The sequence below is a fragment of the Xenophilus azovorans DSM 13620 genome (assembly GCF_000745855.1).
Lineage (GTDB): Bacteria > Pseudomonadota > Gammaproteobacteria > Burkholderiales > Burkholderiaceae_C > Xenophilus > Xenophilus azovorans.
In genome coordinates this window covers 109087-218597 of sequence record NZ_JQKD01000007.1, presented here as the reverse complement: position 1 = coordinate 218597, position 109511 = coordinate 109087, and the positions used below count along the sequence as shown (strand labels likewise).

The window sequence follows — 109511 nt, the reverse complement described above, 5'->3', positions numbered from 1 at the left end:
CGGCGTGACGTCGAACACGCCCAGGTCGGTGATGATGCGGTCCACCACGCCCACGCCGGTCAGGGGCAGCGTGCACTGGGGCAGGATCTTCATGTCGGTGGTGCCGTCCTTCTTCTTGGCGACGTGCTCCATCAGCACGATCACGCGCTTGACGCCGGCCACCAGGTCCATGGCGCCGCCCATGCCCTTGACCATCTTGCCGGGGATCATCCAATTGGCCAGGTCGCCCTTCTCGCTGACCTGCATGGCGCCGAGGATGGAGAGGTTGATCTTGCCGCCGCGGATCATCGCGAAGCTCTGGTCGCTGCCGAAGATCGCGCTGCCGGGCAGCGTGGTCACGGTCTGCTTGCCGGCGTTGATGAGGTCGGCGTCCACCTGGTCCTCCGTCGGGAAGGGGCCGATGCCGAGCATGCCGTTCTCGCTCTGCAGCCACACCTCCTTGTCGCCGACGAAGTTGGCCACCAGCGTCGGGATGCCGATGCCGAGGTTCACGTAGAAGCCGTCTTCCAGTTCCTGCGCCGCGCGCGCGGCCATCTGGTCTTGGGTCCAGGGCATGTGAGGCTCCTTCTTACTGCTTGCCGTTGTTCTTGATGGTGCCGGGCACTTCGCTGCCGGCAGCCGCCTGGGCGATGGCGGCCTGCGCCTGCACCTTGGCGCTGGCGGCGTCCGCCGGCGCGGCGGCGCTCAGGGTGCGCTTCTCGATGCGCTTCTCGGGGTTGGCGTTGAGCACGATGCGGTGCACGTAGATGCCGGGCAGGTGGATGTCGTCGGGCGCCAGCTCGCCCACCTCGACGATCTTCTCGACCTCGACGATGCACACCTTGCCGGCGGTGGCCGCGGCCGGGTTGAAGTTGCGCGCGGTGAGGTTGAAGCGCAGGTTGCCGGACTTGTCGGCCACCGCTGCCTTGACCAGCGACACGTCGGGCACCAGCGAGCGCTCCATCACGTAGGTCTCGCCGTCGAACTCGCGCAGCTCCTTGCCCTCGGCCACCTGGGTGCCCACGCCGGTCTTGGTGAAGAAGGCCGGGATGCCGGCGCCGCCGGCGCGCAGCTTCTCGGCCAGCGTGCCCTGGGGCGTGAACTCCAGCTCCAGCTCGCCCGCCAGGAACTGGCGCTCGAACTCCTTGTTCTCGCCGACGTAGCTGGCGATCATCTTCTTGATCTGGCGCGTCTCCAGCAGCTTGCCGAGGCCGAAGCCGTCGACGCCCGCGTTGTTGGAGACGCAGGTGAGGTTCTTGACGCCGCTTTCCTTGAGCGCCTCGATCAGCGCCTCGGGGATGCCGCACAGGCCGAAGCCGCCGACGGCCAGCATCTGGTTGTCGGCCACGACGCCGGCCAGGGCCGACTTCGCGTCGGGATAGATCTTGTTCGCCATGGTGCCTCGCTCTTCGATGAAGGGATTGAACGGTGATGGTGACGGAGGATGGACCGCCTCGGACGATACTACGTATCCACATACGTAGTATTTCGTAATGGACAGCCCCGAGAAAGCCGAGCCCCCCGCCGCCATCGACTACCGGCTCGCCTTCGAGCACGCGCCGGTGGGCATGGTGCTGTCGCGCCAGCGCATCATGGTGGACTGCAACGCGCGGCTCACCGAGATGTTCGGCGCCACGCGCGAACAACTGGTGGGCCAGTCCTTTCGCGTGCTGTACCCCAGCGTGGCGGAGTTCGAGCGCATCGGCCGGCGCATGGAGCCGATCCTCAACGCCAGCGGCCACTATGCCGACAACCGGATGATGCGCCGCGTGGGCAGCCTGCACGGCATGCGCGCCGGCGAGACCTTCTGGTGCCACGTCACCGGCCGCGCGCTCAACCGCGAGGCGCCGCACGCCGCCGGTATCTGGACCTTCGAGGACCTGGGCGCGCGCCGCGCCGACAAGGCCGAGCTGACGCCGCGCGAGCGCGAGGTGGCGGCGCACCTGATGCGCGGGCTGACCAGCAAGGAGATCGGCCGCGCGCTGGGCATCAGCCACCGCACGGTGGAGATCCACCGCGCCCGGCTGATGCGCAAGTACGCCGCGGCGACGACTGCGGCGCTGGTGCAGAAGCTGCTGGCGGCCTGAGGCGGCATCCACGCCGCCGCCGGGGCCTTCGAAATTTCTCCTCGATTGCTCCCGACCATCCGTCGCGCCGGCGCGAGCCGGCTCGACGAGAGAGGACAGGATGCCATCACGGACGGAACTGCAGGGCCGGCGCAGGCTGGGCGCCGCGTGCGCGGCCGCATCGCTGCTGGCGCTGGCCGGCATGGCCGGCGCCGCCGCGCGACCGGACTGCTCGGTGGCGCTGTACGGCGACTCGATCCTCCACGGCGGATATGGCGGCATGAAGCGCCTGCCCGATCCACCCGCGACCATGCTGCGCCGCATGCGGCCCATGTACCGGGTGGACGAGCACACCATCCCCGGGGACAGCGCGCACGCGCACCTGGCCCAGTTCATCCACACGCCGCTGACCAGCCGCATCGTGGTGCTGCAGTACGGCATCAACGATGCCGGCCAGGGCCACGACTATCGCACCGCCCTGGAGACGATGGTGGCCTATGTGCGCTCGCAGGGCCGCACGCCGGTCGTCACCGGGCTGTCGCGCGTGACCGGCGGCATTCCCCGCCGCGACGCCTACGACGCGGTGGCGCGGCAGGTCGCCGCCGCCGACGGCGCCGCCTTCGCGGACTGGGGCGCCGTGCGCTTCGCGCCGGCGGACATGGCCGACCCCGTGCATCCCGGGCCGTCCTATGCGCGGAGACTGACGCAGCAGCTGGTACGCGCGCTCGACGCCGTCGCGCCCGAATGCGCGGGCCGCGGCGGGCCGGCGGGCGCGAACGCGTGGCTCGCCGTCCTGTTCACCCCCTGGCTGCGGCCGCGCCGCGGCCGCACGGCACCGTCCGGCACGCCGCAGTCCTCCGCGGCCGCTGCATCGCATGCGTTCCGCGCCGCATCGAGCGAACTGTGGCCGCTGGTCGAGCTCGCCGCCCGCGAGCGCCTGTGCGAAGTCCACGGCGCGGCACCCGGCTGCGCCCTGCGGGTGCGCGGCACCGAGTCCGAGCTGCACGCCCTGCTGTCGCACTTGGCCGCGGTCGTCCGGCAGGGGCTCGGCACGCAGGCGCGGCCGCACGTCGCGGCCACGGTGCAGGCAGCGCAGGCCGTGCTTCACTGGGCCGCGCCGGACGGCACCGGCGAGGACGACGAAGCGCCTCGGCTGGCGCAGCTTTTCTCGCGCCTGGCGAGCACCACCGCTGCGCCGACGGCGGCGGAACGCGCGCTGCACCAGAGCGTGCACGCTGCGCTGCGCATCGTGCACCGCTGCGGCGGGCGCCTCTACGCCGCCCCTTCGCCGCTGGCGCGGATGGGCCTGACCCTGCGCCTGCCGCTGGCAGAAGGAGAGCATCCGCCGCTCCAGGAGCCGAAGGCATGAGCCGGCCTCGTCATCCGGCATCGGTCCGCCGGGCGCTGGGCATCGCCGGCGCCGTCGGCCTGCTTGCCGCCAGCAGCTGGCTGACGGCCGCGCTCGGCTCCGGCGACGCCCGTCCACACCCCGGCACGCTCGCACCGATCATGTCGACCTCCGGCGCCGCGCCGCGCCTGGCGCGGCTTGCCGCGTTCCTGCGCTGAGATGCGCCCACCGCGATGGCGTTGGCCGGCGCCGCTTGCCCCACAATTCCGGCGGATGCCCCCTGCCCTGCTGCGGCTCACCCTCAGCCGCAAGATCTTCCTGGCGCTGGCCACGATGCTCGTGGTGCTGCTGATCACCTTCGCGGCCTTCTCCATCCTCGGCCTGCAGCGCGGCCTGGGCTCCTACGTCGCCGAGATCGAGATCGGCCGCATGGACAGCCTGGCGCAGCGCCTGGCGAGACACCATGCCGCCCAGGGAAACTGGGACCGGCTGCGCGGCGATCCCGGCCTGTGGGAACGCCTGCTGCTCGGCACCGCGGACGGCGTGGACACCGGCTCCCCCGTGCCCGCCGACCCACGCCTGCCGCCCTGGTACGCGCCGCGTGCGCCCACGGTGGGCACCGGCCCGCGGCCCGACCCGCTGCTGCACCTGTCGCTGCCGCCGCCCCCGTTTCCCTTGCCCGGCGGCCCCTGGACGGACATGCCGCCCCGCCCGCCGCAGGTGCTGCGCCGGCTGGCGCTGCTGGACGCGTCGGGTGCGCACGTCGCCGGCGCGGCGCTGGACGCCGCCGCGGCGGCGCGCCTGCCGCTGCGCGAGAACAACCGGCTGGTGGGCTACCTGGCACTGGCGCCGGTCGAGGCGCTGCACAGCGAAGCCCACCGCGCGTTCCTCGCGCGCCAGCGCTGGCTGATGGCCACCACCGGCCTGGTCGGCCTGCTGCTGGCGCTGGCGATGTCGTGGTGGCTGGCGCGCCGCTGGCTCGGCCCCATCGACGAACTCGCGCAAGCCGCCAGGATGATCGCGCGCGGCCGGCTGCACGCGCGGGTGCCGGCGCACGGCAGCGACGAACTGGCGGCCCTCGGCCGCACCTTCAACGCCATGGCCGCGCGGCTCGACCGCATCGAAACCCAGCGCCGCGCCTGGCTGGCCGACGTCTCGCACGAGCTGCGCACGCCGCTGGCGGCCATGCGCGCCGAGATCGAGGCGCTGCAGGACGGCGTGCGCAGCTTCGACGACCGTACCGCGCTGCGGCTGCATCGCCAGGTCATGCGTCTGGGCCAACTGGTGGACGACCTGCGCAGCAGCATGCAGGGCGGCGAGGCCGAGCTGCGGGAACGCGCGCCGGTGTACCCCCTGGCCGTGCTGCGCGAGGCCCTGGCCGCCATGCGCGAGCGCTATGCGCAAGTCCGCCTCGCGATCGATGCGCAGGCCCTGGACGCACTGGCGGCGCAGCAGCCCGCGCCGATGCTCGAGGGAGACGCGCGGCGGCTGCACCAGGCCTTCATGAACCTGCTCGAGAACACGCTGCGCTACACCGACCCCGGCGGGCAACTGACCGTCGGCGCGCATATCGAGGACGGTGGCGAGCCGCGCCTGGTGCTGAGCTTCGACGACACGGCGCCGGCAGCCGCGCCGGACGAACTGCCCCGCCTGTTCGAGCGTCTCTATCGCGGCGAGGCCTCGCGCAGCCGCGAGTCCGGCGGATCGGGCCTGGGCCTGTCGATCTGCCGCGCCATCGTCGAGGCGCATGGCGGCTTCATCGACGCCCAGCCTTCCGCGCTGGGCGGCCTGTGCATCACGCTGGCGCTGCCGCTGGCCGCCACCTGAACACCATCCGCGACATGAACACACGCGTGCTGATCGTCGAGGACGATCCCGACATCGCCTCCGTCCTGGACGACTATCTGCGGCACGCCGGCTACGAGACCGAGCACGCCGGCGACGGCGCGACGGCGCTGGAGCGCATCCTGGCGCACCCGCCCGACCTGACCCTGCTGGACATCATGCTGCCGCGCATGGACGGCCTCGCGGTGCTGCGCGAGGCGCGCCGCCGTACGCAGCGTCCGGTGATCCTGCTGACCGCGCGCATCGAGGAGGTGGACCGGCTGATCGGCCTGGACCTGGGCGCGGACGACTACGTGTGCAAGCCCTTCTCGCCGCGCGAGGTGGTGGCGCGCGTGCGCGCCGTGCTGCGGCGCGGCCGGCAGCCGCCTGTCGGCGAAGGCGCCGGCGGCGCTGCCGGACTGGTGCTCGACGAGTCTCGCTGGCAGGCCTCGCTGCGCGGCGAGCAGCTCGCGCTCACGCGGCGCGAGTTCCGGCTGCTCGACGTGCTGTCGAGCAAGCCGGGCCGGATATTCAGCCGCTCGCAGTTGCTCGACCTGGCCTACGACGACGCCGACGTGACCGAGCGGGCCGTGGACAGCCACGTGAAGAACCTGCGCCGCAAGCTGGCCGCCGTGGCGCCGGAGCACGAATGGATCCGCTCGGTCTACGGCGTGGGCTTCTGCCTGGAGCTTCCTGCCGCCGAGGCGTGAAGCGGCGCGGCGGCTCCGCCACGCACCGCCGTCAACCGGGCTGGCGCACCAGCTCGCGCAGCCAGTCGCGGCACTGCTCGGCCGCCTCGACGGGCCACTCCACGCTGACGGTGCGGTCGAGCTGCCGCACCTCGACGCGGATGCAGCGGCCGGCCGCGGCGGCGTGGCCGTTCGCACGCGCCGGCCTGCCGCCGCCGAGCAGGCGCGACCAGAAGCCGCCCTCCTCCACCTCTGCGGGTTCCGCGACGCTGACGGCCTGGACGGGCACGGCGGGTGCAGGCGCCGGCACGGCGGCAGGCGACGGGGCCGGTGCAGGCTTGTGCGCCACCGGCGGCACAGGCGCCGCGGCAGGCGCCGCCGCCGGCAGCCCTCCGGCCTCGATGCGCGCCTTCAGGTTGGCGCCGAACTCCTCCCACAGCCGGTCGGCCTTGGTCTTCATCACCGACAGGCCGAAGGTGCCCAGGCGGCCCAGCAGGTCCACGCTGACCTTGATGCGCAGCTCGGTGCCGCCGTCGGCCGTGGGCGTGAGGAAGACCTCGCTGCGCTGCTTGAGCGAGCTGGCGACGGATGCGTCCTCGCCCGTGCCCTCGGCGCACAGGTACTCCGGCGCACGCTGCTCGGTGATGTGGGTGCGCAGCTTGAACTTGGCGCTGATGAAGGCGATCTTCTGGTGCATCACCGCCACGTATTCCGTGGGGCTGACGACGTCGATCGACTTCATGCCGGGCACGGCGCCGGCCATCACCTGCGGGTCCAGCAGCAGGGCCCACACCTGCTCGCGCGGGGCCGACACGGCCAGGGTCTTCTCAATCTCCATGGTTCATCTCCTCGGCCGCGTGCAGCACCGACTCCACGATCTGCGTGTAGCCGGTGCAGCGGCACAGGTTGCCCGACAGGCCGTGACGCACCTCGTCGCAGCTCGGCCGGGGGGTGTTCTTGAGCAGGTCGCACGAGGCCATGATGAAGCCCGGCGTGCAGTAGCCGCACTGCAGGCCGCCGCACTGCATGAAGTTCTTCTGCAGCGGGTGCAGCTCGTCGCCCTGGGCCAGCCCTTCGATGGTGGTGAGCTCGCGGCCCTGCACCTGCACGGCCAGCATCAGGCAGGACTTGACGACCTCGCCATCGAGCAGCACCGAGCAGGCGCCGCAGATGCCCGTCTCGCAGCCGCGCTTGGTGCCCGTGAGGTGCAGGTCGTCGCGCAGGAAGTCCGCGAGCAGCCGGCGCGCGGGCACCTCGACGCTGTGGGCCTCGCCGTTGACGGTGCATTCGATGCGGTGGGTGCTCATGCGGCAACTCCTTCGTCGATCGACAGGCCGAACAGCTCGGCCACTGTGCGGCGCGCCACTGCGCGCACCATGTCGCGGCGGAATTCGGCGCTGCCGCGCAGGTCTTCCACGGGCGTGATGTCCTGCGCCACGATGTCGGCCACCTCGGCAGCGACCTCGGGCGTGATGCTTCGGCCTTCGAGGAAGGCTTCGGCGCGCCGCAGCCGCGTGGGGATGGGCGTCGATGCACCGACGGCAATGCGCGCCTCGCGGCACAGCGCGCCCTCGCGCCGCGCCACCAGGGCGACGCTCGCCAGCGGCCGGTGCTCCGCCGCCGTGCGCAGGAAGCGCGAGTACACCCCCTCGGTGCCGGCGGCCAGCGGCGGCACGCGGATCTCCAGCACGATCTCGTCGGGCTCCAGCGCCGTCACGTAGTAGTCGACCAGGAATTCCTCGATCGAGAGCACGCGCTCGCCGCGCGCGCTGCCCAGCACCACCTGTGCATTCAGCGCCATCAGGCAACCGGGCGGGTCGGTGGACGGGTCGGCATAGCAGAGGTTGCCGCCGATCGTGCCCTGGTTGCGCACCTGCGGGTTGGCCACGCGCGCCGCCATGCTCGCCAGCACCGGCGCGTGCTGCCGCACCAGGGGCGAGCGCGCCACGTCCGCATGCCGCGCCAGCGCGCCGATGCGCAGGCCCTGCGCCGCGTCGAAGCCGATGCCGCGCAGGCGCTCGATCCCCGCCACCGAGATCAGATGCGTCGGCGCCAGCATGCGCTGGCGCATGCCCAGCATCAGCGCAGTGCCGCCGGCGATCACGCGCACCTCGTCGCCCAGGTCGGCCAGCATGCGGCTGGCTTCCTCGACCGAGGCGGGCTCCAGCCAGTCGAACTCACGCATGGACCGCTCCTTCTTCTTTTTTCCTGGCGCGCAGCGCGGCCAGCACCTTCTCGGGCGTGATGGGCAGCTCGGTGATGCGCACGCCCACCGCGTCTTCCACCGCGTTGGCGATGGCCGGCGCGCCGGGCAGGATGGCCGTCTCGCTCGCGCCCTTGGCGCCGTAGGGGCCGTTGGGGTCGTTGGACTCGACAAGGCCGCCGCGCAGCTCGGGCAGCGCGTCGGCGGTGGGCAGGGTGTAGTCGGCGAAGTTGCCGTTGGCCAGGCGCCCGCTCTCGTAGTGCAGCTGCTCGTACAGCGCCCAGCCGATGGCCTGCGCCGCGGCGCCGTTGGACTGGCCGTGCACGGCGATCGGGTTGAGCGCCTTGCCGCAGTCGTCGGCGACGTAGCTGTCGAGCACGGTCACGCGGCCGGTCTCGGTGTCGACCTCCACCTCCACCGCCTGGGCGGCGTAGGAGTAGGCCGGCGCGATGTTGCCGTAGAGCTGGTCGTCGTGCATCACGGTCTTCGGGTCCCAGGTGCCGCTGACCTGGATGCCGCCGCCGCCGTGGCGCCAGACGGCCTGGCGCGCCAGCTCGGCCAGCGTGGCGCGCTGCTCGGGCCGGTCGGTGACGAACACCGCGCCGCCGCCGATGGACAGCTGCGCCGGCTCCACGCCCCAGCGCGGCGCGGCCAGCGCGAACAGCTCGTCGCGCGCCTTGCGCCCCGCCACGATGGCGGCGTTGCCGCCCGACATGGTCACGCGCGAGGCCAGCGTGCCCACCGCCACCGGCGCCACGTCGGTGTCGGGCGGCACGACGTGCACGTCGGCCAGCGGCAGGCCCAGTTCGTGCGCGACGATCTGGCTGAGCATGGTGGACGCGCCCTGCCCCATGTCGCACTCGCCGCTGATGACGTTCACGCGCCCGTCCTCGTTGATCTTCACGACGACGGTGGAGCCGTCCCAGTTGCCGATGGTGCGGTTGCCGCTGACGTGCATGGCGGCGGCCATGCCCACGCCGCGGCGCTTCACGCCGGCGGCCCTGGGCGCGCCGCGCTTGGCAGCCCAGCCGATGGCCGCGGTCGCCTGCTCGATGCATTCGACCAGCCCGTTGCTGCCGATCTGCCAGCCGTGCACCGAGACCCCGCCGGCCGGCAGCACGTTGCGCCGGTGCACCTCCACCGGGTCCAGGCCGAGCTGGCCGGCCATGACGTGGATGTGGCTGTTGAGCGCGAACAGCATCTGCGTGCCGCCGAAACCGCGGAAGGCGCCGCGCGGCGGGTTGTTGGTGTAGTACAGCGTGGCATGCGAGCGCACGTTGCCGTTGCGGTGCATGTTGTCGCTGCGCATGGCGCTCACGTGCATCACGTCGCCGGCCAGGCCGGCGTAGGCGCCGCACTCGGCCAGGATGCGCACCTCCTTCGCGACGATCAGGCCTTCGCGGTCCATGCCCAGCCTGAGCGTGATGCGCTCCGGCACGCTGGCGCAGCAGGCCTGGAAGTCCTCCAGCCGGTTGTTGACCAGGCGCACCGGGCGCTTCGTCTTCAGCGCCAGCAGGCCGGCGACGAGCTGGTTGTCGTCTTCCACGATCTTGCCGCCGAAGCCACCGCCGGTGGTGGCCTGGATCACGCGCACGCGCGAGACCGGCAGGCCCAGCGTGGCCGCCACCTGCATGCGCACCAGATTCACGGCCTGGGTGGAAGTCCACAGCACCAGGCGGCCGTCCGGATCGAGCGCGGCGACGGTGGCCATCGGCTCCATGTAGCCGGGGTACTGCGAGTGCGTGCTGTAGGTGGCCTCGTGCACCAGATGGGCCGAGGCGAAGGCGGCGTCCACGTCGCCGCGCTCGAAGCGGATCTCGTGGCCGACGTTGTTCTCGCGGCCCGGGTGCACGGTGGGCGCCTCCTCGTCCATCGACTCGTCGATGCTGAGGATGGCGGGCAGCTCCTCGTACGCCACCTGGATCAGGTCGAGCGCGTCGCGCGCGATCTCCTCGGTGAGGGCGGCCACTGCCGCCACCTCCTCGCCGCAGTAGCGCACCACGCCTTGGGCGAGCACGGCGCGCTCCTTGTGGTGCACGCCCCAGAGCTGGGCCGGTGCGTCGTCGCCCGTGAGCACCGCCTTCACGCCCGGCAGCGCGCGCGCCGCCGAGGTGTCGATGGACACGATGCGCGCGTGTGGGTAGGGGCTGCGCAGCACCTTGCCGTGCAGCATGCCGGCCACCTTGATGTCGCCGGCGTAGATCGCGCGGCCCAGCACCTTGGCCCGGGCCGTCACCTGCGGAATCTCCACGCCCAGCGTGGAATGCGGCTGCGCCGGCTGCACGCCTTCCGGCACGGCCTTGGCAAGCGGCTTCATCGCGGCCTCACTCGGCACTGATGCCCAGGTCGCGGATCGCCTTGCCCATCACCGCGTACTCGCGCTGGTTCAGCCTGGCGAGCACGTCCGGCGCGCCGCCGGCCGGCAGGGCGCCGAAGACGGCCAGCTTCTCGACCACCTCCGGCTCCTTGAGGATCGCGTTCAGGTTTTCGTTGAGCAGCTTGACCACCGCCGCCGGCGTGCCCTTGGGCGCGAAGAAGCCGTTCCAGGCGCCGACCACCACGTCCTTGTAGCCCAGCTCCACCAGCGTCGGCACCTCGGGCGCCAGCCTGCTGCGCTGCGCGTCGCCGATCGCCAGCGGGATCAGCTTGCCGGTGCCCAGGTACTGGCGCACCGCGCCGATGGTCACCCAGGCCGTGTCCACGTGCCCGGCCACCACGTCGTTGACCGAGGGGCCGACCCCGCGGTAGGGCACGTGCGAGAACTTCACGCCGGCGGCCTTGTTCAGCCACTCGCCGACGATGTGCATGGGCGAGCCGGCGCCGGGGCTGGCGTAGGAGACCGACTTGCCGGCCTTGGCCGCCGCCACCAGCTGGGGCAGCGTCTTCGCACTGCCCAGCGCCGCGGGGTTGCCCACCAGCACCAGCGGCTGGGTGGCGGTGTTGATGACGGCCTCGTAGCCGCCCAGCACGTCGTAGCTGGCGGCGCCGGAGAGCTTCATCACCATCGGCGCGGTGGTGAAGGGGTTGGGCGTGAACAGCAGCGTGTAGCCGTCCGGCGCGGCGCGGCCGACGTGGCCGTTGCCGATGGCGCCGCCGGCGCCCGGCCGGTTGTCGATGATGACGGACTGCTTGATGCGCTGGCCCAGCTTCTCGGCGAACAGGCGCGCGATGGCGTCGGTGTCGCCCCCGGGCGGGTACGAGACCACCACGGTGACCGGCTTGGCGGCGGGATAGTCGCCCTGGGCCAGGGCGGGCAGCGCGGCCAGGGCGCTGGCAGCCAGCGCGGCGGCGAGAACATGACGGCGGATCGTGGGCATCGAAGGCTCCTCGTGGGTGGCCGGCCGCCGGCAGGCGGCCGAAAGGGGGCAGGGAACAGACAGGCGCTTGATTTGATTCATATATGAATCAAAGAACCGCTAAAGGAACGATGCGAATTTTGTGTCTATAGTTGATTCATCAATTAAAGGGTAAACCCTTTAATCAGCTGGGTGCCCCGCCCTAATCCGCTCACTGGCGAGAAGGCTTGCATCTGCATGGAAGAATGGCCGTTTCCATGAGCGACGCCCCCTCCTCCACCCCCTGGTCCGACCTGGACGAGCACGGCACCGGCCTGACCGTCGATGCCTTCATCACCACCCTGATGAGCCAGGTGGGCAACGCCTTGCGGCGCCAGCTCACGGTGCCCTATGCCGAGCAGTTCGGGCTCACGGTGTCGGAGTGGCGCCTGCTCTCGCTGGTGGCGCACGCCGGGCGCATCGTCTTCGGCGAGCTGGTCGCGCAGTCCACCTCCGACAAGGCGCTGGTCAGCCGCACGCTCAAGCTGCTGGAGGGGCGGCGCCTGGTGCGGCTGGAGACCGAGGGCACCGGCCCGCGCAAGAAGACCTGGTGCCACATCACGCCCGAGGGCGAGGCGCTGCACCGCCAGGCCATCCCGATCGCCCGGGCGCGGCAGGCGGCCGCCATCCGCGTGCTGCCGCCCGAGGAGCGCGACGCCATGTACCGCGCCTTGATGCGCCTGCGCGCGCACTGCCTGCAGGCCGACGCCCGGCCCACCGCGGACGACGTGCCCGGGCTGGATATCTGAACGGATGCTGCCGGGCGGCGGCTCAGCCGCCCGCCCCGCGCGCGCGCCACAGCGCCTCGGCGCGCGCCAGGTCGGCCACGGTGTCGACGTCGGTGACGATGCCCTCGTCATCCACCGGCACTTCCACCAGCGCGCCCGCCTCGCGCTGCGCGCGCAGCACCGGCGCGGCGCCCTGCGCGCCGGCCAGAGCTGCCAGCGCCGGCCCGCAGGCGGCGCTGAAGCCCACCGGGTGGCCGCGTTCGCCGCCGTGCACCGGCTGCGCCGCGCCCGCGCCGGCGGCCAGCGCCTCGGCCACACGGCGCAGCGTGTCCGGCCTGACCAGCGGCAGGTCGGCCGGCAGGACGAGCCAGCCGCCCGCTCCGCGCGTGGCGCGCACGGCGGCTGCGATGGAGTCGCCCATGCCGGGGTGGCCGGCGTCCTCCACGTGCCAGGGCAGGCCGCTGGCGCGCACAGCCTCCAGCGTGCACTCGATCACCGGCCGCCCGCCCAGCAGCGCCTGCAGCTTGTGCACCTGCCCGCCGGAGGCGCGGAAGCGCTCGCCCCGGCCCGAGGCGAGCACCAGGACCACGGGCAGGCCGGTCATGTCAAGACGTGGTCGCGGGGCTGCGGCTGCGGTGGCCAGTCAAGTTCGCCGATGGACTCCCGCAGCGAGGTCTCGATGGTCCAGCACATCGCGTCGAGCGCCAGCGCGTTGGACGCGGTGCCGAAGGGCTCTTCCAGCTCCGAGCCCAGCGCCTCCAGCGCGAAGAAGGTGTAGGCCACGAAAACCACGATCACCGGCGTCATCGGGCCGATCGAATCCACCAGCCCGAAGGGCAGCAGCAGGCAGTACAGGTAGATGGTGCGATGGATGATGACGCCGTAGGTGAAGGGGATCGGCGTGCTGTCCAGCCGCTCGCAGCCGCCCACGGCGGCGCCGATCTGCGCCAACGGCTGCTCCAGCGCCGGCACCACGGCCGGCGCGACGCGGCCCTGGCGGCGCATGTCGCGCAGCCACTCGCCGGCCATCAGCAGCAGGGCGGCCGCCGGGTAGCGCGCCGCGCCGGCGCGCGCCGCCTCCTCCGGCGGCAGCAGCCGGGCCAGGTCGGCCGCGGCGTCGCTGCCGCGCAGCTGGTGGCGCAGCGCGTGGACCAGCGCGATCAGCCGGTGCGCCAGCACCGGGGCATGGCCCTCGCCGTCCACCAGCGTCTGCGCCTGCCGCACGGCGGCGCGGCACTCGACCAGCAGCGCGCCCCACAGCGTGCGCGCCTCCCACCAGCGGCCGTAGCTGGTGCCGTTGCGAAAGCCCAGGAAGATCGCCAGCGTCAGCCCGATCAGCGAGAAGGGCACGAAGTTCATCGGCACCTTCCAGCGCAGCACGTGCCCGTGCAGCAGCGTCACCAGCACCGCCAGCGCCAGCGTGCCCAGCAACTGCGGCAGGATCTGCGACAGGATCGAGCCTCGCCAGACGAACAGCAGGCGCAGCCAGTGGGGACGGGGACGCACGATCATGGGAGGGCGATGTTATGCGCGCGGGGCGCGCGCACAATCGGCGGCCATGAGCGACCTGCCCCACTCCATCGCCTCGCTGCGCAAGAGCTACGAGCGCGCCGAACTCGACGAGGCCCACAGCGCCAGCGATCCGCTGGCCCAGTTCGAGCGCTGGCTGTCCGAGGCCATCGCCGCCCAGGTGCCCGAGCCCAACGCCATGACGCTGGCCACCGTGGGCAGCGACCTGCGCCCCTCCACGCGCATCGTGCTCGTCAAGGGCTACGACGCGCGCGGCATCGTCTGGTACACCAACTACGACAGCCGCAAGGGCCAGGAGCTGGCCGGCAACCCGTACGCCGCGCTGCAGTTCCACTGGGTCGAGCTGGAGCGCGTGGTGCGCATCGAGGGCGTGGTCGAGAAGGCCGGCGACGCCGAGAGCGACGCCTACTTCGCCAGCCGCCCGCTGGACTCGCGCATCGGCGCCTGGGCCAGCCCGCAGAGCCAGGTGATCGAAGGCCGCTCGGTGCTGGTGGCCAACGCCGCGAAGTACAGCGCGAAGTTCCTGCTCAACCCGCCGCGCCCGCCGCACTGGGGCGGCTTCCGCCTGGTGCCCGACCGCTGGGAGTTCTGGCAGGGCCGCAAGAGCCGGCTGCACGACCGGCTGCGCTACCGTGTCGAAGGCGGCGCCTGGATACGCGAGCGCCTGGCACCGTAAAGTGAAACACCCCCAGTCTTCGCGGACTTCGTTCCGCTTCGCCAACCCCCTCCAGGGGGCACACCCAGCGGCCTGGCACAGCCAGTTCCGCGGGTGTTCCCGCATGGCCTGCTCCGCGGCCTTCTGAACCGCGACCGGCCGGGTACCGTTTCATGCAATGCGGGAGCGCGCAGCGCCATGGACACCTGATCCCATCTACAGAACTGCCATCAGCGCCATCGCGCCCGACACGGTGACGAGCGCCAGCAGCGTGGACACCACCACGCTGGCGGTCACCAGTTCCTCCGCCACGCGGTAGCGCTGCGCGAACATGAACACGTTGGCGCCGATGGGCATGGCGGCGGCCACCACCATCACCGTGAGCGGCAGGCCGTGCACGCCCAGGGCCCAGCCGATGGCCAGCACCAGCAGCGGGTGCACCAGGTTCTTGGCCACGGCCTGCACCAGCGCGCCGCGCAGGTGGGAGCCCACGGGCGTCGCGGCCAGCGTGATGCCCACCAGCACCAGCGCCATCGGCGCGAAGGCCTGGCCCAACCACTGCAGCGGGCGGTCGATGGCTTCCGGCATCGTCCAGCCCGTGGCGGCGAACAGCAGGCCGGCGGGCACCGGCAGCACCACCGGGTGCAGCACCGCGTTGCGCACCGCGCGCAGCACCGTCGCCAGCACGTGGCGGCGGCCGGGCTCCTCGCGCGCCGCGGCGAGTTCCAGCACCACCGTGGCGCCGGTCAGCAGCGTCAGCGAATGCAGCGACACCAGCGTGAGCAACGTCACCAGCCCCTCCGGCCCGTAGGCCAGCCCGACCAGCGGGATGCCGATCATCACGGTGTTGCTGTAGGTGTTGGCCAGCGCCAGCACCGCCGCCTCGCGGTTGAAGCCGCGCAGCAGCAGCGTGGCGCCGTAGATGAGGCCGGCTGCAATGAAGTACGCCGCCACGGGCTTCAGGCTCAGCTCGCCCAGGTGCACCGTGCTCATCGAGCGGAACAGCAGCGCCGGCGCCAGCAGCACGAAGATCAGGTTCGACAGGTCGCGGATCGCCGCCGGCGCGATCCAGCCGCGCCGCCCCGCCACCCACCCCGCCGCGATGAGCAGGACGACGGGCAGCAGCGAGGAGACGACGGGCAGGTTCACCGGTCGAGCATAGCGGGCCGCACGGCGGCGGCCCGCGCCGCCGCGCCCGTCAGAAGCTCACGCGCATGCCCACCGTCACCGTGCGGCCGCGCAGCGGTGCGGCGTCCTTGATGAAGGAGGTGTGCGCGAAGGCGAGCCGGTCGGTCAGGTTGTCCGCGCGCAGGTAGAACTGCGTGTCCAGCCGGTCGATGCGGGTGCTGTACGCCAGGCCCAGGTTGAGCATGGTGTAGCCCGGCGTCCAGGTCTCGTAGGCGGCGATGCGGCGCTGGCTGGCCATGCGGTACGCCTCCACCCAGCCGCTCCAGCCCTGGTAGCTGGCGTTCACCCGCACGCCCAGGCGCTGCGCCGGAATGCGCGGCAGGTTGCGCGACGCCAGGCCGGACGCGTCGTCGAGCCGGCCGCGCACGTGGTCGCCGAACACCGTCACCGACAGGTGCTCACCCAGCTTCTGCTTCACGCTGCCCTCCAGCCCGGTGAAGGTGGCGTCGCGCTGCGCGTACTCGATGAGCTGCAGGCCCTCGTAGGCATCCAGCGTGTCGGCGTAGATGTAGTTCTTCACGCGGTTGTGGAAGCCCGACACCGAGAAGGTGGTGTCGCCCGCCGTCCGGGCGAGCGTGACGTCGATGTTGCGCGAGGTCTCCTTGCGCAGCCGGTCGTTGCCCACCTCGTAGGTGCGGGTCGCCAGGTGCAGGCCGTCGGCGTACAGCTCCTCGGCCGTGGGCAGGCGCTGGCTGCGCGTGAACGAGCCACCCAGCGACCAGCCCGGCGCAAAGCGCCACTGCGCGCCCAGCGAGAACGAGGTGCCGCGGTGGCTGGCATCGCGCTGCGTGAGCGAGTCGACGTCGATGCGCTGCCACTCGTGGCGCAGCGAGGCCTCGACGCGCACGTCGCCGAAGCGGCGCTCCTCCAGCGCGAACAGCGCGGTGCGGTTCGTGCGGGTGGGGGCGACGTAGGCCTCCTCGCCCAGCGCGCTGAAGCGGCGCTGCGATGTCTGCACGCCCAGCACGCCGCGCCAGCCGGCGATGGGCAGGTGCTCCAGCTCCAGCCGCGCGTCATGCGCCCGGTTGCGGAAGGTGGTGCTGATCTCCTGGCCCTCGATCTCGTGGTGGCGGTAGCGCGTGACGGCGGCGCGCAGGCGGGCGCGCGCGAAGCCGGGCAGCGGGTCGAGCAGCTCGCCACGCAGGTCGACGCGCTCGCTGCGCAGCTTCACCCACGGCGTGCCGTGCTCGTGTTCATGCTCGTGGTCGTGGTCATCGCCCTCGGCGTGATCGTGGTCCTCGTGCTCGTGATCCTCCTCGTCGCCGTGGTCGTGGTCGTGGCCGTGCGCGTCGCCCTCGGGGCAATGCAGGTGGCTGCCGTGCGGGTGGCAGCCCTCGAAGGCGTGGCTGTGGCCCGGCAGGCCGTAGCGGCTGCTCTGCAGGCTGTAGGCCAGCCCCAGGTAGCCGCGCGGCCCCACCCAGGACAGGCCCGCCCCGAAGTTCTCGGTGGCGTTGTCGCTGCCGGGCACGCGGGTGCCGCCCGACCAGTGCCGCCCCACGCGGTAGTCGTGCGCCTCGCGGCGCGAGCCTTCCAGGTGCAGCACCAGGTGGTCGCCCAGCGCCGTCGTGAGGTCGAAGGCGCCGGCCGCCTCGCGCGCGCCGCTGCGGCCCTGCAGCTCCACGCTGCCCTCGAAGCCGTTGTCGGGCCGCCGCGTGGGCACGCGGCGGTCGAGCACGTTGACCACGCCGCCCACCGCGCCGCCGCCGTACAGCAGCGCGGAGGGCCCGCGCAGCACCTCGATCTGGCGCGTGAGCAGCGGCTCGGACACCACCGCGTGGTCGGGGCTGATGGTGGAGGCGTCCTGGATCTCGGCGCCGTCGCCCAGCACCTTGACGCGCGGGCCGTCCATGCCGCGGATGATGGGCCGGCTGGCACCGGCGCCGAAGTGCGTGGCGCGCACACCGGGCTCGCCTTCCAGCGTGTCGCCCAGGTTGGCGCCGCGGCGCAGCACCAGGTCTTCGCCCTCCAGCACGCTGGAGGGGGTGACCATGTCGTTCTCGCCCAGTTCCAGCCCGCTGGCGGACACGGTGACCGGCGGCAGCGCCCGGGTGTCGCCGGGCGTCTGCGCCCAGGCGGTGGAGGACAGCGCGGCGATGGCGGTGGAAACGGCGCTCAGGCGCAGCAAGGCGGCGGCGCCGGAGGCGCCGCCCAGGGAAAAGCATGTCATGTGGAATTCGCTCGTTGAACAGGCACGCCCCGCTGCCATGCCGGCATGGCACGGCCAACCGGCAGGACGGCAGCAGGACAGGGCCCCGCGATCGCAGGGGACGCGAGGGACCGGGGGAGGTTCAGCGAGCGGGGGGCGGCCCGCGGGCGTCGAACAGCAGGACCCAGCGCGCCAGCGCTTCGCCCTGCATGAAGTCGAAGACGGCGGTGGGCAGCACCACCGGCAGCAGCAGCGCCGCCACCGAAGGCATCGCGCTGCCGTGCGCGAGCTGGTCGTACAGCCGGCACTGCAGGTCGCCGTCGTCGTGGCCGCCGAACAGCGCCAGCAGCCCGTGCGCGTGCGCGTGGTGGCCGTCGTGCGAGGCGGCCGCATGCGCGCCGTGGACGTGCGCGCCGGCGGCCGGCGCCGGGTCGTGCATCACCCGGTGCAGGTGCCCCAGCGTGGCGGCGAGCACCACGGCCAGGGCCAGCAGCCACGCCAAGCCAGCCGCACGGGAGGTGCGGGTGGCGGGCGAGAAGGAGGGTGCGGCGGTCACGAGGCCGGACATTGTGCCAGCCGCCGCCGGGGCATGCGCCCGGTCGGGCTCTCGGGCGCTCAGTCCTTGCGCATGCGCTCGCCGAAGGTCTTGCGGAACTTCTCCACCTTGGGCGCGACCACGAAGGCGCAGTAGCCCTGCCCGGGGTGCTTCAGGAAATAGTCCTGGTGGTAGTCCTCCGCCGGCCAGTAGGACGCCAGCGGCGCCACCTCGGTGACGATGGGCACGCCGCCGTACGCCTGGTGCGCCGCCAGCTCCGCGATCACCTCGCGCACCGTCTGCTGCTGGGCGTCGGTGGTGGTGTAGATGGCGCTGCGGTACTGCGTGCCCACGTCGTTGCCCTGGCGGTTCAGCGTGGTCGGGTCGTGCACGACGAAGAAGATCTCCAGGATCTCGCGCAGGCCGATGCGCTGCGGGTCGAACTGCACCTTGACCACCTCCGCGTGGCCGGTGCTGCCGCTGCACACCTGCTCGTAGGTCGGCTGCGGCTGGTGGCCGTTGGCGTAGCCGGACTCGACGTCCGTCACACCCTCCACGCGGTCGAACACCGCTTCGGTGCACCAGAAGCAGCCGCCGCCGAGGACGATGGTTTCGAGGGGGTCCGGGGAAGACGATGGCATGGCAGTGGACATGGGAGACTCTCCAGGAGGAGATTGTGGCGGGTTGACGCCATTCGAGTGCCTCACTACATTACTAACCCGCGAGTCATTAGCGTCATGCCCTCCTCCTCCGGTTTCTTCAGCGACAAGCGCTGTCCCATCCGCGCCAAGCGCGAGCGGCGCAAGGAAGCGCGCCCCGGCGAACTGCTGGAGGCGGCGCTGGAGCTGTTCGTCGAGAAGGGCTACGCCGCCACCCGCTCCGAGGAGGTGGCCGTGCGCGCCGGCGTGTCCAAGGGCACGCTGTTCCTCTACTTCCCGAGCAAGGAGGAGCTGTTCAAGGCCGTGGTGATGGAGAACATCGCCGGCCGCTTCGGCGGCTGGAACACGGAGTTCGAGCAGTTCGAGGGCAGCACGCCGGAGATGCTGCGCTACTGCCTGGCAACCTGGTGGGAGCACGTCGGCGCCACCCGCGCCTCGGGCATCACGAAGCTGATCCTGAGCGAAGGCGGCAACTTCCCCGAACTGGCCGCGTTCTACCGGCGCGAGGTGGTGGCGCCGGGGCATGCGCTGCTGCGGCGCATCCTGCAGCGCGGCATCGAGCGCGGCGAGTTCGACCCGGGCATCGACGTGCAGCACGCGATCTACGCCATCGTCTCGCCCATGCTCTTCCTCATGCTGTGGAAGCACTCGGCCAACGTGTGCGTGGAGGAAGGCGTGCCGCTCGACCCGCCGCGCTACATCCAGGCGCAGGCCGACACCCTCCTGCGCGGCCTGTGCACGCCGGCCGGCCGCGCCAGTGACGGCGGCCCGGCCTCCTAGAATCGAAAGTTTGTCTTCCCCGCCCTCTTTCCTTGCCTCGACGGAGCAGCCCATGACCCCTCCCGCGACCCCCGAACAGCTTCGTTTCAACATGATCGAGCAGCAGATCCGCCCCTGGAACGTGCTCGAGGCCGACATCCTGGACCTGCTGTCCGTCGTGCGGCGCGAGGACTACGTGCCCCCCGCGCACCGGTCGCTGGCCTTCTTCGACATGGAGATCCCGCTGGGCGACGAGCCCGGGCAGTGCATGCTCTCGCCCAAGGTCGAGGCCCGCACGCTGCAGGACCTGCGCATCCAGCCTGCGGAAAAGGTGCTGGAGATCGGCACCGGCTCCGGCTACATGGCCGCGCTGCTGGCGCACCGCGCCGCCCAGGTGCTGACGCTGGAGATCGACGAAACCCTGGCGCAGCGCGCCGCCGAGACGCTGCGCAGCCACGGCGTGGCCAACGCCGAGGTGCGCCACGCCGACGGCGCCAAGCCGCTGCCCAGCGGCCCGATGTTCGACGTGATCGTGCTCAGCGGCTCGGTCGCCAAGGTGCCGCAGAACCTGCTGGGCTCGCTCAACATCGGCGGGCGCCTGTTCGCCATCGTCGGCGAGGAACCGATGATGCGCGCCCACATCGTCACCCGCACCAGCGAAGGCCAGTGGGAGACCGCGCAACCCTGGGACACGGTGGCGCCGCGCCTGTTGAACTTCCCCGAGCCCTCGCGCTTCAGCTTCTGAGGCCCGCACCGCCCATGATCGACCAAGTCCGCCCCGCCGACCTCGCCGCCTGGTTCGCCCAGGCGCCCGACGCCGCCCCCGTGCTGCTCGACGTGCGAGAACCCTGGGAGGTGCAGACCGCCCGCGTCGCGCCCGAGGGCGTCACCGTGCTGTCGATCCCGATGAACACCCTTCCCGCCCGGCTGGCCGAGCTGGACCCGTCCCGCCGCATCGCCTGCCTGTGCCACCACGGCGGCCGCAGCCAGCATGTGGCGATGTTCCTGGCGCAGCAGGGCTACGAGCAGGTGGCCAACGTGGCCGGCGGCATCGACGCGTGGGCAGCCACGGTCGATCCCACCCTGCCCCGCTACTGATCGGCCGGAGGCCCTTCACCCATGCGCGCGCCGCGGTCCCGCATCGCCTTCGGCCTCGCCGCGCTGCTGCTCATGGCGGCCGGTGCGCGGGCGCAGAGCCTGATCGAGCTGTACGAGTCCGCCCGCGCGCACGACGCCACCTGGCAGGCCGCGCAGGCGCAGCACGAGGCCACGCTGGCCCGCGCCGAGCAGGCCAGGGCCGGGCTGCTGCCGCAGGTGGGACTGCAGGCGGGCATCTCGCGCACCGAGGCCGACATCCGCACCGACGCCGGCACCGGCCCGCGCAACTTCAACACGCAGCAGATCGGCGTGCAGGCCACGCAGCCGATCTACCGCCCGGCCAACCTGGCCACCTACGAGCAGGGCAAGCGCCAGCACGAGATCGCCCGCGCCCAGCTCGCGCTGGCCGAGCAGGACCTGATCGTGCGCGTGAGCCAGGCGTATTTCGACGTGCTGGCCGCGCAGGACACGCTGCGCCTGGTGCAGGCGCAGAAGGCCGCGGTGGGCGAGCAGCTGGCCGCCGCGAAGCGCAACTTCGAGCTGGGCAACGCCACCGTCACCGACACGCGGGAGGCCGAGGCGCGGCACGACATCGTCGTCGCGCAGGAGATCGCCGCCGCCAACGAGCTGCAGGTGCGCCGCCTGGCACTGGACCAACTGGTGGGCCGCAGCGGCACCGCGCCGCTGCCGCTGGCCGAGCCCGTGGTGCTGCCGGCGCCGGCGCAGGGCGACATCGCCGGCTGGGTGGCACAGGCCGAGGCGTCGCACCCCGCCCTCGCCCAGGCCCGGCTGGCGCTGGACGTGGCGGGGCTGGAGATCGACAAGGCCCGCGCCGGCCACAAGCCCGCCATCGACGCCACGCTCGGCTACAGCGTGGTCAACAACCCGCAGGGCGTGATCGACTCCGCGATGCGCACCCGCATCCACGCCGCGCAGGTGGGCGTGCAGTTGACGATGCCGCTGTTCGCCGGCTTCGCCATCGAGAACCGCGTGAAGGAAACCATCGCGCTGGAAGACCAGGCGCGCGCCCAACTGGCCGATGCGCGGCGCAGCGTGACGCAGGCGACGCAGGCCGCCTTCCTCGGCCTGCAGGCCGGCGCGGGCCAGGTCAGGGCGCTGGAGGCGGCCGAGGCCTCCAGCCAGAGCGCACTGGACGCCAACCGCATGGGCTACCAGGTGGGCGTGCGCATCAACATCGACGTGCTCAACGCCCAGAGCCAGCTCTACCAGACCAAGCGCGACCTGGCCGTGGCGCGCTACAACCTGCTGATGGGCCAGCTCAGGCTGCGCCAGGCGGCCGGCACGCTGACGGCGGAGGACCTGCGGCCGGTCAACGCGGCGCTGGCCGCGGTGGCGCAGTCATCGCGTTGAGGAGACGCGCGGCGGGCCGGCTCATGCCGCGAACCTGGCCGCATGCGCGCGGAAATTCGCATTGCGCTCGTCGAGCGCCGCCTGCGTCAGCGGCACCATGATCGGGGCGCCCTCCCTGGCGAAAGCCTGGCACTGTTCCACGTAGGGGCGCAGGCGCTCGTGGTGGACGGGTGACGCGGCGCCCATGTCGCCGCCGTGCTCGGTCCATGCGTTCGCCAGGATCTCCGCCGACACCATCGCCAGCGTCGTCCCCATGCCCGACAGCAGCGCGGCGCAGTGGCCCGCGTCGCCGATGACCGCGACGTTGCCGTTGATCCAGCCCGGCATGTGGGTCTGGCTGACCGAGTCGAAGTAGAAGCCCCTGGCCGCGGGATCAGTGAACGCCGCGCGCATCGCGGGCACCTGCCATGTGTCGATGCGCGAAAGGAACCGGTCGATCAGGCCGCGCTGCGCGTCGAGATCGCGGTAGTCGTAGTCGATCTCGGGGCTGGCGGCGAGCATCATCCCCTGCGGGCCGTCGCCCGCGTCGCGGACGACGAGCGTGAGGCCGGGCACGTTGAGCATGGCGCGGTGCCACGCCCGGTCGGCCGGAAGATCGACGAGCGCGACGTAGTAGCCGAAGTGCCGGACATAGTCCTTCTCGGGGCCGAAGGCGAGCCGGCGCACGTTGGAGTGCAGGCCGTCGGCGCCGACCACGAGGTCGTAGCGACCCCGCCGGCCGTCCATGAAAGCAACGTCCACGCCGCCGGGGCCGTCGGCGATCGACGCGATGGACGCCCTGAAGCGGAACTCGACGCCCTCGGGAACGGCATCCCGCAGGATCCGGTTGAGCCGGTCCCGCGTGATCTCGACGTCGTCGTCGGTCTCGTTGGCGAACCAGCGCAGATCGAGGGTCGCGACCTGCGCTCCCGTGCCGTCGAGGACCGGCGCCGGCTCCACGATGGAGACCTTCTGCTCGGCGATCTTGGCCAGGATGCCCATCCGCTGCGCGGTCCCGAGCGCGCGTCCGCGAACGTCGATGGGCGCGCCGCCCGGCCGCAGGCCGTCGGCGCGCTCGACGACGGTCACCCGGTGGCCGAGTCGGGCGAACCAGCAGGCCGCCGAAAGGCCGGCCATGCTGGCGCCGGAGATGAGGACGTCCATGGGGCTGCTCCTTTCCCTGCCGGGGCCTACAGCTTGAATTCCCTGGCCATCCGGATCACGGCCTGCCTGTCGAAGGCGTTGATGTCGTCGATCAGCTCGTTGGTGAACAGGCGGCTCGGGTCGCCGAGTTGCTCGGCCAGCTTCGGGTTCCTGCTGCTCTCGGCGGCCATGTCGATGTTCGCCTGCCACTCGGCGAGCGACGACGCGCCCATGCGCTGGTCCGGGTCGTCGGGCCGGCGCATCCAGCTCTCTCTGCGGTCCTTGAGGATGAAGCCCAGTTCCTTGCGCGCCTCTTCCTCGCTGCGGCCCTTGGGCCGGCTCTCGGGGTACACCGCCCAGTGCAGGTCGATCGCCGCATCGAGGTTGGCATGCGAGAAGACGGTCGACTTCGCCACGCCCTGGAACAGCGCCACCAACGCCTTGCGCTGCTCCTTCAGCAGCTTGCGCGGCACGCACAGCCAGCCCGAGCCCACCTGCGCGAACTTCGGCGTGAGCGGCACGTAGCGCAGCCGGGTCCCCACCAGCTCGATGCGGGCGGCGGCGGTGTCGAAGGCCACCATCGCGTCCACGCGGTCGTTGTCGATCGCCGCGCCGGCCGGCGCGCCGTCGCCGACGGCGATGTACTCGCACTTGTCGTCCTTCAGGCCCAGTTCGGCCAGCATGGTCCTGGTGATGACGATGCCAGTGTCGCCCTGGCTGCGCACGCCGATGCGCTTGCCCGCGAGGTCCGCGGCCGACCGGATCGGGCTGTCGGGCTTGACCACGATCACGTTCGCATTGCGCGGCAGCCACTTGTAGACGCTCACCAGGTCGAGCGACGGGTCCTTCGCCATCGCGGGCAGCAGGATGCCCGGCACCGCGGGCCCGAAGTCCACATGCCCGGCGCGCAGGCTCTGCAGCGCCTGCGTCATGCTCGACATGTTGACGTACTCCACATCGACGCCGTTCGGCTTGTAGAAGTCCAGCCTCGGATGCTGGCCCGCGGTGACAAAACACTGCTGCGGATCGTTCACCGCCGCGGTGTTCGCCACCTTCATCACCCGCACACTCTGCGCCAGCGCCGGCAGGCCGCCGGCCATGCCCAGGGCGCCGAGGCTCAGGCCGAAGTCACGTCGCGTCAACATGATGGTTCACTCCTTCAGGGAAATGCAGGAACACCGAGGATTCAGACGTTCACCGTCCGCTGCGAGGTATCGGCCGGCATCCAGTGCAGCACGCGGCGCTGGATGCTGCGCAGGAGACCGGTGAGCACGATGCCGATCACCGACAGCACCACGCACACCGCGAAGCTGCCGCCGGTGTCGGCCTGCGCCTCCATCTGCAGGATGAGCACGCCCAGCCCGGCCTGCGCGCCGACGAACTCGCCGACCACCGCGCCGACCACGCTGAAGGCCGCGGCCATGTTCAGCCCCGCGAAGATGTAGGGCAGCGCGCTCGGGAACTTGGCCTTGCGGAAGATCTGCCACGGCGTCGCCGAGAGCGAGCGCAGCAGGTCGATGCGGTCCGCATCCACCGCCTTGAAGCCCGCGATGCTGGTCACCAGCACGGGGAAGAAGGTCAGCAGGCAGATGATCATCACCTTGGAGCCGATGCCGAAGCCCAGCCACACCACGATGATGGGCGCGACCGCCACCTTGGGCACGCTCTGCAGCGCGGCGACATAGGGCTCCAGCAGCGCCTCGACCTTCGGCATCTGCGACACCACGATGCCGATGGCCAGGCCGATGCCGCTGCCGATGAGGAAGCCCAGCAGGATCTCGGCCACGGTCACGCCGCCGTGGTACCAGAAGCCGTCCTTCGCCAGCGGTCCGGTCGCCAGGCCGCGCCACAGCGCGACCATGATGTCGCTCACCGGCGGCACCAGGTGCTTCGGCACCTTGAAGAGCCGCACGGCCGCCTCCCACGAGCCGAGCAGCGCCGCGAGCAGCAGGATCGACTGCACCCGCGTCGATGCGAGCGGATGGGCGCGGCGCCGCCCCGCCCTGGCGGGGCTCGGCGCGGGTGCCTCGGGCGGCACGACGGAATCGGTCTTGGCGAGCATGGCGGTGGTCATCGGGGGCCCCTGTCAATCAGTCAGTCAGTCGAACGAGGCGGCATGCGAGAAGCGTTCGCGGATCGATGCGGACGCAGCGGCGAAGGCCGGGTCCGACATCACCGCCATCGACCGCGGGCGCGGCAGGTCGATGGGCAGCACGCGCTCCAGCGTGCCGGGGCGCGGCGACATCACGAACACCCTGTCGCCGAGAAACACCGCCTCGGGGATCGAGTGCGTGATCAGCACCACCGTCTTGCCGCTCTCCATCCAGATGCGCTGCAGCTCCAGGTTCATCCGCTCGCGCGTCATCGCGTCGAGCGCGCCGAAGGGCTCGTCCATCAGCAGGATCTTGGGGTCGTGCAGGAGCGCCCGCGCGATCGAGGCGCGCTGCTGCATGCCGCCGCTCAACTGGCGCGGCAGCTTGTGCTCGAAGCCGTCGAGCCGGACCATGTGCAGCAGCTGCATCGCGCGCTCGCGCGCCGGCTTCACCGGCAGGCCGAGCACCTCGGCCGGCAGCATCACGTTCTCGAGGATGGTGCGCCACGGCAGCAGGATCGAGCTCTGGAACACCACGCCCACGTCGCGCCGCGTGCCGCGGATCGGCTGGCCGTCGAGCAGCACGCGGCCGATGTCGTAGTCGAGCAGGCCCGCGAGGATGCGCAGCAGCGTGCTCTTGCCGCAGCCGCTCGGGCCCACGATGGTCACGAAGCTGCCCTGCTCGATGCGGCAGTCGACGTCCTTCAGCGCGAGCACGCCCTCGCCGCCGTCGCCGAAGTGCTTCGACAGCCCTTCGATGCGGATGTAGTCGGGGCGCCCGCTCGCGCGTTCGTGGCTCGTGCTCATGGCTTGGCTCCTTCGAGCTTCAGGAAGCGGACGATGTGGTGCGCCAGCATCTCCGGCGCCTGCATCGCGGTGACGTGGCCGACGCCGTGCAGCAGCACGGCATCGGCGCCGCGGATGCGGCCTGCCATCGAGAGCGTCACGCCCGGCGGCACCACGCGGTCGAGTTCACCGGCCAGCACCAGCGTGGGCGCAACGATGTCGGCCACGCCTTCTTCGAGCGTGGTCTGCACGGTCGCGGCGCGCCGCGCGGACCGCGCCGACCCGGGCCGCGCGTTCGCGAACACGCGCCGCAGCTCCGGCCGCTGCCGGAGAAAGGCCTCGGGGAAGAACCAGGTCGCCAGTTCCTCCGCGGTGGCCGGCAGGCCGCGCCGCAGGTCGCCCAGGCGCCGTGCATCGGGGCACAGCTCCTCGTAGGGCCTGGGCAGCGGCCAGGTGCTGCCCAGCACGAGGTGGTCGACCGCGCGCGGATGCAGCAGCGCCAGCGCCTGCGCGACCCGGCCGCCGAAGGAGGAACCGAACACGTGCGCGCGCCGCAACCCCAGCGCCTTGATGAGCTGCTGCGCATCGCCGGCGAGGTCCGCGAGCGTCGATGCGCGCTCCGGCCCCTCGGTCTCGCCGCAGTCGCGCTGGTCGTAGGCGATCACGGTGAAGTGCTTCGACAGGTGCGGCACCAGCGATGTGAACATCTGCCGCGAGGCCTCGGCGCCGTGCATCAGCACCAGCGGCGGGCCGTCGCCCTCGCGGTCTAAGGCGATGCGCAGCTCGCCGGCCTGGACGAAGCGCGTCATGCGGCGCTCCCTTCTTCCCCGTCCATCCAGAAGGTCATCTCGATCCTGAGGCCGCGCGGGTCGTGGAGAAAGAGCTGGTGGATCGCCCAGCCGGGAATCGGCGCCTCGGTGAACGGCACGCCCAGCGCGCGCAGGTGCCCGCGCATCTCGGCGAGCCCGCGCGAGCGGAACGAGATGTGATCGACGTGGCCGGTGGCCGGGTCGGCCGGGCGGTCCGGCGCCGACAGGTGCGCGTAGAGGTGCACGATGGGCTGGCCGTCCGCATACAGCCAGGCGCCGGGCGCGGGGATGTCCGGCCGCGCACCCGGCGCGAGGCGCATCACGCGCGTATAGAAGTCCACCAGCGGCGGCAGTTCTTCCGGCGCACAGCGGATCGTGAAATGGTGCAGGGCGGTCACTGGCATGGCATTCCCCTTTCGGCCCCGGCCGCCGCCACCGCGGCCGGAAAGCGGTAGGCGAGCCCGGGCGCGCACGGCACCCAGCGCGCGGCGGCCAGCGCCAGCAGCCGGATGCCGAAGACCTGCTCCGGCAGCCAGCGGGCGCCGGTGCCGAAGACGTTGAAGGTGGCGTAGCAGAGCCTGCCCTGCATCAGCGGCACGTTGATCACGCTGCGCAGCGCGTGGGCGCGCATCTTCTCGAAGTCGTCGAAGTTCTCGGCCAGCACGTGCTCGCCCTCGCCCACGAACACGCGGCCCTGCACGAAGAGGCACTCGGTCCAGGGCGTCAGCGTCTTGCGCTTCGTGTCGTTGATCGGGAAGGCCGACGCCTCCGACGAATAGAAGCGGCGCAGCAGGACCTCGCCGGCCGCATCGAGCGCGGTCGTCACGTTCTGCTGGATGCTGAAGCTGCTGCCCGGGGCGATCAGCGCACGGCATGCATCGATGCGGCGCAGCGCATCGTGCGCGCCCGCTGCCTCCGCCAGCGAGTCCAGAAACCCGGCCGTGATGGCGGTGGTCGTCGGTGCGTCGGTCGGGTCCATGGGAAAAGTCTAGGACCGGCAATTCACCAAAGTGAAATAATTTCTGATAGCCCGATAACCGTGGAGTTATGGCCTTGCCGAGTGCCCGCGACCCCGCCGCCGAACTGCAGCGCGCGCTGCTGTCCCGCCTCAAGCTGCGGCAGCTCGCGCTGCTGCAGGCCATCGACCGGCACCGCACGCTCGGCCGCGTGGCCGCCGAGATGCAGCTCAGCCAGCCGGCGATCACCAAGGCGCTGCACGAGGTCGAGGACATCTTCGGCAGCACGCTGTTCGACCGCACGAGCAGGGGGCTCGTGCCCACCGCGGCGGGCGACGCGGTGCTGCACTACGCGCGGCGCTGGCTGGCCGAGCTGGAGGCGACCACGCGCGTGCTCACCTCGCTCGAAGCAGGCCGCGGCGGCCGGCTGCGGCTGGGCCTCACGCAGCAGGTGCCGCAGCGGCTGATGTCGGCCGCGCTGACGCACCTGCTCGGCCGCTCGCCGCGCATCTCGGTGATGGCGCGCGAGGCCACCACGGACGAACTGGTCGCCGGCCTGCTCGCGCGCGAACTCGACTGCGCCATCGGCCGCTCCTACGACGGCGACGCCGGCGGGCTGGTGCAGGAGGCCATCTACGAGCAGGAACCCTGCCTCGTGGTCGGCGCGAAGAACGCCCGGCGGCTCTCGCGCGGGCCGCTGGACTGGGCGCGGCTCGCGCAGCTCGACTGGATCCTGCCGCCGCCCAACACGCCCATGCGCAGGACCTACAACGCGATCTTCGTCGGCGCGGGCGTCCAGCCGCCGCTTCCCATCCTGGAGACCAACGCGGTCCGCAGCATGGAGACGGTGCTGCGCCAGGAGCCCAATGCCATCACCATCTTCGCGCGCGACGTGGTGGCCGAGATGGAACAGGCGGGCCACTGGGCCGCGCTCCCCTACCGGCTGAGCTGGAACCTGCCGCCGGTGAGCTTCTTCACGCTGAAGGAACTGGAGGGGCACCCCACGGTGCAGTCGCTGCGCGGCGTGGTGATCGAGACCGCGCAGCGCATGAAGCAGTTGGCGGCCTGAGTCCTTTCCGGGCGGGCAGCGCCGCTACTCCAGCCTGGGCTCGATCTTCTCCGCCGCTTCCTCCGACTCCACCGGCGCGGCATCCCACATCGGCTCGGCCGGCTCGCCGGGCGCAGCAGCGGGCGGCGACGCCTCAGCGGCCTTCTGGGCCAGCGCCAGGATGGCCGCCGCCGTGCGCTCGGCCGCGCCGCGGTGCGCGCCGGCGAAGACCTGCGCGGCCTGCGACATCGCGGCGCAGCGCTGCGTGTCGGCCACCAGGGCCAGCGCCTGGGTGACGGCATCGCCCATGTCGTCCACGCGCAGTGCCGCGCCGCCGGCGACGGCCAGCTCGGAGGCCTCGGCGAAGTTGAAGGTGGACGGGCCCATGATCACCGGGCAGCCGCAGGCCGCCGCCTCGATCAGGTTCTGCCCGCCCAGCGGCTCGAAGCTGCCGCCGAGCAGCGCCGCGTCGGCCAGGCCGTAGTACAGCGCCATCTCGCCCAGCGAGTCGCCCAGCCAGATCTCGTTGTCCTGCGGCAGCGCGTCGGCGGTGCTGCGGCGCGCGCAGGCGAAGCCGGCCGCCTCGATGAGCTGCGCCACCTCGTCGAAGCGCTGCGGATGGCGCGGCACGATGAGCCACTGCACGTCGCAGGCGCGCAGGCGGGCCGATCCCTTGAGGACACGCGCGGGCAGCGCCGGAGCGGTGGTCCAGAAGTGGCGCAGCGCCTCCAGCAGCTGGCGCTCCTCGCCGTCGCGCGAGCTGGCGAACACGACCAGCGGCTTGGGCAGGTGCGCGCGCAGCACCTGCGCGTGGGCCACCTGGCGCGCGTCGGGCGCGGCGTCGAACTTGAGGTTGCCGAAGATGCCCGCCACCTTGGCGCCCAGCGAGACGAGGCGGTGCGCGTCGGCCTCGCTCTGCGCCCACACGGCCGCCAGCGACGAGAACGCGGGCCGCGACAGCCAGCCCAGCCGCTCGGCCGAGGCGAGCGACTTCTCGTTGAGGCGCGCGTTGGCGAGCACCAGCGGGATGCCGCGCTCGGCACAGGCCGCCGTCAGCTCGGGCCAGACCTCGGTCTCCATCAGCACGCCGATGCGCGGGCGGAAGCGGTCGAGGAAGCGCGCCACGGCCTCGGGCGTGTCCCAGGGCTGCCAGACCTGGATGTCGTCCTCGGTCAGCAGCTTGGCGCCCTCCTCGCGGCCGGTGGCGGTGCCGTGGGTCAGCAGGATCGGGATGCCGGGCAGCTGGCGCCGCAGCTCGGCGATCAGGATGCCGGCCGCGCGTGTCTCGCCCAGCGAGACGGCGTGCACCCAGCACCAGTCGGTGCCGGCGAGCGCGTCGTCGTACTCGCCGAAGCGCTCCTCGACGGCATGGGCGTAGCCCGGCTCCTGCACGGCGCGCCGACGCAGCTTGCGCCGCAGCAGCGGCTGCGCGAGCTGGGTGAACAGGCCGTACAGGCGCAGCGAAAGGGAACGACGCGCCGCCGCCACGGTCAATGGGCCGCCTCTCCGAACACGGCGTCGGGCTTCACCGATTTCAGCAGCGCGGTCATCGTGGCCTCGATGCGCTCCAGCGCAGCCTGCGAGTGGCCCTCGAAGCGCAGCACCAGCACCGGCGTGGTGTTGGAGGCGCGGATCAGGCCGAAGCCGTCGGGCCAGTCGACGCGGATGCCGTCGATGGTCGAGACCTTCGCCGGGGCGTCGAACTTCGCCAGCTTCTGCATCTGCTCGACCAGCGCGTGCGGCTCGCCTTCGGCGCACTTCACGTTGATCTCGGGCGTGGAGAAGCTGGTGGGCAGCGCGTTGAGCACGGCGCTGGCGTTGGGATGGCCGGAGAGGATCTCCAGCAGCCGGCACCCCGCGTAGGTGCCGTCGTCGAAGCCGAACCAGCGCTCCTTGAAGAAGATGTGGCCGCTCATCTCGCCGCCCAGCGGCGAATCCAGCTCCTTCATCTTGGCCTTGATGAGCGAGTGACCGGTCTTGTAGATCAGCGGCTTGCCGCCCGCGGCCTCGATGGCCGGCGCCAGGCGCTGCGTGCACTTGACGTCGTAGACGATGGTGCCGCCCGGCACGCGCTTGAGCACGTCCTGCGCGAACAGCATCATCTGCCGGTCGGGGTAGATGTTCTGGCCGTCCTTGGTCACGATGCCAAGGCGGTCGCCGTCGCCGTCGAAGGCCAGGCCCAGCTCGGCGTCGCCGCTCTGCAGGGCGGCGATCAGGTCCTTGAGGTTGTCGGGCTTGCTCGGGTCGGGGTGGTGGTTGGGGAAGTTGCCGTCCACCTCGCTGAACAGCTCGGTCACCTCGCAGCCGATGGCGCGGAAGATGGCCGGGGCCGAGGCGCCGGCGATGCCGTTGCCCGAATCGACCACGATCTTCAGCGGGCGCTGCAGCCGGATGTCGCCGACGATGCGCTCGGTGTAGGCCGGCAGCACGTCGACCTTGCGCACGCTGCCGCCCTCGGCCAGCGCCGCACTGCCCTCTTCCATCACCTTGCGCAGCGCCTGGATCTCGTCGCCGTAGATGGCGCGGCCGGCCAGCACCATCTTGAAGCCGTTGTAGTCCTTGGGGTTGTGGCTGCCGGTGACCTGGATGCCGCTGGTGCACAGCGTGCTGGCGGCGAAGTACAGCATGGGCGTGGTGACGGCGCCGATGTCGATCACCTCCACGCCCGTGGCCACCAGGCCACGGATCAGCGCGTCCGCCAGCGCGGGGCCCGACAGGCGCCCGTCGCGGCCCACCGCCACCGCCCGCTCGCCGGCGGCGCGCGCGGCGCTGCCGAAGGCGCGGCCCAGAGCCTCGGCGACGTCGGCGTCGAGGGTCTCGGGCACCACGCCGCGGATGTCGTAGGCCTTGAAGATGGACGCGCTCAACTGCATGCAAACCCCTGTTGTTCGTGACTGCGCGGCATTGTAGGCACCCGCTTCGCGCGGGCGGGCCCAGGGGCATGTCCGGAAACGGCGCATCCGCGCGTGCGCTCCCTCCTAAGATGCGTGCCATGCGCGACGCGCCCCCTGCCCTCGATGCCACCGAAAGTGACGCCTGTTACCTGGCGATGAAGGCGCGCGACGCGCGCTTCGACGGCCGCTTCTTCACCGCCGTGACCTCCACCGGCATCTACTGCCGCCCGGTGTGCCGGGTGAAGGCGCCGCGCCGCGAGAACTGCCGCTTCTTCCGCCACGCGGCGCAGGCCGAAGCGGCGGGCTTCCGCCCCTGCCTGCGCTGCCGGCCCGAGCTGGCGCCGCGCGCGGCCGCCTGGAGCATCGAGGACGCCTCCCGCATCCTGGCGCAGCAGGCGGCGCGCCTGATGGACGAGCCCGATGCCTGGCCGGCCGAAGGCACGGCCGGCGCGCCGGGCGCGGCGGCGGTGGCCGCGCGCATCGGCGTGAGCGACCGCCACCTGCGGCGCATCTTCGAGGCGCACTTCGGCGTCTCGCCGCTGCAGTACCTGCAGACGCGGCGCCTGCTGGCGGCCAAGCAGTTGCTGGCCGACACGCGCCTGCCGGTGGCGGAGGTGGCGCGCGCCAGCGGCTTCGCCAGCGTGCGGCGCTTCCAGGCGGCCTTCGCGGCGCACTACGGCCTCTCGCCCGCCGCGCTGCGCCGCAGCGGGCCGGCCGACGGATCGCGGCAGGGCACGCAGGTGCGCCTGGCCTGGCGCCCGCCCTACGACGCGGCGGCGATGCACGGCTTCCTGGCCCGCCGGGCGCTGGGCGGCGTGGAGACGGGCGGCGACGGCAGCCTGGCGCGCACGCTGCGTGTCGGCCACGGCGCCCAGGTGCGCAGCGGCTGGCTGGCCGTGCGCTTCGACGCCGAAGGCCACCAGGCGCTGCTGGACGTGAGCGACGCGCTGGCGCCAGTGCTGCCGGCCGTCATCAGCCGCGTGCGCGCCTGGCTGGACCTGGATGCCGACCCCGAGCCCATCAATGCCGCGCTGCACGCGGCCTTCCCCCACGGCGACAGCGTGCGCGTGCCGGGCGCGCCGGACGGCTTCGAACTGGCGGTGCGCGCCGTGCTGGGCCAGCAGGTCACCGTGGCGGCGGCGCGCACGCTGGGCACGCGGCTGGTGGCCGCCTTCGGCGAGCCCGTCGCCACGCCGGTGCCGGGCCTGACCCACCTGTTCCCGGCGCCCGAGGCGCTGGCCGGCGCCGACGGCGACGCGCTCGGGCGCCTGGGCATCGTGCGCCAGCGGCAGGCGGCGCTGCGGGCGCTGGCCTGCGAGGTCGCCGCGGGCCGCCTCGCCCTGCACCCGGGCGCCGACGTCGCCGCCACCTGCGCCGCGCTGAAGGCGCTGCCCGGCATCGGCGACTGGACGGCCCAGTACATCGCCATGCGCGCGCTGCGCTGGCCCGACGCCTTCCCCGCCGGCGACGTCGCGCTGCAGAAGGCGCTGGGCGTCAAGGGCGCCCGCGCAGCCGAGGCGGCGTCGCAGCCCTGGCGGCCCTGGCGCAGCTACGCCGTGCTGCGCGCCTGGCACGCCGCCGCCCTTCCTCCACAAGGACATCCATCATGAGATTCAAGGCCTCCACGGCCCTTCGCACCGCCTGCGTGGACACCGCCCTCGGCCGCGTGCGGCTGGCCGCCACCGACGCCGGCCTGGCCGGCCTGTGGTTCGAGGGCCAGCAGCACAGCCCGCCACCGGACGACGTGCGCCGCTGGGCCGACGACCCGACGCACCCCGTGCTGGCCGAAGCCGCCGCGCAAGTGCGCGACTACCTCGCCGGCACCCGCGCGCACTTCGACCTGCCGCTGGACCTGTCGCACGGCACCGCCTTCCAGCAGGACGTGTGGCGCGCGCTGGTGGCCATCCCACGCGGCGGCACCGTGAGCTACCGCGCGCTGGGCGAGCGCATCGGCCGCCCCGCCGCCGTTCGCGCCGTGGGCGCCGCGGTGGGCCGCAACCCGATCAGCGTGGTGGTGCCCTGCCACCGCGTGATCGGCACCGACGGCCGGCTCACCGGCTACGCCGGCGGGCTGGCGCGCAAGTCGGCCCTGCTGGCGCTCGAAGGCGTTGCCGGGGCGGCACAGTGAGCGCAGCGCCGGGCCGCCCCAAGCGAGCGAACGCCCCCTCGGGGGGCAGCGAGGACACGCAGTGCCGAGCGTGGGGGCCCATATGAGCGCAGCCGCGCGCGCGCAGCGCGCCTGGGTACTCGACCTGCTGCTGCTCGCCGCGCTGTGGGGTGCCTCCTTCCTGTTCATGCGCATCGGCGCGGCCGAGTTCGGCGCGCTGCCCACCGCCGCCGTGCGCGTGGCGATCGCGGCCCTCTTCCTGGTGCCCCTGATGGTGCTGCGCGGGCAGACGGGCGCGCTGGCGCGGCACTGGAAGGCGGCACTGGGCGTGGGCGTCATCAACTCGGGCATGCCCTTCGCGCTGTTCTGCTTCGCGCTGCTGACCATCAACTCCGGCCTGGCGGCCGTGCTCAACGCCACGGTGCCGATGTTCGGCGCGCTGGTGGCCTGGGCCTGGTTCGGCGACCGGCCGGACGGCTCGCGCATCGCGGGCCTGGTCATCGGCTTCGCCGGCGTGGCGCTGCTGGCCGGGCGCACCGCCGGGCTGCACGGCGGCGCGGGCGACCATGCCGCGCAGATGTCGGCGCTCTGGGCCGTGCTGGCCTGCCTGGGCGCCTGCCTGTGCTACGGCATCGCAGCCAGCGCCACGCGCCGCTGGCTGCAGGGCGTGCCGGCCCTGGCGACGGCCACCGGCAGCCAGTTGGGCGCCACGCTTTTCCTGGCGCTGCCCGCCGCGTGGCTGTGGCCGGCGCACATGCCCGGCGCCAGGGCCTGGCTGGCGCTGCTGGCGCTGGGCGTGGCGTGCACCGGCTTCGCGTACATCCTGTTCTTCCGGCTCATCGAGCGCGCCGGCCCGGCGCGCGCACTCACCGTGACCTTCCTGGTGCCGGTGTTCGCCGTCGCCTACGGCGCGCTCTTCCTGGGCGAGCGCATCACGCCGTGGATGCTGATGTGTGCGGCCATCATCGTGTGCGGCGTGGCGCTGTCCAGCGGCCTGGTGCGCCTGGGCCGCCGCGCCCGGCCGGCCGCCGCCGCGGCATCGGTCCCGCCGCCGCGCTGAGCGCAGCGGCCCTTGCGGCAGATCAAGCATTGCGCCCGCGGGGCGGCGCCGGCAGGCGCCATAAGATACATTCTTGATGCATCTTATGAACCGCTCCGCCGCATGAACGCCCCCATCGCCTGCACCGAGGAAGAGGTCACGAAGCTGGTCCACAACTTCTATGCGCGGGTGCGCGCCGACGCGACGCTGGGCCCGATCTTCGACCGGCACATCGACGACTGGGACCACCACCTGGCCAAGCTGGTGGACTTCTGGTCCGCCATCCTGCGGCGCACCGCGCGCTTCACCGGCGCGCCGATGCCGCGCCATGCGGCGCTGCCGGGGCTGGACGCCACGCTGTTCCGCCACTGGCTGGCGCTGTTCCGCCAGACCGCCGCCGAGCAGCCCAACCAGGCCATGGCCGAGCAGGCCTGCGCGATGGCCGAGCGCATCGCGCAGAGCCTGTGGATGGGCTACCAGATGAGCCGCGAGCCCGACGCGATGCCGAGCCCGCTGCCGGCCCATGGCTGAGCTGCTGCGGATCGAGGAGCCGGCGGCCGCGCCCCTGCAGCCGCCGCAGTGGCGCGCCTTTCTCGAACTGGGCTTCCGTCCCCTCTATCTCGCCGGCGCGCTGTGGGCACTGGTCTCCATCGCGCTGTGGGTGTTCGCGCCGCAGTGGCTGGCGGGGCCGCTGGGCGGCGTCGCCTGGCATGCCCACGAGATGCTGTGGGGCTTCGTCGCCACCATCGCGGTCGGCTTCCTGCTGACGGCGGGCGCCAACTGGACCGGGATGAACCCGCTGCACGGGCCGGCGCTGGGGGCGCTGACCTGCCTGTGGGTGCTGGCACGCATGGGCTTCCTGCTGCCGTGGCAGGGCGCCTTCGTCGCCGCCGTGGCGTGCGAGCTGCTCTTCTTCGGCTGGGCCGCGGCGGCGCTCGCCCTGGCCGTCTGGCGCACGCGCAACCACCGCAACGCCGGCGTGCCGCTGCTGCTGGCCGCGCTGGGCGTGGCCGATGCGCTGTTCCTGCGCTCGGTGCGCGCCAACGGCTACGAGGCGCTGACGACCTACCTGCTGTGCGGATTGCTGTGCATGTCGGCCATCGCGCTGCTGATCGCGCGGCGCGTGATCCCCTTCTTCGCGATGCGGGCCGTCGGCGGCCTCGCCATTCCCATGCACACGCGCAGCGGGCAGTGGCAGCTCGCCGCCGCGCTGGCCGCGCCGGCCTGCCTGCTGGCCGGCTGGCGCCCCGCCGCGGCGGCGGCGCTGCTGGCGGCCGGCGCGATCGCGCTATGGCAGGTGCTGTCCTGGAAGCCGCTGGCCGTACGCCGCGTGCCGCTGCTGTGGATCCTCTACCTGGGCCACGCCTGCATGGGCGCCGGCCTGCTGGTGGCCGCGGCGCATCTGGCCGGCGGCCCGCTGCGCGCCGCCTGGCCGGTGCACGCCATCGGCATCGCGGGCTTCTCGGTGCTGATCATCGGCATGATCACCCGCACCGCGCTGGGCCACCTGGGCCGGCCGCTGCGCACCGACCGCACGATGGTGGCGGCCTACCTGCTCGTCATCGCGGCCGCCGTCCTGCGGCTGGCCGCCCTGCTGCCCACGGCGATGGCCGGCGCGGCGCTGCACGCCTCGGCGCTGGCCTGGGTGGCGGCCTTCGCGCTGTACCTGTGGCGCTTCGCGCCGCTGCTGGTGCGCCCGCGCGCGGATGCGCGGCCGGTGCCGCCGCCGTCGCTGGCGCGCATCCGCCGCACGGCCGGGTGATGAAGAAGAAGATCCCCTCCCGGCGGGCGGCGGCATGAGCTCCTACAGCCTCGCCCAACTGCTGCACCTGCTGGCCGCCATCGCCTTCGCCGGCACGGTCTTCTTCGAGGTGGTGATGCTCGGCGGCGCACGCCGGCATGCGCCGCACGAGGCCATGCACGCCGTGGAAGGCGCGATCGGACGCCGCGCGGTGGCCGTGATGCCCTGGGTGCTGCTGGTGCTCTACGCCGCCGGCCTGGTGCTGGCCTGGCACCACCGCGGCGCGCTCGCGCAGCCGCTGGCCAGCGGCTTCGCGCTGCTGCTGACGATCAAGATCGCGCTGGCGCTGAGCGTGCTCGGCCACTTCGCCACCGCCATGCGGTGGCGCCGCAGCGGACGGCTGCGCGGCCGTGCCTCGCGGCGGCTGCACCTGAGCGTGTTCGTCCACGTGCTGGCCATCGTGGCGCTGGCCAAGGCGATGTTCCTCGCCGGGTGGTGAGCCCCGCTCACTCCTGCGCGGCGGTGCCGCCGGCCGGCTCGCGCAGCCACTCGGCCTCCCAGCCGCCGCCCAGCGCCTGGATCAGCCCCACCGCCGCCGCCTGCCGCGCCAGTTGCACCTGCACCAGGCTGCGCCGCGAACTCAGCGCCGAGGCCTGCGCGCTGACCACGTCGGTGTAGTTCACCTGGCCGGCGCGGTAGCGGTTGAGCATCTGCTGCTCGGTGCGGTCGGCCGCCTGCGAGGCGGTGCGGCGCAGGCCCTCCTGCTCGGCCAGCGCCGCGGTGGCAGTGAGCTGGTCCTCGACGTTCTGGAAGGCGGTGAGCACGGTCTGGCGGTAGCGCGCCACGCTGGCCTCGTGTCCGGCCCTGGCCGCATCGACGCTGGCGCCGATGGCGCCGGCGTCGAACACCGTCTGCGCCACCGACAGGCCCAGCGCCCACAGCATGTTCGACGCATCGAAGAGATCGCGCACGCGGCTGGTGCTGCTGCTGATGGAGGCCGACAGGCCGATGTTCGGGAAGTACGCTGCGCGCGCGATGCCGATCTGCGCATTGGCCTGGGCCACGGCGCGCTCGGCCGCGGCGATGTCGGGCCGGCGCTGCAGCAGCAGCGAGGGTACGCCAGTGGGCACGGCCGGCACGGTCGGCTTCCACGCGGCGGGCGCGATGGAGAACTGCGCCGGCGCCTGGCCCGCCAGCACGGCGATGGCGTGCTCGTAGGCGGCGCGCGTGCGCCGCAGGGCCACCCGCTCGGCCTGGGCGTTGACGAGCTGGGTCTGCGCCTGCAGCACGTCGGTCTGCGCGGCGATGCCGGCCTCGTAGCGGTTGCGGGTGATGGTCAGGGCCCGTTCGTAGCCCTCGATGGTCTCTTCCAGCAGCCGCAGCTCGGCGTCGGCCTCGCGCAGCGACAGGTAGTTGACCACCAGCTCGCCGACGGCCGACAGGCGCGCCGAGGCGAGGTCCGCCTCGCTGGCCTGGGCACCGGCCTGCGCGCTGCCGGCCGCCTGGCGCAGCCGGCCCCACACGTCGGGCGACCAGTCGGCGCCCAGCGAGGCGGAGAAGCTGTTGGACGGCGGGCTGCCGCTGCTGCTGCGCACGGCGCCGCTGCGGCGGCCGCTGCCGTCGAGCGTGACGGTGGGGAAGAGCGCGGCGCGCTGCTCGCGCACCAGCGCCTGGGCCTGCGTGTACGCGGCCACGGCGGCGGCGATGTTCTGGTTGGAGACCTGCACGCGCGCCGCCAGTTCGTCCAGTTGCGGATCGCCGAAGCGCTTCCACCATTCGCCGCGGTCCAGCGCATCGCCGGGCTGCGCCGGCACCCAGCCGTCGGCCGCGGGCGCCTCCTTGAAGGCAGTGGGCGCATCGAAGGCCGGGCGCTCGTAGCGCGGGCCGACGGCGCAGCCGGCCAGCAGCACCGCCGCCAGGGCGGGCGCCGCGAGCAGCAGAGGGCGGCGGGGAGGGATGAGGCGTCTTGCAGGCGTCATGGTTCTCAGGCGGATCGCGCCAGGGCACGTTCGTTGGGCGCCCGGCGGCGCAGCTTGTCGAGCAGCACGTAGACCACCGGCACCGTGAACAGCGTCAGGAGCTGGCTGGCGATCAGGCCGCCGATGATGGTCACGCCCAGCGGCTGGCGCAGCTCGGCGCCCTGGCCGAAGCCGATGGCCAGCGGCAGCGCACCCAGCGCCGCCGCCAGCGATGTCATGAGGATCGGGCGGAAGCGCAGCAGGCTGGCCTCGCGCACCGCCTCCACGGCCGAGAGCCCGCGCGCGCGCTGCGCCTCCAGCGCGAAGTCGATGATCAGGATGGCGTTCTTCTTCACGATGCCGATCAGCAGGAACAGGCCGATGAGCGCGATCACCGACAGCTCCATGCGGAACAGCAGCAGCGCCAGCACCGCGCCCACGCCGGCCGAGGGCAGCGTGGTGAGCACCGTGATGGGGTGGATCAGGCTCTCGTACAGGATGCCCAGCACGATGTAGATCACGACGATGGCGGCGACGATCAGCACCACCTGCTGCGAGCCCTGCTGCTGCGCCGCGCGCGCGGTGCCGGCGAAGCTGCCGCGCACGTTGACGGGCATGGCGACGTCGTTCTCGGCCTGCTTGACGAGCTGCTGCGCCTCGGCCAGCGTCACGCCGTCGGCCAGGCTGAAGGAGATGGTGCTCGACAGTTCCCCGTCGTCGTGGCTGATGGAGCTGGGCACCGCCCGCTCCTTCAGCTGCGAGAAGGCCGACATGGGCACCATGGTGGTGGTGGCGGTCGCCAGCGCCTGCCCGGCCGAGGAGTTGCGCGCGCCGGGGTTGGCCGAGGCGACGGTGGAGGTGCCGGTGCTGCTGTCGGTGTTGGCCTGCAGCGTGCTGACCGTCGACTGGCCGGTGGCGCTGTCGGTCGTGGCGGTGATGGTCGAGGGCACGTACAGGTCGGCCAGCACGATGGGCGAGCGCTGGAAGCGCGGCGCCCACTCCATGATCACCGAGTACTGGTTCAGCTCGTTGTAGATGGTGGCGACCGAACGCTGGCCGAAGGCGTTGTACATGGCGGCGTTGAGCGCGGCCGAGTTGACGCCCAGCCGCGCGGCGGCGTCGCGGTCGACGTCCACGTAGGTCTCCACGCCGTTGTCGGAGGACTCGCCGTCCACGTCGGTCAACTGCGGGATCTCGGCCAGCCGGTCCGAGAGCCGCTTCGACCAAGTGCGCAGGTCCGAGAGCGAATCGCTCTTGAGCGTGTACTGGTAGCTCGAATTGCTCTGCCGCCCGCCCATGCGCAGGTCCTGCACCAGCCCGAGGAACACGCGCAGGCCGGTCAGTTCGTTGAGTTGCGGGCGCAGGCGGTCGATGACGGCCTGCGTCTTCTCCTTGCGCTGGCTGCCGTAGGGCTTGAGGTTGACGAACATGAAGCCGCCGCCGGCGCGCGAGCCGCCGCCGAAGGCGACCACGGTGTCCACCGCCGGGTCGGCGTTGATGATGTCCACCGCCTGCCGCAGCTTGGCCGTGAGCGCGGCCGAGGAGATGCTCTGGTCGGCGCGGATGCCGCCGTTGAGCTGGCCGTTGTCCTGCTGCGGGAAGTAGCCCTTGGGCACGTGCGCGAACAGGTAGACGTTCAGCCCGATCACCACCAGCAGCGAGGACGCCACCAGCACCTTGCTGGCCAGCGCCCAGTCCAGCGCATGGGCGTAGCCGCGCAGGCTGGCCTGCCACAGCCGCTCCGTGGCGCGCAGGAAGGGCCCGCTGACGCGCCCCGGCCGGCGGTTGCGGTAGTAGGCCTCGGCACGCAGCAGCGTGGCGCACATCATCGGCGTGGTGGTCAGCGAGATGACGAGCGAGATCATCACCGCCGCCGACAGCGTGACCGCGAACTCCTTGAACAGCCGCCCCACCTGCCCGCCCATGAACAGCAGCGGGATGAACACCGCCACCAGCGACAGGCTGATCGACAGCACGGTGAAGCCCACCTCGCGCGCACCCTGCAGCGCGGCCTGCAGCCGGCCCATGCCGTTCTCGATGTGGCGCTGCGTGTTCTCCAGCACCACGATGGCATCGTCCACCACGAAGCCGGTGGCCACCGTCAGCGCCATCAGCGACAGGTTGTTGAGCGAGAAACCCAGCAGGTGCATCACGCCGAAGGTGCCCAGCAGCGACACCACCGTCGCCACCGCCGGGATGATGGTGGCGCGCGCCCGGCGCAGGAACACGCCGACCACGAACACCACCAGCACCACCGAGATCACCAGCGTGACTTCCACCTCGTGCAGCGAGGCGCGGATGGAGTTGGTGCGGTCGGAGGCGACCTGCACCTCGATGTCCTGCGGCAGTTGCGCGCGCAGCTCGGGCAGCAGCTCGCGCACGCCGTCCACCGTCTCGATGATGTTGGCGCCCGGCTCCTGCGTGACCAGCACGATCACCGCCGGCTGGCCGTTGAACAGGCCCACCGTGCGCGTGTTCTCCACGCTGTCGGTCACGCTGGCCACGTCCGACAGCTTGACCGGCGCGTTGTTGCGCCAGGCGATCACCAGGTCGCGGTAGTCGGCCGCGCGCAGGCCTGGCGCCGGCGTGTAGACCTGCAGCCGGCGGCCGTGGCCCTCGATCGTGCCCTTGGGCCGGTTGGCGTTGTTGGCCTGGATGGCGGCGCGCACGTCCTCGGTGCTGATGCCCATGCGGTTGAGCGAATAGGGCTCCAGCTCCACCCGCACCGCCGGCAGCGAGCCGCCGCCGATCTCCACGTCGCCCACGCCCTCCACCTGCGACAGGCGCTGGCTCACGATGTTCGACACGGCGTCGTAGATCTGGCCCGGCGTGCGCGTCTTCGACGTCAGCGCCAGGATGATCACCGGCGCCGCCGTCGGGTTGGCCTTGCGGTAGGTCGGGTTGCTGCGCAGCGTGCTGGGCAGGTCGGCGCGGGCGGCGTTGATGGCGGCCTGCACCTCGCGCGCGGCGGCGTCGATGTCGCGGTCCAGGTCGAACTGCAGCGTCACGCGCGTGGAGCCGTTGGAGCTGTTCGACGTCATCTCGTTGACGCCGGGGATGATGCCCAGCCGCCGCTCCAGCGGCGTGGCGACGCTGGAGGCCATGGTCGATGGGCTGGCGCCAGAGAGGCTCGCCGACACCGAGATCACCGGGAAGTCCACCTGCGGCAGCGGCGACACCGGCAGCACGAAGAAGGCCATGATGCCGGCCAGCGCGATGCCGATCGTCAGCAGCACGGTGGCGATCGGCCGCTGGACGAAGATGCGCGAGAGGTTCACGCGCCGGCCCCTCCGATGCCCTGCGCCTCGGCCTCCTCGCGGCGGCGCGCCAGGCGCCGGCCGATGCGGTCGAAGGCCAGGTAGATCACCGGCGTGGTGAAGAGCGTGAGCACCTGCGACACGACCAGCCCGCCGAAGATCGCGAGGCCCAGCGGACGGCGCAGCTCGGCGCCCTCGCCCCAGCCGAACATCAGCGGCACGGCGGCGAACAGGGCCGCCAGCGTGGTCATCAGGATCGGGCGGAAGCGCAGCAGCGCGGCCTGGCGGATCGCCTCCTCGGGCGACATGCCCTGGCGCGGCGCCGGGCCGCTCCCAAGCGCGCCAGCGCCCCCCTCGGGGGGGCGTGCGCCGGAGGCACCGGGGGGCAAACGTCCTCGCTCGGCGTCGATGGCGAAGTCGATCATCATGATCGCGTTCTTCTTGACGATGCCGATCAGCAAGATGATGCCGATGATGCCGATCACGCCCAGATCGTTGCCGGTCAGCATCAGCGCCAGCAGCGCGCCCACGCCGGCCGAGGGCAGCGTGGAGAGGATGGTCAGCGGGTGCACGTAGCTTTCGTACAGCACGCCCAGCACGATGTAGACGCACACCACCGCCGCCAGGATCAGCCAGAGCTGGCTGGTCAGCGAGGTCTCGTAGGTGCCGGCCGCGCCGAGGAACTTCATCGAGATGCTGGAGGGCATGCCGATGTCCTTCGCCGCCGTGCGGATGGCCGCCACCGACTTGCCCAGCGCCATGCCCGGCGCGGTGTCGAAGCCCACCGTGGCGGCCGGGTACTGCGCCACGCGCGTCACCTGCAGCGGCGCCAGCTGCTCGCGCACGGTGGCGAAGGAGGACAGGGGCGTGGTCGAGCCGCCGCCGGTGCGCATCTGCAGCGTGCCCAGGCCCTGGATGGACGCCAGCCCGTCGCGCTGCGCCTCCAGGATCACGCGGTACTGGTTGGTCTCGGTGAAGATGGTGGACACGATGCGCTGACCGAAGGCGCTGTAGAGCGCGTCGTCCACCGAGCTGGCCGTGACCGACAGGCGCGAGGCGGTGGCGCGGTCGATGTCCACGTAGGCGGCCAGGCCCTGCGCGCCGGCGTCGGTGGTGGCGTTGCGCACCGTGGACGCCAGCTCTGCGGTGCGCAGCCGGTCCACCAGCTTGCGCGCCCACTCGTTCACGGCCTGCGTGTCCACGCCTTCCAGCGACAGGCGGTACTCGGTGGGGCCGGTCTCGGCGTCGATGGTCAGGTCCTGCGTGGGCTGCAGGTACAGCACGACGCCGGCCGCCTGAGTGCGCACGCGCTCGCGCAGGCGCTGCATGATCTCCTGCTGGTCGCCGCGGCCGGCGCGCAGGTTGATCAGCATGCTGCCGGTGTTGAGCATGGTGTTGTTGGCCGCGTCCACGCCGACCACCGAGCTGATGCTCTGCACCTCGGGGTCTTCCAGGATCGCCTGCGCCGCCGCCTTCTGCAGCTCGGCCATGCGGGTGTACGAGACGTCCTGCGCGGCCTCGATGCGGGCCTTGAGCTGTCCCGTGTCCTGCGTCGGGAACAGGCCCTTGGGGATGACCGCGTACAGCAGCACCGTCAGCGCCAGCGTGGCGATGGCGACCACCAGCGTCAGCGGCTGGTGCCGCAGCACCCACAGCAGGCCGACGTCGTAGCGGGCGATCACGCGGTCGAAGAAGGCCTGCACCTTGTGGCCGAAGCGGCCACGCTGCTCGGACTCGGGCTTCAGCCAGCGCGCGGACATCATCGGTACCAGCGTCAGAGAGACCACGGCGGAGATCAGGATGGTGATCGCCAGCGTCACCGCGAACTCGCGGAACAGGCGCCCCACCACGTCCTGCATGAACAGCAGCGGGATCAGCACCGCGATCAGCGAGACCGTCAGCGAGATGATGGTGAAGCCGATCTGCGTGGCGCCCTTGAGCGCGGCGGCGAAGGGCTTCTCGCCCTCCTCCAGGTAGCGGGCGATGTTCTCGATCATCACGATCGCGTCGTCGACCACGAAGCCGGTGGCGATGGTCAGCGCCATCAGGCTCAGGTTGTTGAGCGAATAGCCCAGCAGGTACATCAGCCCGCAGGTGCCGATGAGCGAGATCGGCACCGCGATGCTGGCGATGACGGTGGCGCGCAGGTTGTGCAGGAAGAAGAAGATCACCAAGACCACCAGCACCACCGCCAGCACCAGCTCGATCTGCACGTGGTGCACCGAGGCGCGGATGCCGGTGGTGCGGTCCGACAGGACCTGCATGCGCACCGCGCCGGGCAGCGAGGCCGTCAGCTCGGGCAACTGCTTCTTGATGGCGTCGACCGTGGCGATCACGTTGGCACCGGGCTGGCGCTGCACGTTCAGGATGACGGCCGGGCGCAGCGTGCCGTCGGCGTTCTTCACGGTGTCGGCCTTCGCGTCGGCATCGGCCTTGAGCGCGGCCCAGGCGCCGAGCTGGTTGTTCTCGGCGCTGTCGACCACCTGGGCCACGTCGCGCATGCGCACGGGGGCGCCGTTCTTCCACGCGACGATCAGGTTCCGGTAGTCGGCCGCCGTGAGCAGCTGGTCGTTGGCGTTGATGGTGTAGGAGCGCTTCGGGCCGTCGAAGCTGCCCTTGGCGCTGTTGGCGTTGGCCGCACTGATGGCGCTGCGCAGCGTGTCGATGCCGATGCCCACCGAGGCCAGCGCGTTGGTGTCGGCCTGGATGCGCACCGCGGGACGCTGCCCGCCCGAGAGCGTGACCAGGCCGACGCCCGTCACCTGGCTCATCTTCTGCGCCAGCCGCGTGTTCACCAGGTTCTGCACCTCCGTCAGCGGCATGGTGTCGCTGCTCACCGCCAGGGTGAGGATGGGCGAGTCGGCCGGGTTGACCTTGGCGTACACGGGCGGCGCCGGCAGGTCGGCCGGCAGGAAGGAGCCGCCGGCGTTGATGGCCGCCTGCACCTGCTGCTCCGCCACGTCCAGCGTCTCGTTCAGGTCGAACTGCAGGGTGACGATGGACACGCCGGCGGCGCTCACCGAGCTCATGCGGTTCAGCCCGGCCATCTGGCCGAACTGGCGCTCCAGCGGCGCGGTGACGGTGCGGCTCATCACCTCCGGGCTGCCGCCGGGGTACAGCGTCTGCACCTGGATGGTCGGGTAGTCCACCTGCGGCAGCGCCGCCAGCGGCAGGAAGCGCAGGCCGACCAGGCCGGCCAGCACGATGGCCAGCATCAGGAGGCCGGTGGCGACCGGCCGCTCGATGAAGGGACGCGAAGGACTCACGGCGGACACCCCGCTCAGGAGGCCGGGCGGCCCGGCCCGCCGCCTTCACGCTGGCGCTGCTGCATGCGCTGCCAGCGCGCCAGCGCCTCGGGGTCGCCCTTGTCGAGCTGCTCCAGGAACTGCTTGCGCCGGGCCAGTTGCTCGGGGTCGTCCTTCGCGCTGTCGAGCATGCGCTGGCGCTGCTCGGGCGTCGGCAGCGCGGCAGGCGCCGGCGCGGCGGTGCCGCCCGAGGGCGCGGCCGTGGCCGGCGTGCCTTCGCCCACCGGCGCGGGTGCGCCGCCGCTGCCGCCCACCGTGGGCGCGGCCACCGTGGGCGAACCGGCTGGCGCCGGCGCCGCGGCGCCCGGTGCCGCCGGCGGCGCACCGGCACCGCCCTGCCCGCGCCGCCGCCCGCCGCCCTGCGGGCGCGGGCCGGTGGCGGCCGGGCGCTCGCCCTGCAACTGCACGCGCGAGCCCTCGCTGAGGCGGTCGCCGCCTTCGGTGACCACCAGCTCGCCCGCCTTCAGCCCCTCGGTGATGGCGATCACGTCCACCGTCGCCTCGCCGCGCTTGACGGCGCGCATCGAGACGGTGCGGTCCTCGGCGATCACGTAGACGTAAGGGCCGTTCGGGCCGGTGCGCACGGCCGTCACCGGGACCACCAGCGTGTCGATGGTGCGCAGCGTCAGCCGCACGTTGACGAACTGGTTGGGAAAGAGCAGGCCCGCCGTGTTCTCGAAGCGCGCCTTGGCCTTGACGGTGCCGGTGGTGGTGTCCACCAGGTTGTCGAGCGTGGAAAAGGTGCCGCGGTCCAGCACGTCGCTGCGGTTGCGGTCCGTCGCGGTCACTTCCAGCTTCGCGCCCGCCGCCACCTGCGTCTGGATGTCCGGGATGCGGCCCTGCGGCACGGCGAACTGCACGTCGATGGGATGGATCTGCGTGATGACGGCGATGCCGCTCGTGCCGCCGGCGGCCACGGTGTTGCCCGGGTCCACCGTGCGCAGGCCGATGCGGCCGGCCACCGGCGCGGTGATGCGGGTGAACTCCAGGTTGACCCGCGCCGCCGCCTCGGAGGCGCGGTCGCTGGTCACGGTGCCTTCGAGCTGCTTGACCAGCGCGGCCTGCGTGTCCACGTCCTGGCGGGCGATGGAGTCCTGTCCCAGCAGGGTGCGGTAGCGCGCCAGCGTGACCCGGGCCGCCTCCAGTTGCGCCTCGTCGCGCAGGCGTGCGCCCCTGGCCTGCTCCAGCGCCTGCTCGTAGGGGCGCGGGTCGATGCGGGCCAGCAACTGGCCCTTCTTGACCAGTTGGCCTTCCTCGAACAGCACCTCGGTCAGCACGCCGCCGACCTGGGGCTTGAGCGTGATGGTGGCCAGCGGCGTCACGGTGCCCAGCGCGTCGAGGGTGATCGGGATCCGGGCCTGCTCGGCGGCGGCATGACCCACCGTCACCAGGCCGAAGCCGCCGGGGCCGCCCGGCCCACCCGGTCCGCGCGGCCCGCCGGCGAAGCCGCCGCGCCCGTCGGCCGCCGGCCGCTTGACCAGGTAGTAGCTGCCCCCGGCCAGCACGCCCAGCACCAGCACCGCCGCCAGGGCGCCCAGCCAGCGCCGGCGCCGCGACGGCGGCCGCATCGGCGGCGGCGCGTGGACGTCGGAAGGCTGCGGGGTCGGATCGGGGCTGGGAGCGTGAGCCATGGAGGGGAAGAAAGGGGTGAGACCGCCTTGTGCATGCGGCGGCGCCAGTAGAGCGGCGAATCGTAGACGCCATGCCCACCCGACCGTAAACGGCCGGTAAAGGCCGCCGCCGGCGCGCCGCGGGCGCATTTCGCGCGCGCCTGGCGCATTCCGTCGCATGCCGCTGGGATGGCGGCGCCCGCGGTCGCACAGTGCGCCCATCGACCTTCCGATGCCTCCGCACAACCAACGTCCTCCAAGGAGTCCCGCCATGCTGATCCAGATCCTCGCCCACACGCCCACCTGGGTGTTCGCCGTCTTCGCCCTGCTGGCCTGGATGGGCGGCCGGCAGCTTCGGCCCGGCAGCACCCCGCTGGCCCGTGCGGTGGCCCTGCCGCTGGCCATGGTGGCCTTCGCCGCCTATGGCGTGGCGACGGCCTTCGGCCATGCCGGCGCCGGGCCGCTGGCGATGGCCGGCTGGGCCGCCGCGGCGGCGGTCGCGCTGGCGACGGTCAGCCGCGTGCCGCTCAACCCCTCCGTGCGCTACGACGCCGGGGCCCGCCGCTTCCACCAGCCCGGCAGCGCCGTGCCGCTGGCGCTGATGATGGGCATCTTCCTGACCAAGTACGCGGTCGGCGTGACGCTGGCCTTCCATCCCGCCTACGCCCACCAGGCCGGCTTCGCCGTGGGCGTCAGCACGCTGTATGGCCTGTTCAGCGGCGTGTTCGCCGGCCGCGCGCTGCGGCTGGTCCGGCTGGCCGCGCGCCGCCACGCGGTGCCGGCCGCCGCCTGAGATCCCCTGCCTTCCATCCACCCACCCGTTCCCGAGGAGTCCGCCATGAACACCACCTCCCGTCCCGATTCCCAACGCCTCGACCGGCTGGCCCACCGCCGCGCCCGGGCCAAGCTGGGCTGGTTCATCCACGCCGCGGTGTATGTGGCGGTCAACGCCGGGCTGGTCGCGCTCTCGCTGGGCAGCGGGCGGCACTGGGCCGTGTATCCGCTGCTGGGCTGGGGCCTGGGGCTGTTCTTCCACGGCCTGGCGGTGTGGGCCTTCGCGCCGGGCGGCTCGCTGATGGGCCGCATGGTCGAGCGCGAGCGCACCCGGCTGCAGGCCGCCGGCACCGATCCCTGGTGACGGAGCGCGGCGCGCCGCTGGGCGGCGCCGCGCTTCTTCGTCAAGAATCCCGGTACATGTCCTCCCTGCCTCCCTCTCCCGTGCGCCGCCCGCCCGGCGCCGCGGCGCTCTACACCCTGCGCCACTACCTGTACGTGGTGGCGCTGTGCTGCGTGGTGGCCGTGTTCACCACCATGATGAAGCCGGGTCGCAGCTATGGGTCGCAGCTTGTGTATTCGCTGTGCATCGGCACCATCTGCTGGGGGGTGATCGAGTTCGGCCGCTACCTGGTGGACCCGAAGCACTGCCACAACAGCCCCGACGGCGGCCACGGCTGGCCCAAGGGCTGGCGCGGCCTGCTGCTCACGGCCATCGGCATCGTGGTCGCCTTCTACGGCGGCAACTGGCTGGCCTACACGCTGGTCGGCTCCTCCACGCCCCTCGACCCGCAGGACGGCGCCCGCGACAGCGCGATGGGCCTGTACGTCACCATCGCAGCGGGCGCAATCGGCTCCTTCTTCTTCTACACGCGGGGCCGTGCGGCCGCCATGGCCGCCAAGATCGCCGCCGCCGAGCGCGATGCCAGCGAGGCCCAGCTCAAGCTGCTGGAGACGCAGCTGGAGCCGCACATGCTGTTCAACACGCTGGCCAACCTGCGCGCGCTGATCGCGGTGGACCTGCCGCGTGCCATCGCCATGCTCGACCGCCTCAACAGCTACCTGCGCGCCACCCTCAACGGCTCGCGCGCCACGCAGCACCCGCTGGCGCAGGAGTTCGACCGCCTGGCCGACTACCTGGAACTGATGCAGGTGCGCATGGGCGAGCGCCTGCGCTACACGCTGGCGCTGCCCGACGAACTGCGCGAGGTGCCCGTGCCGCCCCTGCTGCTGCAGCCGCTGGTGGAGAACGCCATCCGCCACGGGCTGGAGCCGCAGGTCGCAGGCGGCGAGATCCGCGTCAGCGCCCGGCGCGTGCCGCATGCCGAGGGCGAACAGCTCGCGCTCGAGGTGGCCGACACCGGCGCCGGCCTGCCCGCCGGCGGCCTGCCCGAGCGCCACGACGGCCCGTCCGGCTTCGGCGTGCAGCAGGTGCGCGAGCGGCTGCACACCCTGCACGGTGACCGCGCCCGCCTCGAGATGGCCGGCCTGCCCGGCGGCGGCACGCGCGCCACCATCCTCTTTCCCCTCTGACCCGATCCGCCATGCCGCCGACCGCCCTCATCGCCGAAGACGAACCCCTGCTGGCCCAGGCCCTCCAGGCCGAACTGGCGCAGGCCTGGCCCGAGCTGCAGGTGCTCGCCACCGTCGGCGACGGGCGCCGCGCCGTCGACGAGGCGCTGCGCCTGAAGCCGCAGGTGCTGTTCTTCGACATCCGCATGCCGGGCCAGGACGGCCTGGCCGCCGCCGCCGAGCTGGCCGACGCCTGGCCGGCGCACGAGGCGCCGATGCCGCAGCTGGTCTTCGTCACCGCCTACGACGAATACGCCGCCCGCGCGTTCGAGGCCCAGGCGCTGGACTACGTGCTCAAGCCGGTGCAGCCGCAGCGCCTGCAGCGCACGGTGGCTCGCCTGCGGCAGGCGCTGGCCCCCGGCACCGCGCCGGCCGGCGATGCGCTGGACGCGGCGCTGGCCCAGTGGCGCCGGTTGCTGGCGGCCGCGGGCGGCGCGCCGGGCGAGTCCCCGGCGGCGCCGCTCAAGGTGATCGCCGCCAGCGACGCCGGCGGCACCACCGTGCGCATGGTGCCGATCGAGGAGGTGCTGTACTTCGAGGCGGCGGACAAGTACGTGCGCGTGCTCACCGCCGACCGCGAGCACCTGATCCGCACCCCCCTGAAGCAGCTGCTGCCGCAACTGGACCCGGCCGCCTTCTGGCAGGTGCACCGGGCCGTGGTGGTGCGGGCCGGAGCCGTCGAGTCCGTGCACCGCGACGACGCCGGCAAGATGCACCTGCGGCTGCGCGGCCGGCCGGACGAGAAGATCCCGGTGAGCCGGCTCTACGCCCACCTCTTCCGCGCGATGTAAAAGAAAAAGCCGCCCGGTTCGGGCGGCTTCGGCACAGGGGCAGCGCCTCGTCAGCGCCAGTGGCGGTGGTGATGCGGGCCGTGGCGATACGCGCCCGGGCCGTAGTAGGGCCGATACGGCCGGTACACCGGCCGCGGCGCCACGTACACCGGCGGCGGCGCGTAGTACACGGGCGCCGGACGGTAGTAGACCGGCGGCGGGGGCGCGACGTACACCGGGGCCGGCGGGTAGTAGTAGCCCGGATTGGCCACGCCGACCGCCACGCCCGGGGCGCTGATGCCCACGGACCAACTCACGCCGGCACTGGCCGACGAGGCGGCAAACAACGCCCCGGCGGCCACGACGCTGGCGGCGGCCCATTTGAAGAAAGTCGAACGTGCCATCTGGGTGCTCCTTGAATCGAATAAGAGGTGGATCGGCGCCTGCCGCCAGGACGATCCGCCCATGTAGGTATTGAACGCGTCAGGCGTGAATCAGGTTCACGCTGGCAGGTGAAGATGGTTGCCAAACGTAAACCGGCTGCCCGGCCGCCGTGCGCTTTTCCACGCCCGGCGTCGCGGGTCCCGGCCCGGGCGCGACCGGGGTGAGAGTACGCAGGGGCTCCTAAAATTCCCCGATGCAATCCCCCAACGGCAAAACCGGCGGTCACAAAGAGACCGCCGCCGCAGGGGCCGGCGCGCCCGCGGCCCCCAGCAACTTCCTGCGCCACGTCATCGAGTCCGACCTCGCCCAAGGCACCTACGACGGCCGCCGCTGGGGCGGCAGCCCGGGCGACGGCCCGCACCACCAGGCCGGCATGCCCGATCCGGCGCGCATCCGCACCCGCTTCCCGCCCGAGCCCAACGGCTACCTGCACATCGGCCACGCCAAGAGCATCTGGCTGAACTTCGAGTTGGCGAAGGAGTACGGCGGCGTGTGCCACCTGCGCTTCGACGACACCAACCCCGAGAAGGAAGAGCAGGAATACGTCGACTCCATCCGCGAGATGGTGGCGTGGCTGGGCTACGACACCGAGCTGCCCGACGCGCCCGCGCCCGAAAGCTCGGCCTGCGCCCTGCCCCGCTTCCAGAAGCACGAGTACTTCGCCAGCGACTACTTCGACTTCATGTACCGCGCCGCCGAGTACCTGGTGACGGCCGGCCACGCCTATGTCGACGAGCAGACGCCCGAGCAGATGCGCGCCAACCGCGGCGACTTCGGCCGGCCCGGCATCGACAGCCCCTGCCGCAGCCGCACGCCCGAGGAGAACCTGGCCCGCCTGCGCGAGATGAAGGACGGCAGGCTGCCCGACGGCGCCGCCGTGCTGCGCGCGAAGGTCGACATGGCCTCGCCCAACATCAACCTGCGCGACCCGGCGCTCTACCGCATCCGCCGAGCCACGCACCACAACACGGGTGATCGCTGGTGCATCTACCCGATGTACACCTTCGCGCACCCCATCGAGGACGCGCTGGAGCAGATCACCCACTCCATCTGCACGCTGGAGTTCGAGGACCAGCGGCCCTTCTACGACTGGCTGATGCAGCGCCTGATCGAAGGCGGCCTGCTGGTCGCGCCGCCGCCGCACCAGTACGAGTTCGCGCGCCTGAACGTCACCCATGTCATCACCAGCAAGCGCAAGCTGCGCCAGCTGGTGGAGGAAGGCCACGTCGACGGCTGGGACGACCCGCGCATGCCCACCCTGGCCGGCCTGCGCCGGCGCGGCTACACGCCCGAGGCGCTGAAGCTCTTCTGCGAGCGCAGCGGCACCACCAAGACGGGCGGTGCCTGGACCGAATACGCCGCGCTGGAAGCCGCGCTGCGCGACACGCTCGACCCGGTGGCGCCGCGCGCGATGGCCGTGCTTCAGCCGTTGAAGCTGGAGATCACCAACTGGGACGCCGCGATGGGTGCCGGCCACCTGGAGCCCTGCACCGCCCCGGTGAACCCGCACGACGAAGCCGCCGGCCTGCGCCGCTTCAGCTTCGGCCACGAACTGTGGATCGAACGCGAGGACTTCATGGAGGTGCCCGAGAAGGGCTACCGGCGCCTGTACCCGCCGCACACCAACGCGGCAGGCCAGCCGGTGGAAGGCAACAAGGTGCGGCTGAAGTACGGCTACGTCGTGCAGTGCACCGGCTTCGAGAAGGACGCGGACGGCCGCGTGATCAAGGTGCTGGCCGAGGTGCTGCCCGACACGAAGAGCGGCACGCCCGGCGCCGACAGCGTGAAGGTCAAGGGCGTGATCGGCTGGGTGGGGGTGCACGACGCGGTGCCGGCGCAGATCCGGCTGTACGAGCGGCTGTTCGCCGCCGAGCAGCCGGGGACCGCGGACGACGTGACGGAGGAACTCAATCCGGGCAGCCTGCAGGTCGTCGCGGGCTACGTCGAGCCCGGGCTGCGCGATGCGCCGGCCGGGGCGAGCTACCAGTTCGAGCGGCTGGGCTACTTCGTCGTCGATCCGGGCGCCGGCGCGGACGGCATGGCGGTGTTCAATCGGACCAGCGGGCTGAAGGACAGCTGGGGCAAGTAGCCTGCCTCGCGGCAGCGCTCTCCGACATGCCGCCAGCGCAGCGCACGGCTTTCCGCCAGTTGGCCGAGCACACGGCCGGCATCGACCGCGACGCCTACGCGGCATGCGGCCGCGACTGGCGTGACCCGATCATCGGCCTCGGCCCGCGCGATGCGCGGCTGTGCATCTTCGGTCGCGACCCGGGCCGCACGGAGGTCGAGCACGCTCTGCCCTTCGTCGGCAAGGGCGGGCAGCTCGTGCGCGCGGCGCTGTATCGGCAGCAGCACGGCGCCGACGCACCGCCGCCGGACTTCGACGCGTCGGTCGCCGCCGGCCGCGAGGTGTTCTGGCTCAACACCGTGCCCTGCAAGCCCGTCGGCAACCGCGCCTGGTCCATGGCGGTGAAGCGGCGCTTCCAGCCGCTGATGGCCGACCTGCTGCTGAACACCTGGCAGGGCCACGATGGGGGGCGCACGGTGATCGCCCTGGGGCGCGAGGCCTTCTTCTGGTTCGGCATCGCGCAGCCGGCCGGGGTGGGCGCGGCGCTCGATGCCTTCTGGGCGCAGGGCGATGCGCGCTATCGGCATACGCTGCGCATCGACTACCGGGCAGGCGACAAGGCCTACACGATCACGCTGGCGCCGCTGCCTCACCCCTCGCCCGCCAACGCGGTGTGGTTCACGCGCTTTGCAGGGCTGATGGATGAGCGGCTTCGTCTGCTATTGAATTCATAGCTGCTTGCGCAGATGGGATAGGTGCTGGAGACAGTTTTTCTTCGACTCACCCATGAGCAGAAAGCGCTGGGGTGAGCCGCAAAATCTTCCATTCGAATCATTTTTTGAGTCGAATTCACTAGAATGCGGCGCATGCCCGCCTCGCCTCCCCGCTACCTGTGGCAGCAGCCCGGCTGGCCCCGCCTCCATTTCGACTTCGCCGCCGCGGGGCCGGCGCTGCTGCAGGCGCGCGAGCGCAAGGGCATCGCACAGGGCATGGCGCGCGCCATCGGGCTCGAACGGGTCGACGAAGTCTCGCAGGAGCTGTGGATGCAGGAAGCGATGTCCACGGCGGCCATCGAGGGCGAATCGCTGGACCTCGCGGCCGTCCGTTCGTCGGTGCTGCGGCACCTGGGCGGCGACAGCGGCGGGCCGGTCGAACGCCACGTGGACGGGCTCGTGGAAGTCATCCAGGACGCGACGCTGAACCACGCGCAGCCGCTGGATGCCGACCGGCTCTGCCGCTGGCAGTCGGCGCTGTTCCCTGGCGGCACGGCGGGCATCCGGCGCATCGCGGTGGGCCGCTTCCGGGACCACGCCGATCCGATGCAGATCGTCAGCGGCCGGCCCGGCCGCGAGGTGGTGCACTACACGGCCCCGCCTTCGGCCGAGGTGCCGCGCGAGATGACCGCGTTCCTCGACTGGTTCGCCGCCACCACGCCCGCCGATGGCCGGCCGGCCGCGCTCGACGGCATCGCGCGCGCGGCGATCGCGCACCTCTGGTTCGAAACCATTCACCCCTTCGAGGACGGCAACGGCCGCCTCGGCCGCGCCGTGGCCGACATGGCGCTGGCGCAGGACAGCGCGGCGGGGGCAGGCGCCGCGCCGCGGCTGTACAGCCTCTCGCGCCAGTTGCTCGCCGCCCGCGCCGACTACTACGCCGCGCTCCAGCAGGCACAAAGCGGGGGAACCGACGTCACACCCTTCGTCGAGTGGTTCGCGAATGCGTTCGCGCAGGCCTGCGACGCTGCGGGCGAGGTGATCCAGGCCTCGCTCACGCGCTCGCGCTTCTGGGCCGCCCAGGCGCAGCGCGGCACCCTCAACGAGCGGCAGCGCAAACTGTTGCAGCGCCTGCTGCTGGCCGGCGACGGCGGCTTTCTCGGCGGGCTCAACGTCGAGAAGTACCTCAAGATGGTCGATGCCTCCAAGGCCACGGCCACGCGCGACCTGTCCGACCTCGTGCGGCAAGGCCTGCTGCACACGCGCGGACAGGGCAAGGCGCTGCGCTACTACATCAGCGTGCCGGGCTGGACGCATGGGCTGGACGACGATGCCGCAGGCTGATCCTCCGCGCCTGATCCGCTTCCACAAGCCCTACGGCGTGCTCAGCCAGTTCACGCCCGAGGGCCGCTGGCGCGGCCTTGCGGACTTCATCGACGTGCCCGGCGTGTACGTGGCGGGTCGGCTCGACGCGGACAGCGAGGGCCTGCTGCTGCTGACCGGCGACGGGGCGCTGCAGGCGCGCATCGCCGACCCGCGGCACAAGATGCCCAAGACGTACTGGGTGCAGGTGGAGGGCGAGCCGGACGACGCCGCGCTGGCGGCGCTGCGCGCGGGCGTGGCGCTCAAGGACGGACCGACGCGGCCCGCGCAGGCCAGGCGGCTCGATCCGCCGCCGAAGGTCGCCCCGCGCGACCCGCCGATCCGCGAGCGGCGCCACATCCCCACGGGCTGGATCGAACTCGTGATCCGCGAGGGCCGCAACCGCCAGGTGCGGCGCATGACGGCGGCGGTGGGCTTCCCGACGCTGCGGCTGATCCGCGTGGCGATCGGGCCGTACACGCTGGACGGGCTGGCGCCGGGCGCGTGGGCGGCCGAGGAGGCCGCGCCCCTCAGCCGATCACGCGGCGCAGCAGCCAGGCCATCGCGGCCTTCTGCTCGCTGATGTCGGCACCGGCATCGACGAGCAGCGCAGCGCGGTCGAAGGCGGCCGAGAGCAACTGGGCCAGCGCGGCCAGCGGCACGCCGCGCGGCGCCGCTTGCGCGGCGGCCAGCCCCTCGGCCAGGGTGACGGCGGCATTCGCGCCGTCCAGCGCCAGCACTTCGGCCAGGCCCAGCACGGCCGGCCCGTCGACCAGCAGCAGGCGCGTGCGGCCGGGCACGGTCATGGCCTGCAGGTAGGCGTCGCTGCCGGCCAGCAGGGCCTCGGACGGCGCCAGGCCGGCGGGCGCGGCGGCGCGGATCTCGTCGGCCACCGCCTGCATCTCGCGCACCAGCACGGCGCGGAACAGGTCGCGCTTGTCGGCGAAGTGGTGGTACAGCGCGCCGCGCGTGATGCCCGCGGCAGCCACCACCTCCGGCGTGGAGGTGTCGCCATAGCCCTTGCGCACGAACAGCTCGCGCGCGGCGTCCATCAGGGCGGCGCGGGTGGCCTCGGTGCGGTCACGGTTCGAACGCGGGCCGGCGGTGGGCATGCCGCCGGCAGGGTCATTTGTCGACATACATACAGCCTGTACGTTAATCTTCATCAAACATGCAGTCTGTATGTTAATTGCCGGGGCCCCGGACGGCCAGCCCCGGCAAGCCCGCCACGGCCGCCCCCTTCCGTTGGAGTGAACGCCATGACCGACACCGCCCCCGCCCTGCGCGTGACCAGCTACTACCCCGTGCTCATGACCCGCGACGTGGCGGGCACCGCCGCCTTCTGGCGCACCCACTTCGGCCTGGCGCCGCTGTTCAGCAGCGACTGGTACGTGCACCTGCAGTTGCCGGGTAACGACGCGGTCAACCTCGCGGTGCTGGACGGCTCGCACGCCACCATCCCCGAGGCGGCGCGCGGCCGGTCGGCAGCGGGGCTGCTGATCAACTTCGAGGTCGACGACGTGGACGCGGTGCACGCGCGCCTGCTGGCCGCCGGCCTGCCGATGCTGCTGCCGCTGCGCGACGAGGACTTCGGCCAGCGCCACTTCATCACGCAGGACCCGAACGGCGTGCTGATCGACGTGATCAAGCCGATCCCGCCGAGCGCCGAGTTCGCGGCGCAGTACGACCCGTCAGCGCTGCCGCCAGCCTGAACGCCGGGGGCGGCTCAATGCAGCGCGCCGCCGCTCTCGCGCAGGTCGCTCCCCTGCACGTCCAGCGCCGTGCGCAGCAGCAGGCGCACGCCCTCCACCTGCGTCGCCAGGGCCATGCTGGGCAGGCCCGGCCGCTGTGCCGCCTGCGCCGGCAGGGCAGGCAGGTGCACGAAGCCGCCGCGCGTGCCGGCCAGCGCCGGCCGCGTCGCCAGCCGGTGCATCAGCGCGTAGAAGAGGTGGTTGCACACGAAGGTGCCGGCCGTGTTCGAGACCGCCGCCGGCACGCCGTGCTCGCGCAATGCGCGCACGATGGCCTTGATCGGCAGGGTGGAGAAGTAGGCGGCAGGGCCGCCCTCGACCACCGCCGCGTCCACCGGCTGGCGGCCGGCGTTGTCGGGGATGCGGGCGTCGTCGACGTTGATGGCCACGCGCTCCGGCGAGATCTCCGAGCGGCCGCCCGCCAGGCCGAGCGCGACCACCAGGGCCGGCGCGGGCGCCTGGCCCAGCGCCTCGTCCAGCCGCACAGCGGCCTCCCCGAAAACGCAGGGCAGGCGCAGCGCCTGCACGACGGCGCCCTCGCCGACGGCCTCGCCGTCCAGCGCCCGGGCGACCTCCCAGGAGGGATTGACCGCGTCCTGGTCGAAGGGATCGAAGCCGGTGAGGAGGATGCGGCGGCGGAAGTCGGCAGCAGGCATGGCGGGAGCAGCGGAAACGCGGAGCCGCCAGCGTAGCGCAGCGGGCGGGCGTGTACCCTTCCCCGGCCCCCGTCCGCCTCTTCGACGAACCCATGCCCTCTTCCCTGTTCCCGCATCCCGCCGGCCGCCGCGCGGCGCTGTCGCGCCTGGCCGCCCTGCCCCTGCTGTGCTCTCCGCTGGCCCACGCCGCGCCCGCCCGCGGCATGCCGCCGGCGCCCGACCTGTGGCCTCGGCCGCTGCAGGTGCCCGGCGGCGTGGCACGTCTGTCGCTGGGCCCGGACGCCCGGCGGCCCGCCGCCACCGCCGCGGGTGGCGGCAAGGAGGCCGTGCCGCTGCTGGTGGTCGGCGACCCCATCGAATGGACCGCGCTGGTCGGCATTCCGCTCGCGGCCGCGCCGGGCGAGGCGCAGATCCACGCCACCGGCGCCGACGGCGATGCGCGCACCCTGCGCTACGCGATCGAGGCCAAGCGCTACCGCGAGCAGCACCTGACGGTGGCGCCGCGCACGGTGGACCTCTCGCCCGCGGACCAGGCCCGCTACGAGCGCGAGCGCGACCACCAGGCGAAGGTGATGGCGACCTGGAGCGAGCCGCCGGCCGGCCTGCTGCGCATGCAGGCGCCGGTGCCGGGCCGGCGCTCCAGTTCCTTCGGGCTGCGGCGCGTGTTCAACGGCCAGCCTCGCAATCCGCACAGCGGCATGGACATCGCCGCCGCCACCGGCACGCCGGTGCGCGCGCCGCTCGCCGGCCGGGTGATCGACACCGGCGACTACTTCTTCAATGGCGGCACGGTCTGGCTGGACCATGGCGGCGGCCTGCTGAGCATGTACTGCCACCTCAGCCGCATCGACGCGAAGGTGGGCGACGCGGTGCAGGCCGGCGACGCCTTCTGCGCCGTCGGCGCCACCGGCCGCGTGACCGGCCCGCACCTGCACTGGGGCGTGATGCTCAACCGCACGATGGTGGACCCGGCGCTGTTCATCTGAGGCGCGGGGGCGCCCGACATACGCGCCGTTACAAAAAGGCGCTTGCGCCATACCAACTGGTACGTATGATCCATACCAACCACTCGGTATGGACATGACTTCCGCCCCCCGCCTCTCCTCCGCGCCGTCCACGGCGCCCGCCCGCACCCGGCTGCTGGACGCCGCCCTCCAGGTCATCCGCACCAAGGGCTACACCGCCACCACGGTGGACGACATCTGCGCCGCCGCCGGCGTGACCAAGGGCAGCTTCTTCCACCACTTCAAGGGCAAGGAAGACCTGGGCATCACCGCCGCCCACCACTGGGGCGAGGTGACGGGCGCGATGTTCGCCGCCGCCGACTACCACGCCCCGGCCGACCCGCGCGAGCGCGTGCTCGGCTACCTCGCCCTGCGCACCGCGCTGCTCGAAGGCGAGCTGCCCGACGTCACCTGCCTGCTGGGCACGATGGTGCAGGAGACCTACGCCACCCACCCCGCCATCCGCAACGCCTGCCAGGCGGTCATCCATGCCCACGCGGACACGGTGGCCGAGGACCTGGCCGCCGCCAAGGCCCGCCATGCGCCGCAGGCCGCGTGGGACCCGCAGGAGGTGTCGCTGTACTTCCAGGCCGTGCTGCAGGGCGCTTTCGTCCTGGCCAAGGCCGAGGGCAGCGCGGGCGTGGCGCGGCGCTGCGTCGCCCACCTGCGCGCCTACGTCGAGACCGTGCTGCTGCCGACGGCAGCGGCCCCGCCGGCTTCAGCAGACTGAAGCTTTCTTCCTTCCTTCATCCAAGGAGACCACCATGCCAGCCATGCACTACGTCGACGGCTTCGTCCTCGCCGTCCCCCAGGCCAACCAGGAGGCGTACCGCAAGCACGCCGACGACGCGGCCGCCGTGTTCAAGGAACATGGCGCGCTGGAGGTCGTCGAGTGCTGGGGCGACGACGTGCCCGAAGGCAAGCTCACCTCTTTCACCATGGCCGTCAAGCGCGAGGAGAACGAGGCCGTCGTGTTCTCGTGGGTCACCTGGCCGTCCAAGGAAGTGCGCGACGCCGCCTGGCCCAAAGTCATGGAGGACCCGCGTCTGCCCAAGGACATGTCGGCCATGCCCTTCGACGGCAAGCGGATGATCTACGGCGGCTTCCGCATGATCGTCCACCGGTGACACCCTGCCTTTTCTGGAGACGACCATGACCGACACCCGCGACCCCGATGCCTGCCACAGCGAACCGATGGCCGATGCGCACGAACTGACGCTCACCCGCGTCTACGACGCACCGCCCGAGAAGGTCTTCCGCGCCTGGACCGAGCCCGAGCTGCTGATGCAGTGGTTCGTGCCGCGCCCCTGGTCGCTGGCCCGCGTGGAGGCCGACCTGCGCCCCGGCGGCCGCTCCAACCTGGTGATGCGCGACCCCGACGGCAACGAGTACCCCAACGCCGGCGTCTACCTGGAGGTGGAGCCGAACCGCCGCATCGTCTTCACCAACGCCTACACCGAGGGCTGGATGCCGGCCGATCCGCAGCCGATGAAGATGACCGCCATCGTCACCTTCGAGCCCGAGGGCGAGGGCAAGACCCGCTACACCGCGCGCGCCGTGCACTGGACGGCCGCCGACCGCGACACGCACGAGAAGATGGGCTTCCACGAAGGCTGGGGCCAGTGCGCCGACCAGCTGGGCGAGCTGCTCGCGCGCATCTGACGCCGCAGGACGACACGAGACCGCCATGCAGAAGATCACGCCCTGCCTGTGGTTCGACTTCCAGGCCGAGGAGGCCGTGGCCCACTACCTGCGCGTCTTCCGCAACGGGCGCGTCCTCGCCACCTCGCACTACGGCGAGACGATGGGCGAGCACCGCGGCAAGGTGCTCACCATCCGCTTCGAGATCGAGGGCCAGGAATTCCTTGCGCTCAACGGCGGGCCGCAATTTCCGTTCACCGAAGCCGTGTCGCTGAGCGTGGACTGTGCCGACCAGGCCGAGGTGGACCGCCTGTGGGACGCGCTGGCCGAAGGCGGCTCGCACGGGCCCTGCGGCTGGCTGAAGGACCGCTTTGGCCTGTCGTGGCAGATCGTGCCCTCGGTCGTCGAGGCGATGACGCGAAGCAGCCAGCCCGAGCGCATCGACCGCATGATGGGCGCCTTGATGCAGATGGGAAAGCTCGATATCGCACAACTCCAGGCCGCGTTCGACGGCGGTTGAGAGCCCCCGCTGCGTGCCCCGTCTTTCATGCGCGTGGGTGCCGGCTGCGCGTACGCTGCAACGCAGCATCGCACGCGGGCGGCGGTGCGCCACAGGAGATCTGCATGAAGCGCAAGGCGACCATCCACGGCAACGTCACCTTCACGCCAGGCGACGGCGTGCCCATCGTGATCCCCGAAGGTCCGATCGAGATCGAGGAAACGGAAGACAGCGTGATCCTGGGCTGGGAGCAGGCCCAGGGCGTGGTGGGCTCCACCGCCATGCCGCGCATCCAGTACGACCAGTACGTCGAGGCCGGGCACATCCGCCCAGCCGAGTGAGGAGCGCCGCGGACGCGCTCAGGCCGCCGTGGCGGCGATGACCGCGCCCGGCAGCCGGTAGTGCCCCTGCTCGAACAGGTCGATGCCGCAGGCCAGCGACTCGACCCAGTCGAAGAAGTCCGCGATCGCCTGCCGGCCCGCGATCGGCGCGCCGTGCTGCGGCACCAGCATCTCGATGTCGAGCTGCCGCGCCATGTGGGTCCACAGCCGCAGGATCTTGTTCGACACCATGTAGCGGCGGTGGAAGCCCTCCATGCGCCGGATGTGCGGCGCCAGTTCGCGCACCGGCTCGCGCGCCTCCGCGCCGCTGGTGAGCGAGACGCCCAGGTCGCCGGTGAAGAGGATGCGGCTGACCGGGTCGTAGAAGTGGAAGTTGCCCTCCGAGTGCAGGAAGTGCGCCGGCAGCAGGTGCAGTGAACTCCCGCCCAGCGGCAGGATGCCGCCCCCGTCGGGCACGCCGATCACCCGCTTGAGCGTCTTGCCGCTCTTGGCGAAGTGCGGCACGAAGCGCTCCCACACCCGCGAGATGACGAGCCGCGCCTGCGTCGAGGTGAGCCAGCGGTCGAGCGAGGCAATGATGTCCGGGTCGGCGTGCGAGGCGAGGATGTAGTCGAGCTTGCCCGGCGTGAAGTGGCGCGACATGCCGAGGAACAGCTCGTTGAAGGCCATGTTCCCCCCCGGGTCGATGACCGCGCCCTGCCCGTGGTCCACCACCAGGAACTGGTTGGCCTGGACGGCGGCGCCGTCCTCCTCCACCAGGTCGGAAAACATGATGCAGGCGTGGTTCGGGTCGCGGTAGAGCTCGACGGGCAAGGCAGCCTCGGAAATGAGAAACGGCGGAAAGCCGCGACTCTATGCAACACCTCGATACAACCCCTTGATTCGCATCAAACGATGCGTGGTTCAGGCAGCCTGCGCGTCGGCCAGGCACTGCGCGAACAGCGCCGTCGCCCGCCCCGGCTGCGGCGAGCGGCGCCAGATGGCGGCGAAGCGGCAGCGGTAGAAGAAGCGCTTGGGCGCCACCGCCACCAGTTGGCCGGCCTGCACGAAGGGCTGGGCGTAGTGGTCCGGCAGGAAGCCCAGGTAGCGGCCCGAGAGGATCAGCAGCGCGATCGCCTCCTGGTCGTAGGCGGTGGCGCGGCGCGCCAGGCGCTCGCGGTGGCTGAAGTCCATGTTGGGCGAGTGGTAGCCCAGGCCGGCGAACTCGTGCCGGCGCAGCTCGGTCCAGCCGAGCCTGCGGTGGTCGGCGCCGAAGAGCGGGTGCGCGCGGCCGGCATACAGCAGCATGGTCTCGCCGAACAGGTCGGCGTAGGCGAGGCTCTGCGAACTGCGGTGCGTGGGGATCACGCCGACATGGAAGCGCCCGTCGATGATGCCGCGCTCGATGGCATTGATGGAGGCCACGTGCACGTTCAGCGCCACGCCCGGCGCCTGCGCGCCGAAGCGCGCGATGGCTCCGGCGATGTGCGCCTGCGGGTTGCTGGCCGTCTTGTCGAACAGGGCCAGCTCCAGCTCGCCGCCCATGCGGCCGTGGATGTCGTCGATGCCGCTGCGGAAGGCGTCCACCGAGGCGAGCAGGCGCAGCGTCTCCTCGTACACCCGCTGGCCCTCGGCGGTGAGCGCGAAGCCCGCCCGCCCGCGCCGGCACAGCACGAGGCCCAGGCGCGTCTCCAGGTCCTTGACGTGGCGGCTGACGGTGGAGGTGCCGATGTTCAGTTCCAGCTCGGCGGCCGTCATGCCGCCGCACTCCGCCACCGCCTTGAACACGCGCAGCAGGCGCAGGTCCATGTCGCTGAGCTGGCCCAGCACGGCCCGATTCTTTACTTGCATGGATCGGCAAGTGAACAGTGAAAGACGGCCATTCTCGCCAGCATCGCCCGCGCCAACAATGGCGCCATGAACACCGCCCTCGCCTCCTCCCAGCCCACCGCCGCCCGCACCGACGCGGCCTGGCTCGAAGCCCACTGGATGCCCTTCACCGGCAACCGGCAGTTCAAGGCCGACCCGCGCATCATCGTGGAGGGCAAGGGCGCGTACTTCACCGACGCCGAGGGCCGCAGGATCTACGACGGCCTGTCGGGCCTGTGGTGCACGGGCCTGGGCCACTGCCGCACCGAGATCAGCGAAGCAGTGGCGCGCCAGGCGGCGAAGCTGGACTACGCGCCCGGCTTCCAGTTCGGCCACCCGCTCTCGTTCGAGCTGGCCAACAAGATCAAGGACCTGATGCCCCAGGGCCTGGACCACGTGTTCTTCACCGGCTCCGGCTCCGAGGCGGCCGACACCTCGCTCAAGCTGGCGCGCGCCTACTGGCGCGCCAAGGGCCAGGGCACCAAGACGCGCCTGATCGGCCGCGAGAAGGGCTACCACGGCGTGAACTTCGGCGGCATCTCGGTGGGCGGCATCGGCGGCAACCGCAAGACCTTCGGCCAGGGCGTGGAGGCCGACCACCTGCCCCACACCCAGCCACCGCTGGGCTCCTTCATCAAGGGCATGCCGGCCGAGGGCGGCGAAGCGCTGGCCAACCGGCTGCTGGACCTGATCGCGCTGCACGACGCGAGCAACATCGCGGCGGTGATCGTCGAGCCCTTCTCCGGCTCGGCCGGCGTGGTGATCCCGCCGGTGGGCTACCTGCAGCGCCTGCGCGAGATCTGCACGCAGAACAACATCCTGCTGATCTTCGACGAGGTCATCACCGGCTTCGGCCGCTGCGGCGCGATGACCGGCGCCGAGGCCTTCGGCGTGGTGCCGGACATCCTCAACTTCGCCAAGCAGGTGACCAACGGCGTGCAGCCGCTGGGCGGCGTGGTCGCCACCCGGGAGATCTACGACACCTTCATGAAGGCCGGCGGCCCCGAGTACCTGGTGGAGTTCCCGCACGGCTACACCTATTCGGCGCACCCGGTGGCCTGCGCCGCCGGCGTCGCCGCGCTGGACCTGCTGGTGGCCGAGGACGGCCCCGGGCGTGTGCGGGCGCTGGCCCCGCACTTCGAGGCAGCCGTCCACAGCCTGAAGGGTGCCAAGCACGTGCTGGACATCCGCAACCACGGCCTGGCCGCCGGCATCACCATCGACCCGGTACCGGGCGAGCCGGCCAAGCGCCCCTTCGAGATCGCCATGGCCTGCTGGAAGAAGGGCTTCTACGTGCGCTACGGCGCCGACACCATCCAGCTCGCCCCGCCCTTCATCAGCGAGAAGGCGGAGATCGACCGCCTCGTCAACGCGCTGGGCGAGGCGCTGGCCGGGGTGGCCTGACGCCGCCGCGCCGGACAAGGACCAAGCGCCCTTTCGGGCGCTTTTTTCATGGCGTCGGCATCGGTGGAAGGAGGCCTTTGGCTTCACGCCCGTGCTATCGGCCACCTTTTCTTGATGGAATCCTCGCAATTCGCGACTGGCGGCAATGGGCCCTAAGCGGTAGTCCTGCCAGTCCTCATCTACGACTGCTCCGCAGCAGCGAAAACCGACTCTTAGCGAGGTGCACGCGGATGACCACAAATTGCCGCCTAACCGACTGATTTCAGGGTGACGCCAAACATCGCGATCGACCTGACGCTGCCTGCAGGAGGCCTCCGAGTAGCAGCCGCAAGGTTTAGCGCAAGGTCCACGCAGGCCCGCAACTGCCAAGAAAGCTCTTAGCCCTTCCCATTCTGCCGAATGCGCTCTGTCAACTTATCCACTGTAGTGGAGGGATCGCCATGCGGGGAGCCACTTTCCTTCAAACGTTGGGATCGTGCGCGCTTCGCATGCTCCACCGCTTTGTCGTAGTGATCGTTCAGAACACTTACGTCCATCACTGGGTTGGCCTTGTGGCAATACCCGTTCAGCAAATTTTTTAGGTCCCGCTGAGTCTCGTGATGGTGACCCGGCTTACCCCAGCAACTAAAGTGCATTAACCCCCAGACCTCGAAGCATGGGTTGGAATACGCCACGAATATTCGATGCTGAGTGGCAAGTCGAAACGCCTCTGGCACCTGAGGCTCCGGGTGCTCGTCTCGATCAAATACCGCCCAGACCTCAAATGCCTTGTCAAAGGAATTGCCGGTCTTCTTGGCAATTTTTTCGAGCTGCGCTTTCTCCTTGATTGCTTGCTCGACAACTGATACGGGCACTCCGCATCCGCCAATCGCCTTTACTTTTACAAGAGAACTTCCGCGCAGCAAGCGAAAATCATTAAAGTACCTGGGCTCGGTAACCTTTCCTTCGCAAACGACAACTATCTGAGACTTAGGTTCACGGACACTTTTTACATGTCTTGCAAGAGGCGCAGCCCTTCTCACGTCAGCGGCTCCGTACGCTCTGGGAGCACTGGAATAGCCCCAAATCTCCCCTGAATGTAACCCCGCTCAATATTGTCGGTATTTTTGGTCTTAATGTCTGTCAAGGGATAGACGGTCGTGACCCCTCCGGCCGACTTCTCGGTTAACCAAATGCTGTCTCTGCGAAGCACGCCTGGCGAAAGAAGATTTGTATCGTGAGTGGAGAATACCAACTGTGCTCCGTGGGGATTGGTATCTCGGGACATGAATATCCCAACTAACTTTTGAGCTAACAGCGTATGAAGTCCAGTGGTAATTTCATCCAGTACCAACGTCCCGCCGGCATCTAGAGTCTTGAGCATATGAGGAAGCAAGGACATCAAGTAGTGTGTCCCCATGCTTTCATCGGCATAGTCAAGGAACACAATATTGCCGTCTCCCGTCAAATGGCCAAGACTCAATTTCTTATTCTTCTCGCTAAACTTAACGTTCCCAGAAAATTTCTTGAGTGCCTTTAAAATATCATCCAAATCTGATTTAAATTCATCCGGAACCACGTAGTCCTCAATTTTTACGTCCGCGATTCCAGTATCGGCCTCTTTCAGATACTCCAGCACCCTATTCGTGAGTGCATCATTTCCGTGAAGAACATCTGCAACACCTAAAGGATTGCTGCTGGCCGACACGGCAACACATGAGATTTTCGTTCTAAAGTAGTCCGATATCTTTGTTAAAAGCGCGTGGTTCGACTTCGCGGCCACCGAAATAAACAAGGAGTCTGGCCGGGTGATCGACTGGATTTGCTTATTTGAGCCACTCAATTGTCGACTAAAGTGATACTCCTCCGCTCCGTCTCTAAACACCCTAGCATAGAGGGTTTGTTGGACTGCTTTGGGAAAAGCTAGCAGCCATTCCTCAATCACCCGTTCCTTGTCATATTGGACGCCGAACTGGTATCTGACATCTTCAAGCACAAAGTCCAAGACGAACTCAGTCGGAGCCTTGGCTCCCTCGCCATCAAGAGCAAACGGCTTGTATGGGAGCGCTCGTCCCTCTTCGCCCTGTGTGAATGAACGCAGCACCATCGACCTCAAAAGCTCAAGCGCTCCAAGGACGTTGGACTTACCGGATGCGTTCGCTCCATAGATCACGACCACGGGCACCACACCATATTTGGCGTACCGCGTCGGAATCGTGCATTCGGATTGTTCCTTGAGGGAACTCGCTACGAGACTAAGCTCTGCTGTTCCCTTCAGGGATAGAAAATTTTTTGCAGTAAAGCGCAGAAGCATGCGCGCATTCTACCGTTCAAATGGAAAAAAATCCAAAATTCGGACGAAAGAGGTCCGACTTTGCGCAACTTGTCCGCTGATCGGGATTGCATCCTGACACCAGAACTAACACTAGGCTGTCACTGAGGGCTCTACGCAAAGATGCTCGCTATCAAAATGGAAGCAATCATTCCTTGTGCCACCTGGCTTACTTGATAGGACGTACTGGATTCAAACCGGTGATCAACGATTAGCCTTGACAGGACGCTGGCCGCTGTTCGTTCGACCTCCGCTGCGAGCCTGAAGCGATCCTAGTCAGCAGCAACCCCGGCGCCCGCTTCTGGCCCGCAACTGCCGCTCGGAAGAAACTATCGCGGCAGCGCTGATGCAGCAATTGCGCACAGCCAAGCCCATCACTACGCTTTCAAATCGGCCGCGTGAGGTACACCGCCTCGCGCCCCACGATCGGCTCACGCGTGGGCATGAAGACTGTGCAGCCGTCACAAGGCGAGACGATGCTGCGGTCGCCGTCGGTGGCGATCAGTTCGTCCTTGGCGAAGGTCTCGAAACCGACCAGCGGGCGCGCGAAACGGAAGTCCTTGGTGTGCACGAGGTGCGTCTGCAGCAGCTCGAAGCGGCGCTGCGGCGCCTTCGGCGCGGCCTCGGCGGGCGGGTCGATCAGGCCGAAATGCGCCAGGAAGTCCAGCGTCACGGCCGTCGCCAGCTCGGCCGCCGAGCGCCTGAAGTGCTGGCCGCACTCGACCACCACCGCCGTGCCGGGCCCCGGGCCGTCCAGCCCGTGGCGGCCGTACTGGATGAGCGGCACGCCCGAGCCCAGGCCCTGCGGCATCACCAGGTGCACCGGCGGGCGGCCGATGGCCAGCGCGAGGGCGGCGTTGCGCTCGTAGGCGGGGTAGACCCAGAAGGGCTCCACGTCCTGGCTGGTGGAGTGGATGTCGAGGATGTGGTCGGCCGCGTCCACCACCGCGCGCATGGCGCGGGCACGCTGCAGCTCGGGGCTCTGCTCGCCGCCGTCCAGCCACTCGGTGGACCAGATGCGGTTCATGTTGTGCACGAGCTGGCGGCTCTCGAAGGGCTTCTCGATGTCGAAGCTCTCGTAGGCGGCCACGTTGGCGAAGCTCACGGTGAGCGTGCCGACCTTCGGGCGCACGCCGGTGTCGAGCAGGTGCGTGGCGGCGACCATGCCGCAGATCTCGTTGCCGTGCGTGAGCGCATTGATCAGCACGTGCGGGCCGGGGCGGCCGGACTCGAAGCGGTGCACGTAGTCCACGCCGACGTTCCCCTGGCGGTAGGCCGACAGGTCGCGGGGCAGGACTTCGAGCGAGGCGGGAACGGGCGGGGGCGTGTGGGTCATCCGGGCATTGTGGCGCTTCAGTCCCCGGCCTGCTGCGCGTCGGCGGTGCGGCCGGTCCAGCGCAGCACGACGAACTCCGCCGGCTTCGCGAGGGCCACGCCGATCAGGCAGACGATGCGCCCCTCGTCCAGGTCGGCCTGCGTCATCGTGCTGCGGTCGCAGCGCGTCCACCAGGCTTCCTCGGGCTTCTGTCCGGCCAGCGCGCCGGCGCGCCACTCGGGCTGAAGAAAGCCGTCGATGGCCTGGCGCACGCGCGTCCACAGCGCCTCGCCATGGTGCTCCTGCGCGGCCCAGCGCAGGCCGCGGCCGAGCGAGGCCTCGACCATGTCGAGCCAGCGGCGCTGATGGACGTAGCGGATCTCGGGGTCATCGTCGGCCAGGCGCGCGCCCCACACGAGCAGCCCTCGCCCCAGGAACTCGCGCAGGCAGTTCACGCCCTGCGGGTTGAGCCGGTCCTGCTCGCCGGCGCTCACCGGCCACGCCAGGTGCAGCACGCCAGCCACCGGCAGGCCGGCCGGCGCCTTGTGCACGCCCTGCGCCGCATCGCTGCGCGCGTACAGACCCGCCACAAAGCCGGAGGGCGGCAGCGCCAGCGCGGCATCCATGCGGCCCGGCGGCGCCAGCGGGTCGGCCACCACCACCCAGGGCCAGTAGAAGGCGGCGCGGCCGGAATCGACGGCCTGCCGCTGCGCCAGCGCCTGGTCGGCCGTGAGGTCCGGTGCGGCGTCCAGCACGGCGATGCGCCAGGCGCCCGGCCGTTCGGCATGCGCCACCAGCGCGGCCTGCAGGGCCAGCCGCTCCTCGAGCGCGCTGGCGCCGGGGGCGGCCACGGTGCGCACGTCCTCCAGCAACGCGACCTGCGCCAGCGCGGCGGCGTAGCTGCCCGGCGTGGCCTCGTCGGCCAGCGGCGGCACCATGCCGTCGGTGCCGCCGGCCAGCGTCACGGCCTGCCCCGCCAGGGCGCGCACGCGGTCGAGCAGCGCCCAGGCGTCCACCGCCGCGCCGAGGTGCAGCCACAGCGGCAGCGCGCTCGCCTGCGCGGCGGCACTGCCGAGCACGGCACCGGCCCAGCGCGGGTGCGAGGGCGACCAGGCCAGCTCGCCCCAGCGGTCCGCGATGCCGTCGGCGTCGGCCCACGCGATGTCGAGGACGACGATCCGGCTGTCGGCGACCCGCCCGCGCGCAACGACCTGCCCCTCGCGGTCGCGCCAGCGCTTGTCGTGGCCGCGCAGGCACTCGCACGGCCGGCCGGCGGAGACGGTGCGCAGCAGCGTGCCGGGCGGCGCCTCGGTCATCGCGCGCAGGCCGGCGGGCAGCAGCCGCTCGCGCAGCACGACGCGCCCGTTACCGCCGCTGCCGGGGTCCAGCGCATGCAGGGTCACGCGGCGGTCGGGCGTCTCGTCCTCGCCCAGCACGGCGCTGGCCGGGCGGGCGCCGAAGGCGGTGCGGGCCACGTACAGCCGCGCGCCGCCGTTGGCGAAGAAGGCGCGCACCGCGTGCGCGACGTGGTGGGTGCGGGGCTCGGCGTGCGCCGTGCCGCCGATGAAGCGCAGCGGCTGGCAGCCGCCGTACAGGCGCTCGAAGTCGGCGGCGCTGTGCAGCAGCCGCGGCCGCACGCCCAGCGGCCCGCGGCGCGTCGGGCCGACGAAGGCGGCGGTGGCGGTGTCCACGCGCTCGATGCGCGGCCCGGGGGGCGTCTCCTCGACGTACACGCCCGGCGTGGTGAGGGTGGCCATGTTCAGCCGCCCTCCTGCGCGGGCGCGCCGGCCGGGACGGGCGAAGGCGTGGACGGAACGGCTCTCATGGCGGATGGGCGCCGCAGGGCGCCCGCCATTGTGGCCAGCGGCCGGCGGGCTGCCCATCGGCCGGACGGCCGAGGCCCGTCAGCGGCCGCGGCCGGCCGCGCTGCCCTGCCGCGCCCGCTGCGCCTCCTCGCGCCGGCGCCGCAGCTCCGCCTCGGCACGGCGGCCGGCGGCCAGCCAGGCGGCGAACTCCTCCACCGTCTCCAGCGTGATGCGCCCGATGGCGCCGCCGCGGAAATCGGTGATCAGCGCCTCGGCCGCTTTCTGCGCATCGACCCGGCCGCCCGAGACGATCGCGCCGCGGCGCCGGCCGACGGCGTCGAGCAGCGCCTCGTCGGGCTGGTTCGCGACGGGTTCGCCGTCCGGCAGGCGGTAGCGGGCGCGCAGCGCCTCGGCGTAGTGCGTCTTCAGGTAGGCCAGCAGCTCCAGCGCGACTTCCTCGTCGTCGTAGGCATTGCGGCCGACAGCGCCGCTCACGGCCAGGCGGTAGCCGCTCTCGGGCACGATGATCTTGGGCCACAGCATGCCCGGCGTGTCGTAGAGGTAGAAGTCGTCGGCCAGCAGGATGCGCTGCTCCTGCTTGGTCACGCCGGCCTCGTCGGCGGCCTTGGCCTGGCGCTTCAGGCTGAGTGTGTTGATGAGGGTGGACTTGCCCACGTTGGGCACGCCGCAGATGAGCACCCGCATCGGCTTGGCCAGCCCGCCGCGGCCGGGCGCCAGGCGGTGGCAGGCGTCGATGATGGCCTTGCGCTGCGCCGGCGGGGTCTGGCTGGCGTCCAGCGCGATGGCGCCGGTCTCGCTCTGCCCCTGGTAGTGGGCCAGCCACTCCGCCGTGCGCTGCGGATCGGCCAGGTCCTGCTTGTTGAGGATCTTCAGGCGCGGCTTGTGCGCCGTCATGCCGGTCAGCGCGGGGTTGGCGCTGGAGCCGGGCAGGCGCGCGTCGAGCAGCTCGATCACGACGTCGGTGGTCTTCACGCGCTCCGCAATCGCCTTGCGGGTGGCGTTCATGTGACCGGGGAACCATTGGATCGGCATGGGCGGGCGGGAAAGAGGCAGTGCGGGAAGCGGACGATTGTCCCTGCTGGCCCGGCGGGCGCCTTTTTTGACGCTGCGCCAACCCCATCCGGCGCTGTCGACCGTGGAAGGCGGATCGTCCACTTCCTCTTGAAAGCGTCCGACCATGCCGTCCCTCCTTTCCCCCGCCCTGCGCCTCGCGCCCCTCGCCGCCCTGCTCGCCGCCTCGGCCGCCGCCGCGCAGTCCCCCGCCGCGTCACGCATCACGCAGGTGAAGGTCTACCCCGGCAGCGCCACCGTGGAACGCGTGGCGCAGGTGGCGGCCGGCAGCCGCAGCATCCGCTTCGACTGCCTGCCGGCCGGGCTGGACCCGCAGAACCTGCAGCTCAGCAGCGACGACGCCTCGGTGCAGATCGGCGAGGCCTCGGTGCAGACCGGGCCGCGCTCGCTGTCGGCCGCCTGCGCCGCCAGCCCGCTGGACGAGCGCATCCGCGCGCTGGAGGACCAGAAGGCCGCGCTGGCGGCGCAGGCCGACGCGCTCGGCTACGTGACCGGCTACCTCCAGGGCCTGGGCGGCGACGGCGAGCGCCGTCAGGCCGCCCCCGGCGCGGCGGCGCTCGCCGCCACGGCCGAGGCGCTGCGCCGCACCGGGGAAGAGGCGCTGCTGCGCCGGCACCAGCTCGCGCGCGGCCAGGCCGACATCGACCGGCAGCTGCAGCCGCTGCTGGCCGAGCGCCGCCGCGCCCAGGGCGACGGCGACGCGAAGGTGAGCAGCGTCACCGTGACGCTGCACGCCCCGCGCGAGGCCCGGCTGCGGCTGGCCTACCAGGTCGCCGGTCCCGGCTGGACGCCCGCCTACCGCGCCGCGCTGGACAGCGCCACCGGCCAGGTGCGCATCGAGCGCCAGGCGCTGGTGGCCCAGGCCACCGGCGAGGACTGGCGCGGCGTGAAGCTGGTGCTCGCCACCGGCCAGCCGCGCCGCGGCACGGCGGGCCGCACGCCGCCGCCCTGGCAGGTCGGCCTGCAGCCGCCGCCGTCCGCCGCCAAGGAGGAAGCGCGGCTGCGCCGCGCGATGTCGGCGCCCGCCGCCGCGCCCGTAGCGATGGCGCAGGCCGACACGGCCGCGCCGTTGTTCGACGCCAGCGTGTTCCAGGGCAGCTTCGCCACCGAGTTCGCCGTGCCGCAGCCCATCGACGTGCCCTCCGGCGGCCAGCGCGTGGCGATGACGCTGGAGCGGCGCGAGGCCGCGGCGCAACTGGCCGTGCGCATCAGCCCGCGCGAGGAGGCGGCCGGCTACCTGGTCGCCGAGTTCGACGCGCCGGAGGGCGTGTGGCCCGAGGGCGCGCTGCAGCTCTGGCGCGACGGCACCTTCGCCGGCACCGGCCGCTGGACCGCGCCGGCGAACGCCGACGGGCCGGCGCGCATGCAGTTGTCCTTCGGCCGCGACGAGCTGGTGCGCGTGCAGGCCGAGCCCGAACGCGACAGCCGGGGCAGCGGCGGCTTCGTCGGCAGCCGCGCCGAGCGCCGCGTGCAGCGCGCCTATGTGGTCGAGAACCGCCACCGCACGCCGATGGCGGTGCAGGTGCTGGAGGCCGCGCCCGTGTCGGTGGACGACGAGGTGAAGGTGCGCTCGCAGTTCAGCCCGCAGCCGGCCGAGCGGGACTGGAACCGCCAGCCCGGCATCGCGATGTGGCGCGCCGAGCTGGCGCCGGGCCGGAGCGCGCGCTTCACCGCCGAGCACACCATCGCCTACCCCAAGGACGCGCAGCTCAGCGGCCGCTGAGCCGCCGGCGATCGCTGGCCCAGGCTGAACCGAGCGTCAGCCATCGGCCTACGCCCGGGCCGCGGCGCAGCGGCGACGCTGTAGGCCATGCCAACCCGACACGCATTCAGCTTCGTGCGCGCCGGCGGCGTCGACCAGGTGGTCTTCCGCAGCGGACAGGACATCGCCCGGCTGGGCGAGCTGGACCCGAAGCTGTGGGTCGCCCTCGCCTGCCCCGTGCAGGGCCTGGAGCTGGACGCCCGCACCCTCTCCCTGATCGACGCGGACGGCGACGGCCGCATCCGCCAGCCCGAACTGGTCGCCGCCTGCGAGTGGGCCTGCGCGCAGTTCGCCGACCCCGACGTGCTGCTGCGCGGAGGCGACCGGCTGGCCGCGCACGAGCTGCGGGCGGACAGCGAACTCACGGTGGAAACACGCCGCGTGCTGCGCACGCTCGGCCGCCCGGAAGACGGCGAGCTGACGCTGGCCGACGTGACGGCGCGCCGCGAGCGGCTGGCGGGCCTGCGCTTCAACGGCGACAGCGTCGTCACCGTGCAGACCGCGCACGACGCGCCGGCGCAGCAGGCGATCTCGCGCATCCTCGCCAGCCACGGCGCCGCCCGCGCGGTGAAAGACCGCAGCGGCGAGCCCGGCGTGGACCGCGCCATGGCCGAGGCCTTCTTCGCCGACGTGCAGTCGCTGCACGCCTGGCACGCGCGGCTGGCCGCGGACGAGGCCGCGCTGCCGCTGGGCGAGCGCACGCTGGACGCCGCACGGGCCGTCGAGGCAGTGCGCGCCAAGGTGGACGATTTCTTCGCCCGCTGCCGCGTCGCCGCCTTCGACGCGCACGCCGTGCCTGCCCTCAACCCCGCGCCCGACACCTATGCGGCGCTGGCCGGCGACGCGCTGGCGGCCGATTCGCCGGCACTGGCCGCGCTGCCGCTGGCCGCCGTCACGCCGGCCGGCGTGCTGCCGCTGGGCGGCCCGGTCAACCCGGCCTGGGCCGCCGCGCTGGACCGCCTGCGGCGCGACGCCGCCCAGCCCTTGCTGGGCGAGGCGACGCAGGCGCTGGACGAGCCCGGCTGGCAGCAGGTGCTCGACCGGCTCGCGGCCCCCCGCCGCTGGCTGGGCGAGCGCCCCGCCACCCCGCTGGGCGACGCCGCGCCGGCCGAGCTGCAGGCCTGGCTGGAGGCCCGGCCCGCCGTGATGGCGCTCATCGCCGAGGACGAGGGCGAGGAGGCGCACAACACCCGCCTGGCCGACCTGGAGAAGCTCATCCGCCTGAAGCGCGACCTGCTCGCGCTGCTGCACAACTTCGTCTCCTTCAAGTGCTTCTACCTGCGCGAAGGCGCCATCTTCCAGGCCGGCACGCTGGTGATGGACGGGCGCAGCTGCGAACTGACGGTGCGCGTGGCGGACGCCAAGAAGCATGCGATCGTCGCCGGCCTGGCCAAGACCTGCCTGGCCTACTGCGACTGCACCCGCGCCGGCAGCAGCGGCACCGAGAAGATGACCGTCGCCGCCGCCTTCACCGCGGGCGACACCGACTTCCTCTTCGTCGGCCGCAACGGCATCTTCTACGACCGGCAGGGCCGCGACTGGGACGCCACCATCACCCACCTGATCGAGAACCCGACCAGCGTGATGCAGGCCTTCTTCGCGCCCTACAAGAAGTTCGTGCGCGCGCTGGAGGAACAGGTGGCCCGCCGCGCCGCCGCCAGCGAGGCGAGCGCCCAGGGCGCCCTGGGCGGCGTGGCGACCAGCCTGGCCGCCACCGGCAGCACGGCCGGCGCCACCCCGCCCGCCAGCGCCGGCAAGCCGGCGGCCACGCCGCGGCTGCCGGGGCGCATCGATGTCGGCACCGTGGCCGCACTGGGCGTGGCGATGGGCAGCATCAGCGCCGTGCTGGTGGCCATCTTCACCAAGTTCATCGACCTCGGGCCGTGGATCCCCATCGCGCTGGGCGGCGTGGTCGCGGCCATCTCCGGGCCGAGCATGCTGATCGCCTGGCTCAAGCTGCGCCAGCGCAGCCTGGGCCCGTTGCTGGACGCCAGCGGCTGGGCGATCAACGGCCGGATGAAGGTGAACGTGCGGCTGGGCGGCTCGCTCTCGCAGACGGCGCAGGTGCCCGCCGGGGCGCGCCGACTGTCGCCGCGCGGTGCCGATGCCGGACCCCGCGGCGGCTTCGCCGGCGCCATGGCGGCCGCCGTGGCGCTGGCCGCACTGGCCGTGCTGGCGTGGCGCATGGACTGGCTCGACCCGCACCTGCCGCCGGCCGTGCAGCACGGCGCGCAGGCGGCCGCTCCCGCGTCCGCCGGCTAGGCACGCCAGCCAAGGAAGCCGAAGGGACGAGCCGCCTTCAGCGAAGCGAGGAAGGCGCGATGCGCAGCACGGCGTCGCCCGGCTTTGCGGTTCCGTACGGAAGCTCGACCTCCGAGCCGCGTTCCTCGAAAGACACGAAGAAACGGATCCGCTGTCCCACGAAGACACACAAGCACGAAGACTTCGGCCATTCGCAGGCACTTAATCGAAGTCGACCGTACGAAGTGGCCCGGGTTGCAGCGCATCGAATCTGCTCTCCGCTAGCAGCCCACGACCGTCGTTAAGAACTTAACACGTCGGCGCGCGGCTTGGACGCAGACTCTGGTTCACCACGACGAACGGAGCGAAACGATGACGACGGAAGCCCCCGAATCCGGCCAACGCAAGGTGATCCGCTTGCGCAAGCCCTGGGAAGACAAGGTGCACTTTTCGCTGGGCGTAGTGCACAGCGGCCGCACGCTGCACACCGCCGGCATCACCGCGCGCGATCCGCAGGGCGACATGGTGGGTGCGGGCGATTTCCGCGCCCAAACCGTGCAATGCTTCGCCAACCTGGGCGACATCCTCGAGGCTGCCGGCGCGCGCTGGGAAGACGTAGTCAAGTTCACGCTCTTTACGACCGATATCGAGCGTTTTCACCGCGAGACGCTCGAACTGCGCGCACCGTACTTCTGCGGCAAGCCGGCCGCGACGCTGGTCGAGGTGCCGCGCCTCATCGATTCGCGCATGCTGGTGGAGATCGAGGCCGTGGTGAGCCTGCCCGAGGCCGGAGCATGAGCGCTGTCGCGGTCGATCTCGACGCCTACGCGCGGCGTGAGACGGACGCAATGCTGTCCGCCTGCACCGGCTGTGCGCGCTGTGTCGAGGTGTGCCCAGTGGTGCCCTTTGGCGCTGCCGCCCGCCGGCCGCCCGTCGACGTGGTGGGCGGCGTACTGCGCCTCTTGGCAGAGGGCGAGCGACCGCCGGCGTCCAGCGCCGACTGGATGCACGGCTGCAACGGCTGCGGCGACTGCATTCCCGCCTGTCCGGAAGACGTGAACCCGCGCCGCCTGCTGATGCTGGCCAACATGCGCGACGCCACCGTCGACAGCCGCACGCCGCAGCTCTTCCGCCGCATGGCGCGCGCCATCAAGCTGATGATCGCGATGCAATTGCTTCCCGAGGACTATGCGCGGCTCTTCACGCCCGCCAAACCACGACCTGCACAGATGGTTTTCTACACCGGCTGCAACGCACTGCGCACGCCCAATCTGCTGTTCAACACCATGGCCGTGCTCGACGCGCTGGAGGTGGACTACGAAGTGGCGGGCGGTCCGTCGTCGTGCTGCGGCGTGATCGCGGCCAAGTGGGAAGGGCAGCCGCAGGTGGGCGGGCGCATCACCGCCAACACGCTGCGCCGCTTTGGCGCGCACGCGCCGGAGAAGGTGCTCAACTGGTGCCCCACCTGCGAAGTGCACCTGGGCGAGACGCTGGCCGGCTTCGCGCCTCGGCAGTACGAATTCGACCACGTCACCACCTACCTGATCTCGCGCGCCGACGAATTGCGTGCGCGCTTCACCCATCCGATCCGACGCCGGGTGGTGCTGCACGCCCACCGCGGCATGCCCGAGATCGGCCGCAATGTCGAGACGCTGCTGCGCGCCATTCCGGGGCTGGAGGTCGTCGAGACCGTGCTCGAGTCGTCCTACACCTGCGGCGGCTCGGGCTGCTCGAAGACGCCCGAGCTGCAGGCGCATGAGCATGGGCATCTGGTAGAGCGGGTTCGCGCCACCGGCGCAGACACCCTGGTCACGCTCTATCACGGCTGCCACATGGCCTTCATCGGCTTGGAGCAGACCGAGTCGTTCGAGGTGCTGAATTTCACCGAGCTTCTGGCGCAGGCACTGGGTCAGCAGCCTCGCGAGGACCGCCTCAAGACGCTGCGCGGCATGGAGGACTGGAAGGCCATCGTCCAGGACGCCCAGCCATGGCTGCAGCGCAATGGCGTCGTGCTCGACAGCGAATGGCTCGAACGCCACGGCGCCGAGATCTTCGCCGTCTCCGAATTCAAGGGCGGCCTCGACTGCCTGGCTACAGAGGCGCCGGCGAGCGCTGCGCGGGGAGACACCCATGCAACCCACACCCACTGACATGAAGAACGTCCTCATGAAAAAACCGAACCGCCGCCGCTTCCTGACCGCGGCCGCCGCCGCGACCGCGGGCTTTGCGATGCCTGCCCTGGCGCAGGAGCCGTTCCCTTCGCGGGCGGTGCGAATCATCGTGCCCTTCACCGCGGGCGGCCCGACCGACGTGCTGGCGCGCATGCTCGGCCAGCGCCTGTCGGACAGGTGGCAGCAGCCCGTAGTGGTGGACAACCGCGCCGGCGGCGGTTCGGCCATCGGCACCAACGTGGTCGCGAAGGCGGCGCCCGACGGCCATACCATCGGCATGGTGGTCATGGCCCACGTGGTCAACCCGGCCATCCGCAACGATCTGCCCTACGACACCGTGGGCGATCTGGTCGGCGTGAGCCAGATCACCACCTCGGCCTGCGCGCTGGTGGCGCACCCCTCGCTGCCCGCCGATACGGTGGCCGAACTGATCGCCCTGGCCAAGGCCCACCCGAATACGCTGAGCTACGCCACGCCCGGCGTGGGTACGCTCAACCACGTGTCGGGCGCGCTGCTCAACCAGCAGGCCGGCATCGACCTGCTGCACGTGCCTTACGGCGGTAGCGCAGCGGCCCATGCCGACGTGCTGAGCGGGCGCGTGCCGTTGATGTTCGACGTCTGGGCGCCGGTCAAGGAATACGTGCGTTCGGGCAGGCTCAAGGTGCTGGGCGTCACGCTCAAGGAGCGGCTAGCCAGCGACCCGACCTACCCGGCCATCGCCGAAACGCTGCCCGGCTTCGAAGTGGTGTCGGCCTTCGGCATGGTCACCTCGAGCAAGGTGCCTCGGCCCATCGTCGACCGCGTGGGCGCCGACATTGCCGCCGTCGTGAAGGAAGAGGCCTTCGCCGCCAAGGTACGCGACTTCGGCATGGAGCCAGTGGGCAGCAGCCCGCAGGACTACGACCGCTTCATCCGCACCGAGATCGCTCGCTGGTCGCGCGTGGTCAAGGCCGCCAACATCCAGGTGCAGTGAGCCCGGCATGAGCGCAACCACACTCGAGTGCATCTCCTCGGTCCGCCACTGGAACGACAGCCTTTTCAGCTTCACCACCACGCGCGCGCCGGGGCTGCGGTTTCGCAACGGCCAGTTCGTCATGGTCGGGTTGCCGACGGAGGACCGGCCGCTGATGCGGGCCTACAGCATCGCCAGCCCCGGCCACGCCGAGGAACTGGAGTTCTTCAGCATCAAGGTGCAGGACGGCGCACTGACGTCGCGCCTGCAGCACGTGCGCGAGGGCGACGAGGTGCTGGTTGGCCGCAAGGCGGTGGGCACGCTGGTGCTCGACGACCTCCGGCCCGGCCGCACGGTCTATCTGCTGGCCACGGGTACGGGTCTGGCGCCTTTCATGAGCATCGTGCGCGATCCCGAGGTGTACGAGCGATTCGATCGCGTGGTGCTTGTGCATGGCGTGCGCTATGTGAGCGAGCTGGCGTACGCCGACGAGCTGCAGTCGCGCCTGCCCTCCGACGCCTACCTGGGCGAGGCGGTGTCGCGTCAGCTCACCTACTACCCAACCTGCACGCGTGAGCCGTTCCGCGTGACCGGGCGCATCCCGGATCTGATTCGCAGCGGCAAGCTGGCGTGCGACCTGGGCCTGCCGCCGATGTCGCCCGAGAGCGACCGAGTGATGATCTGCGGCAATCCAGCGGCTCTGGTCGACATCCGCGCCGAGCTCGACGCGCGCGGCTTCACGGTGTCGGCCGGCACCGGCGAGGCGGGCGACTACGTGTATGAGCGCGCCTTCGTCGAACGATGAGCTACGTCGTCACCGAAGCCTGCATCCGCTGCAAGTACACCGACTGCGTCGCCATCTGTCCGGTGGATGCCTTCCGCGAGGGGCCGGCCATGCTGGTAATCGACCCTGAGGTGTGCATCGACTGCGGCGTGTGCGAGCCCGAATGCCCGGCCCAGGCCATCGCCTTCGACCTGCAGGCGGGCCCGCGCTGGCGCGAGATCAACCGCCGCTTTGCGGCGGAGTGGCCCGCGATCACCGCGGCACGGCCAGCGCCGCCCGACGCCGAAGCGCACCGCGGCCTGCCCGGCAAGCTGGAGCGCTTCTTCCCCGAAGGCGCTGCGGCATAGTGCGGCATCATGGACCGCCCTCACGACCCCAAATGGAACCGTGCGCTCCAAGGCCTCACACACGACGAGGCCGAGGCCGTTCACCAGCTCATGCGCGGCAAAGTCTTTGCGCCCCGCGCCATCGTCTTCAGCCAGGGCGAGCCCAGCGACAGCCTGGTGGTGGTGCGCAACGGCCGGGTGCGTCTTTTCATCACTTCGCCCGAGGGCGACGAGTTCACGCTCAGCATGCTCACGGCCGGCAGCATTCTGGGTCTGGCCGCCGTGGTGCTGCGCCAGCCGCGCATCCTGACCGTCGAAGCCGCGGGGCAAGTGGACGCGTCCATCCTGTCGGCGGCGGATTTCGAGGCCTGCCTGCGCCGCATCCCGCAACTGGCGCACAACATCATGCGCCTCCTGGCCATCCTCGCGGTCGAGAACATCGAGCGCAGTGCGCCGCTGGTGCTCGACTCGGCATCGCAGCGCCTGGGCCGCATCCTGCTGGCACTGGCCGTACCGGCGCCCGACGGCCGTCAGCTGGTGCAGCAGGTCACCCATGACGAGCTGGGCAAGATGATTGGGGCAAGCCGGCCATGGGTGAGTCTGACCCTGGCGGACTTCGAAAGGCGCGGTCTGCTTACCCGCCAGCCCGGCACCATCGTCATCCATGACGCCAAGGGCCTACTGGCCTGACGGCAACGAATTTCTCATCCAAAGAAACAGACACATGAAGCTCGCGACCTACCGCGACGGCAGCCGCGACGGCAAGCTCGTCCTCGTCACCCGGGACCTGGCGCGCGCCGCCTTCGTGCCCGACATCGCCCATACGCTGCAGGCTGCGCTCGACCACTGGAGCGAACTGGAGCACACGATGCGCCTGCGCAGCGAGCAGCTCGAGGCCGGTCGCTTGGCGGGGGCGTTCCCTTTTCAGGCCGGCATGTGCATGGCGCCGCTACCGCGCGCCTATCAGTGGGCCGATGGCTCGGCCTACCTCCATCACGTGGAACTGGTGCGCCGCGCGCGCGGCGCGCAGATGCCGCCAGAGCTGATGAACGACCCGCTGATGTACCAGGGTGGAAGCGATGTGCTGCTGGGCGCGCGCGACGACATCGTCTGCGCGGACGCGGATTGGGGCATCGACTTCGAGGCCGAGGCCGCCGTCATCACCGGTGACGTGCCGGCCGGCGTGACGCCCGTCCAGGCCGAGGCCGCCGTGCGTCTGCTGGTGCTGGTCAACGACGTCTCACTGCGCAACCTCATCCCGGCGGAGCTCGCCAAGGGTTTCGGCTTTGTGCAGAGCAAGCCCGCGTCGGCCTTCTCGCCCGTGGCCGTAACGCCCGACGAACTGGGTGACGCCTGGCGGGACGGCAAGGCGCACCTGCAGCTCAATGTCTGGCGTGGCGACAGCCAGGTCGGTCGGCTGCGTATGGGCGACGACATGCAGTTCTCCTTCGGGCAGCTCATCGCCCACCTGGCCCGCACCCGTAGCCTGGGCGCGGGCAGCATCGTCGGCGCGGGCACCGTGTCCAACCGCGACGAAGACGCGGGCTATGGCTGCATCGCCGAGTGCCGCATGAAGGAGATCATCGAACACGGCCAGGCGCGCACGCCCTTTCTGCAGCACGGCGAGACGATCTGCATCGAAGCGCGCGATGTCAGGGCAGAAACCTTGTTTGGAGAGATCGTTCAGCGCATCGTCATCTCGACGCACCACGAAAGCCAGTGAGGCGGCGTGCCGGCAGCCGCCTCAGCGGCGTGCCGCCATCGCCTTGCCGACCTCGTTGGCGCCCTGCGCGGCGCCGCTGGCGGGCACCTGCTCGCCGTCGCGTTCGGTGACCTCGGCCAGCCGCGCGGCGAGCTGCTCGGGCGCGTCGGCGCCCAGGCCGATGTGGGCGCCCTGCGTCAGCGTGACGTGGGCCGCCTCGAAGGTGCCGGCGCCGGCGCACAGGATGGTGCGGGTGGGCGCGCTCTCGGCCGCCATCACCAGCATCGCCGGCACCACGGCCTCGGGCCGCAGCGCGTCCAGCACCTCCTGCGGCATCAGGCCCTCGGTCATGCGGGTGGCGGCGGTGGGCGCCAGGCAGTTGACGCGGATGTCGTTCTTCGCGCCCTCCAGGCTCAGCGTCTGCATCAGGCCGACCAGCGCCATCTTGGCGGCGCCGTAGTTGCTCTGGCCGAAGTTGCCGTACAGGCCCGAGGACGAGGTGGTCATCACGATGCGGCCGTACTTCTGCGCCGTCATGATCGGCCACACGGCCTTGGTGCAGTGCACGGCGCCCATCAGGTGCACGTCCACCACCAGCCGGAAGTCGTCCAGTTCCATCTTGGCGAAGCTCTTGTCGCGCAGGATGCCGGCGTTGTTGACCAGCACGTCCACCCGGCCCCAGGTGTCCACGGCCTGCTGCACCATGGCCTGCACGGCCGCGAAGTCGGTGACGGAGGCGGCGTTGGCGATGGCCTCGCCGCCGGCGGCGCGGATCTCGTCGACCACCTTCTGCGCGGCCGAGGCCGAACCGCCCTGCCCGTCCACCGCGCCGCCCAGGTCGTTGACCACCACCTTGGCGCCGCGCGCGGCCAGGGCCAGCGCATGCTGGCGGCCCAGGCCGCCGCCGGCGCCGGTGACGATGGCCACGCGGCCGGTGAAGTCGATGCGGGGCTCGGTGCTGCTGCTCATGCGCTGGTGTCCTTTCGTGCTTTTCGTGCGTTGTACGGATGCGCCCGGGCGAGAAAACCCGGCGACGCGCACTGTAGCGGCTGGGCGCGGCGCCCGCTGTCCCGGCCGTGCCCCGGGGCCGCCCGCCACAAAAAAGGCCCCTCGGTCAACCGCTTCGCGCTTGCCCGATCCCCCGAGGGGATGCTTTTTGTCTTGGGGCGGCCCAGCGACAAAAATCAGGCCGCCCGAAGGCGGCCCGTGTGCGGAAACGCAGCGGTCTCAGGCGGCCAGCGCCCAGGCCTGCGGCGGCTCGGCGCGGCTCGACGCCTGCGGCAGCGGCATCACCGTCGCGGACGGCGCGCCGGCGGGCGCCGCCGCGCGCGGCCGCTCGTCGATGCGGCGCGCGATCAGCTGCGCCGACAGCTCCACCTGCCGCAGCAGCTGCTGCGCCTGCGCGGCATCGCCGGCATAGCGCGGGGCGTACAGCGCGCCCACCACGCGGCCGCTGGCCAGCACCACCGGCACGGTGAAGCAGCCCTGCGGCGCCGGCCGGCCCGGCTCGACCCAGTGCTCGGCCGCCAGGCTGCGCGCGAAGGCGTTGTCGAACAGGTACCACTGCCCGGCCTCGGACAGCTCGCGCGTCGCGTCGGGGCCCTGCGCGCCCACCGCCTCGCAGGCGTAGGCCAGGACGATGTCCATCTTCTGCAGGACCAGCCGCAGGGTCTCGCCGACGACCGGATCCACCAGGCTGTCGCAGGAGCGGCCCGTCGCCACGGCGAACTCCAGTTCGTCGACCTGCATGCCGTCGGCGGTCTGCTCGTAGTCGAAAGGATTCACTTGGATGCCTGGATGTCAGAAGGAGGTTTACATCGATTCTGACAGAAGCCAACGCAAATGGACACTTTTGTTAACAAAGCCGGGGCACGACTTCCGGCCGCATTGCGGCAAAAGTCTCGCTTCGCCGGCCGCGCAGGCGCCGGCGCAACCGCCCTCGGGGTCCTTAGATGGCCAGGGCCACGTCGCCGCGCAGCGGGCGCAGGCCCAGGCGCTGGGGCGAGACGTACTGCTCCCGGTAGGCCTCGAAGGGCAGCGTGTCGGCCGCCTCGATGCGCTCCTGCTCGCGCACCGAGTCCTCGCGCAGGCGCTCGAAGTCGGCCTGGCGCGCCGCGCTCCAGGGCAGCGCCAGCAGTGCCTCGCGGGCGGCGAGGCTGCGCTCGCGGGTGAAGGCGACGAAGGAGTCGCCGTGCCGCGCGGCCATCTCGGCCAGCACGCGGGCCGAGGGCAGCGTGTCGGGCGCGGCCAGCGCCGCCTGCGCGGCGGCCAGGGCCTGGGCGTGGTGCTCGCCGCCGAAGGCCGCGTCCATCGCCGCGGCGATGGGGCGGCACTGCTCCAGGATCTCCGCGCCCCAGTCCGCCAGCGCCACCGGCCGCCCGTGCCGCTGCAGCGCCAGGCCCGGCTCGCGGCCGCGCTCGGCGGTCAGGTGCTGGTTGTGCTTCATCTCGGCGATCTCGTCGCGGCTGTCCGGCGGGCTGTCGGCCAGCAGGCAATGGAGCAGGAAGACGTCGAGGAAGCGCATGGTCCGGGCCTGGATGCCGACCGGCTCGAAGGGGTCCAGGTCCATCAGGCGGACCTCGACGTATTCCACCCCGCGCTCGCGCAGCGCATGCAGCGGCCGCTCGCCGGGGAAGATCACGCGCTTGGGCCGGATGGTGCCGTAGAACTCGTTCTCGATCTGCAGCAGCGTGGTGGCGAGCTGGTTGTACTCGCCGCCCAGGTTGCGGATGCCGATGGCCTCGTAGGGCGCGTACGGGCGGGTCAGCGCGTCGGCCAGCGAGGCGGCGTAGCCGTCCAGGCCGTTGTAGCTGACGAACAGCGACGCCTGCGCCTCGCTCTGGTAGCCCAGCCGCCCCATGCGCAGCGAAGTGCCGTGCGGCATGTGCATGGTGTATTCGCCGATGGGCTGCAGCGCGTGCGGGCGGCCCTCGACGAAGCTGGCGCACACCGCCGGCGAGGCGCCGAACAGGTACAGCAGCAGGAAGGCGTGGCGGCGGAAGTTGCGGATCAGCGCGAAGTACTCGTCGCTCGTCACCTGCGGCAGCGACCAGTTGTAGTGGATGCCCGAGATGGTCTGCATGCGCCGCCCGTAGCGGTGCGCGAGGCCCATGCGGTAGACGCTCTTGGCGCGGCCGACGTTGGAAGTGCCGTAGCGGCCGATCGGGATGGTTTCGTCCGAGGGCAGGCCGCAGGGCATGCTGCTGACCCACATCATCTCGTCGCCGGCCTCGCTCAGCGCCCGGTAGGTGTACTGGTGCACCTCGGTCAGCTCGGCCAGGCAGGCCTCGATGTCCGCATGCACGCCGGTGATGAGCTCGAGCTGCGACTCGCTGAAGTCGGTGGTGATGTGCGGGTGCGTGAGCGCGCTGCCCAGCGCCGCGGGATGCGGCGTCAGCGCCAGCTTGCCGTCGGATTGCGAGCGCAGGCTCTCCTTCTCGATGCCGCGCCGGATGCCCTGCAGGCGTTGCGCCGGCAGGGCCGCCAGCCGCTTTTTCAATGTCTTCATGGGGAGGGCGTCCGCGAATCTCTTTGGTTGGAGGGCGGAAGTTAACACCGCCGCGCGCTTCGCGTCGGCGCAGGGATGTCGGGGCTCGCAGGCCCTCAGGCCAGCACGCGCGCCAGGAAGGCGCCCAGGTCGGCGATCTCCTGCGGGCAGACGCTGTGCTCCATCGGGTAGCTGTGCCACTCGATGCCGTAGCCCAGGCCGGCCAGCAGCTCGCGCGACCGTTCGGCGCGCTCGATCTGCACGACGCCGTCGTGCTCGCCGTGCGCCATGAAGATCGGCGTGGCCCGGTTGGCCGGGCTGCCCTCGGCCGCCGTGGCGTCGGCCAGGGGCAGGTAGCCGGACAGCGCCACGATGCCGGCCAGCGCCTCGGCATGCCGCAGCCCCGTGAGCAGCGCCAGGGCACACCCCTGCGAGAAGCCGGCGACGACGATGCGGCCGGCGGGAATGCCGCGCGCCTTCTCGTGCGCGATCAGCGCCTCGATGGCCGCCTGCGAGCGGCGCAGGCCGGCCTCGTCCTCCGGGCGCCCGGGGCCGAGGATGTCGTACCAGGCCGGCATGCGGTAGCCGCCGTTGATGCTGACGGGCATTTCCGGCGCGTTGGGCAGGACGAAGCGCACCGGACCCACGTCCGACAGGTACGGCGCCAGTTCCGGCACCACCGGCGCCCAGCCGTGCCCGCTGTCGCCCAGGCCGTGCATGAGCAGCACGGTGGCGCGCGGCTGCGGGCCGGTCTCGATCTCGATGGGGGGCGGTGTCATGGGCATGGGCGAGCGGTGGAAGGGAGTGGAGGAAGAAGGCGGAGCATCAGCCGAAGCGCGGCGCGCGCTTCTCGCGCAGGGAGGCCACGCCCTCGCGCACGTCGGGCCCGGCGAAGCCCATGAATTCCAGCGCCAGCGAGGTGTCGAAGCTCGGCCCCGCCTGGCGCAGCCAGTTGTTCAGCGCGTACTTGGTGAAGCGGATCGCGTCCTGGCTGCCGGTGGCCAGCCGGTCGGCCACCGCGTAGGCGCGCGGCAGCAGGTCCGCCTCGTCCACCGCCAGCGAGACCAGGCCGATGCGCTCGGCCTCCTCGCCGCTGACGGGCTCGCACAGCAGCAGGTGGTACTTGGCCTTGGCCATGCCGCACAGCAGCGGCCAGACGATGGCGGCATGGTCGCCCGCCGCCACGCCCAGGCGCGTGTGGCCGTCGACGATGCGCGCCGTCTTCGCGGCGATGGAGACGTCGGCCAGCAGCCCGGCCACCAGCCCGGCGCCCACCGCCGGGCCGTGCATGGCGCTGACGATGGGCTTGTCGCAGTTGACGATGTTGTAGACGAGGTCGCGCGCCTCCTGCCACACGCGGCGGCGCACGGCGTCGTCCTGCGTCATGTCCTGCACCATGCCCAGGTCGCCGCCGCCCGAGAAGCCCTGCCCCTCGCCGCGCAGCACGGCGCAGCGCACGCTGTCGTCGCGCGCCACGTCGCGCCAGATCTCGGCCAGTTCGCGGTGGCCGTCGTGCCCGGCGGTGGGCAGCTTGCCGTTGGCGGCGCGCATCTGGATGTCCAGCACGGCGCCGCCCTCGCCGCGGCGGGTGATGGCGAGGGTGCGGTAGGCGTCGTAGTCGGTGGTCATGGCGTGAAGTCTCCTGTGGTCGTGATCGTCGTGTCAGCGGCCGGCCAGCGCCCGGCAGGCCTGCAGGTTCTGCGCGAAGCCGCTGGCCAGGTGCGGGGTGCATTCGTCGCTGCCCGGCGTGAGCCGGCACAGCCCGACCACCAGGTGGTCGGACACGGCGCCCACGCAGGGCTGGAAGCGCGCCAGGGCGGGGTTGGCGCCCGACTTGAAGCCCCAGGCGTCGGCGAACTCGACCGCGCGCGCCATGGCGCCCTCGAAGAAGCTGCGGTCGCGGGCGGCGACGGCGGCGTCCATCGCCGGCATCTCGGCGTCCAGGAAGCGCACCGCGGCGACGGGGAAGTCCGCAGCGTCCGCCGCCTGCTGGGCCGACGCGGCGAACGGGGCCGCCAGGGCCGCAGCGGACAGGAGAAGCAGCAGGCCCCGGCGGAAGGAAGTGAGGAAGAACATGGAAGAAGAACGCTTGTCTGCTATGGACTTGATAGCTGGTCGCGCCCGGACAGTGGGCGCAAAGTGTCGATTGGACCTCAAAACCAGGCGGCCCCGCGGGAAACGCAGCCGGACTGTGGCCCAATACGGGGTTCGCGATTTTTTCATTTGCCATCCGAAGGAGCACACCATATGGGCAACAAGATCGTCACCGAAGCCGACCGCAAGGCCACCCCGCCGCTGCCGGGCGCCATCCGCGTACGCCAGGGCGCCGGCCAGAAGCGCAGCCTGGAGCGCGGCAACCACACCCGCAGCAAGAAGAACCCCGGCAAGCGCGCCCACCAGGGCTGAGCGGCCCCTGTTTTCCGTCTGCCGAAGCGCCCCGAGCGGGCGCTTTTTCTTGCGCGTCCGACGCACCGCCGTACGATGCCCTCGTGGTCCGCCGCCTGCGCGTCGTGGACCAGTCGATCCTGCCACCGATGCCGCTGGAACCGGCAGGCGCGCCCGACGAACAGCCAACCCATCAGGAGACTCCCACGCGATGAAAAACGACCCCTCGATCACCCGCTTCGCGGCTGCCCGATCCCCCAAGAGGATGCTTTTTCATCTTAGGGCGGCCCGGCGATGAAAAACGACCAGATGCTGCTGCGCGGCGCCATGTGCGCCTTCATCGGCGCCGCCGTGCTGCTCGGCCCCTACGTGCTGCGCTCGCCGGCGTGGCGCGACATGGTGGCCGGCGCGCAGACGGTGGGCTGGTTCGCGCTGGTGCTGGGCGTGGCGATGATCGTGGTGGCCTTGGTGCGCCGCCGGCGCTGAAGCGGCGCCGCGCAGCCCGTCAGTGCGCCGGCGCCCTGCCGCCGCCGCGCAGCCGCTTGAACAGTTCGACCGCGCCGAGCACGATGGCGCCGGCGACCAGGCCCACCGCGAGGTTGAAACCCAGGGAGCCCAGCGAGCCGACCAGCGCGCCGGCATCGATGGCCCATGCCTCCACCGCGTGGCCGACCTGCGGCACGCCGTGCACCAGGATGCCGCCGCCGACCAGGAACATCGCCGCCGTGCCGACCACCGACAGCGCCTTCATCAGCCAGGGCGCGAAGGCGAGGATGGCGCGCCCCGCCGCCTGGGCGCCGCCACCCGGCTTGCGGCTCAGGTGCAGGCCCAGGTCGTCCAGCTTGACGATGCCGGCCACCAGGCCGTAGACGCCCACCGTCATCGCCAGCGCGATCGCCACCAGCACCGCGAGCTGCGTCCAGAAGGGCTGGCCCGTCACCGCGCCGAGCGTGATGACGATGATCTCGGCCGAGAGGATGAAGTCGGTGCGGATCGCGCCCCTGACCTTGTCCTTCTCCATGCGCGCCGGATCGGCGCCGCCCTCCACCATCGCCTGCACGTGGCGCTCCACCTCGGCCGCGTGCTCGGCCTTGTGCAGGAAGCGGTGGACCAGCTTCTCCACGCCCTCGAAGCACAGGAAGGCGCCGCCGAGCATCAAGAGCGGCGTGATCAGCCACGGCAGCCAGGCGGCGATGGCCAGCGCCGCCGGCACCAGGATCGCCTTGTTGACCAGCGAGCCCTTGGCCACGGCCCAGACCACCGGCAGCTCGCGGTCGGCCTGGACGCCGGTGACCTGCTGCGCGTTGAGCGCCAGGTCGTCGCCCAGCACGCCGGCGGTCTTCTTGGCCGCGACCTTGGTGAGCACGGAAACGTCGTCGAGCACCGAGGCGATGTCGTCGAGCAGCAGCAGCAGACTGGAGGCCATGGGAGGAATGCGTGTTGGTGGGTCAGCCCAGTTCGCGCTTGAGGCGGACTTCCTCGATGCGGATGGTGCCCAGGGCGGTGGTCTTGGCGGTCTTCATCTCGCGCTTGAAGCCGGCCTCGTGCTCGAAGAAGCGCAGCGCGCGCTCGTTGCGCAGCGGCACCCAGACGGTGACGCTGGTGCAGCCCTCGTCCTCCAAGCCCTCCTCGGCGGCCTCCCACAGCTGCAGCGCCACGCCCTTGCCCCAATGGTCGGGGTGGACGTACAGCGACCAGATCTCGCCGACGGTGGGCTTGGTCTTGGGGTCGCGCGAGCGGTCGAAGCCGACGAAGCCGACCACGGTATCGCCCTGCACCGCCACGTGCACCTGCGGCTCGGCGAACTCGATGGCCTGGCGCCACTTGGCCTCGCGGGTGGCGGGCGCCAGGGCGTCGAGCTGCTCGTCGGGCACGATGCCCTGGTAGGCGGCGCGGGCGGCGGCGGCGTGGATGTCGGCGATCGCCTTGGCGTCGCGCTGTTCGGCGGGGCAGACTTCGTAGGGAGACATGCGGGAAAGCGGAGAAGAAGAGGAAAAACGGCGCGCCATTGTCGCCGCCCGCCCGCCGGCGCCTGCCCGACAATGCCGCGCCATGTCCAGCACCGTCCATCTCCGGCCCAGCGGCCTGCGGTTCGAGGCCGCGCCCGGCCGCAGCCTGCTGCTGGCGGCGCAGGACGCCGGCATCGAGCTGCCGAGCTCCTGCCGCAACGGCACCTGCCGCACCTGCCTGTGCCGGGTGGTCGAAGGCACGGTCGAGCACACCATCGAGTGGCCCGGCGTCACGCGCGAGGAGCGCGCCGAAGGCTGGATCCTGCCCTGCGTGGCCGAGGCGCGCGGCAGCAACGTGGTGATCGACGCGCCGCTGGCCTTCCCGCTGTTCGACTGAACGGGCGCCCAGGGTCACGCGGTGAATGGCGGCTTGATTCATTCGATATTTCGACTATTATTGAATAATGGAAGAAACAATCGTCATCCAATCCCTTGCCGCCCTGGCACAGCCGCTGCGCCTGCGGGTGTTCCGGGCGCTGGTGGTCGCCGGTCCGGAGGGCCTGACGCCCGGCACCCTCGCCGAGTCGATGGACGTGCCTGCCACCAGCCTGTCCTTCCACCTGAAGGAGCTGGCGCACGCCGGCCTGGTGACCCAGGAGCGCAGCGGCCGCAACCTCATCTACCGCGCCGCGTTCGACCAGATGAACGCCCTCCTGGCCTACCTCACCGAGAACTGCTGCGCCGGCGCGGCCTGCGAGGTGGATGCCGAGGCCCGTGCCTGTTGCTAGAGAGCCCGCCATGACCCTCAACGTCCTGTTCCTCTGCACTCACAACGCGGCGCGCAGCATCCTGGCCGAAGCGGTGCTCAACGACATCGGCGCCGGCCGCTTCAAGGCATATTCGGCCGGCAGCAGCCCGCGCGGCAACCAGCGGCCTCACCCGATGGCGCTCGACGTCCTGGAGAAGGCGGGCATTTCCACCGCCGGGCTGCGCAGCAAGAGCTGGGACGAGTTCGGCCGGCCCGATGCGCCCCGCATGGACCTCGTCATCACCGTGTGCGACAACGCCGCCGGCGAGACCTGCCCGTACTGGCCCGGCCAGCCGGCCACGGCACACTGGGGCTATCCGGATCCGTCCGAGGCGCAAGGCGACGAGGCTCACAAGCTGGAGGCCTTCCGCCAGACCCTGCACGCCATCCGCCGCCGCCTGGAGCTGCTGGTCAACCTGCCGGCCGCCAGCCTCGACCGGATGGTGCTGCAGAGCACGGCCCGCGGCCTGGCCGACGCATGAGCGGCGCACCCTCCGGGGCATCCCTGCCGGCCGGCGCCGCCGCGCCGGCACCGCTGCCGGGCATCGGCTTCTTCGAGCGCTACCTGAGTCTCTGGGTGGCGCTGTGCATCGTCGCCGGCATCGCGCTGGGCCAGCTGTTCCCCGCGGCCTTCCGCGCCGTGGCGGCGCTGGAGCTGGCCAGGGTCAACATCGTGGTGGGCCTGCTCATCTGGGTGATGATCATTCCGATGCTGCTGAAGATCGACTTCGGCGCGCTCGGCCAGGTCAGGGCGCACTGGCGCGGCATCGGCGTCACGCTGTTCATGAACTGGGCGGTCAAGCCCTTCTCGATGGCGCTCCTCGGCTGGCTGTTCATCCGGCAGCTGTTCGCCCCGCTGCTGCCCGCCGACCAGCTCGACAGCTACGTGGCCGGCCTGATCCTGCTGGCCGCCGCCCCGTGCACGGCGATGGTGTTCGTATGGAGCCAGCTGTGCAGGGGCGATCCGTACTTCACGCTGTCGCAGGTCGCACTCAACGATGCACTGATGGTGGTGCTCTTCGCGCCACTGGTCGCGCTGCTGCTGGGCCTGTCTTCCATCACGGTGCCGTGGGACACCCTGCTGCTGTCCGTGTGCCTGTACATCGTGGTGCCCGTGATCCTGGCCCAGGCGCTGCGGGCCCGGCTGCTGCGCGATGGACCGGCGCGCCTGCAGGCGGTGGCCGCCGGGCTCGGGCCGTGGTCGATCGCGGCCCTGCTGCTCACGCTCGTGCTCCTCTTCGCCTTCCAGGGCGAGGCGATCCTGCGGCAGCCGCTGGTCATCGCGCTGCTGGCGGTGCCGATCCTGATCCAGGTCTTCCTGAACGCCGGCCTGGCCTACCTGCTCAACCGCCGGCTCGGGGTGGCCCACTGCGTGGCCGGCCCTTCGGCGCTCATCGGGGCCAGCAACTTCTTCGAGCTGGCCGTGGCCACCGCCATCAGCCTGTTCGGGTTCCAGTCGGGCGCGGCGCTGGCCACCGTGGTGGGCGTGCTCATCGAGGTGCCGGTGATGCTCCTGGTCGTCTCGGTCGTGAACCGGTCCGGTGCGTGGTACGAACGCAGAGCCTAGGGCCCTGCCTCAGCCGACCATGCGGTCGCGCTTCGCCAGCGAGGGGAACAGCCGGAACCACGACAGCGCGACCAACATCGTGCCGACGCCGCCCGCCACCACCGAGCCCACCGGCCCCAGCAGCGCGGCCGTGGCGCCGGACTCGAACTCGCCGAGCTGGTTGCTGGCGCCGATGAAGATCGAATTCACGGCACTCACCCGCCCGCGCATCGCGTCCGGCGTCTCCAGCTGCACCAGCGTCTGGCGGATCACCACGTTCACCATGTCGGCCGCGCCCGAGACGGCCAGCGCGGCCATCGAGACGAGGAAGCTCCTCGACAGCCCGAACACCACCATGCACACGCCGAAGGCGCCCACCGCCAGCAGCAGGGTGCGGCCCACGTGGCGCTCCACCGGCCGGCGCGTGAGCAGCACCGACATCACCAGCGCCCCGACCGCCGGCGCGCCGCGCAGCAGGCCCAGCCCCCAGGCGCCGGTGTGCAGGATGTCCCTGGCATAGATCGGCAGCAGCGCCACCGCGCCGCCGAGCAGCACCGCGAACAGGTCGAGCGACACGGCGCCCAGCACCGGCTTGCGCAGCCAGATGAAGCGCACGCCCGCCAGCAGCGTGGCCGCCGTCACCGGCTCGCGCGGCGGCGCGCTGTGCGCATAGCGCAGCCACACCGCCAGCAGGCAGGCGGCGGCGAAGAACAGCACGCAGGCGCCGTAGACCACCCCTGTGCCCGCGACGAACAGCAGCCCGCCCAACGCCGGCCCGCCGATGACGGCCGCCTGCTGGCCGGCGGAGCTGAAAGCCATCGCGCGCGGCAGCATCAGCACCGGCACCAGCAGCGGCACCAGCGCCTGCTGGGCCGGCATCTGGAAGGCGCGCACCGCACCGAGCACCAGCGACAGGCCCAGCAGCAGCGCCCGGGTGTCGAGGCCGGCGCCGTGCGCGCCCAGCAGCGCCAGCGCCACCAATCCCTGCGCCGCCAGGCAGGCGGCCAGGATGCGGCCGCGGTGATGCCGGTCCACCACGTGGCCGGCGTACAGCGCCAGCACCAGCGCCGGCACGAACTGGAACAGGCCCACCAGGCCCAGGTCCCAGGCGCTGCCGGTAATGTCGTACATGTGCCAGCCGATCGCCACCATCAGCATCTGCTGCGCCGCCGTGCCCAGCATGCGCGCGCACCACAGGTGCATGAAGGGACGCTCGCGGGTCAGGTCGGAGAAGCTGTAATCGGTCCGGGCGGGCGCGGGGTCGGAGGCGGGCATCGCCTTTGAGCATACCTACACTCACCCGCGTGGAAGCTGACGACTTCACCCTCGTCCATGAAGACGACCACCTGCTGGTGCTGGACAAGCCCGCCGGCCTGCTGTGCGTGCCGGGGCGCGGCGAGGACAAGCAGGACTGCCTGAGCGCGCGCGTGCAGCGCCGCTGGCCGGATGCGCTGGTCGTGCACCGACTGGACATGGCCACCAGCGGCCTGGTGCTGATGGCGCGCGGCGCCGAGATGCAGCGCCGCCTGAGCGAAGCCTTCGCCGGCAGGCAGGTGTGGAAGCGCTACGAGGCGATCGTCGACGGCATCGCCGACAGCCAGCACTGGCAGACGATCGACGCGCCGCTGATGGCCGACTGGCCGCGCCGCCCGCTGCAGAAGATCGACCCCGAGGGCAAGCCCAGCCTCACGCGCTGGCGCACGCTGGAGACCTGGCCGCAGCAGGACGCATCGCACCTGTTGCTGGAGCCGCACACGGGCCGCTCGCACCAACTGCGCGTGCACCTGGCCTCCATCGGCCACACGATCCTCGGGGATGCGCTCTACGGCGATGCGCGGGTGCAGGCGCGGGCGGCGCGGCTGCTGCTGCATGCGACGGTGCTGCAGCTGCGCCACCCGGCCACGGGGCAGGCGATGCGCTTCGAGCGGCCGGCGCCCTTCGGCCAGGAAGACGTCAGAGGCTGCCCTTGACGACCAGCACGGGCACCTGCGACTCCTGCAGCACGCGCTGCGTGACGCTGCCCAGGAGCAGCTTCTCGATGCCGGTGCGGCCGTGCGAGCCCATCACGATCAGGTCCGCGCCCAGCGCGGCGGCCGTGTCGACGATGCCCTCGTGCACCACGTGGCCGTCGATCACGCGCTGGTCGCTGTGCAGCCCCTCGGCCGCCAGCGCCGCCACGCCGCGCGCCAGCGCCGCGTTGGCGCTGGCCGTGGCGGCGGCCAGGTATTCGTTCTGCCCCAGCGCATAGTCGGCGCCCACGCCGATGAAGGGGTAGTTGTCGATCACGTGGATCAGCGTGATGCGGCTGCCGAAGGCCAGCGCGAGGCCGCTGGCCTTGCTCACCGCGAGCATGGACGTTTCGGAGCCGTCGATGGGAACCAGGATGTGATTGAACATGACGTACCTCGCGTTGTCTGGTTGGCATCTCGCACCCGGCCCCGTTGGGGGCAGGCGCGACGAACGCCCCGAATGTAGCGTGCCGGCCGCACGGGCCCTGTAGGACGCCCGGGCCGCGGCGCCGGCCCCCGGCGATATCGGACGAGCCCTTGCGCTGCGTCAGCCCTGGAAGCCTCCGGCGCGGCAGGTGACGACCAGCGTGTCGCGCCAGCCCTTCTCGCCCTCGGCGAGCGGCTGGATGGGCGTGGACTCGTGGATCACGCGCGCGTCGTCCAGCAGCATCAGCGTCCACGGCTCCGTCAGGGTGAAGCGCTCGCCGCGGCGGCCCTCGAACACGCGCGTCTCGCCGCCCTTGATGCCGTGCCGGCCGACCAGCGCCACCGCCACCAGGTCGACGCCGTCGCGGTGCGCGCCCTCGGGCGTCGGCCGGCCGATGCCGCCTTCGGTGTCGATGCGGAACTGGTGCGCCTCGATGAACCAGCGCTGCGGCCCGCGCAGCGCGCTCGCCGCGCCGGCCAGCCGCTGCAGCAGCGCGCGCCATGCGGGCCGCGCGACGGTGGCGTCTTCCATCGGCGCGAACCAGCGCTGCATGCCGCCGTGCAGCGCGTTGTATTCGACCGGCTGCCAGTGCGCGCGGTGCGGCACTTGCTCCAGCGCCTCGCCCTCGGCGACGAAGCACGAGTGCCGCCGCGTGCGGTAGCGCCCGCCGTCCTTGAGGTACTCGTCGGGCGGCAGCCGGTCCCAGTCGGCATGCAGGGCCTGCAGTTCGTCCAGCGGGCGGCCCAGCCAGTCGCTGGTGCCCTTGGGGCTGAGCACGGCGTAGCCCTCCTGCCGCAACGCGGTGGGCAGTTCCTCGGGCGGCGTGAAGGGCGGGCTGTAGACCGCCGCGCTCATCAGACGACCCTCCGTGCTTCGCACTGCGGGTGCGAGCCCCTTCGGAACGACCGTGCGGCGCTCAAGACTCGACCTTCACGCCCTTCCAGAAGGCGACGCGGCCGCGCACCATCTCGGCCTCGGGCTTCGGGTCGGGGTAGTACCACACGGCCTCGGGATTCAGCTCGCCGTTGACCAGCAGCGAGTAGTAGCTGGCCGTGCCCTTCCACGGGCACACCGTATGGTTGTTGCTGAAGGTGACGTACTCCTGCCGCAGCGACTCGGCCGGAAAGTAGTGGTTGCCCTCGACGAGCACGGTGTCGTCGCTCTCGGCGATGGTCACGCCGTTCCAGGTGGCTTTCATGTGAACAGACCTCTGTTGCAGCCGCGCGGGCTGCAGGGGCCGGCGCGGGGCGACTATTGTGCAGCCGGGAGCCAATGCACGCTGAAGAGGCGCTCGGGATCGGTCCACACGGGGCCGATGCCGAAGCCCGCGCGCACCGCCAGCGCGCGCAGGCCCTCGATGGTGAACTTGTGCGAGAACTCGGTGTGCAGCGTCTCGCCTTCCTCGAATTCGAAGCGGCGACCCTGCACCTTGACCGCCTGCGCGCGGCGGCTCTGCAGGTACATCTCGATGCGGTGCAGCGGCGCGTTGTAGAAGGCCGCATGGTCGAAGGCCGAGAGGTCGAAGTCGGCGCCCAGCTCGGCGTTGGCGCGCGCCAGCAGGTTGAGGTTGAAGGCGGCCGTCACGCCCTGCGCGTCGTTGTACGCGGCATGCAGCAGCGCCGGCCGCTTGACCAGGTCCACGCCCAGCAGCAGGCCGCCGCCGCGCAGCAGCCGCGCGGCCTGCCGCAGGAATGTCAGCGCCTCCTCGGGCTCGAAGTTGCCGATCGTGGAGCCGGGGAAGAAACCCACGCGCCGCCCCTGGCCCGGCAGCGGCGCGGGCAGCGCGAAGGGCCGCGTGTAGTCGGCGACGACCGGCTGCACCGCCAGGCCGGGATGGTCGGCGCGCAGTTGCCGGGCCGCGGCCTCCAGGTGCTCGCCGGAGATGTCGATCGGCAGGTAGCGCCGCGGCGCATCCAGCGCATCCAGCAGCAGCCGCACCTTGACCAGCGAGCCGGCGCCGAACTCCACGATCTCGGCGCCGCGGCCGATGCGCTGCGCGATCTCGTCCGCGTGCCGCCGGAGGATGTCCAGCTCGGTGCGGGTGGGGTAGTACTCGGGCAGCTCGCAGATGCGGTCGAACAGCTGCGAGCCGCGCGCGTCGTAGAACCACTTGGGCGAGATGCGGCGCGGCCGCTGCGAGAGCGCCTGCAGCAGCTCGCGCGCGAAGGCGCCATCGCCGGCATCGTCGCGGCGGGCGTCGGAAGATGAAAGTGCGGAAGGGGGTGTCATGCGCGATCCTTGGCCAGGCGCAGGCCGCTGAACTGCCAGCGCGCGGCCGGCGGGAAGAAGTTGCGGTACGTCGGCCGCGCGTGGCCCGGCGGCGTGGCGAGGCTGCCGCCGCGCAGCACCAGTTGCCCGACCATGAACTTGCCGTTGTACTCGGCCGCGATGCCGGGCATCGGCCGGAAGCCGGGGTACGGGTCGTAGGCCGAGCGCGTCCACTGCCAGGCATGGCCGGCGGCCTGCGTGAAGCCGTCCAGGCCGCAGGCGGCCTCCCACTCGGCCTCTGTCGGCAGGCGCGCGCCGGCCCATTCGGCGAAGGCCGCGGCCTCGTAGAAGCTCAGTTGCGTCACGGGCGCCTCGGGCGCCATCGGGCGCAGCCCTTCCAGGCCGAACACGTGCCAGCCGCCGACGTGGCCGGCGCCGCCGAGGCCGTGCATGGCCAGCCGCGGGTCGTCGGGCGCGAGCCAGTACGGCGGATGGCGCCAGCCGCCGGCCTGCACGGCCGCCCAGCCGTCGGACAGCCACAGCTCGGGCCGCAGGTAGCCGCCGTCGGCGATGAACTGCGCGTATTCGCCGCAGCTCACCAGCCGGTCTGCGATGGCGAAGGGCTGCAGCAGCACCGCATGGCGCGGGCCCTCGTTGTCGAAGGCGAAGTCCGCGCCGGCATGGCCGATCTCGACCTGCCCGCCCGCATGCTCGAGCCAGTTCAGCGCGGGCGCCTGCACCGCCAGCCGCAGCGCCGGCGCGGCCGGCGCGCGGTACGCGGGCAGCAGCGGGTTGCACGAGAAGGCGTGCAGGATGTCGGTGAGCAGCAGTTCCTGGTGCTGCTGCTCGTGGTGCAGGCCCAGCGTGACGATGGGCTCGACGCGCGCCAGCGCCGCCGCGTCGGCGCCGTCGAGGAGCGATTCCATCGCGGCGTCCACATGGGCCCGGTAGGCGTGCACTTCCTGCAACGAGGGCCGCGTCAGCAGCCCGCGCTGCGGACGCGGATGGCGCGGCCCCAGCGCCTCGTAGTAGGAGTTGAAGAGGTAGTGCAGGCGCCGGTCGAACACGCGGTAGCCGGGCACGTGCCGCTCCAGCAGCACCGTCTCGAAGAACCAGGTGGTGTGCGCCAGGTGCCACTTGGCCGGGCTGGCGTCGGGCATCGACTGGATGCACTGGTCTTCGGGCGACAGGGGGGCGGCCAGTTCGAGCGTGTGGGCGCGTACCGAGCGGTAGCGCCCGCGCAGCGCGCAGGCCGGCTCGCCGGCGCGCTGCGGCGCCGCGTGGGGTGGATGCATGGGTGTCCTCTTCCGGTCCTGGTTCTTTTTAGTGGCCGCGCCGCCGCCGCCGCGTAGGACGATGGCGCACAGGCACCTCGCGGTTCGCTCCCTGCCCTGACCATAATCCCCGCATGACCGCCTCCGCCACCTCGTCTTCCCGCCCCCGCGTGCTCATCATCGGCTGCGGCTTCGGCGGCCTGGAGGCGGCGCGCGCGCTGCGCCACGCGGCGGTGGACGTGACGGTGGTCGAGAAGACCAACCACCACCTCTTCCAGCCCCTGCTCTACCAGGTGGCGACGGCGGGGCTGGCGGCGCCCTCGATCGCGGCGCCGGCACGGCTGCTGTTCCGCGGCCAGCCGAACGTGACCACGCTGCTGGGCGAGGTCACCGCCATCGACGCCGCGGTCCGCACGGTGCGCCTGGCCGACGGCCACGTGCTGCCCTACGACCACCTGATCGTCGCCGCCGGCGCCACGCACAGCTACTTCGGCAACGACGCCTGGGCCGCCGACGCGCCGGGCCTGAAGACGCTGGCCGACGCCTTCGAGATCCGCCGCCGCGTGCTGCTGGCCTTCGAGCTGGCGGAGCTGGAAAGCGACCCCGTGCGCCGCCGCGCCCTGCTGACCTTCGTGGTGATCGGCGGCGGGCCGACCGGCGTGGAGATGGCCGGCACGCTGGCCGAGATCGCGCGCCACACGCTGGCCGGCGAGTTCCGCCGCATCGTGCCGGCCGAGGCCGAGGTGCTGCTGCTCGAAGGCGGCCCGCGCGTGCTGCAGGCCATGCCCGAGAAACTGAGCCAGCGCGCCAGGGAACAACTGGAACACCTGGGCGTGAAGGTGCACGTCGACGCGATGGTGACCCGCATCGACGGCGAGGGCCTGGAGATCAAGGGCCCGGACGGCACCGCCCGGCGCATCGCCAGCAAGTGCATCGTCTGGGCCGCGGGCGTGGCGGCCTCGCCGCTGGGCCGCCTGCTGGCGGCCGCCACCGGCGCCGAGTGCGACCGCGCCGGCCGCGTGAAGGTGGAGCCGGACCTGAGCCTGCCCGGCCATCCGGAGATCAGCGTGGTCGGCGACCTGGCCGCCGCGATGAGCCACGTGCCGGGCCAGCCGCCGCGGCCGGTGCCCGGCGTCTCACCCGGCGCCAAGCAGATGGGCCGCGCGGCGGCGGCGGCCATCCTGGCGCGCATGGCGGGCCGGCCGACGCGGCCCTTCCGCTACCGCGACTGGGGCAACCTCGCCACCATCGGCCGCAACTCGGCGGTGGTGGACCTGCCCACGCCCTTCGGCCCGCTGCGCTTCTCGGGCTATTTCGCGTGGCTGTTCTGGCTGTTCGTGCACGTGTACTTCCTGATCGGCTTCCGCAACCGGCTCATCGTGCTGATGGACTGGGCCAGCGCCTACTGGACCTTCCGGCGCCACGCGCGCGTGGTGTCGGAGGTGAAGGCGCCCGGCGAAAACTGAAGCAACCCCAAAGCCGCTTCGCGGGTGCCCTGGCATGGGCCGCTGCGGGCCGCCCGGGCTGAATCGCGGCTCAGGCCGTCATCACGGCGGAGGGCTGCGCTCCCGCGATCTGCCGCAGCGCGCGCTCGAACACCTCCACCGGCTGGCCGCCGGAGATCAGGTGCTGCCGGTTGACGATGACGGCGGGCACCGAATGGATGCCGGCGCCGGTGTAGAGCCGTTCGCGCTCGCGCACCTCGGCGGCGAATTCGTCGCCCGCCAGGATCTCGCGCGCACGCGCCTCGTCCAGCCTCGCCTCGCCGGCCAGGCGCACCAGCAGCTCGTGGTCGGCCGGGCTCTGCCCGTCGATGAAGTAGGCCTTGAACAGCGCCTTCTTCAGCGCGAGCTGCCGGTCCGGCCCCTCGTGCTCTGCCCAGTGCAGCAGGCGGTGCGCGTCGAAGGTGTTCCACACGCGCTTGCGCTTGTCCAGGTCGAAGGGGAAGCCCACCGACTCGCCACGCTGGCGCAGCGCCTCGCCGTTGGCGCGCACCTGCGCCTCGCCGATGCCGTACTTGCGCATCAGGTGCTCGATCGAGTCCTCGCCCTCGGGCACCATGTCCGGGTTCAGCTCGAAGGGCTGGAAATGCAGCTCGGCGCGGATGTCCGGCGCCACGCGCGCCAGCGCGCGCTCCAGCGAGGCCAGCCCCACGGCGCACCAGGGGCACGAGACGTCGGACACGAAATCGATCTGCAGGGTGGTGGGCGTGTTCATCCGCGCATTCTGTGCCTGCCGCCAAGACGCTGCGCACGGCAGGTCTTTAGCCGCGCGGATGCAGCCGCGGCAGCCAGGCGAAGGCGATCGCCATCAGCGCGGCGCCGGCCGCCACCATCGGCAGCACCATCGGCCAGGCGCCGTGCGGCATGCCCGGAAGCACGAAGGCCGCCGCGAACTGGCCCACGCAGAAGGCGACCAGCATCATCCCGAAGCCCGACCAGGACACCGCCCGCCCCGCGAGCTGCGGCAGGTCGCCCACCGCGCCGGCCTGGCCGCAGGGCTGGTGGATGCCGTGCCCCAGCACGTAGACCGCGTGGCCCGCCAGCAGCGGGATCACCGAGGCCGGCGCCAGCGCGCAGCCCAGCGCCTGCACCAGCGCGCCGGCCAGGCTCAGCGAGGCGCCGAGCTGCACCGTACGCACCGGGCCCCAGCGGCGCAGCAGCCGCCGGCACATCGTGGTGCTGACGATGTAGACCAGCGAGCCGCCGGCCGGGATCCATCCGTACATCGCCGGCGACATGCCGAGCAGGTCGATGTAGACCATCGGCGAGAGCAGCAGGAAGCAGAACAGCCCGCCGTAGGTGGCCGCCGCCACCGAGGCCCAGGCGCGGAAGCTGCGGCTGGCGAACACCTGCCGCGCGCTGCCCCGCGCCACCGGCGTGGCCGGCTCGCCCGGCGCCACGGGACGGTGCGTCTCGGCGAAGTCGCGCCGGCACAGCGCGAACAGCACGGCGGCATAGACGGCCATCGCCGCCAGCACCCAGCGCCAGCCGGCGCCCTGCACCAGCCACGCGCCCAGGACAGGCGCGAACAGCGCCACCACGCCCAGGCCCGTCAGGCCGCGCGCCATCACGTGCGGCCCCTCGTGCGCCGGGTACAGGTCGCGCACCGCGGCGCGCGCGCACACCAGGATGGCCGCCATGGCGAAGCCCTGCACCGCGCGGCCGGCCGCCAGCCAGGGCACGCTGGGCGCCAGCGCGCAGCCCAGCGCCGCCACCGCGTAGCAGCCCAGCCCGGCCAGCAGCACCGGCCGGCGGCCGAAGCGGTCGGCCCAGGGGCCGCACAGCAGCTGCGCGCAGCCGAAGGCCAGCACGAAGACGGTGAGGCTGGCCGTGGCCGAGCCCAGGTCGCGCGCGATGGCGGGCAGCGCGGGCAGGTAGCTGTCGGTGGCGACGGGCTGGGCCGCCAGCAGCAGGGGAAGCAGGAGGGTGAATTCGATGGCGCGCCGGCGCGAGGAGCCTGCGCTCATGGCGCCTCGTGCCCGAGCACCGCGCTGATGGCCCGCGCCTCGCGGCGCACCGCCTGGGCGATGGCGCCGTCCACCGACGCATCGAAGCCGCCGGTGGCGCCCAGCGCCGTGAGCACGCCGCACACGCGGCCGGCATGGTCGAACAGCGGCGCGGCGACGGCGCTGATGCCGCGCAGGTTGGTGTCGCGCACGGCGGCGCAGCCGGCAGCCTGCACCTCGCGCCGCAGCGTGGCGACGGGGTCTTCCTGCGGCAGCAGGGCGCGCTGCTCCGCCGAGGCGGCGGCCAGCTCCCGCTCGGCCAGGGCCTGCACCGCCCGCTCGTCGAGGAAGCCGAGGAAGGCCCGCCCTGTGGCCGACCACAGCAACGGCAGCACCGAGCCCACGCGCACGTTCAGGGTGACGGGCAGCCCCGGCTCCTCGAAGCGCACGATGGTCGGCCCCTTGTTGCCCATCACCGCCAGGAAGCAGGTCACCTCCAGCGACTCGCGCAGCCGCGCCAGCGCCGGCTCGGCGACGCGGATCGGGTCGGCCTGGCGCATGGCCGCCATGCCGATGCGGATGGCCTCCGGCCCCAGGAAGTACTGCTGCGATCCGGCGTCCTGCGAGACCAGCCCCTCCTGGCACAGGCTGACGAGGTAGCGGTGCACCTTGGCCGGCGGCTCGCCCACCTGGGCGGACAGCGCCGTCAGGCTGGCCCGCCCGCCCAGGCCGGCCAGGCCCTTGAGCACGGCCATGCCGGTCTCGGCGGCCTGCACGCGCTGGCGGCGCTGGCGGGGCGGGGAAGCGGGTTCGGGGACGGTGGGCGAACGGGGCATGAACGGCGCAGCAGGAGCAAAGGGCATGGATTGTGTCCGGGTTAGCCCGGATTCATGAATTACGCAATTCTCAAAACAATTACGCAATACATGAACACCCTTTGATTCCCCTCAAGGAGACACGATGAAGAAGCTGATCGCAGGCTGCCTGCTCGCCCTCCCCCTGGTGGCCGCGCCGCTGGCCGCGCAGGCGCAGCAGGGCTGGCCCTCCAAGCCGGTGCGCTGGCTGGTGCCCTACCCGGCCGGCGGCGGCTCGGACTTCCTGGCGCGCACCATCGGCCAGCAGTTGTCCACGCAGATCAACCAGCCCGTGCTGGTCGACAACAAGCCGGGCGGCAACACCGCCATCGCCGCCGCCGACGTGGCGCGCTCCGCGCCCGACGGCTACACGGTGCTGTCGGCCGACAACGGCACCATGGTCTTCAACCCCGCGCTCTACAAGAGCCTGAGCTACAGCCCCACGAAGGACCTCGCGCCGGTCGCGCTGATGGGCCGCTTCCCCATGATCCTGGTGGTGAGCCCGACCGTGAAGGCCAAGGACGCCAAGGAGTTCATCGCGCAGGTCAAGGCCAGCGCGGAGGGCATCAACTACGCCTCGGCCGGCGCCGGCAGCCCGCACCACCTGGCGATGGAACTGCTCAAGACCGAGGCCGGCCTGAAGATGACCCACGCGCCCTACCGCGGCGCCGCGCCGGCGCTGGCCGACGTGGCCGGCGGCCAGGTGCCGGCCATGATGGTGGACATGGCCGCCGGCGCCGGCTTCATCAAGGGCGGCAAGGTGCGCCCGCTGGCCGTGGCCAACGCCAAGCGCCTGCCGCAGTTGCCCGACGTGCCGACCTTCGCCGAGCTGGGCTACAAGAACGTCGAGGCCGCGGCGCTGGTCGGCATGGTGGTGCAGGCCGCCACGCCGCCGGACGTGATCGCCGCGCTCAACAAGCAGGTGGTCGCCGCCATCCATGCGCCGGAGGTGCACAAGAAGCTGGTGGACTTCGGCGTCGAGCCGGTGGGCGACACGCCCGCGCAGTTCGCCGAATTGCTCAAGAGCGAGACGGTGCGCTGGCACAAGCTGATCAAGGACCTGAACATCACGCTGGATTAGGCCCCCCCCGTTTCTCCCGGACTTCGTTCCGGTCGAATCCCCCTCAAGGGGGCGCACCCGGTGGCCCGGCAAAGCCGGTTCCACGGGTGCACTTGAACAGGCTTCGCTGCGCTCGCCCCCGCCAGGCGGGCGCTGGCATTCAGGAGCATCACCCATGACATCGGCCTCCATTTCCGCTGCCGCCTGCCCCATCGCCCACGGCGCCGGCGCGCCGCAGGCGGCGCCCACCGGCTGCCCCGTCAGCCACCGGGCGGCCGCCTTCGACCCCTTCAGCGACGGCTACCAGCAGGACCCGCCCGAGTACGTGCGCTGGGCGCGCGAACAGGAGCCGGTGTTCTACAGCCCCGTGCTGGGCTACTGGGTGGTCACGCGCTACGAGGACATCAAGGCCATCTTCCGCGACAACATCACCTTCAGCCCCTCGATCGCGCTGGAGAAGATCACGCCCACCGGCCCCGAAGCCAACGCCGTGCTCGACAGCTACGGCTACGCCATCGGCCGCACGCTGGTCAACGAGGACGAGCCCGCCCACATGCCGCGCCGCCGCGCGCTGATGGAGCCCTTCACGCCCGAGGCGCTCAAGCACCACGAGCCGCTGGTGCGCCGACTGGCGCGCGAGTACGTCGACCGCTTCATCGACGACGGCCGCGCCGACCTGGTCGACCAGATGCTGTGGGAGGTGCCGCTGACCGTCGCCCTGCACTTCCTCGGCGTGCCCGAGGAAGACATGGACACGCTGCGCAAGTACAGCATCGCGCACACCGTCAACACCTGGGGCCGGCCGAAGCCCGAGGAGCAGGTGGCCGTGGCGCACGCCGTCGGCAACTTCTGGCAGTACGCCGGCAAGGTGCTCGACAAGATGCGGCAGGACCCCGACGCGCCGGGCTGGATGCAGTACGGCATCCGCAAGCAGAAGGACATGCCCGAGGTCGTCACCGACTCCTACCTGCACTCGATGATGATGGCCGGCATCGTGGCCGCGCACGAGACCACCGCCAACGCCAGCGCCAACGCGCTCAAGCTGCTGCTGCAGCACCCCACCGCCTGGCGCGACATCTGCGAGGACCCGGCCCTCATCCCCAACGCGGCCGAGGAGTGCCTGCGCCACAACGGCTCGGTGGCCGCCTGGCGCCGGCTGGCGACCAAGGACGTGACCGTGGGCGGCGTCGCCATCCCGGCCGGCAGCAGGCTGCTGATCGTCACCTCGTCGGCCAACCACGACGAGCGCCATTTCGCCGATGCCGACCTGTTCGACATCCGCCGCGACAACGCCAGCGACCACCTCACCTTCGGCTACGGCTCGCACCAGTGCATGGGCAAGAACCTGGCGCGCATGGAGATCCAGGTGTTCCTGGAGGAATTCACCCGCCGCCTGCCGCACATGAAGCTGGCGCCGCAGCAGTTCACCTACGTGCCCAACACCTCCTTCCGCGGGCCGGAGCACCTGTGGGTGGAATGGGACCCGGCCCTCAACCCCGAGCGGCGCGACCCCGCGCTGCGCACCACCGCCCGCGCCGCGGTGCGCATCGGCGAGCCCTCGACGCATGCGATCACGCGGCCGATGGTGGTGCAGGGCGTCACGCCCGTCGCGCAGGACATCGTGCGGCTGCGCCTGGCCACGCCCGACGGACAGCCGGCGCCGCGCTGGGCGCCGGGCTCGCACATCGACGTCGAGTGCGGCGACACGGGCATCGCTCGCCAGTACTCGCTGTGCGGCGACCCGGCCGAAGCCTCGGTGCTGGAGATCGCCGTGCTGCGCGATCCGCAAAGCCGCGGCGGCTCCGCGTGGGTGCATGCCAGCGTCAAGGCCGGCGACCGCCTGCGCATCCGCGGCCCGCGCAACCACTTCCGGCTCGACGAGGAAGCGCGAAAAATCATCTTCGTCGCCGGCGGCATCGGCATCACGCCCATCATGGCGATGGCGCGCCGCGCGCGCGAGCTGGGCATCGACTACCAACTGCACTACTGCGGCCGCAGCCGCGCCACGCTGGCCTTCGTGCCCGATCTGCAGGCGCTGCACGGCGAGCGCCTGCGCCTGCACGTGAGCGGCGAAGGCTCGCGCCTGGATCTGCCGTCCCTGCTCGCCACGCCCGAGCCCGATACCCGGGTCTATGCCTGCGGCCCGCTGCGCATGCTCGATGCGCTGGAGTCGGCCTGCGCCCACTGGCCCGAGGACACGCTGCGCGTGGAGCACTTCGAGTCCACCCTCGGCACGCTCGATCCGTCGAAGGAGCACGCCTTCGAGGTCGAACTCAAGGACTCCGGCCTCACCGTGCCTGTGCGCGCCGACCAGACCCTGCTGGCCGCCCTGCGCGCCGCCAACATCGACGTGCAGAGCGACTGCGAGGAAGGCCTGTGCGGCTCCTGCGAGGTGCGCGTGCTCGCCGGCGGGATCGACCACCGCGACATGGTGCTCACCCGCAGCGAGCGCGAGGCCGGCCAGCGCATGATGAGCTGCTGCTCGCGGGCGTGCGGGCAGAAGCTGGTGCTGGAGCTGTAGCGGCGCGTCCGTCGCCTCAGGAGGCCGGCCGGCGCAGCCAATGCCACGCCGCTGCGCCGAGGGCCAGCCACAGCAGCACGACCAGCACGGCGCCCAGGCGGCTGCGCGGCCTGGTGCCCTGCGCCTGCATCCACGCATCGGCCCGGACGCGGCAGACCGCCAGCACGTCGGCGGGCAGCAGCCGGACGGCCAGCCAGATGAGCGCCGGCAGCAGCAGCACGTCGTCGACGTAGCCCAGCACCGGGATGAAGTCGGGGATCAGGTCGATGGGGCTCAGCGCGTAGGCCACCACGAAGGCGACCAGCACCTTGGCGTACCAGGGCGTGCGGGCGTCCCTGGCGGCGAACCACAGCGTCACCCCGTCACGCTTGATGCGCCGCGCCCACTGCCTCAGGTCCTGCGCCAGGCCCACGGAATCCACCCCTGCCGATGCGCCCCGCTCCGATAGCACTAGCGCGGCTGCCCCAGGAAGCCCTCCACCGCGCTGGCCAGCGCCACCGGCGCCTCCTCCATGGCGTAGTGGCCCGCGTTGGCCATGACCTCCAGCGTCGCATCGGGGTAGTGCTGCAGCCAGGTGGCCTTGCAGGTCTCTGCACCCAGAGCCGGGTCGTGCTCGCCGGCGATCACCAGCACGGGCAGCTTCCGGCCCTTGATTCGCTCGACGAAGGAGGTCTTCGCCCATGCCGTCAGGTAGGCGGCGAAGGCCTCCTCGTCCGAGTTCGCAAGCGAGTTCTTCACCATCGCGTCCAGCCAGGTGCCGGTCAGGCGGTTGCCGGTGGTCAGGTCGATGATCGTGCGGCGCGCGCCCGCGTCCTTCGCCGCGCTGGAGAACAGGCCCCACCCCTGCTCGTCGAAGGGCACGCCGCCGGCGGGCACCGGGCTGATGCCGACCAGGGCCTGCACGCGCTGCGGCGCGTCGGCCAGCACCTGCTGCACGGCCATGCCGCCCATCGAGTGGCCGACCAGGGAGAAGCGCTCCCAGCCCAGGCTGTCGGCCGCCGCCAGCGCGTCGCGCGCGATCTCCGCCATCGTGTACTCACCGCCGCTGCCCCGGCGCCGGCCGTAGCCGCGGTAGTCCATGAAGGCGTAGGTGAAGGCCTGCCGGTCCAGGCTGTCCACGAAGGGGCCCCAGTTGCCCGCATGGCCGAACCAGCCGTTCAGGCACAGCACCTTGCGCGGCCCGGACCCCAGCACCTGGTAGGTGTCGCTCGCTTGCATCTCTGTCGTCTCCTGTTGTCGCCCGGCGCGGGCGGGAGCGCAAGCGTAGCGCGAACCGCGCAGTGGCCGGTGCAACACCGTATCGGCGTGCGCCCGTTTTTTTGTTCCACTGGAGCCCCCTGAGATCCCGGGCCCGCACTGCCATGCCATCTTCTTCGACACGCCTGCTCGATCCCCTCCGCCCGCACGGCACAAGGAAGGCGTGATGTTCGTGGTCTGCGGCGAGGCGCTGATGGATGTCTACGTGCGCGACAGCACGCCCACCGGGCTGCTGCTCGACGCGCGCGTGGGCGGCTCGCCCTTCAACGTCGCCGTCGGCCTGGCCCGGCTGGGGCAGCCGGTGCAGTTCCTGGCGGGGCTGTCGCAGGACGTGCCGGGCGAACGGCTGATGCAGTCGCTGCGCGATGAGGGCGTGGGCACCGCGCTGGTGGTGCGCAGCCCGGCGCCGACGACGCTGAGCGTGGTCACGGTGGGCCACACCGGCGTGCCCAGCTATGCCTTCCACGGCCACGGCGCGGCCGACCGCATGCTGGACGCGGCCGCCCTCCCCGCGCTGCCGGCGGAGGCGCGCGTGCTGCAGTTCGGCTCGTACACGATGGTGGTGGATCCGGTCGGCCGGGCGCTGCGCGGCCTCGCCGCGCGCGAGCGCGAGCGGCGGCTGGTGACCTACGACCCCAACGTGCGCCTGAACGTGGAGCCCGACATCGGCCGCTGGCGCGCCGTGGTGCAGGAGATGGCGGCGCTGGCCCACGTCGTGAAGGTGAGCGACGAGGACCTCGGCCTGCTCTACCCCGACGAATCGCCCGCGCAGGCGGCCACCCGCTGGCTGGACGCGGGCGTGCGGCTGGTCGTCGTGACGCGCGGCGCGGCCGGCAGCGAGGCCTGGAACCGCCACGGCCACGCCACCGCACAGTCGCTGCTGGTCGACGTGGTAGACACGGTCGGCGCCGGCGACACCTTCCAGGCCGCACTGCTGGCGTGGCTGGCGGAGCACGATGCCCTCTCGGCTGAACGGCTGGATGCGCTGGACGTGCAGCAGATGGCGGCACTGCTGCGCTTCGGCGCACGCGCCGCGTCCATCACCTGTGCGCGGCGCGGCGCGGACATGCCGCGGCGCGGCGAGGTGAGCTGACGCGGTGCGCTCCTGTGAAGCGGCGGGCTGCATGCCGGTTCCGTCGCTGTAGGACCCCGCCGACTATTCCGGCGTCCCCTGTTGTGAAAGACTCGTCCGCTTTCCACCGCTTCGGCGCACATTCGTTCCGATCGCGGCGGTGGAAGACGCGCCAGGGAGCGCGGACGCTGGAGTGACGACTTTCTTCTTCTCTCTCACACGGAGGGACCGGCAGACAACCGGTCCTGGACGGACGAAGCGCCGGCAAGGAGGGCGCAGCGAATGAACCTCGACGAACCCGGCAAGCCGCATGGCGAGCCGCTTGCACCGGCCAACTGGACCATGAAGATGCTCCAGGAGGCCAACCAGTATGTCGCGGTGGTGATGCTGGACGGCGAGCCCAGGTGCCGGGTCTCGATCGCCGCCGCCGACCAGGACGAGGCCACGGCGCGCACCGCCCTGGCGGAGAAGGCGCGGCACTGGATCAAGGAATACCTGGCCCGCCCCTCTGCGGCGCCCGAGACGGCGCCCGAGACGGCACCCGAGACGGCACCCGAGGATCCCCACCCGGCGCCCTCGCCTGCGGCCCTGTCGGACGAGCCGGCCACCCGCTGACCACGCGGGAGCGCATCCGGCACAGCGAAGGACTTCAACCGCCCACGGGCGGTCGTGCAGCGTGCGTCAGTTGCGGTCCGCGCGCGGCGGGCGCATCTCGGGCTGGGGCGACGGCGCGGGCGCCGGGGCAGGTGCCGGCGCGACGTTCGTGTCGCTGCCGCTTGCGGGCGGCGATGCGGGTACGCCCGTCGTCCCCATCGACGTGCCCTGCTGGGTCTGCTGCCCGGCCCCCGTGGCGGGGTTGGGAGAAGCGGGGTTGGGAGGCGTGCTCTGCGCCATGGCCACGGCCGTGCCGGCCAGGAGCGCCGCGGCGATCGCCGGACGCAGGAAGGGAGCGATGAAGGAACTGCGGTGTGACATGTGATCTCCTTGTGCAGGCAAACGTCGATCGGGTCGTCGACGCTTGCATGCTGAGGCCGTCGGCGGTCGGGCCACCGTCGTCTCCATCCCTGCAACCGTGTAGGAACGCCATGCCGGCGGGTCAGCGGAGGCCGACACTCACCAGGCCACTTTCACCCCCAGGCTGCCATTGAGGCCGCCGCTGGTCTTCGCGCCGCCGCCGCCGGCCCACAACTTGCCCACCTCCCCGTACACGCTCAGCGCAGGCGTCAACTGCCAGGTGGCCCCCGCGGCCAGTTCCCAACTCGCCCCGCCCGTGCGGGTGGCAATCTCGGTGAGCGCCGCCAGCGTGGCGTAGCCCTGCCCGCGGCATGGACGTGGCCGCGGACGGCAGCGGCACCGTGACCGAACAACGCCTGTACCAACTGATCCGGCAGCCGGGCGGCATCGCCGAGCGCACGTTCAGCATCGAGTTCCTGGACCCGGCGGTCTCGGCCTATGCCTTCACCTTCGGGTGAACCCGCCTCTCCAGCCCTCCTCCAACCCACCACGCCTTCACAGGAGCGCACCATGCAAGACAGCGCCAACTCATCGAACCGGCCCCGCCGCCGAAGCGTGCTTCGGCTCCTGAGCGGAGGCTCCGTCCTTCTGGGCAGCGGACTGCTCTGGCAGGCCGTGGCGCGCTCGGCGACGGAAACGGCGGTCAGGCTGCCGCCGCCCGCGCAGGACCCGGCGCCCGCCGGCCAGGGCATGCGCAAGGCCATCTTCGCCGGCGGCTGCTTCTGGGGCGTGCAGGGCGTCTTCCAGCACGTCAAGGGCGTGCAGCGCGCCGTCTCGGGCTACAGCGGCGGCACGGCGCCCACCGCCTCCTACGAGGTGGTGAGCAGCGGCCGCACCGGGCACGCGGAGTCCGTCGAGATCAGCTACGACCCCGCGCAGGTCAGCTACGGCACGCTGCTGCAGATCTTCTTTTCCGTCGTCCACGATCCGACGCAGTTGAACCGCCAGGGGCCGGACGTGGGACCGCAGTACCGCTCGGCCATCTTCGCCACCGGCCCGGAACAGCTCGGTGTGGCGAAGGCCTACATCGCCCAGCTCGAAGCCGCGAAGCTGTTCGGCAAGCCCATCGTGACGAAGCTGGAGGACAAGCCCAGCTTCTTCCCTGCGGAGGCCTATCACCAGGACTTCATGACCGGGCATCCGCAGCACCCGTACATCGTCTTCAACGACCTGCCCAAGCTGAAGAGCCTCAAGCGGTTGTTTTCCGACCGCTACCGGAGCGATCCGGTGCTGGTCAAGCGGTCGGGCTGAGGAGCGGCGGCTCCGGCCGGGAGGGCAGTGTCGCGTGTCTACCAGCGGCGAACGGATTCACCGCTGATCTTCTTCCCGGGGCGCGAAGGCGGCGACTAATCTACGCCGCTTCCGAAACGCCGGCTGGCGCTCCCGAACAAGACCGACATGCGACTTCCCCTGACAGATCGCGTCCGCTGGCGGCGCCTCGGACATCGACCTGCGATGTCCGTGCTGCACCGCCTCGCCCGCTTCATGCTGGCCTGGTTCGTGCTCTCGGTGGGTGCGGCGATCGCGTCTCCGATGGTCCAGCCCCAGTCGGTGCAACTGGTCTGCGCGGCCGCGGGCAGCGTCAAGATCGTCGTCCAGAGCGACGACGGCGCGCGCGAACTCGGCGCCAGCCACCTCGATTGCCCGATGTGCGCGCCGACCGGCGCGCCGCCTCCACTGGCCCAGCCTGTCGGCTTCCTCACGGCTCCGCCGCCGGATCATCCCGCCCGATCGACCCCGCCTGCGCGCATCGGCGCAGCCACGGCAGCCCCCCTTCCTCCACGCGGGCCACCTGCGCTCTCCTGATTCGTCTTCGCTGCCGTCGCGCTTGACGCCCCGCATGGCCCTGCCATCGGTGTTGAATCATTTGGTCTGCGACTCCATGAACCAGGCGCATGTCCGATCCCGCAGGCGGATGCGGCGATGCGCCGAATTGGCTCACGTCTGGTCTATCGAACTTCACCCCCCATCGACGTCCTTGACCAGCCGGAAACCCACGTGCGACATCGGGCTGTGCGGATCAGAACCGCGTCGCGCGCTGGGCCGA

The 109511-nt window shown here is 71.6% G+C and carries 114 protein-coding genes and 1 pseudogene (2 of these 115 only partly in view); 58 read left to right on the top strand and 57 right to left on the bottom strand.

The window, feature by feature from the left end; genetic code table 11:
* Together Q392_RS06755 and Q392_RS06750 are read right to left on the bottom strand one after the other, a co-directional pair.
* Window positions 1-555: the 5' portion of a 3-oxoacid CoA-transferase subunit B gene (locus Q392_RS06755; protein ID WP_038203398.1), read on the bottom strand. 84 nt of this gene lie to the left of the window's left edge; 555 of the gene's 639 nt are visible here — the first part of the coding sequence; it begins with the start codon at window positions 553-555; the stop codon falls past the left edge of the window.
* A 13-nt stretch (window positions 556-568) separates the two neighbouring features.
* Window positions 569-1375 carry a CoA transferase subunit A gene (locus tag Q392_RS06750; protein WP_038203395.1) on the bottom strand — a complete coding sequence of 269 codons (807 nt, stop codon included), beginning with the start codon at window positions 1373-1375 and terminating at the stop codon, window positions 569-571.
* A 97-nt stretch (window positions 1376-1472) separates the two neighbouring features.
* On the opposite strand from Q392_RS06750, the gene Q392_RS06745 reads away from it, so the two are divergent.
* From Q392_RS06745 to Q392_RS06725, 5 genes are all read left to right on the top strand, one after another.
* Window positions 1473-2066, top strand: a complete 594-nt coding sequence (locus Q392_RS06745; protein WP_051953014.1) for a LuxR C-terminal-related transcriptional regulator — start codon at window positions 1473-1475, stop codon at window positions 2064-2066.
* A 100-nt stretch (window positions 2067-2166) separates the two neighbouring features.
* Entirely contained in the window at window positions 2167-3414 is a 1248-nt protein-coding gene (locus tag Q392_RS06740; RefSeq protein ID WP_038203392.1) for an SGNH/GDSL hydrolase family protein, read from the top strand.
* Complete coding sequence (locus Q392_RS06735; RefSeq protein ID WP_038203390.1) at window positions 3411-3611, top strand: hypothetical protein; 201 nt, start codon at window positions 3411-3413, stop codon at window positions 3609-3611. Before Q392_RS06740 ends, Q392_RS06735 begins: the two co-directional genes overlap by 4 nt.
* Window positions 3612-3666: 55 nt before the next feature.
* Window positions 3667-5220: an ATP-binding protein gene (locus tag Q392_RS06730; protein ID WP_245610655.1), complete on the top strand. Its 1554-nt coding sequence runs from the start codon at window positions 3667-3669 to the stop codon at window positions 5218-5220.
* 14 nt (window positions 5221-5234) lie between these two features.
* Complete coding sequence (locus tag Q392_RS06725) at window positions 5235-5927, top strand: response regulator (protein WP_038203388.1); 693 nt, start codon at window positions 5235-5237, stop codon at window positions 5925-5927.
* A gap of 31 nt (window positions 5928-5958) precedes the next feature.
* Here Q392_RS06725 and Q392_RS06720 read toward each other — a convergent pair whose 3' ends face one another.
* The 5 genes from Q392_RS06720 to Q392_RS06700 are packed head-to-tail and all read right to left on the bottom strand — an operon-like array spanning window position 5959 to window position 11426.
* The gene (locus Q392_RS06720; protein WP_038203386.1) at window positions 5959-6744 is read right to left on the bottom strand and encodes an SRPBCC family protein; all 786 of its coding nucleotides are present in this window, start codon (window positions 6742-6744) and stop codon (window positions 5959-5961) included.
* The gene (locus Q392_RS06715) at window positions 6734-7213 is read right to left on the bottom strand and encodes a (2Fe-2S)-binding protein (RefSeq protein ID WP_038203383.1); all 480 of its coding nucleotides are present in this window, start codon (window positions 7211-7213) and stop codon (window positions 6734-6736) included. Before Q392_RS06715 ends, Q392_RS06720 begins: the two co-directional genes overlap by 11 nt.
* Window positions 7210-8091, bottom strand: coding sequence for an FAD binding domain-containing protein (locus Q392_RS06710; protein ID WP_038203380.1), 882 nt, complete (start codon window positions 8089-8091; stop codon window positions 7210-7212). The genes Q392_RS06715 and Q392_RS06710 overlap by 4 nt, the downstream gene beginning before the upstream one ends.
* Entirely contained in the window at window positions 8084-10426 is a 2343-nt protein-coding gene (locus tag Q392_RS06705; RefSeq protein ID WP_051953011.1) for a xanthine dehydrogenase family protein molybdopterin-binding subunit, read from the bottom strand. Before Q392_RS06705 ends, Q392_RS06710 begins: the two co-directional genes overlap by 8 nt.
* Before the next feature lie 7 nt (window positions 10427-10433).
* Window positions 10434-11426, bottom strand: coding sequence for a Bug family tripartite tricarboxylate transporter substrate binding protein (locus tag Q392_RS06700; RefSeq protein ID WP_038203377.1), 993 nt, complete (start codon window positions 11424-11426; stop codon window positions 10434-10436).
* A 236-nt stretch (window positions 11427-11662) separates the two neighbouring features.
* On the opposite strand from Q392_RS06700, the gene Q392_RS06695 reads away from it, so the two are divergent.
* On the top strand, window positions 11663-12193 hold the full coding sequence (locus Q392_RS06695; protein ID WP_038203374.1) for a MarR family winged helix-turn-helix transcriptional regulator: 531 nt from the start codon (window positions 11663-11665) through the stop codon (window positions 12191-12193).
* Window positions 12194-12215: 22 nt separating this feature from the next.
* Here Q392_RS06695 and Q392_RS06690 read toward each other — a convergent pair whose 3' ends face one another.
* Window positions 12216-12776, bottom strand: coding sequence for a nucleotidyltransferase family protein (locus Q392_RS06690; protein WP_038203372.1), 561 nt, complete (start codon window positions 12774-12776; stop codon window positions 12216-12218).
* On the bottom strand, window positions 12773-13684 hold the full coding sequence (locus Q392_RS06685; protein ID WP_038203370.1) for a bestrophin family protein: 912 nt from the start codon (window positions 13682-13684) through the stop codon (window positions 12773-12775). The genes Q392_RS06690 and Q392_RS06685 overlap by 4 nt, the downstream gene beginning before the upstream one ends.
* Before the next feature lie 46 nt (window positions 13685-13730).
* Here Q392_RS06685 and pdxH point away from each other — a divergent pair, with 46 nt between their 5' ends.
* Window positions 13731-14378, top strand: coding sequence for a pyridoxamine 5'-phosphate oxidase (gene pdxH, locus Q392_RS06680; RefSeq protein ID WP_038203367.1), 648 nt, complete (start codon window positions 13731-13733; stop codon window positions 14376-14378).
* Window positions 14379-14573: 195 nt separating this feature from the next.
* On the opposite strand, the gene Q392_RS06675 is transcribed toward pdxH, so the two are convergent.
* From Q392_RS06675 to msrA (Q392_RS06660), 4 genes are all read right to left on the bottom strand, one after another.
* Entirely contained in the window at window positions 14574-15506 is a 933-nt protein-coding gene (locus tag Q392_RS06675) for an AEC family transporter (protein ID WP_038203364.1), read from the bottom strand.
* A 49-nt stretch (window positions 15507-15555) separates the two neighbouring features.
* Window positions 15556-17712, bottom strand: coding sequence for a TonB-dependent receptor domain-containing protein (locus Q392_RS06670; protein ID WP_051953009.1), 2157 nt, complete (start codon window positions 17710-17712; stop codon window positions 15556-15558).
* Window positions 17713-17833: 121 nt separating this feature from the next.
* The gene (locus Q392_RS06665; RefSeq protein WP_245610654.1) at window positions 17834-18247 is read right to left on the bottom strand and encodes a hypothetical protein; all 414 of its coding nucleotides are present in this window, start codon (window positions 18245-18247) and stop codon (window positions 17834-17836) included.
* Between the two features lie 59 nt (window positions 18248-18306).
* The gene (gene msrA, locus Q392_RS06660; protein WP_038203628.1) at window positions 18307-18867 is read right to left on the bottom strand and encodes a peptide-methionine (S)-S-oxide reductase MsrA; all 561 of its coding nucleotides are present in this window, start codon (window positions 18865-18867) and stop codon (window positions 18307-18309) included.
* 96 nt (window positions 18868-18963) lie between these two features.
* On the opposite strand from msrA (Q392_RS06660), the gene Q392_RS06655 reads away from it, so the two are divergent.
* The 4 genes from Q392_RS06655 to Q392_RS06640 are packed head-to-tail and all read left to right on the top strand — an operon-like array spanning window position 18964 to window position 22113.
* Window positions 18964-19665, top strand: a complete 702-nt coding sequence (locus tag Q392_RS06655) for a TetR/AcrR family transcriptional regulator (protein WP_051953007.1) — start codon at window positions 18964-18966, stop codon at window positions 19663-19665.
* Window positions 19666-19717: 52 nt separating this feature from the next.
* The gene (locus Q392_RS06650; protein ID WP_038203360.1) at window positions 19718-20389 is read left to right on the top strand and encodes a protein-L-isoaspartate O-methyltransferase family protein; all 672 of its coding nucleotides are present in this window, start codon (window positions 19718-19720) and stop codon (window positions 20387-20389) included.
* Window positions 20390-20403: 14 nt separating this feature from the next.
* Window positions 20404-20742: a rhodanese-like domain-containing protein gene (locus tag Q392_RS06645; protein WP_038203357.1), complete on the top strand. Its 339-nt coding sequence runs from the start codon at window positions 20404-20406 to the stop codon at window positions 20740-20742.
* Window positions 20743-20763: 21 nt separating this feature from the next.
* On the top strand, window positions 20764-22113 hold the full coding sequence (locus Q392_RS06640) for a TolC family outer membrane protein (RefSeq protein WP_038203354.1): 1350 nt from the start codon (window positions 20764-20766) through the stop codon (window positions 22111-22113).
* 21 nt (window positions 22114-22134) lie between these two features.
* Here the strand turns inward: Q392_RS06640 and Q392_RS06635 are convergent, their stop codons facing one another.
* The 7 genes from Q392_RS06635 to Q392_RS06605 are packed head-to-tail and all read right to left on the bottom strand — an operon-like array spanning window position 22135 to window position 27901.
* Window positions 22135-23256 (bottom strand): FAD-dependent monooxygenase, encoded by a 1122-nt coding sequence (locus Q392_RS06635; RefSeq protein ID WP_038203352.1) that lies wholly within the window; start codon window positions 23254-23256, stop codon window positions 22135-22137.
* A gap of 26 nt (window positions 23257-23282) precedes the next feature.
* A complete protein-coding gene (locus tag Q392_RS06630; RefSeq protein WP_038203350.1) occupies window positions 23283-24380 on the bottom strand; it encodes an ABC transporter substrate-binding protein in 1098 nt (365 codons plus the stop codon).
* A gap of 41 nt (window positions 24381-24421) precedes the next feature.
* Complete coding sequence (locus Q392_RS06625) at window positions 24422-25309, bottom strand: ABC transporter permease (protein WP_051953005.1); 888 nt, start codon at window positions 25307-25309, stop codon at window positions 24422-24424.
* 24 nt (window positions 25310-25333) lie between these two features.
* Window positions 25334-26134, bottom strand: a complete 801-nt coding sequence (locus Q392_RS06620) for an ABC transporter ATP-binding protein (RefSeq protein WP_051953004.1) — start codon at window positions 26132-26134, stop codon at window positions 25334-25336.
* On the bottom strand, window positions 26131-26922 hold the full coding sequence (locus Q392_RS06615) for an alpha/beta fold hydrolase (protein WP_038203349.1): 792 nt from the start codon (window positions 26920-26922) through the stop codon (window positions 26131-26133). Before Q392_RS06615 ends, Q392_RS06620 begins: the two co-directional genes overlap by 4 nt.
* Window positions 26919-27326 (bottom strand): VOC family protein, encoded by a 408-nt coding sequence (locus Q392_RS06610; RefSeq protein ID WP_157007818.1) that lies wholly within the window; start codon window positions 27324-27326, stop codon window positions 26919-26921. The genes Q392_RS06615 and Q392_RS06610 overlap by 4 nt, the downstream gene beginning before the upstream one ends.
* Window positions 27317-27901: a hypothetical protein gene (locus Q392_RS06605; RefSeq protein ID WP_051953000.1), complete on the bottom strand. Its 585-nt coding sequence runs from the start codon at window positions 27899-27901 to the stop codon at window positions 27317-27319. Before Q392_RS06605 ends, Q392_RS06610 begins: the two co-directional genes overlap by 10 nt.
* 74 nt (window positions 27902-27975) lie before the next feature.
* On the opposite strand from Q392_RS06605, the gene Q392_RS06600 reads away from it, so the two are divergent.
* The gene (locus tag Q392_RS06600) at window positions 27976-28947 is read left to right on the top strand and encodes a LysR family transcriptional regulator (protein WP_038203602.1); all 972 of its coding nucleotides are present in this window, start codon (window positions 27976-27978) and stop codon (window positions 28945-28947) included.
* A gap of 24 nt (window positions 28948-28971) precedes the next feature.
* On the opposite strand, the gene Q392_RS06595 is transcribed toward Q392_RS06600, so the two are convergent.
* Both Q392_RS06595 and Q392_RS06590 read right to left on the bottom strand, forming a co-directional pair.
* Window positions 28972-30420 (bottom strand): 3-deoxy-D-manno-octulosonic acid transferase, encoded by a 1449-nt coding sequence (locus Q392_RS06595; protein ID WP_425425166.1) that lies wholly within the window; start codon window positions 30418-30420, stop codon window positions 28972-28974.
* Window positions 30417-31799, bottom strand: coding sequence for a phosphomannomutase/phosphoglucomutase (locus Q392_RS06590; protein ID WP_038203347.1), 1383 nt, complete (start codon window positions 31797-31799; stop codon window positions 30417-30419). The genes Q392_RS06595 and Q392_RS06590 overlap by 4 nt, the downstream gene beginning before the upstream one ends.
* A 119-nt stretch (window positions 31800-31918) precedes the next feature.
* On the opposite strand from Q392_RS06590, the gene Q392_RS06585 reads away from it, so the two are divergent.
* The 6 genes from Q392_RS06585 to Q392_RS06560 all read left to right on the top strand — a co-directional run bounded on the left by Q392_RS06585 (window position 31919) and on the right by Q392_RS06560 (window position 37206).
* The gene (locus Q392_RS06585) at window positions 31919-33430 is read left to right on the top strand and encodes a DNA-3-methyladenine glycosylase 2 family protein (RefSeq protein ID WP_038203596.1); all 1512 of its coding nucleotides are present in this window, start codon (window positions 31919-31921) and stop codon (window positions 33428-33430) included.
* The gene (locus Q392_RS06580; RefSeq protein ID WP_038203344.1) at window positions 33427-33948 is read left to right on the top strand and encodes a methylated-DNA--[protein]-cysteine S-methyltransferase; all 522 of its coding nucleotides are present in this window, start codon (window positions 33427-33429) and stop codon (window positions 33946-33948) included. Before Q392_RS06585 ends, Q392_RS06580 begins: the two co-directional genes overlap by 4 nt.
* Before the next feature lie 82 nt (window positions 33949-34030).
* Window positions 34031-34987 (top strand): DMT family transporter, encoded by a 957-nt coding sequence (locus Q392_RS06575; protein WP_038203341.1) that lies wholly within the window; start codon window positions 34031-34033, stop codon window positions 34985-34987.
* 102 nt (window positions 34988-35089) lie between these two features.
* Complete coding sequence (locus Q392_RS06570; RefSeq protein ID WP_038203338.1) at window positions 35090-35497, top strand: group III truncated hemoglobin; 408 nt, start codon at window positions 35090-35092, stop codon at window positions 35495-35497.
* A complete protein-coding gene (locus Q392_RS06565; RefSeq protein WP_038203335.1) occupies window positions 35490-36728 on the top strand; it encodes an NnrS family protein in 1239 nt (412 codons plus the stop codon). The genes Q392_RS06570 and Q392_RS06565 overlap by 8 nt, the downstream gene beginning before the upstream one ends.
* A 34-nt stretch (window positions 36729-36762) precedes the next feature.
* A complete protein-coding gene (locus Q392_RS06560; protein WP_038203332.1) occupies window positions 36763-37206 on the top strand; it encodes a CopD family copper resistance protein in 444 nt (147 codons plus the stop codon).
* A 7-nt stretch (window positions 37207-37213) separates the two neighbouring features.
* Here Q392_RS06560 and Q392_RS06555 read toward each other — a convergent pair whose 3' ends face one another.
* Genes Q392_RS06555 through Q392_RS06540 form a run of 4 tightly spaced genes read right to left on the bottom strand, consistent with a single transcriptional unit; the run spans window position 37214 to window position 46858 of the window.
* Entirely contained in the window at window positions 37214-38686 is a 1473-nt protein-coding gene (locus Q392_RS06555) for an efflux transporter outer membrane subunit (protein ID WP_051952996.1), read from the bottom strand.
* 5 nt (window positions 38687-38691) lie between these two features.
* The gene (locus Q392_RS06550) at window positions 38692-41943 is read right to left on the bottom strand and encodes an efflux RND transporter permease subunit (RefSeq protein ID WP_038203329.1); all 3252 of its coding nucleotides are present in this window, start codon (window positions 41941-41943) and stop codon (window positions 38692-38694) included.
* A complete protein-coding gene (locus Q392_RS06545) occupies window positions 41940-45188 on the bottom strand; it encodes an efflux RND transporter permease subunit (RefSeq protein WP_038203589.1) in 3249 nt (1082 codons plus the stop codon). The genes Q392_RS06550 and Q392_RS06545 overlap by 4 nt, the downstream gene beginning before the upstream one ends.
* A gap of 14 nt (window positions 45189-45202) precedes the next feature.
* Window positions 45203-46858, bottom strand: a complete 1656-nt coding sequence (locus tag Q392_RS06540; RefSeq protein ID WP_038203327.1) for an efflux RND transporter periplasmic adaptor subunit — start codon at window positions 46856-46858, stop codon at window positions 45203-45205.
* A gap of 250 nt (window positions 46859-47108) precedes the next feature.
* On the opposite strand from Q392_RS06540, the gene Q392_RS06535 reads away from it, so the two are divergent.
* From Q392_RS06535 to Q392_RS06520, 4 genes are read left to right on the top strand one after another with little or no spacing between them, the layout of a single operon-like run.
* Window positions 47109-47630 (top strand): DUF6622 family protein, encoded by a 522-nt coding sequence (locus Q392_RS06535; RefSeq protein WP_038203324.1) that lies wholly within the window; start codon window positions 47109-47111, stop codon window positions 47628-47630.
* A 45-nt stretch (window positions 47631-47675) separates the two neighbouring features.
* Complete coding sequence (locus tag Q392_RS06530; RefSeq protein WP_038203321.1) at window positions 47676-47975, top strand: 2TM domain-containing protein; 300 nt, start codon at window positions 47676-47678, stop codon at window positions 47973-47975.
* Window positions 47976-48031: 56 nt separating this feature from the next.
* Window positions 48032-49144 carry a sensor histidine kinase gene (locus Q392_RS06525; protein ID WP_051952995.1) on the top strand — a complete coding sequence of 371 codons (1113 nt, stop codon included), beginning with the start codon at window positions 48032-48034 and terminating at the stop codon, window positions 49142-49144.
* Window positions 49145-49155: 11 nt separating this feature from the next.
* The gene (locus Q392_RS06520; RefSeq protein WP_038203318.1) at window positions 49156-49974 is read left to right on the top strand and encodes a LytR/AlgR family response regulator transcription factor; all 819 of its coding nucleotides are present in this window, start codon (window positions 49156-49158) and stop codon (window positions 49972-49974) included.
* Window positions 49975-50024: 50 nt separating this feature from the next.
* Here the strand turns inward: Q392_RS06520 and Q392_RS06515 are convergent, their stop codons facing one another.
* Entirely contained in the window at window positions 50025-50357 is a 333-nt protein-coding gene (locus Q392_RS06515; protein ID WP_038203315.1) for a hypothetical protein, read from the bottom strand.
* A gap of 233 nt (window positions 50358-50590) precedes the next feature.
* Between Q392_RS06515 and Q392_RS06510 the strand changes: the two genes are divergently transcribed.
* From Q392_RS06510 to Q392_RS06495, 4 genes are all read left to right on the top strand, one after another.
* Window positions 50591-52486 carry a glutamine--tRNA ligase/YqeY domain fusion protein gene (locus tag Q392_RS06510; protein ID WP_038203299.1) on the top strand — a complete coding sequence of 632 codons (1896 nt, stop codon included), beginning with the start codon at window positions 50591-50593 and terminating at the stop codon, window positions 52484-52486.
* A gap of 26 nt (window positions 52487-52512) precedes the next feature.
* Window positions 52513-53199, top strand: coding sequence for a uracil-DNA glycosylase family protein (locus Q392_RS06505; RefSeq protein ID WP_038203296.1), 687 nt, complete (start codon window positions 52513-52515; stop codon window positions 53197-53199).
* 132 nt (window positions 53200-53331) lie between these two features.
* Window positions 53332-54522, top strand: coding sequence for a Fic family protein (locus tag Q392_RS06500; RefSeq protein ID WP_051952992.1), 1191 nt, complete (start codon window positions 53332-53334; stop codon window positions 54520-54522).
* Window positions 54494-55123 carry a pseudouridine synthase gene (locus tag Q392_RS06495; RefSeq protein ID WP_051952990.1) on the top strand — a complete coding sequence of 210 codons (630 nt, stop codon included), beginning with the start codon at window positions 54494-54496 and terminating at the stop codon, window positions 55121-55123. Before Q392_RS06500 ends, Q392_RS06495 begins: the two co-directional genes overlap by 29 nt.
* On the opposite strand, the gene Q392_RS06490 is transcribed toward Q392_RS06495, so the two are convergent.
* Window positions 55071-55679, bottom strand: a complete 609-nt coding sequence (locus Q392_RS06490; protein WP_245610652.1) for a TetR/AcrR family transcriptional regulator — start codon at window positions 55677-55679, stop codon at window positions 55071-55073. The genes Q392_RS06495 and Q392_RS06490 overlap by 53 nt on opposite strands.
* 120 nt (window positions 55680-55799) lie before the next feature.
* Between Q392_RS06490 and Q392_RS06485 the strand changes: the two genes are divergently transcribed.
* A complete protein-coding gene (locus tag Q392_RS06485; RefSeq protein WP_245610651.1) occupies window positions 55800-56252 on the top strand; it encodes a VOC family protein in 453 nt (150 codons plus the stop codon).
* A gap of 14 nt (window positions 56253-56266) precedes the next feature.
* Here Q392_RS06485 and pcp read toward each other — a convergent pair whose 3' ends face one another.
* Window positions 56267-56947: a pyroglutamyl-peptidase I gene (pcp, locus tag Q392_RS06480; RefSeq protein ID WP_038203287.1), complete on the bottom strand. Its 681-nt coding sequence runs from the start codon at window positions 56945-56947 to the stop codon at window positions 56267-56269.
* A gap of 92 nt (window positions 56948-57039) precedes the next feature.
* Between pcp and Q392_RS06475 the strand changes: the two genes are divergently transcribed.
* The 6 genes from Q392_RS06475 (at window position 57040) to Q392_RS06450 (ending at window position 60432) form a co-directional block, all read left to right on the top strand.
* On the top strand, window positions 57040-57933 hold the full coding sequence (locus tag Q392_RS06475; protein ID WP_038203284.1) for a M23 family metallopeptidase: 894 nt from the start codon (window positions 57040-57042) through the stop codon (window positions 57931-57933).
* Window positions 57934-58027: 94 nt separating this feature from the next.
* A complete protein-coding gene (locus Q392_RS06470; protein ID WP_051953029.1) occupies window positions 58028-58681 on the top strand; it encodes a TetR/AcrR family transcriptional regulator in 654 nt (217 codons plus the stop codon).
* A gap of 43 nt (window positions 58682-58724) precedes the next feature.
* On the top strand, window positions 58725-59078 hold the full coding sequence (locus Q392_RS06465) for a DUF1428 domain-containing protein (protein WP_038203576.1): 354 nt from the start codon (window positions 58725-58727) through the stop codon (window positions 59076-59078).
* Window positions 59079-59103: 25 nt separating this feature from the next.
* Entirely contained in the window at window positions 59104-59613 is a 510-nt protein-coding gene (locus tag Q392_RS06460; RefSeq protein WP_084216891.1) for an SRPBCC family protein, read from the top strand.
* Window positions 59614-59638: 25 nt separating this feature from the next.
* Complete coding sequence (locus Q392_RS06455; protein ID WP_038203281.1) at window positions 59639-60112, top strand: VOC family protein; 474 nt, start codon at window positions 59639-59641, stop codon at window positions 60110-60112.
* A 104-nt stretch (window positions 60113-60216) separates the two neighbouring features.
* Complete coding sequence (locus Q392_RS06450) at window positions 60217-60432, top strand: hypothetical protein (RefSeq protein ID WP_038203278.1); 216 nt, start codon at window positions 60217-60219, stop codon at window positions 60430-60432.
* An 18-nt stretch (window positions 60433-60450) separates the two neighbouring features.
* On the opposite strand, the gene Q392_RS06445 is transcribed toward Q392_RS06450, so the two are convergent.
* Both Q392_RS06445 and Q392_RS06440 read right to left on the bottom strand, forming a co-directional pair.
* The gene (locus Q392_RS06445) at window positions 60451-61245 is read right to left on the bottom strand and encodes an oxygen-binding di-iron domain-containing protein (RefSeq protein WP_038203275.1); all 795 of its coding nucleotides are present in this window, start codon (window positions 61243-61245) and stop codon (window positions 60451-60453) included.
* Window positions 61246-61335: 90 nt separating this feature from the next.
* Complete coding sequence (locus tag Q392_RS06440; RefSeq protein ID WP_211260205.1) at window positions 61336-62262, bottom strand: LysR family transcriptional regulator; 927 nt, start codon at window positions 62260-62262, stop codon at window positions 61336-61338.
* Window positions 62263-62328: 66 nt separating this feature from the next.
* On the opposite strand from Q392_RS06440, the gene aptA reads away from it, so the two are divergent.
* Window positions 62329-63684, top strand: coding sequence for an omega-aminotransferase AptA (gene aptA, locus Q392_RS06435; protein ID WP_038203269.1), 1356 nt, complete (start codon window positions 62329-62331; stop codon window positions 63682-63684).
* Between the two features lie 377 nt (window positions 63685-64061).
* On the opposite strand, the gene Q392_RS31765 is transcribed toward aptA, so the two are convergent.
* The 5 genes from Q392_RS31765 to ylqF form a co-directional block, all read right to left on the bottom strand.
* Window positions 64062-64706: an RloB family protein gene (locus tag Q392_RS31765; protein WP_169748286.1), complete on the bottom strand. Its 645-nt coding sequence runs from the start codon at window positions 64704-64706 to the stop codon at window positions 64062-64064.
* A complete protein-coding gene (locus Q392_RS31760) occupies window positions 64703-65977 on the bottom strand; it encodes an AAA family ATPase (RefSeq protein WP_084216887.1) in 1275 nt (424 codons plus the stop codon). The genes Q392_RS31765 and Q392_RS31760 overlap by 4 nt, the downstream gene beginning before the upstream one ends.
* 403 nt (window positions 65978-66380) lie before the next feature.
* Complete coding sequence (locus Q392_RS06430; protein WP_038203266.1) at window positions 66381-67331, bottom strand: M14 family metallopeptidase; 951 nt, start codon at window positions 67329-67331, stop codon at window positions 66381-66383.
* Window positions 67332-67348: 17 nt separating this feature from the next.
* On the bottom strand, window positions 67349-69067 hold the full coding sequence (locus Q392_RS06425) for a phage tail sheath subtilisin-like domain-containing protein (RefSeq protein WP_038203264.1): 1719 nt from the start codon (window positions 69065-69067) through the stop codon (window positions 67349-67351).
* Window positions 69068-69214: 147 nt separating this feature from the next.
* Window positions 69215-70168 carry a ribosome biogenesis GTPase YlqF gene (gene ylqF, locus Q392_RS06420; RefSeq protein ID WP_038203262.1) on the bottom strand — a complete coding sequence of 318 codons (954 nt, stop codon included), beginning with the start codon at window positions 70166-70168 and terminating at the stop codon, window positions 69215-69217.
* Between the two features lie 145 nt (window positions 70169-70313).
* Here ylqF and Q392_RS06415 point away from each other — a divergent pair, with 145 nt between their 5' ends.
* The 9 genes from Q392_RS06415 (at window position 70314) to Q392_RS06375 (ending at window position 80166) form a co-directional block, all read left to right on the top strand.
* Window positions 70314-71930 carry a DUF4139 domain-containing protein gene (locus tag Q392_RS06415; protein WP_051952989.1) on the top strand — a complete coding sequence of 539 codons (1617 nt, stop codon included), beginning with the start codon at window positions 70314-70316 and terminating at the stop codon, window positions 71928-71930.
* A gap of 87 nt (window positions 71931-72017) precedes the next feature.
* Window positions 72018-74231 carry a hypothetical protein gene (locus Q392_RS06410; protein ID WP_038203260.1) on the top strand — a complete coding sequence of 738 codons (2214 nt, stop codon included), beginning with the start codon at window positions 72018-72020 and terminating at the stop codon, window positions 74229-74231.
* A 351-nt stretch (window positions 74232-74582) separates the two neighbouring features.
* The gene (locus Q392_RS06405) at window positions 74583-75008 is read left to right on the top strand and encodes a Rid family hydrolase (protein ID WP_051952987.1); all 426 of its coding nucleotides are present in this window, start codon (window positions 74583-74585) and stop codon (window positions 75006-75008) included.
* Window positions 75005-76360: a (Fe-S)-binding protein gene (locus tag Q392_RS06400; protein ID WP_038203257.1), complete on the top strand. Its 1356-nt coding sequence runs from the start codon at window positions 75005-75007 to the stop codon at window positions 76358-76360. Before Q392_RS06405 ends, Q392_RS06400 begins: the two co-directional genes overlap by 4 nt.
* 16 nt (window positions 76361-76376) lie before the next feature.
* Complete coding sequence (locus tag Q392_RS06395) at window positions 76377-77354, top strand: tripartite tricarboxylate transporter substrate binding protein (protein WP_038203567.1); 978 nt, start codon at window positions 76377-76379, stop codon at window positions 77352-77354.
* 7 nt (window positions 77355-77361) lie between these two features.
* On the top strand, window positions 77362-78138 hold the full coding sequence (locus tag Q392_RS06390; RefSeq protein WP_038203255.1) for a ferredoxin--NADP reductase: 777 nt from the start codon (window positions 77362-77364) through the stop codon (window positions 78136-78138).
* Entirely contained in the window at window positions 78135-78464 is a 330-nt protein-coding gene (fdxA, locus tag Q392_RS06385) for a ferredoxin FdxA (RefSeq protein WP_038203253.1), read from the top strand. The genes Q392_RS06390 and fdxA overlap by 4 nt, the downstream gene beginning before the upstream one ends.
* Window positions 78465-78554: 90 nt before the next feature.
* A complete protein-coding gene (locus tag Q392_RS06380; protein WP_169748285.1) occupies window positions 78555-79133 on the top strand; it encodes a Crp/Fnr family transcriptional regulator in 579 nt (192 codons plus the stop codon).
* A 34-nt stretch (window positions 79134-79167) separates the two neighbouring features.
* A complete protein-coding gene (locus Q392_RS06375; protein WP_038203247.1) occupies window positions 79168-80166 on the top strand; it encodes a fumarylacetoacetate hydrolase family protein in 999 nt (332 codons plus the stop codon).
* Between the two features lie 21 nt (window positions 80167-80187).
* On the opposite strand, the gene Q392_RS06370 is transcribed toward Q392_RS06375, so the two are convergent.
* From Q392_RS06370 to Q392_RS06345, 6 genes are all read right to left on the bottom strand, one after another.
* Window positions 80188-81114 carry an SDR family NAD(P)-dependent oxidoreductase gene (locus tag Q392_RS06370; RefSeq protein WP_038203244.1) on the bottom strand — a complete coding sequence of 309 codons (927 nt, stop codon included), beginning with the start codon at window positions 81112-81114 and terminating at the stop codon, window positions 80188-80190.
* A gap of 258 nt (window positions 81115-81372) precedes the next feature.
* The gene (locus tag Q392_RS06365; protein ID WP_038203240.1) at window positions 81373-81930 is read right to left on the bottom strand and encodes a hypothetical protein; all 558 of its coding nucleotides are present in this window, start codon (window positions 81928-81930) and stop codon (window positions 81373-81375) included.
* A 163-nt stretch (window positions 81931-82093) separates the two neighbouring features.
* Complete coding sequence (gene gshA / locus Q392_RS06360; protein WP_038203238.1) at window positions 82094-83653, bottom strand: glutamate--cysteine ligase; 1560 nt, start codon at window positions 83651-83653, stop codon at window positions 82094-82096.
* A gap of 95 nt (window positions 83654-83748) precedes the next feature.
* Window positions 83749-84411, bottom strand: coding sequence for an alpha/beta hydrolase (locus Q392_RS06355; protein ID WP_038203235.1), 663 nt, complete (start codon window positions 84409-84411; stop codon window positions 83749-83751).
* A gap of 46 nt (window positions 84412-84457) precedes the next feature.
* Entirely contained in the window at window positions 84458-85261 is an 804-nt protein-coding gene (locus tag Q392_RS06350; RefSeq protein WP_038203232.1) for an enoyl-CoA hydratase/isomerase family protein, read from the bottom strand.
* A gap of 33 nt (window positions 85262-85294) precedes the next feature.
* The gene (locus Q392_RS06345; protein ID WP_038203229.1) at window positions 85295-85708 is read right to left on the bottom strand and encodes a hypothetical protein; all 414 of its coding nucleotides are present in this window, start codon (window positions 85706-85708) and stop codon (window positions 85295-85297) included.
* Between the two features lie 171 nt (window positions 85709-85879).
* Here Q392_RS06345 and Q392_RS33365 point away from each other — a divergent pair, with 171 nt between their 5' ends.
* Window positions 85880-86038 carry a hypothetical protein gene (locus Q392_RS33365; protein WP_169748284.1) on the top strand — a complete coding sequence of 53 codons (159 nt, stop codon included), beginning with the start codon at window positions 85880-85882 and terminating at the stop codon, window positions 86036-86038.
* Between the two features lie 273 nt (window positions 86039-86311).
* Window positions 86312-86503 carry a hypothetical protein gene (locus Q392_RS06340; RefSeq protein WP_038203226.1) on the top strand — a complete coding sequence of 64 codons (192 nt, stop codon included), beginning with the start codon at window positions 86312-86314 and terminating at the stop codon, window positions 86501-86503.
* 19 nt (window positions 86504-86522) lie between these two features.
* Here Q392_RS06340 and Q392_RS06335 read toward each other — a convergent pair whose 3' ends face one another.
* Window positions 86523-87443, bottom strand: coding sequence for a DUF808 domain-containing protein (locus Q392_RS06335; RefSeq protein ID WP_038203223.1), 921 nt, complete (start codon window positions 87441-87443; stop codon window positions 86523-86525).
* 22 nt (window positions 87444-87465) lie between these two features.
* Complete coding sequence (locus Q392_RS06330) at window positions 87466-87987, bottom strand: GNAT family N-acetyltransferase (RefSeq protein WP_038203220.1); 522 nt, start codon at window positions 87985-87987, stop codon at window positions 87466-87468.
* Between the two features lie 82 nt (window positions 87988-88069).
* Between Q392_RS06330 and Q392_RS06325 the strand changes: the two genes are divergently transcribed.
* The 4 genes from Q392_RS06325 (at window position 88070) to arsB (ending at window position 90341) form a co-directional block, all read left to right on the top strand.
* Complete coding sequence (locus Q392_RS06325; protein WP_038203216.1) at window positions 88070-88363, top strand: 2Fe-2S iron-sulfur cluster-binding protein; 294 nt, start codon at window positions 88070-88072, stop codon at window positions 88361-88363.
* A gap of 67 nt (window positions 88364-88430) precedes the next feature.
* On the top strand, window positions 88431-88754 hold the full coding sequence (locus Q392_RS06320) for an ArsR/SmtB family transcription factor (RefSeq protein ID WP_038203213.1): 324 nt from the start codon (window positions 88431-88433) through the stop codon (window positions 88752-88754).
* Between the two features lie 10 nt (window positions 88755-88764).
* Window positions 88765-89256: an arsenate reductase ArsC gene (locus Q392_RS06315; RefSeq protein ID WP_038203209.1), complete on the top strand. Its 492-nt coding sequence runs from the start codon at window positions 88765-88767 to the stop codon at window positions 89254-89256.
* Window positions 89253-90341, top strand: coding sequence for an ACR3 family arsenite efflux transporter (gene arsB / locus Q392_RS06310; protein ID WP_051952983.1), 1089 nt, complete (start codon window positions 89253-89255; stop codon window positions 90339-90341). Before Q392_RS06315 ends, arsB begins: the two co-directional genes overlap by 4 nt.
* A gap of 9 nt (window positions 90342-90350) precedes the next feature.
* On the opposite strand, the gene Q392_RS06305 is transcribed toward arsB, so the two are convergent.
* Window positions 90351-91523: an MFS transporter gene (locus Q392_RS06305; protein ID WP_038203559.1), complete on the bottom strand. Its 1173-nt coding sequence runs from the start codon at window positions 91521-91523 to the stop codon at window positions 90351-90353.
* 101 nt (window positions 91524-91624) lie between these two features.
* Here Q392_RS06305 and Q392_RS06300 point away from each other — a divergent pair, with 101 nt between their 5' ends.
* Window positions 91625-92290 carry an RluA family pseudouridine synthase gene (locus Q392_RS06300; protein ID WP_038203206.1) on the top strand — a complete coding sequence of 222 codons (666 nt, stop codon included), beginning with the start codon at window positions 91625-91627 and terminating at the stop codon, window positions 92288-92290.
* Here Q392_RS06300 and Q392_RS06295 read toward each other — a convergent pair.
* The 5 genes from Q392_RS06295 to egtB all read right to left on the bottom strand — a co-directional run bounded on the left by Q392_RS06295 (window position 92274) and on the right by egtB (window position 96259).
* Window positions 92274-92717 (bottom strand): universal stress protein, encoded by a 444-nt coding sequence (locus Q392_RS06295; RefSeq protein WP_038203201.1) that lies wholly within the window; start codon window positions 92715-92717, stop codon window positions 92274-92276. The two genes, Q392_RS06300 and Q392_RS06295, sit on opposite strands and share 17 nt — an antisense overlap.
* A 159-nt stretch (window positions 92718-92876) precedes the next feature.
* Window positions 92877-93611, bottom strand: coding sequence for a 2OG-Fe dioxygenase family protein (locus Q392_RS06290; protein WP_038203196.1), 735 nt, complete (start codon window positions 93609-93611; stop codon window positions 92877-92879).
* A gap of 61 nt (window positions 93612-93672) precedes the next feature.
* Window positions 93673-93954: a DUF427 domain-containing protein gene (locus Q392_RS06285; protein ID WP_038203191.1), complete on the bottom strand. Its 282-nt coding sequence runs from the start codon at window positions 93952-93954 to the stop codon at window positions 93673-93675.
* Window positions 93955-94007: 53 nt separating this feature from the next.
* Complete coding sequence (egtD, locus tag Q392_RS06280; protein ID WP_038203186.1) at window positions 94008-94985, bottom strand: L-histidine N(alpha)-methyltransferase; 978 nt, start codon at window positions 94983-94985, stop codon at window positions 94008-94010.
* Window positions 94982-96259, bottom strand: coding sequence for an ergothioneine biosynthesis protein EgtB (gene egtB / locus Q392_RS06275; protein ID WP_051952981.1), 1278 nt, complete (start codon window positions 96257-96259; stop codon window positions 94982-94984). The genes egtD and egtB overlap by 4 nt, the downstream gene beginning before the upstream one ends.
* Before the next feature lie 113 nt (window positions 96260-96372).
* On the opposite strand from egtB, the gene Q392_RS06270 reads away from it, so the two are divergent.
* Window positions 96373-97704, top strand: a complete 1332-nt coding sequence (locus tag Q392_RS06270) for an NAD(P)/FAD-dependent oxidoreductase (RefSeq protein WP_038203182.1) — start codon at window positions 96373-96375, stop codon at window positions 97702-97704.
* 70 nt (window positions 97705-97774) lie between these two features.
* Here Q392_RS06270 and Q392_RS06265 read toward each other — a convergent pair whose 3' ends face one another.
* The 3 genes from Q392_RS06265 to Q392_RS06255 are packed head-to-tail and all read right to left on the bottom strand — an operon-like array spanning window position 97775 to window position 100522.
* Window positions 97775-98455, bottom strand: coding sequence for a DsbA family oxidoreductase (locus Q392_RS06265; RefSeq protein ID WP_038203177.1), 681 nt, complete (start codon window positions 98453-98455; stop codon window positions 97775-97777).
* Between the two features lie 46 nt (window positions 98456-98501).
* Window positions 98502-99707, bottom strand: a complete 1206-nt coding sequence (locus Q392_RS06260; RefSeq protein ID WP_038203174.1) for a multidrug effflux MFS transporter — start codon at window positions 99705-99707, stop codon at window positions 98502-98504.
* On the bottom strand, window positions 99704-100522 hold the full coding sequence (locus tag Q392_RS06255) for an IclR family transcriptional regulator (RefSeq protein ID WP_038203554.1): 819 nt from the start codon (window positions 100520-100522) through the stop codon (window positions 99704-99706). The genes Q392_RS06260 and Q392_RS06255 overlap by 4 nt, the downstream gene beginning before the upstream one ends.
* A 124-nt stretch (window positions 100523-100646) precedes the next feature.
* On the opposite strand from Q392_RS06255, the gene Q392_RS06250 reads away from it, so the two are divergent.
* Window positions 100647-101621, top strand: coding sequence for a Bug family tripartite tricarboxylate transporter substrate binding protein (locus tag Q392_RS06250; protein WP_038203171.1), 975 nt, complete (start codon window positions 100647-100649; stop codon window positions 101619-101621).
* A 154-nt stretch (window positions 101622-101775) separates the two neighbouring features.
* Window positions 101776-104121, top strand: coding sequence for a cytochrome P450/oxidoreductase (locus Q392_RS06245; protein WP_038203168.1), 2346 nt, complete (start codon window positions 101776-101778; stop codon window positions 104119-104121).
* 16 nt (window positions 104122-104137) lie between these two features.
* On the opposite strand, the gene Q392_RS06240 is transcribed toward Q392_RS06245, so the two are convergent.
* Complete coding sequence (locus tag Q392_RS06240) at window positions 104138-104533, bottom strand: YkvA family protein (RefSeq protein ID WP_038203552.1); 396 nt, start codon at window positions 104531-104533, stop codon at window positions 104138-104140.
* A gap of 38 nt (window positions 104534-104571) precedes the next feature.
* On the bottom strand, window positions 104572-105339 hold the full coding sequence (locus Q392_RS06235) for an alpha/beta fold hydrolase (RefSeq protein WP_038203165.1): 768 nt from the start codon (window positions 105337-105339) through the stop codon (window positions 104572-104574).
* Window positions 105340-105544: 205 nt separating this feature from the next.
* Here Q392_RS06235 and Q392_RS06230 point away from each other — a divergent pair, with 205 nt between their 5' ends.
* Window positions 105545-106471 (top strand): carbohydrate kinase family protein, encoded by a 927-nt coding sequence (locus Q392_RS06230; RefSeq protein WP_038203162.1) that lies wholly within the window; start codon window positions 105545-105547, stop codon window positions 106469-106471.
* Window positions 106472-106732: 261 nt separating this feature from the next.
* The gene (locus tag Q392_RS06225) at window positions 106733-107065 is read left to right on the top strand and encodes a hypothetical protein (RefSeq protein ID WP_038203160.1); all 333 of its coding nucleotides are present in this window, start codon (window positions 106733-106735) and stop codon (window positions 107063-107065) included.
* 66 nt (window positions 107066-107131) lie between these two features.
* On the opposite strand, the gene Q392_RS31220 is transcribed toward Q392_RS06225, so the two are convergent.
* Window positions 107132-107425, bottom strand: coding sequence for a hypothetical protein (locus Q392_RS31220; RefSeq protein ID WP_051952979.1), 294 nt, complete (start codon window positions 107423-107425; stop codon window positions 107132-107134).
* 341 nt (window positions 107426-107766) lie between these two features.
* On the opposite strand from Q392_RS31220, the pseudogene Q392_RS32675 reads away from it, so the two are divergent.
* From Q392_RS32675 to Q392_RS06210, 3 genes and pseudogenes are all read left to right on the top strand, one after another.
* A pseudogene (locus tag Q392_RS32675) lies at window positions 107767-107922 on the top strand (hypothetical protein); the annotation flags it as partial.
* Between the two features lie 52 nt (window positions 107923-107974).
* Entirely contained in the window at window positions 107975-108715 is a 741-nt protein-coding gene (gene msrA, locus Q392_RS06215) for a peptide-methionine (S)-S-oxide reductase MsrA (RefSeq protein WP_038203157.1), read from the top strand.
* A 204-nt stretch (window positions 108716-108919) separates the two neighbouring features.
* Window positions 108920-109270, top strand: a complete 351-nt coding sequence (locus Q392_RS06210; RefSeq protein ID WP_038203154.1) for a hypothetical protein — start codon at window positions 108920-108922, stop codon at window positions 109268-109270.
* Window positions 109271-109423: 153 nt separating this feature from the next.
* On the opposite strand, the gene Q392_RS06205 is transcribed toward Q392_RS06210, so the two are convergent.
* A protein-coding gene (locus Q392_RS06205; protein ID WP_038203151.1) for a formylglycine-generating enzyme family protein crosses the window boundary here: on the bottom strand, window positions 109424-109511 show its 3' portion. The gene runs 1052 nt beyond the window's last position; 88 of the gene's 1140 nt are visible here — the last part of the coding sequence; the start codon falls outside the window, past its right edge; its stop codon occupies window positions 109424-109426.

Coding starts and splice junctions, on each gene's coding strand:
- Q392_RS06750 (WP_038203395.1), bottom strand. CDS start 1,375: ATGGCGAACAAGATCTATCCCGACGCGAAGTCGGCCCTGGCCGGCGTC.
- Q392_RS06745 (WP_051953014.1), top strand. CDS start 1,473: ATGGACAGCCCCGAGAAAGCCGAGCCCCCCGCCGCCATCGACTACCGG.
- Q392_RS06740 (WP_038203392.1), top strand. CDS start 2,167: ATGCCATCACGGACGGAACTGCAGGGCCGGCGCAGGCTGGGCGCCGCG.
- Q392_RS06735 (WP_038203390.1), top strand. CDS start 3,411: ATGAGCCGGCCTCGTCATCCGGCATCGGTCCGCCGGGCGCTGGGCATC.
- Q392_RS06730 (WP_245610655.1), top strand. CDS start 3,667: ATGCCCCCTGCCCTGCTGCGGCTCACCCTCAGCCGCAAGATCTTCCTG.
- Q392_RS06725 (WP_038203388.1), top strand. CDS start 5,235: ATGAACACACGCGTGCTGATCGTCGAGGACGATCCCGACATCGCCTCC.
- Q392_RS06720 (WP_038203386.1), bottom strand. CDS start 6,744: ATGGAGATTGAGAAGACCCTGGCCGTGTCGGCCCCGCGCGAGCAGGTG.
- Q392_RS06715 (WP_038203383.1), bottom strand. CDS start 7,213: ATGAGCACCCACCGCATCGAATGCACCGTCAACGGCGAGGCCCACAGC.
- Q392_RS06710 (WP_038203380.1), bottom strand. CDS start 8,091: ATGCGTGAGTTCGACTGGCTGGAGCCCGCCTCGGTCGAGGAAGCCAGC.
- Q392_RS06705 (WP_051953011.1), bottom strand. CDS start 10,426: ATGAAGCCGCTTGCCAAGGCCGTGCCGGAAGGCGTGCAGCCGGCGCAG.
- Q392_RS06700 (WP_038203377.1), bottom strand. CDS start 11,426: ATGCCCACGATCCGCCGTCATGTTCTCGCCGCCGCGCTGGCTGCCAGC.
- Q392_RS06695 (WP_038203374.1), top strand. CDS start 11,663: ATGAGCGACGCCCCCTCCTCCACCCCCTGGTCCGACCTGGACGAGCAC.
- Q392_RS06690 (WP_038203372.1), bottom strand. CDS start 12,776: ATGACCGGCCTGCCCGTGGTCCTGGTGCTCGCCTCGGGCCGGGGCGAG.
- Q392_RS06685 (WP_038203370.1), bottom strand. CDS start 13,684: ATGATCGTGCGTCCCCGTCCCCACTGGCTGCGCCTGCTGTTCGTCTGG.
- pdxH (WP_038203367.1), top strand. CDS start 13,731: ATGAGCGACCTGCCCCACTCCATCGCCTCGCTGCGCAAGAGCTACGAG.
- Q392_RS06670 (WP_051953009.1), bottom strand. CDS start 17,712: ATGACATGCTTTTCCCTGGGCGGCGCCTCCGGCGCCGCCGCCTTGCTG.
- msrA (WP_038203628.1), bottom strand. CDS start 18,867: ATGCCATCGTCTTCCCCGGACCCCCTCGAAACCATCGTCCTCGGCGGC.
- Q392_RS06655 (WP_051953007.1), top strand. CDS start 18,964: ATGCCCTCCTCCTCCGGTTTCTTCAGCGACAAGCGCTGTCCCATCCGC.
- Q392_RS06650 (WP_038203360.1), top strand. CDS start 19,718: ATGACCCCTCCCGCGACCCCCGAACAGCTTCGTTTCAACATGATCGAG.
- Q392_RS06645 (WP_038203357.1), top strand. CDS start 20,404: ATGATCGACCAAGTCCGCCCCGCCGACCTCGCCGCCTGGTTCGCCCAG.
- Q392_RS06640 (WP_038203354.1), top strand. CDS start 20,764: ATGCGCGCGCCGCGGTCCCGCATCGCCTTCGGCCTCGCCGCGCTGCTG.
- Q392_RS06635 (WP_038203352.1), bottom strand. CDS start 23,256: ATGGACGTCCTCATCTCCGGCGCCAGCATGGCCGGCCTTTCGGCGGCC.
- Q392_RS06630 (WP_038203350.1), bottom strand. CDS start 24,380: ATGTTGACGCGACGTGACTTCGGCCTGAGCCTCGGCGCCCTGGGCATG.
- Q392_RS06625 (WP_051953005.1), bottom strand. CDS start 25,309: ATGACCACCGCCATGCTCGCCAAGACCGATTCCGTCGTGCCGCCCGAG.
- Q392_RS06620 (WP_051953004.1), bottom strand. CDS start 26,134: ATGAGCACGAGCCACGAACGCGCGAGCGGGCGCCCCGACTACATCCGC.
- Q392_RS06615 (WP_038203349.1), bottom strand. CDS start 26,922: ATGACGCGCTTCGTCCAGGCCGGCGAGCTGCGCATCGCCTTAGACCGC.
- Q392_RS06610 (WP_157007818.1), bottom strand. CDS start 27,326: ATGCCAGTGACCGCCCTGCACCATTTCACGATCCGCTGTGCGCCGGAA.
- Q392_RS06605 (WP_051953000.1), bottom strand. CDS start 27,901: ATGGACCCGACCGACGCACCGACGACCACCGCCATCACGGCCGGGTTT.
- Q392_RS06590 (WP_038203347.1), bottom strand. CDS start 31,799: ATGCAGTTGAGCGCGTCCATCTTCAAGGCCTACGACATCCGCGGCGTG.
- Q392_RS06585 (WP_038203596.1), top strand. CDS start 31,919: ATGCGCGACGCGCCCCCTGCCCTCGATGCCACCGAAAGTGACGCCTGT.
- Q392_RS06580 (WP_038203344.1), top strand. CDS start 33,427: ATGAGATTCAAGGCCTCCACGGCCCTTCGCACCGCCTGCGTGGACACC.
- Q392_RS06575 (WP_038203341.1), top strand. CDS start 34,031: ATGAGCGCAGCCGCGCGCGCGCAGCGCGCCTGGGTACTCGACCTGCTG.
- Q392_RS06570 (WP_038203338.1), top strand. CDS start 35,090: ATGAACGCCCCCATCGCCTGCACCGAGGAAGAGGTCACGAAGCTGGTC.
- Q392_RS06565 (WP_038203335.1), top strand. CDS start 35,490: ATGGCTGAGCTGCTGCGGATCGAGGAGCCGGCGGCCGCGCCCCTGCAG.
- Q392_RS06560 (WP_038203332.1), top strand. CDS start 36,763: ATGAGCTCCTACAGCCTCGCCCAACTGCTGCACCTGCTGGCCGCCATC.
- Q392_RS06555 (WP_051952996.1), bottom strand. CDS start 38,686: ATGACGCCTGCAAGACGCCTCATCCCTCCCCGCCGCCCTCTGCTGCTC.
- Q392_RS06540 (WP_038203327.1), bottom strand. CDS start 46,858: ATGGCTCACGCTCCCAGCCCCGATCCGACCCCGCAGCCTTCCGACGTC.
- Q392_RS06535 (WP_038203324.1), top strand. CDS start 47,109: ATGCTGATCCAGATCCTCGCCCACACGCCCACCTGGGTGTTCGCCGTC.
- Q392_RS06530 (WP_038203321.1), top strand. CDS start 47,676: ATGAACACCACCTCCCGTCCCGATTCCCAACGCCTCGACCGGCTGGCC.
- Q392_RS06525 (WP_051952995.1), top strand. CDS start 48,032: ATGTCCTCCCTGCCTCCCTCTCCCGTGCGCCGCCCGCCCGGCGCCGCG.
- Q392_RS06520 (WP_038203318.1), top strand. CDS start 49,156: ATGCCGCCGACCGCCCTCATCGCCGAAGACGAACCCCTGCTGGCCCAG.
- Q392_RS06515 (WP_038203315.1), bottom strand. CDS start 50,357: ATGGCACGTTCGACTTTCTTCAAATGGGCCGCCGCCAGCGTCGTGGCC.
- Q392_RS06510 (WP_038203299.1), top strand. CDS start 50,591: ATGCAATCCCCCAACGGCAAAACCGGCGGTCACAAAGAGACCGCCGCC.
- Q392_RS06505 (WP_038203296.1), top strand. CDS start 52,513: ATGCCGCCAGCGCAGCGCACGGCTTTCCGCCAGTTGGCCGAGCACACG.
- Q392_RS06500 (WP_051952992.1), top strand. CDS start 53,332: ATGCCCGCCTCGCCTCCCCGCTACCTGTGGCAGCAGCCCGGCTGGCCC.
- Q392_RS06495 (WP_051952990.1), top strand. CDS start 54,494: ATGGGCTGGACGACGATGCCGCAGGCTGATCCTCCGCGCCTGATCCGC.
- Q392_RS06490 (WP_245610652.1), bottom strand. CDS start 55,679: ATGTCGACAAATGACCCTGCCGGCGGCATGCCCACCGCCGGCCCGCGT.
- Q392_RS06485 (WP_245610651.1), top strand. CDS start 55,800: ATGACCGACACCGCCCCCGCCCTGCGCGTGACCAGCTACTACCCCGTG.
- pcp (WP_038203287.1), bottom strand. CDS start 56,947: ATGCCTGCTGCCGACTTCCGCCGCCGCATCCTCCTCACCGGCTTCGAT.
- Q392_RS06475 (WP_038203284.1), top strand. CDS start 57,040: ATGCCCTCTTCCCTGTTCCCGCATCCCGCCGGCCGCCGCGCGGCGCTG.
- Q392_RS06470 (WP_051953029.1), top strand. CDS start 58,028: ATGACTTCCGCCCCCCGCCTCTCCTCCGCGCCGTCCACGGCGCCCGCC.
- Q392_RS06465 (WP_038203576.1), top strand. CDS start 58,725: ATGCACTACGTCGACGGCTTCGTCCTCGCCGTCCCCCAGGCCAACCAG.
- Q392_RS06460 (WP_084216891.1), top strand. CDS start 59,104: ATGACCGACACCCGCGACCCCGATGCCTGCCACAGCGAACCGATGGCC.
- Q392_RS06455 (WP_038203281.1), top strand. CDS start 59,639: ATGCAGAAGATCACGCCCTGCCTGTGGTTCGACTTCCAGGCCGAGGAG.
- Q392_RS06450 (WP_038203278.1), top strand. CDS start 60,217: ATGAAGCGCAAGGCGACCATCCACGGCAACGTCACCTTCACGCCAGGC.
- Q392_RS06440 (WP_211260205.1), bottom strand. CDS start 62,262: ATGCAAGTAAAGAATCGGGCCGTGCTGGGCCAGCTCAGCGACATGGAC.
- aptA (WP_038203269.1), top strand. CDS start 62,329: ATGAACACCGCCCTCGCCTCCTCCCAGCCCACCGCCGCCCGCACCGAC.
- Q392_RS31760 (WP_084216887.1), bottom strand. CDS start 65,977: ATGCTTCTGCGCTTTACTGCAAAAAATTTTCTATCCCTGAAGGGAACA.
- Q392_RS06430 (WP_038203266.1), bottom strand. CDS start 67,331: ATGACCCACACGCCCCCGCCCGTTCCCGCCTCGCTCGAAGTCCTGCCC.
- Q392_RS06425 (WP_038203264.1), bottom strand. CDS start 69,067: ATGGCCACCCTCACCACGCCGGGCGTGTACGTCGAGGAGACGCCCCCC.
- ylqF (WP_038203262.1), bottom strand. CDS start 70,168: ATGCCGATCCAATGGTTCCCCGGTCACATGAACGCCACCCGCAAGGCG.
- Q392_RS06415 (WP_051952989.1), top strand. CDS start 70,314: ATGCCGTCCCTCCTTTCCCCCGCCCTGCGCCTCGCGCCCCTCGCCGCC.
- Q392_RS06410 (WP_038203260.1), top strand. CDS start 72,018: ATGCCAACCCGACACGCATTCAGCTTCGTGCGCGCCGGCGGCGTCGAC.
- Q392_RS06405 (WP_051952987.1), top strand. CDS start 74,583: ATGACGACGGAAGCCCCCGAATCCGGCCAACGCAAGGTGATCCGCTTG.
- Q392_RS06400 (WP_038203257.1), top strand. CDS start 75,005: ATGAGCGCTGTCGCGGTCGATCTCGACGCCTACGCGCGGCGTGAGACG.
- Q392_RS06395 (WP_038203567.1), top strand. CDS start 76,377: ATGAAAAAACCGAACCGCCGCCGCTTCCTGACCGCGGCCGCCGCCGCG.
- Q392_RS06390 (WP_038203255.1), top strand. CDS start 77,362: ATGAGCGCAACCACACTCGAGTGCATCTCCTCGGTCCGCCACTGGAAC.
- fdxA (WP_038203253.1), top strand. CDS start 78,135: ATGAGCTACGTCGTCACCGAAGCCTGCATCCGCTGCAAGTACACCGAC.
- Q392_RS06380 (WP_169748285.1), top strand. CDS start 78,555: ATGCGCGGCAAAGTCTTTGCGCCCCGCGCCATCGTCTTCAGCCAGGGC.
- Q392_RS06375 (WP_038203247.1), top strand. CDS start 79,168: ATGAAGCTCGCGACCTACCGCGACGGCAGCCGCGACGGCAAGCTCGTC.
- Q392_RS06370 (WP_038203244.1), bottom strand. CDS start 81,114: ATGAGCAGCAGCACCGAGCCCCGCATCGACTTCACCGGCCGCGTGGCC.
- gshA (WP_038203238.1), bottom strand. CDS start 83,653: ATGAAGACATTGAAAAAGCGGCTGGCGGCCCTGCCGGCGCAACGCCTG.
- Q392_RS06355 (WP_038203235.1), bottom strand. CDS start 84,411: ATGACACCGCCCCCCATCGAGATCGAGACCGGCCCGCAGCCGCGCGCC.
- Q392_RS06350 (WP_038203232.1), bottom strand. CDS start 85,261: ATGACCACCGACTACGACGCCTACCGCACCCTCGCCATCACCCGCCGC.
- Q392_RS06345 (WP_038203229.1), bottom strand. CDS start 85,708: ATGTTCTTCCTCACTTCCTTCCGCCGGGGCCTGCTGCTTCTCCTGTCC.
- Q392_RS33365 (WP_169748284.1), top strand. CDS start 85,880: ATGGGCAACAAGATCGTCACCGAAGCCGACCGCAAGGCCACCCCGCCG.
- Q392_RS06340 (WP_038203226.1), top strand. CDS start 86,312: ATGAAAAACGACCAGATGCTGCTGCGCGGCGCCATGTGCGCCTTCATC.
- Q392_RS06335 (WP_038203223.1), bottom strand. CDS start 87,443: ATGGCCTCCAGTCTGCTGCTGCTGCTCGACGACATCGCCTCGGTGCTC.
- Q392_RS06330 (WP_038203220.1), bottom strand. CDS start 87,987: ATGTCTCCCTACGAAGTCTGCCCCGCCGAACAGCGCGACGCCAAGGCG.
- Q392_RS06325 (WP_038203216.1), top strand. CDS start 88,070: ATGTCCAGCACCGTCCATCTCCGGCCCAGCGGCCTGCGGTTCGAGGCC.
- Q392_RS06320 (WP_038203213.1), top strand. CDS start 88,431: ATGGAAGAAACAATCGTCATCCAATCCCTTGCCGCCCTGGCACAGCCG.
- Q392_RS06315 (WP_038203209.1), top strand. CDS start 88,765: ATGACCCTCAACGTCCTGTTCCTCTGCACTCACAACGCGGCGCGCAGC.
- arsB (WP_051952983.1), top strand. CDS start 89,253: ATGAGCGGCGCACCCTCCGGGGCATCCCTGCCGGCCGGCGCCGCCGCG.
- Q392_RS06305 (WP_038203559.1), bottom strand. CDS start 91,523: ATGCACCTGTGGTGCGCGCGCATGCTGGGCACGGCGGCGCAGCAGATG.
- Q392_RS06295 (WP_038203201.1), bottom strand. CDS start 92,717: ATGTTCAATCACATCCTGGTTCCCATCGACGGCTCCGAAACGTCCATG.
- Q392_RS06290 (WP_038203196.1), bottom strand. CDS start 93,611: ATGAGCGCGGCGGTCTACAGCCCGCCCTTCACGCCGCCCGAGGAACTG.
- Q392_RS06285 (WP_038203191.1), bottom strand. CDS start 93,954: ATGAAAGCCACCTGGAACGGCGTGACCATCGCCGAGAGCGACGACACC.
- egtD (WP_038203186.1), bottom strand. CDS start 94,985: ATGACACCCCCTTCCGCACTTTCATCTTCCGACGCCCGCCGCGACGAT.
- egtB (WP_051952981.1), bottom strand. CDS start 96,259: ATGCATCCACCCCACGCGGCGCCGCAGCGCGCCGGCGAGCCGGCCTGC.
- Q392_RS06270 (WP_038203182.1), top strand. CDS start 96,373: ATGACCGCCTCCGCCACCTCGTCTTCCCGCCCCCGCGTGCTCATCATC.
- Q392_RS06265 (WP_038203177.1), bottom strand. CDS start 98,455: ATGAACACGCCCACCACCCTGCAGATCGATTTCGTGTCCGACGTCTCG.
- Q392_RS06260 (WP_038203174.1), bottom strand. CDS start 99,707: ATGAGCGCAGGCTCCTCGCGCCGGCGCGCCATCGAATTCACCCTCCTG.
- Q392_RS06255 (WP_038203554.1), bottom strand. CDS start 100,522: ATGCCCCGTTCGCCCACCGTCCCCGAACCCGCTTCCCCGCCCCGCCAG.
- Q392_RS06250 (WP_038203171.1), top strand. CDS start 100,647: ATGAAGAAGCTGATCGCAGGCTGCCTGCTCGCCCTCCCCCTGGTGGCC.
- Q392_RS06245 (WP_038203168.1), top strand. CDS start 101,776: ATGACATCGGCCTCCATTTCCGCTGCCGCCTGCCCCATCGCCCACGGC.
- Q392_RS06235 (WP_038203165.1), bottom strand. CDS start 105,339: ATGCAAGCGAGCGACACCTACCAGGTGCTGGGGTCCGGGCCGCGCAAG.
- Q392_RS06230 (WP_038203162.1), top strand. CDS start 105,545: ATGTTCGTGGTCTGCGGCGAGGCGCTGATGGATGTCTACGTGCGCGAC.
- Q392_RS06225 (WP_038203160.1), top strand. CDS start 106,733: ATGAACCTCGACGAACCCGGCAAGCCGCATGGCGAGCCGCTTGCACCG.
- Q392_RS31220 (WP_051952979.1), bottom strand. CDS start 107,425: ATGTCACACCGCAGTTCCTTCATCGCTCCCTTCCTGCGTCCGGCGATC.
- msrA (WP_038203157.1), top strand. CDS start 107,975: ATGCAAGACAGCGCCAACTCATCGAACCGGCCCCGCCGCCGAAGCGTG.
- Q392_RS06210 (WP_038203154.1), top strand. CDS start 108,920: ATGTCCGTGCTGCACCGCCTCGCCCGCTTCATGCTGGCCTGGTTCGTG.